Source organism: Nucisporomicrobium flavum, assembly GCF_016464385.1.
In the GTDB taxonomy this organism is placed as follows: Bacteria; Actinomycetota; Actinomycetes; order Mycobacteriales; family Micromonosporaceae; genus Actinoplanes; species Actinoplanes flavus_A.
In genome coordinates, this window is record NZ_JADMLH010000003.1 from 571,458 (window position 1) to 684,775 (window position 113,318).

A 113,318-nucleotide genomic window follows, 5' to 3' on the forward strand; every position below is an offset into this window, starting at 1 on the left:
TTGGCCCGCTTGCTCTGCGCCCCTACACCCTTAAGCGGGGCGGTGGCGGGGGTGCGCCAACACCGCGGCCACGGCGGGAACACACCGGAGTCGCCGGCCGGTCGGCCGGGTCCTGCCGTGCGTACCGCAAGCGAACGGTAACCCACGATCGACCGTCGACTCCTTCCACGACCGGGCGGCGCGTCCGCCCGGCGACCGAGAAGGAGCACCCATGTCCGGCACAGACCGCGCCATCGAGGCGGTCGACCTCGTGAAGACGTACGGGAAAGGCAAGCGGGAGGTGCACGCCCTCGCCGGCGTCACGTTCGCGGTCCGCCCCGGGATCATCTTCGCGCTGCTGGGGCCCAACGGCGCCGGCAAGTCCACCACCGTCAAGATCCTCACCACGCTCTCGGTGCCCGACTCGGGCAGCGCCACCGTCGCCGGTATCGACGTCCGCCGCGACCCCGGACAGATCCGGCGCGTGATCGGGTACGTGTCGCAGCGCCCGACGTTCGACCCGACTGCGACCGGGCTCGAGAACCTGGTGCTGCAGGGCCGCATCCACGGCGCCTCCGCGGCCCAGGCCCGGGTCCGCGCTCGGGAGCTCCTCGGCAGCTTCGACCTCACGGCGGCCGCGGACCGGACGACCGGCACCTGGTCCGGCGGGATGCAGCGCAAGCTCGACGTGGCGATGGGGCTGATGCACCGGCCCAAGGTGCTCTTCCTCGACGAACCGACCACGGGCCTCGACCCGGAGGCGCGGATGGGCATGTGGGCGGAGATCGGCCGGCTGGCCCGCGAGGACGGCCTCACCGTGCTGCTCACCACGCACTACCTCGACGAGGCCGACAATCTCGCCGCCCGGCTCGCCATCATCGACGCCGGCCGGGTCGTCGCGTCGGGCACCCCGGACGAGCTGAAGGGCGCGCTCGGCGGGGAGACCGTACGCGTCAGCCTGCCCGCGCCACCGGAGGCGGAACGGGCCCGGCACGTGCTCGAACGGCTCCCCGGCATCGCCGCGGTGGAGTCCGACGGCACGGTGGTCAACGCCCGCGTCGCGAACGGGGCCGCGGCGCTTCCCGGCCTCCTCGCCGCCCTCGACGCGGCCACGGTGGAGCTCACCACGGTGACGGTGGCTCGCCCGTCGCTCGACGACGTGTACCTGCACCACGCCGGCCGCAGCTTCTCCTCCGCCTCGCTGGAAGGGGCCGGCCGATGACCACCCTCGTCACGCACACCGGGCTGCTGTCGCTGCGCTCCCTGCGTACGTTGTCCCGCCAACCGGCGTACCTGATGTTCACGCTGGTGCAGCCGATGGTCTGGCTGCTGCTCTTCGGCCAGCTGTTCCGCCGCATCGCGGAGATGCCGGGCTTCGGCGGCGGGTCGTACCTGAGCTACCTGACCCCCGGCGTGGTCGTCATGACCGCGATGATGACCGCCGGCTGGAGCGGCACGTCGATCGTCCAGGACATGGAACGCGGCGTCATGGACCGCACGCTCACCTCACCGGTACGCCGCGCCGCCCTCGTCAACGCCTCCCTCGTCCACCAGGCGATCGTGACGCTCGTCCAATCGGTGATCATGGTGAGCGTCGGCCTGCTCGCCGGCGCCCGCTACGACGGGGGAGTCCGCGGCATGCTCGTGCTCGCCCTCGCCGCGATCCTCATCGGCGTGGTGTTCGCCGCCTTCTCCGACGCGGTCGCGCTCCTCGTCCACCAGCAGGAGGCGCTGATCGCGGTGGCGCAATTCCTGGTGCTGCCGCTGACCTTCCTGTCCTCGGTGATGATCGCGCCGTCGCTGATGCCGGGCTGGGTCGCCGACGTGGCCCGCTACAACCCGGTGGACTGGGCGGCGGTGGCGGCCCGGGAGGCCCTGACCGACGCCCCGGACTGGGGACTGGTGGGCGGCCGGATCGGACTGCTGCTGGCGCTCGCGGCGGTGATGGCGTGGCTGTCCGCCCGCGCCTACCGTGTGTACCAACGCTCCATCTGAGCCGCCTCCTCGCGGGGAACGGGCGGGGGAGACCGGGGCAGCTCCCGGAACCTCCCGCTCTCCCGGGAGGGCCGGCTACCGGTGGGCCGGCCGGGGCGTCAGATCGGGCCCGCCGAGGCCGCTCCGGGGGTCGGGCTCCGCGGCCACGGCGCTCAGCAGCTCGCGGGCCCGGGCGATCGCGGCCGGGGTGTCCCGGCACAGCAGGTCGTCGCGCTCGAGGTCCGCCGTGATGCCGAGGGCGGTCAGCGCCTGCCGGTGGGCGGGGTCGATGCCGGAGAGCAGGACGAGGATCCCGCGGTGCCGCAGCCGGGTGATGGCGTCGCCGAGGATGTGGGCCCCCGTGGCGTCGATGGTGGACACCCGGGACATGCGCAGGATGACGGCGCGTACGTCGGCGACCTCGGTGAGCTCCAGCAGGAAGTCGTGCGCGGCGGCGAAGAACAGCGGGCCGTCCAGCCGGTAGGCGACGATGTGCTCCCGCAGCAGCGCGTGCTCCTCGGCGCTGTGGTCGGTGTCGTCGATCGGCACCTGCGTGATGCCCGCGGTCCGGGCGATGGCCCGCAGGGCGAGGACCACGGCGACGCCGAGCCCGACGGCCACGGCGGTGACCAGGTCGAAGACCACGGTCACGGTGAAGGTGAGGACGAGGACGGCCGCGTCGCGATGGGTGGCCCGGACCAGCGCCAGCAGCGATGCGGTCTCGACCATCCGTACGGTCGTGGCCAGCAGGACGCCGGCCAGCGCGGCCAGCGGGATCCGGGACACCAGCGGCGCGGCGGCCAGCACGATGACGGCCAGGGCCACCGCGTGGGTCAGCGCGGCCAGCTTCGACTGGGCCCCGGCGCGGACGTTGACCGCCGTACGCGCGATCGCCGCGGTGGCCGGGACGCCACCCATGATGGGTGCCGCGAGGTTCGCCAGGCCCTGCCCGAACAGCTCGCGGTCGGGATGATGCCGCTGGCTGACGCTCATGGCGTCAGCGACCGTGGCGGACAGCAGGCTCTCCAGGGCGGCGAGGGCGGCCACCGCGAGCGCGGCGGGCATCAGATCGGCGGCCGCCGACCAGTCCAGGAAGTGCAGCGAAGGCGCGGGCACGCCGCTGGGCAGCGCGCCGATCCGCGCCAACGGCAGGGACGTGACCTCGGCCAGCACGGTGGCGCCGGCCACGGCGAGCAGCGAGAACGGTACGGCGGGACGCCAGCGCGCGCCCAGCAGTATGAGCGTGGCAACCCCCGCCGTCACCAGGACGGGAGCCGGGTGGGGGTGGGACACGAAGCGCGCCACGGCGTCGGCGGCCACCGCCCAGACCTTCTCGCCCTCCGCGTCGCCGACGCCGAGCATCGCGGGCACCTGCTGCAGGGCGATCACCACCGCGATGCCCGCCGTGAAGCCCTCGATCACGGGCGTGGGCAGATACCGGACGTACCGGCCCAGCCCGGCCACGGCGAGCCCGATCAGCACGAGACCGGCCATGACGCCGACCATGAGCACCCCGTCGGCCCCGAACTCGTGCACGATCGGCAGCAGCACCACGGTCATGGCCCCGGTCGGCCCGGACACCTGCAGGTTCGACCCGCCGAACACCGCGGCCACCGCCCCGGCCACGACGGCGGTGACCAGCCCGGCCTGGGCCCCCAGCCCGGACGCCACCCCGAACGCCAGCGCCAGCGGCAGGGCGACCACCGCGACTGTCAACCCCGCCACGAGGTCCCGCCGCGGATGCCGCCGGGCCGCGGCCCAGTCGCCGCGCTGCGGAAGAAGATCCGTCAGCCGCCCGGTCATGACAGCTGCCTCTCGGCGTCGATCTGGACGAGCAGCTCGTCACGGTCGGTGAGGACCGCGGAGAGAATCCGCCGCCCGGCCGCCAACAGCTCCGCCACAGCGGGCGTGCTGAGCGTGTAGACGACTGACGAGCCGCTGCGTGCCGAGGTGACGAGGCCGGCCCGGCGCAGCACGCCGAGCTGCTGGGACAGGTTCGACGGCTCGACGTCGATGTCGGCGAGCAGGTCGCGTACGGGCTTCGGGCCGTTCTGGAGGAGCTCCAGGACACGGATGCGGACCGGGTGGCCCAGCGTGCGGAAGAGCTCGGCCTTCGCCTGGTACAGCGGGACACCCATGGTTCACACCTGTCGATATGGCGACTTCTTCACTTGAAGAACTCTTCAAGTCGCTGCCAGCGTACCGGGTGGGATTCGCTGAGTACAGGGCGTCAGTTCTCTGTGCCGGCGGGCGCTCCGGTGAGCCAGCGCTCCGCATCGAGGGCGGCCGCGGCGCCGGTGCCGGCCGAGGTGATCGCCTGACGATAGCCTCCAGCGTCTCGACTCCGCGTGGACGCCGAAACCAGGTACGGCATGTGAGACGGCCCTGAACCCGGACAACCTCGGCGGGGCGGCGCCGTACGGGCTTGAATGGAAGATCGACCCCCTCGGTAACCGCACCGAGGAAATCTCTTACAGCGCGGCGGGGCAGACCAAGCGGACCTACGCCGTGCCCAAGCCGGGGAAGGGCGTCGTCCGTCCCCACGCGGTCAGCCTGATGACCACGACACTCCCGGGTCAGACGACCGGCACCGACTCCTCGTATCAATACGACGACGCCGGCAACATGAAGGCACGTCCCGGGGCGACGGCCGCTCAGGCTCTGACGTGGGACGCCGAAGGCAAGCCCGTACAGATCCTGGAAGGCGCCAAACGCTTCACCAACCTGTACAGCGCCGACGGTGACCGGCTCATCCGCCGCGACCCCAACGGTACGACTCTCTACCTGCCGGGCATGGAGATCCGCCGCAACGTCTCGGGCAGCACCGCGACCGTGACCGGTACGCGTTACTACACCTTCAACGGCCAGACCGTCGCCTCCCGTACCAACCAGACCGACAGCCTGGCGTGGCTCTTCTCGGACCACCAGGGCACCCAGCAGGTCGCGGTCACCGCGGCCGCCCAGAAGGCCACCATCCGTCGCCAACTTCCCTACGGGGACCCGCGCGGCGGCGACCCGGCATGGCCGAACCTCAAGGGTTTCGTCGGCGGTGACAAGGACCCCACCGGGCTGACGCACATCGGAGCCCGCGAGTACGACCCCGTGCTGGGCCGGTTCATCTCCGTCGACCCGGTGCAGGACCTGACGCAGCCGCAGCAGTGGAACGCGTACTCCTACGCGGGTAACAACCCGATCGGCCGCAGCGACCCGTCGGGCATGTTCTTCATCGACCCGATCAGCATCATCGGCATCATCGGCGCCATCGGGCAGATCATCGAGAGCGGCGGCGACACCGGGGGCGGGGACTCCGGTGGCAGCGGCAATGGAGGCAACGGCGGTAATGGCGGTAATGGCAGCGGCACCGGAAACGGCGGCAACAGCCTCCGCTCCATCATCGGCAACGGCCTGAAAGGGCAACTCGACGCCGGCTACGAGGCGACGGTCGGTATGGTCACCGGCGTCTACTCCATGTTCGAGAGCACATACACCCAAGCCAAAGCCGACGGGGCAGCCATCGGTAAGGGCGACATGACGGTGTGGGAAGCGCTCTGGGGCCAGACCAAACGGACCTGGAACTCCGCCGGCATGGGCGGTGGCAATTACAACTTCCTGAAAAGCCTGCTGTCCGAGGGAAAGAGAATCTTCACCGCGGACACCTGGGGCGAACGGGCCTACGCGGGTTCGCACTTGGTGTCGACCGTCGCCCTCATGTTCGTCGGGCCCAAGGGCATGAAGGGCAAGCCGAAGGCTCCGGCGGCGGCTGCCCTGGAAGGTGTCGAAGGGGGCGCGCCGGCCCGCAACGCGGCGAAGCCCAAGGGGTGCCTGAACAGCTTCGCCCCGACCACGCTGGTGCTGATGGGGGACGGCTCCACCAAGCCGATCGGCGACATCGAGGTCGGTGACGAGGTAGTCGCCACGGATCCGGAAGCGGAACGCACTGAGAGCCGCCCGGTGACGGCTACCGTTGTCAACGACGACCGCAATTTGACCGACGTGACGGTCCGGATCGACGAGGACGCCGAGTTCACCCTCCAGACCACGCCGGAACACCCCTTCTGGGACGACAGCCGCAAGGTCTGGAGCGATGCTCGCGACCTGAAGCCGGAGACTCGCCTCCGTACGGTGGACGGAAGCAGCACTCGAGTGGTTGTGGCGCGCTCATATCCCGGCCAGCGCTGGATGTACAACCTCAGCGTCGCCGACCTCAACACGTACTATGTGCTCGCTGGCAACATGCCGGTACTCGTACACAACTGCGGGGATGCTGCCAAACATGGCGTGGATAACTTGGCGGACTCGCTTGATGAGAACACCTACTTCCATTACACGGATGAGGCGGGGCACGCATCGATCATGGAAGGTGGAGTTGTTAAGGCGAACAGGAAAAACGTCTCGTACTTTACCCAAGACATGGTCACGCCGGGTGATGCAAACGGTGTCCTATTCGCCGGGAATCCGGGCTATGTGGGACGAGGCTCGCATGTGATCGCCTTCCGAATGCCGCCCGGTGTGTTGCAGAGAGGCACCCAGGCCAATGAGATGGCGCACGTCGGCTCCTTCCGATTCACGCCGGACCAGGTGATCTATCATGGCCCGAATCCCTTCAAGTAGGAGTGAGATGCTTGGTGTTGACGCGTACTTCGAGCTGCTGGCGCTGAACCGGGCGTTGATGGAAGTTCGCTTTCTCGGCGGCGACATTGATGATGCGGTTCGTGGAAGCTCCCACCTGGCAGACATCCACGCTCGCCTGCTGGAAGAAATAATTGCCTACCATCGCCAACGGGAGGAACTTGCGAAGGTCGCATCTTGGCAGGATTGGCTTGTTTTTGGTAATCGGACGTTAGAACGACGGGGAATCGTCGAATATCTTTCGGAATTTTGGTCGTCCTGGGATTCGAAGGAAGCGAGGCGTGCGGCGCTGGAGACTCAAATGAAGCCATTCGTGTACAGCCAGGAGGACTTCGACAGCCTCTATCGAGAGCTGGAGGAACGGTCCTTGCCGCGGTGACCAGTTGCCCGGCGATGCTCGATTCGGTCCTCCAAGTGATCGTCACTTTCCGTGTTTGATCGGACGCTGCTGGCCGTAAAGTCTTGGGCGCGTTGCCGTCAAGTGGCAAGAGGGAGCCGACTGATTTCGATGGGGTGTTTCGTCGACTGCATGGCTTCGGCATATGGCGCTCGACTACTCCGAGGCTCGCCTGCTTTCATGGCGGATCTCGCTGCACGCGTCGATGGATGCGGGTCGTGAGCCTGACGCTGAGCCGAACGCAAGCGGAATATCAGCAGCTAGGAGCCCGTACGCGCATTCTGTGACGACTGTTACCAACATGCCCCGGGCGGAAGGATCCGGGCCGTGGGGGACTTGTCCCAAGGGTGACTGTGGCTCGCACCGAAACCCTGCCCGACAACGACGCGTCCCCCGGGGAGCTCCTTACTCCCGGCCGCCGCTTCCGGATTGTCCTGGTGCTCGGCTTCCTGACCGCGCTGGGTCCGCTCACCATCGACATGTATCTGCCGGCGCTGCCGACGATCACCGATGACCTTGGCGCTACTCCCGCGGCGGTTCAGCTCACGCTGACGGGCACGCTGGTCGGTCTGGCCTTCGGGCAGTTGCTGGTCGGTCCGCTGTCCGACGCCGTGGGGCGCCGGGTTCCTCTGCTCGCCGGCGTCGGCGTTCACCTGGTCGCTTCGGTGCTCTGCGTGATCGCGCCCAACCTGGCCGTGCTGGGCACGCTCCGGGTGCTGCAGGGCCTCGGCGCGGCGGCCGCCTCCGTGGTCGCGATGGCGATCGTGCGGGATCTGTTCAGCGGCTTCGCTGCGGCGCGGCTGTTCTCCCGGTTGATTCTCGTGGTCGGCGTCGCGCCGATCCTTGCCCCGACCATCGGCGGCCAGACGCTGCAGTTCACCTCGTGGCGTGGCGTCTTCGTCGTGCTCACTGTCGCCGCGGCCGCCATCATGGCTGCCAGCGCGATCGTCCTGCCGGAGACGCTGGCGATCGGCAGGCGTCGCAGCGGCGGGATCGCCGGCACCCTGCGGGACTACGGCCGGCTCTTCACCGACCGGGTCTACGTCGGGCTCATTCTCGTCGCCGGGCTCGCGATGGCCGCGCTGTTCGCGTACGTGAGCGGCTCGTCGTACGTGTTGCAGGACGGTTTTGGTCTGAGTGAGCAGCAGTTCGCGTACGTCTTCGCGGGCGGCGCTGTCGGTCTGATCGGCGCCACCCAGCTCAACGTGCGGCTGCTGCGGCGCTGGACGCCTCAGCAGATCCTGAGCAGTTCGCTGCTGGCCGGGCTGGGGTTCGGTTCGGTGCTGCTGGTGCTGGCCGTCACGGAGACCGGTGGGCTGGTCGGCATCCTGATCCCGCTCTGGCTGGTGCTCGCCATGGTGGGGCTGGCCATGCCGAACGCGCCCGCCTTGGCGCTGAACCGGCACGGCGAGGCCGCGGGTACGGCGGCCGCGCTGCTCGGTGCGGTCCAGTTCGGCGTCGGCGCGCTGGCCGCACCGCTGGTCGGAGTGCTCGGTGTGGGTACGGTCGCGATGGCCGTCGTCGTCTTCGGCGGCATGCTCGCCGCCACGCTGGTCTGCTTCCTCGTCGTCCAGCCGCACCGGCTCCCGGTGGAGCAGACGGACGTCGCCTACGCCGCGGCTCATTAGCAACGGCGAAGGGCCGCCACGAAGTGGCGGCCCTTCGGGGAAATGCAGGTCAGAACGGCGTCATGACGATGCCGGCCTGGCGGGGGTCGCCGCTGTGCACCAGCGACTCCTGGTTCTGCACGTCGTCGAAGGCGAACGCGTACGCCTTGCCGTCCGCCATCTGGTCGTGGATGACCTTGGCGTAGTGGTTGCTGGGCTCGCCCTTGTAGAAGTCGCCGGCCGAGCCGCTCGGCTGGGTGTCGAGCGTGCCGAGCGTGGTGCGCTGCATGGCCGCGCAGAGCGTCCGGGCGATCGGGCCCACGACCAGGTCGTTCGGTGCGCCGAGCGCGCCGTCGCAGCCCCACACGTTGGCCGTGGACGGCTTGGTGAACGAGGCCACCACCTTGCCGGCGCCGTCGGTGAAGTTCATGACGTTGCCGCTGGTGCGGCCGGAGAACTTCGTGTTCGGCTGGTCGCCGAAGGGCACGACGGTCAAGGTCTTGCTCGTGTACGCGTTCCACGCCCGGTTGATGTACGGGTCCAGGTACGTGGCGCTCATGAGTCCGGCGTCGGCCGCCTTGCCGGGGGCGAGGACGCGCAGCACCGTACCGTCGGAGCGGGTGACGACGCTCTTGGCGAAGTCGGGCTGGGCCTTGATGGCGTCGATGACCTTCTGCCGGCCACCCGCCTTGAGCTCGCCGGTCTTGCTCGTCGCGCCGTTGCCGCCCTGGACGCTGACCACGTGCGGGATCGCGAACATGTCGACCTGCGAGCTGTTCAGCCACAGGCCGGAGTCGTTGAGGGTGAACTCGCTCCAGTCGAACAGGATGTCGCGGTTCGGGTCGCCGCCGGCCCACGGCGCGGGCTGCACCAGGCCGTCGGTGCTGAGCCGGAAGTCCAGCTTCTTGCCGAACGACATGTACAGGCGGCCGGACAGGTTCTTCGGCATCTTGATGGTGGTGCTGGAGCCGTTGGCCGGGCCGGGGATCGACACGTCCGGCGCCGGCACCGGTACGGCCGCGCCGCCCGTCCACGGGGTGAAGGTGCCGCCGGCGTTGACGTAGCCCAGCTTGCCGGTGCTCAGGTTGACGCCGAGGACGTACAGGAAGACGGCGTCGGAGCGGCCGGTGTCGTTGGTGACCTTGACCGGGAGCAGGTTCGAGGCCGGCGGCGGGCTCGGGTTGTCCGCGGGCTTCGTGGTGGGCGTCGCCGCCGGGGGCTTCGTCGTGGGCGCCGTGGTCGCCGGCGGGGGAACCGGCCGGTAGGACGTCGGCGCGACCGTGGGGGCGGTCGTGGGAGCCTGCGCGCCGCCGCCGCTGCACGGCTGGCCGTTGAGCTTGCAGTCGAGCGGGTTGCCGCCGGAGCCGATGAAGCCGAAGGTCACCTTGCCGTCGACCGGGACGGCGCCGTTCCAGCCGCGGTTGGTGAACGTGCGGTGCTGGCCGCTGGCGGTCATGTCGGCTTCCCAGAAGCTGCCGATCGTGGCGCCCGCGGGCAGGTCGAACTCGACCTTCCAGGACGTCATCGCCTTCGGGCCGCCGTTGGTGATCGTCACGCCGCCCTGCCAGCCGGAGCCCCAGTCGGACGACTTCGTGAAGACCGCCGTGGTGGCCGCGGCGGACGCCGGCATGGCGATCCAGGCGGTGGCCCCGGCGGCCACCACGGCGGCTGTCGTGAGGATGAGTGTTCGCTTGCGGCGCATGGGGGGTAGTGCCTCCGTCAAGGGGATGTGAAGTCCCCGTAATTATCAGGAGTCTTTACCGTGCCGCCGGTTTTTTAAGACGATCATTAAAGGTTCCGTAAGGGATCATGGACACGAAGGGTCGCCCGCCGGTCGCGCATCGCGAAACCGGCGGGCGATAACACTTTTCCTCCTGTGAACTACACGCGGCGCCACTTCTGATTCGCGCCGCCCACGCAGTCCCAGAGATGCAGGAGTGCGCCGTCGTTGCCGTTCCACTCCTTGATGTCGACGCACTTGTTCGCCTGCGGGTTGACGAGGTCACCCGCGGCGGAGAGGACGAATTGCTGCGCCGGGTTGCCGCTGCAGCCGACGATCTGGATCGCCGCGCCGTTCGCCGTCGAGCCCCAGGCCACGTCCATGCACTTGTTGTTGGAGGTCTGCAGCGTGCCGTTCACGAACGTCCACTTCTGCGCGGCGGTGCCGTTGCAGGTGTACATCTGCAGCTGTACGCCGTCGGAGAAGTTCGCGTTCGGTACGTCGATGCACTTGTTGTTCCAGTTGCTGACCACAGAGCTGGTGCTGGAGCCACCGCCGCTCGTGGTGAGCGAGAGGCCGTACACGCCGAGGATCTCGTTGACCGGCTGGAACCACATCGTGCCGCCGGAGGAGCAGTTGCCCGTACCGCCGGAGGTCACGCCCTGTGCCTGGTTGCCGGAGATCCAGGAGCCGCCCGAGTCGCCCGGCTCGGCGCACGCGTTGCTGCGCGCGAGGCCGGAGACGGAGCCCTGGGCGTACACGATGGTCTCGTCGCGGCCGAGGATCGTCCCGCAGCGCCACCCGGTCGTGCGGCCGGAGCGGCACACCGAGCTGCCGACCGCGGCCTCCTGCGAGCCGGCGACGACAACGTTGCCACCGGAGTAGTTGTTGACCCACGGCTGCGGCGTCCAGTTGCCGTTCGTACGGATCCACGAGTAGTCGTTGCCCGGGAACGACGAGCCGGCGAAGGTGCCCTGCGAGACGTTGTTGTAGCCGAGCGTCGGGCTGTTCACGCCGCCGCAGTGACCGGCGCTGACGAAGCCGCCCGCGACCGCGAAGCCCACCGAGCACAGCGTGTTGCCGTTGATGACGTACTGGTCGCCGCCGCGGATGTCGTACATCGGCTTGGGTTGCTCGGCGGCGTCGACCACCGTCACCGAGCCGGCGCCGCTGGCCGCCACGAAGGAGCGCGCCTGTGCCGACGCGCCCGGCCTGGCCATCACCACGAGGCTGTTCGAGGCGACGTCGACGTACCAGCCGCGGATCGCCGTACCCTGCGCTTTCGCGGCGTGGCGATCGAGCTTGGCGCGGGACGACTCCAGGTCGGCCGCGCTGCGGCCGACGATCTTCGGCACCGCGCCCTCGGCGCGGACCGCGGCGGCCTGGCGGGCGTCGGTGACCGCGACGGTGAGCCGGTCGGCGCCGCGGGGGATCCAGGCGCCGGCGAAGGTCCCGCCCAGCCTCGTGCGCAGGCGTTTCTCCACGACCGGCGCGGCGGCCTCGGTGGCGAGACGGGCGGCGATCTGGTCGTCGCTGAGCCCCAGGTCGCGGCGCATGGCCGCCACCATGCCCGGGGCCATGTCGAACCGGGGCGCCGCGGTGGGTGCGGCGGGCGCCGGTGTGGGGGCGGCGAGGCTGGGCGCCGGTAGGAGGCCGATGGCGGTGAGCGCCGCGGCACCGAGGCCGAGCGCTTTCAGAGCACGGGACATGGCGGGTGAGTCCTTCGCTGATCTGGGGAAATCGAGGAAGGAGAGCGCTCTCTAGCATCGGAGTTTGTCGATAGTTAACAGATCTGTCAAGAAAGTTGAGAGATTTCGACGGCGGTCACGCATGGTAGTGTTGCCGACGCCTGGTGGGAATCGGATCCCGCCGGGCGTTTGTCGTTACGGTCACAAGAATCGAGGCATGTGAAGACCTACACAGGTGCTCCCTACCCGGCGGACACGCACAGCCCGCTCCAGCGGCGGCTGCTGCGCAACGCCTCGTCCCCCGCGCGTGCTCCGCAGAGCGACGCGCTGCGCCTCCAGGTGCCCGCGCTGGTGCCCGAGGTTCACCTGTTCCTCGCCGAGGACGCCGTCCTGCTCTGGGCGCGCCTCGAGGCCGAGGCCGGTCACCCGCTGCCCGCACCGTTCTGGGCCACCGCCTGGGCCGGCGGTCAGGGCCTGGCCCGCTACGTCCTCGACCACCCGCAGCTCGTGGCCGGGCGCCGGGTCCTCGATCTCGCCTCGGGATCCGGCCTGGTCGCCATCGCCGCCGCGCAGGCGGGCGCCGCCGAGGTGGTGGCCAACGACATCGATCCGTACGCCGTGGCCGCGATGCACGCCAATGCCAACGCCAACGACGTGTCCGTCCAGATCTCGGCCGAGGACCTCACCGACGGTGACGGCGGCGACGCCGACCTCATCCTGGCCGGCGACTGCCTGTACAGCGGGGACATGGCCGCCCGCATGCTGCCGTTCCTCGGCCGCGCGATGCGCCGCGGCGCGACGGTGCTGCTCGGCGATCCGCAGCGCGGGTACGCGCCCGCGGGCCTGCTGCGCACGCTCGCGACGTACCCCCTGATCCAGCCCGGCGCTGTCGGAGATCAACAGGAATGGGTCAGTGTCATGACCCCGGTCGCCGCCGAGCTGCCCGCTTAGCGCCCGACCCGCCCTTATGCGCCCTCGCAGTTGCCCGTCGAACGTGTCAGGCTGAACGCTGACCCGTCGGGGGACGGGTCCGCGAGAGCCGTGGGGTGTGGGTATGGGCATGGTCAAAGTCGTCGGTCTGGTCCTGCATCCCCGGCGGGACTGCGGATCGGCCATCGAGGCGATCGTGCGGTGGGCCGCCTCCCGGGACGTGACCGTGCTCGGCCTGCACGACGAGATCACCCGGATCGACTGCGACGCCGTCGAGGTCTCCGCGGACGAGATGGTCGAGCGCGCCGGACTGCTGGTCAGCCTGGGCGGCGACGGCACCATGCTGCGCACCATGCGCCTGGTCGAGGGGCGCAAGACCCCGGTGCTGGGTGTCAACGTCGGCCGGCTCGGCTTCCTCGCCGAGGTCGACCTGCCCGACCTGGCCGGCGCGCTGTCGGCGATCGACGAGCACAAGTTCACGATCGAATCGCGTACGGCGGTGCGCACGGTGCTGCCCGACGGCCGGGAAGTCTCCGCGTTCAACGACATCGCGCTGGTCCGCGTCCCCGGCGACGGGCTCGCGCACGTCGGCATCAACGTCGAGGGCAGCAACTTCGTCCGGTACGCGGCCGACGCCGTCATCGTCGCCACGCCCACCGGCTCGACGGCGTACAGCTTCTCCGCGGGCGGGCCCATCGTCTCGCCGAACGTCGAGGGCATCCTGGTCAGCGCGTCCGCCGCGCACTCGTCGTTCAACCGCTCGCTGATGCTCTCGCCCGACGAGCACCTCGAGCTGGAGGTGGCGGCGACCAGCGGCCGGCTCGCCATCGAGGTGGACGGCATCATCCAGGGCCACGCCGGGGCCGGCGACCACCTCCGGATCATCCCCGTGCCGGGCGCCGCGCAGGTCATCCGCTTCGGCGGGACCTCGTTCTACGAGCGCGCCCGGCGCAAGCTGCGCGTCGAGGGCAGCGCCCAGGTCGGCAGCGGCGACGCGTCGGACGCCGTGGTCGTGGACAGCTTCGAGCAGTCCCGCTACGAGGTGCTGCTCGGCGGCGAGCTGGCCGGCGTACTGCACTACCGGCGGCACGGCGAGCGGGTCGAACTGGCGCACACCGAGATCGACCAGGCCTTCGAGGGGCGCGGGCTGGCCGGCCGGCTCGCCGCGGGCGCCCTCGACGACGCCCGCCGGCGCGCCACCCCGGTGCTGGTCACCTGCCCGTTCGTGGCCGGCTGGCTGGACCGGCACCCCGAGTACGCCGACGTGCTCGCCGCCCCACCCGAACCCCGCACCGAGAACTCCATCGACACCGGAGGCAACCCCTCATGACACAACCCGCCTGCACCCACCTCGACCAGGCGAACGACATCACGCCGTCCGGCCAGGGCTGCGTGGAGTGCCTGGCCGCCGGGGGCCGCTGGGTCCACCTGCGCGTCTGCATGACGTGCGGCCACGTCGGCTGCTGCGACTCGTCACCCGGCAAGCACGCGACCGCGCACTTCCACGGCGAGTCGCACCCGCTCGTGCAGTCGTACGAGCCGGGTGAGGACTGGTGGTGGTGCTTCCAGGACGAGGTGGCCTTCAAGGTCGCCGACGCCCCCACGTTCACCTACGGCTGAGCACGCAGAGGAACTCCATGGGTCACCCCGCCATCCTGACCGTCGACGACGACCCCTCCGTCTCCCGGGCGATCGCCAGGGACCTGCGCCGCCGCTACGGCGAGAACTACCGGATCATCCGGGCCTCCTCGGCTACCGACGCGCTGGATGCGCTCAAGGACATCAAGCTGCGCGGCGGCCGGGTCGCCGTCATCCTCGCCGACTACCGAATGCCACAGATGAACGGCATCGAGTTCCTGGAGCAGGCGATGGACCTGTTCCCGAACGCGCGGCGGGCGCTGCTGACCGCGTACGCCGACACCGACGCCGCCATCCAGGCCATCAACGTGGTGGACGTCGACCATTACCTGCTCAAGCCCTGGGACCCGCCGGAGGAGAAGCTCTACCCCGTCATCGACGCGCTCCTCGACGCCTGGCAGGCCACCGGCGACCGGGAGCTCGAGGACATCCGCGTCGTCGGGCACCGCTGGAGCGAGCCGTCGTACCAGATCCGTGACTTCCTGGCGCGCAACCTCGTGCCGTACAAATGGCTCGGAGCGGACGACCCGGAGGGGCGCCGCCTGCTGGAGGCCGCCGGGGTGGGCCCCGAGGCGATCCCGCTGGTGGTGACGGCCGACGGCCGGGCGCTGGCACAGCCGTCCACCTCCGAGGTGGCCGAGGCGGCCGGCCTGTCCACCGCGCCCAACCGCGACTTCTACGACCTGATCATCGTGGGCGGCGGCCCGGCCGGGCTGGGCGCCGCGGTGTACGGCGCCTCGGAGGGCCTCAAGACGCTGCTCGTGGAGCGGCAGGCGGTCGGCGGGCAGGCCGGGCAGAGCTCCCGCATCGAGAACTACCTCGGCTTCCCGGACGGCATCTCCGGCGCCCAGCTCACCGACCGGGCGCGGCGGCAGGCGGGCAAGTTCGAGGCGGAGGTGCTCAACACCCGCGAGGTCACCGGGCTGCGGCTGGACGGCTCCGCCCGCACGCTGACGTTCGGCGACGGCGGCGAGGTGTCGGCGCACTCGATCGTGCTGGCCACCGGGGTCGCGTACCGGCCGCTGGTCGCCGACGGCGTCGCCGAGCTGACCGGCTCGGGCGTCTACTACGGGTCCGCCTCGACCGAGGGCCCGTCGTGCGCCGGCAGCGACGTCTACATCGTGGGCGGGGCGAACTCGGCCGGGCAGGCCGCGCTCTTCTTCTCCCGGTACGCCCGCAGCGTCACCCTGCTGGTGCGCGGCGACTCGCTCGAGGCGTCGATGTCGTACTACCTGATCCAGCAGCTCAACAAGATCGACAACATCCACGTCCGGACCCGCTGCGAGGTGGTCGGCGCGCAGGGCGACGGGCACCTGCAGGCGATCACGATCTGCGACAGCAAGAACGGCCGCAGCACGACGGTCGAGTGCGGCTACCTGTTCGTCTTCATCGGCGCCGAGCCGCGGACGGACTGGCTGAGCAACGCGGTGGCGCGCGACGAGAAGGGCTTCGTCTACACCGGGCCGGACCTGTTGACGAACGGCACACGCCCGGCGGGATGGGATCGGGACCGCGATCCGTTCTACCTGGAGTGCAGTGTTCCCGGCATCTTCGCCGCCGGCGACGTCCGGGCCAACTCGGTGAAACGGGTGGCCTCGGCGGTCGGCGAGGGCGCGATGGCGGTCACGCTGGTCCATCGGTACTTGGAGGCACAGTGATGAGCGACGTCGAGGAAGTTCAGCTCCAGCCCTGCGAACCCGGCAAGCTGACGCCCGCCGAGCTCAAGACCCTGTTCCTGTTCGAGAAGCTGACCGACGAGCAGCTGGCGTGGATGGCCGACCACGGCTGCACCATGCACGCCCCGGCCGGCTCCCTGGTGCTCCGCGAGGGCGACCCCGCCGAGCTCTTCGTGGTCCTGCTGAGCGGCACGATCTCGCTCAGCCGCCGGGTCGGCCAGGACGACGTGCAGACCTCGCGTACGGAGCAGCGCGGCGTCTACATGGGCGCGACGCAGGCGTACATCCGTGACGAGGGCGTCGAACGCAAGTACATGGCGTCCATGCGGGCGCTCGACGATGCCGACTTCTTCGTACTCTCCGCCGCCGACTTCGGCTCGATGATGCGCGAGTGGTTCCCGATGGCGATCCACCTGCTGGAGGGGCTCGCGCTCGGCATGCGCAGCACCCAGGCGGCGATCAGCGAGCGGCAGCGCCTCGTCGCGCTCGGCGCCCTGTCCGCCGGCCTCATGCACGAGCTCAACAACCCGGCCGCCGCGGCGTCGCGGGCCACCGGCGCGCTGCGTCAGCGGGTCGCCGGCATGCGGCACAAGCTGGGCATGCTCGCCGCGGGCAAGGTCGACCCGGACCGCCTCGACGCGCTCGTCGAGCTGCAGGAGGAGGTCATCGAACGGGCCGCGAAGGCGCCGGCGCTGACCGCGATGCAGGCGGCCGACCGCGAGGACGAGCTCGGCGACTGGATGGACGAGCGCAACGTCACCGGCGGCTGGGACCTGGCGCCGGTCTTCGCCCAGGGCGGCCTCGACGTGCAGTGCCTCGACGACATGGAGGCCAAGGTCGGCTCGCCCGAGCTGCTCGACCAGGCCATCCACTGGATCGGGTACGCGCTCGAGACCGAGCAGCTGATGAGCGACATCGAGGACGCCACCGGCCGGGTCTCGTCGCTGGTGTCGGCGGCCAAGCAGTACTCCCAGCTCGACCGCGCCGCGCACCAGTGGATCGACGTGCACACGGGCCTGGACAGCACGCTCGTCATGCTCGGCCACAAGATCGGCAACGGCATCAAGGTCGTCAAGGAGTACGACCGCAGCCTGCCACAGGTCCCGGCCCACCCCGCCGAGCTCAACCAGGTCTGGACCAACATCATCGACAACGCGGTCCAGGCGATGGACGGCGCGGGCACGCTGACGCTGCGCACGTACGCCGAGGACGGCCACATCGTGGTGTCCATCGGGGACACCGGCCCCGGCGTCCCCGAGGAGCTGCGCAAGCGGGTCTTCGAGCCGTTCTTCACCACGAAGGCGGTGGGCGAGGGGACGGGGCTGGGGCTGGACATCTCGTACCGCATCGTGGTGAACGGCCACGGCGGCGACATCGTGCTGCAGTCCCAGCCCGGGGACACGCGGTTCCTGGTGAAGCTGCCGCTCGCGGAGCCGTCCTCCCGCTGACCGGCGCCGCCCGGGCGGCCTTGAGGTCTCTTCCGGCCGAGCGCCGTCCGGCCGGCCTTGAGGTCTCTTCTTGCCGGCCTGGGACGCGGATCGTGATGGAAAGGACCCTTGACATGCGGGCGGCGGCCGGGCATGGTCGAGTCATGACAAGCAACCTTGACACGGCTGTGCCGAGCCGCGGGGATCGCGCCCGCGCCTTCGCCTACTTCCGCGACCTGGCCCCCGCCATGGCCGCGTACGTCGTGGCCATCGTCGCCGTCGTCATGTGGGGTCACCTCGACGGCGACAGCCCCTGGCGCTTCGCCTGGGCGCTGCTGCCCGTGCTGCCCGTGCTGGGCGTGGTGCGGGCCGTGGTGCGCGGTCTCCGTCGCTCCGACGAGTACGCCCAACTGGTCCAGCTGCGCGGCCTCGCCGTCGGCTTCGCTGTCGCCATGATCGCGTACGTGGTGCTGGGCATGCTGATGGTCGCGGGCCTGAGCACGCCGGCCGCCCCCTGGATGGCCTTCGGTGCCGGCATGGTCGCCTGGGCGGCGGCCACCGCCGTCGCCGCACGCTGAACGCGGACCGGACGTGAAGAACCGCATCCGGCAGCTGCGCACCGACCGCGGCTGGACCCAGGCCGCCCTGGCAGACCTGCTGGACGTCTCCCGCCAGACCGTCAACGCGTTGGAAACGGGCCGCTACGACCCGAGCCTGCCGCTGGCGTTCCGGCTGGCCCGGATCTTCGGTCAACCGATTGAAGCGATCTTCGACCCCGAGGACGACCACCACGCCGTCCCGCCGGCGCGCTGACCAGGACGCCAGGGCGACCGGAGCTGCCGGGTGCTGTGGGCCGAGCGCCGGGCGCTGTGGGCCGGGCGCCGGGCGCTGGGCGCTGAGGGCCGTGGGCCGGGGCCGGGCGCCGGGCGCTGGGGGCCTGAGGCCGAGGGCAGGGGGTCGGGCCCGGAGCCGGGTCGGGGACTGGGGCCGGAGGCCGGGTCCGGGGCCGAGGGCTGGGTGCCGGTCCGGGGGTCGAGGTCGGAGGCTGGGGCCGAGGGTTGAGGCCGAGCCTGGGGCCGGGTCCGGCCGGGCCGGGTCGGGTCGGGCCGGGCCGGGTCGAGTCGGGCTGGGGGCCCGGTCCGGGGCGGGGGATCGTGGGCCGGGCCGGGGTCGAGGCCGGGTCGAGAGCTGGGGCTGGGCGCGGGGTCGCCGGGCCGCCGCGTAGACGCCGCTGCGCTCAGCGGAGGACGTGCTCCGCGCCGGGCGGCGTGCCAGTGCGGCCGCACCCGGCGTATCGCGTCGCCGTGGGCCTGGCGTGCCGCGCCGTCGTGGGCTTGGCGCGCCGCCGTGGTGGGCCTGGCGCGCCGCGCCGCCGTCGGCCTGGCGTGCTGCGTCGCCGTGGGCCTGGCGTGCCGCCGCGGTGGGCCTGGCGTGCCGCCGCCGTGCGCCTGGCGTGCCGCGCTGCTGGCGGCGGGGTGTGGGCTGTGGGTGCGCTGTCGGTTTGGCCGGGGGTGTGCGCGAGCGCGGCGGGTGTGACGACTGCGGCGCCCCGGTACCCCCGGTCGGGAGTGCGGGAGCGCCGCAGGCGTGGACCTTTGCTGTGGGCGTACTTAAAGGAGGCCTCGCACATATGCGGCCTGGCCGGCGTGCTGGATGTCGTCGTCCAGGATGCTGATCAGGCGGACGCCCAGGGTGACCGGCGGGTCCCAGGCCTCGTCCACGACGCGGTCCAGGTCGTCGGGCTTGAGGCCCTCGAGGTACGCCAGCGTTCGCGCGTGCACCGCGTCGTAGTAGTCGAGCAGCGCCCGGGTGTTCTCCGGGTGGACCGCCGCGACGTCCTTCGCCGAGTGGCCGTAGCCGGTGTCGGCCGGGTCGGTCTCGCGGCCGAAGCGGGGTGCCCAGTCGCCGGCGGCGTAGAGCTGGGCCTCGCCGAGCAGGTCGGCGATGTGGCTGTCCTGCACCCGGGTGAGGTGCCAGACGAGCCAGCCGACGGTGTTGGCGCCCTCGGCCGGCGCGGTGCGCAGCTGCTCCGGGGTGAGGCCGTCGACCGCGCCGCGGACGAGGTCCGGCAGGCGGCCGTACGCCTCGGTGAGCAGATCGTTCACGTTCACGGTGGCGCCTCCTATTCGGTGGGCGGGTCCTGCTGCTGTCCCTGCTGGTCGAACTGCTGGTCGCCGCCGCCGGCCGGGTCCGTCTGCTGCGGGGCCTCGGTGGCCGGCTCGGTGGTCGTCGGCTCCTCCGGGGCCGTGGTGGTCCCGGTGGGCTCCGGCGTGTCCGTCGTGGCGCCCGGCTCGGGGGACTCCGTGGTGGAGCTGTCCGGTGTGGGCGACTCGTCGGGTGCGGGGCTCTCGGAGGGCGTCGTGGCGGGCTTGTCCTGCTTGGAGTCGCTCTTGCTGGATACGAGGCTGGTGAGCGTCGTACCGGCGCTCGAGCCGTGCCCCGTCATCGACGCCAGCGACCGGCCGGCGCTCGCCTCGAGGGCGAAGATCGCGCCCATGGCCACGATGAAGACGGTGGCCGCCCCGACGAGGACCGGCTTCCACCGGATCGCGAAGCGTCCCGGCTCCTGCGGCACGGTGTGCGACGGCTTCTCCTCCTCCGTGGCGGCGGCGACGGGTGGCGTGCCCACCGCGGCCGGCACCTTGATGAAGGCGGGCGCGACCGTCTGGAGGGTCTTGGTGCCGCGTTTGAGGGAGTTGTCGAAGAGCTGCGTCCCCACGGAGCCCACCACGCTCGCCAGCGCGGCGCCGGCGAGAGTGCCGGCCACTCCGAGGAACGAGCCCAGCACTGCGGCGGCCACCGCCGCGAGAGTGCCGGCGACGACCTTGCTGATCTGGATGCCGGACCACAACCGGTCCGGTGCCTGCTCGCTCATGTCCTCCTCACATCAAGGCTCTGCCCGAGCCTGCTCACGACGCGTCCGGGTGCGGACGCGAAACCTCAGCCTTTACCGAGGCGCTGCGCGCTAAACCAGCCTCTTTCGGCCAGAACCTCCCGCAGCGGCCGGACGTGGACGCCCTCGGCCGCCAGCCGCTGCCGGGCCAGCCTGCGGGTCCGCAGGATGCCGAGCACGCCGAGCACGCCGATCGCGTACTGAACCGACATGGCGACCTTGAAGTCGGCGATGTCGTAGGCGGCGCGGCCGCCCGTGCGGGCGTCCAGGATCAGCCCGACGAGCAGGATCGTGGTCAGCGACGCCACGAACCCGCCCACGTTGACGATGCCGGTGGCCGTGCCGAGCCGGTTCGGCGGGTTGAACGTCCGCGCGAACTCGAACCCGATCATCGAGCCCGGGCCGCCGAGGCCGAGCGCCACCACGAGCAGCAGCAGCACGGCCAGCGGCGCGCGCCCCGGCCACGCGATGACCAGCGCCCAGCCGAGCGCGTTCATGGCGATCACGCCCAGCACGAGCCACGAGCGGCGCAACGGGTGGCGCTGCACCAGCACGCCGAGCAGCGGGCCGCCGACCATGCCGACGATCACGAACAGCGTCAGCATCGAGCTGGCCGTGGCGCGCGACAGGCCCTCGCCCGCGACCAGGAACGGATAGCCCCACATCAGCGCGAACACCGTGCCGGGGAACTGGGTGGTGAAGTGCGTCCACAGCCCCAGCCGGGTGCCGGGATGCCGCCACGCGGTGGCGAGGTCCGAGCCGAGCCGGCGCGCGGTGACCGCCTCGCCGGTGCTGATCCGCCGCTCCGGGCTGTCGTGCAGCGCCACCATCGCGACGACGGCGACGAACACCCCGGCCGCGGACGCGGAGATGAAGGCGGTGGTCCAGCCGGCGCCGGCCAGCAGGGCAGCCAACGGTACGGCGCTGAGCACCTGACCGACCTGCCCCACGATGCCGGTGAGCTGGGTGACCACCGGCACCCGCCGCGACGGGAACCACTGGGGCACCAGCCGCAGCACGCTGATGAACGTCATCGCGTCACCCGCGCCGACGAGCACCCGGGCGGCCACGGCCCCGCCGACACCGTCGGAGAACGCCATCAGCGCCTGCCCGGCTGCCATCACCAGGGCGCCACCGACCACCAGCCGCAGCGAGCCGAAGCGGTCCAGCAGCACGCCGACGGGGACCTGGAGGCCCGCGTACACGAGGAGCTGCAGCACGGCGAAGGACGCCAGCGCGCTCGCGCCGATGCCGAACCGTGCCTGCGCGTCGAGACCCGCGACCCCGAGGGACGTGCGGTGCAGCACAGCCACCACGTATGCGGAGAGGCCGACGGCCCAGACCGCCCAGGAGCGGGCACCGCCTCGCATGAAAAACCCCACCTCGTCCGCTCGCGTGCCTCCCACCCTTTCGCGGACGGACAGCCATCGCCAACGGCGAACGTCACAATTCAGGCGTGTGCCCGGTCACGGCATCCGGGCGGGTGACCTCGGCGGATTCCGCTTGCGGAGGAGCGCGCGGCGCGGGCCGGGGCCGGGGGCGGAAGGGCGCATCGGGGCGAGCCGGCTGCGCGGCGCCGCGCACCCGGTCGGGCCGCGCACCCGGTCGGGCCGCGCACCCGGTCGGGCCGCGCACCCGGTCGGGCCGCCCTCCGGTCGGGCCGCGCTCCGGTCGGGCCGCCTCCGGCCGGAGGCGGCGGTCGGCCGGGTCGCGGTGAGCCCGGGCTCGCGGTGGGTCCGGGGCCGCGGTGGGGCGCGGGGTGGAGTCAGGCGAGCAGGGACGGGACCCGAAGGTGGTGGGTGAGCCAGCCGACGGTCTCGCGCAGGTACTCGGCGCGCGACGACCGGTGCAGCAGCTCGTGTCCCTCGCCCGGGAAGAGCAGGTACTTGTGCTCCGCCCCGCGCGCCGCCAGCGCGGCCACGACCTGCTCCGCCTCGATCACCGGCACGTTGCTGTCGTTCTCGCCGTGCACCACCATCAGCGGCGCGCGCAGGCGGTCGATGCGGGTGATCGGGGACAGCTCGCGCAGCAGTTCCGCGTCCGCGACCGGGTCGCCGTACTTGGACACGGCCGCCGCCGCGATCCACGGCTCGGTGTGCTCGTAGAACGTGGCGAAGTTCGACATGCCGCAGACGTCGATGCCCACCGCGAACAGCTCCGGGTACGTGGTCAGCGCGGCCAGCGTCAGGTAGCCGCCGTACGAGCGCCCCATGCACCCCACCCGGGCCGGGTCGGCCACGCCGGTGCTCACGAGGTGGCCGACGCACGCGGCGACGTCGGCGACGGCCGCCCAGCGCAGCGGCCCGTTGTCGGCGTTGACGAAGCTGCGGCCGAAGCCCGAGGAGCCGCGCACGTTGGCGGCGAACACGGCGATGCCGCGGTCCACCAGGGACTGGAAGAGCGGGCCGTGGCCGGGGCGTTCCTGCGCCTCCGGGCCGCCGTGCAGCCACAGCACCGTGGGGTGCGGGCCGGGCGTCGCCGGCTGGAAGAGCCAGCCGCTGATCTCGAGGCCGTCGTGGGAGGCGAAGCGGCGCAGGGTGGGGCGTACGGCTCCGGGGGCGGGCGGCTCGACGGAGACCGGGTGGAGCTCGCCGTCCCAGACCCAGACGCCGTGTGGCTGACCCGGCGCCTCCGCGGTGAACGCCAGCGTGCTGCCGTCGGCGCTCCAGGCGAGGCCGGAGACCACCGTGCCGGGCAGCTCCACGTCCTGGGAGTCGACGGTCAGCCGGGACAGGCCGCCGTCGGCGTTCCACAGCACGGCGACGCGCGAGCCGTCCGGGGTCAGCGCGAACGACTCGACCTCGGCGTCGGGCGCCTCGGCGAGGATCTGCGCGGCGCCGGCGGCCGTCCGCAGCAGGACCGGGCGCTCACCGGCGTCGCTGCGTGCCCACACCGAGCCGTCCGGGCCGAAGCAGGCCTGTTCGCCGCTGGTGACGTACTCCTCGACGCCGGTCCGCAGGTCGCGGACGACCACGTACCGGCTGCTGCGCGCGCCGTGCCGCAGCAGCGCGCGGCTGCCGTCGGGCGAGACGTCGAAGAGCGTGACCAGGTCGCCCTCGGCGACCACCTCGCGGGTGCCGTGCTCGGCGTCCACGAGCACCGTGGTGGTCAGGTTCTCGGTGATCGCGAGCAGCGGGCGGCCGGGCAGCCAGCGGACGTTCTCCGCGGTGTCCGCGCCGAAGCCGGCGACCTGGTGCAGCGCGGAGCCGTCCGGCCGGACCAGCCACACCTCGGTGCGCGGCGCCCCACCGGGCGCGAGCACGCAGGCCAGCCAGCCGCCCCCGGTGGACCAGTGCACGGACTGCACCGGCTCCTCGCCGGTGTCGACCAGGAACGTCAGGTCGCTGCCGACCGGCTGCACCCACACCTTCGGGGTGCCGCTGCGGTCCGACACGTACGCGGCGTGCCGGCCGTCCGGCGAGAGCGCCGGGGACCAGCTGCCGCTGACCTCCGACGGGTAGGACCCCAGCGTCTGCCACCCGGCGGGCAGCACGGTGACATCGACCCGGTTGAGCTGACCGGTCATGGGGTCCTCCTTCGGCTTGGCTAGATTCCCTTGTCCTGCAACCACATCTCGAGCAGCGCGAGCTGCCACAGCTGGTTCGCCCCGAGGGTCGTACGGGCAGTGTTCGGGTCGGCCAGCAGCGCGTCAACGTACTCCTTGCGGAACAGCCCCCGCGCGCGGGCCGCCGGTGCGTGCAGAGCGTCGCGGACGAGCTCCAGCATCGGGCCTTCGAGGTGCCGGATCCCGGGAACCGGGAAGTAGCCCTTGGTCCGGTCGATCACCTCGTCGGGCACGACCCCGCGAGCCGCGTCCTTGAGCACCCCCTTGCCGTCCTGGGCCAGCTTCAGCTCCGGCGGGCAGGCCGCCGCGAGCTCGACCAGCTCGTGGTCCAGGAACGGTACGCGCGCCTCCAGCCCCCACGCCATCGTCATGTTGTCCACTCGTTTGACGGGATCGTCGACGAGCATCACCTGCGAGTCCAGCCGCAACGCCGCGTCGACCGCCGTGGTCGCCCCGGGCCGGCCGAAGCTCGCCGCGACGTAGCCGCGGCTGACGTCCTCGTCCAGGAACCATTCCGGGTTCAGCTGGCGGGCCAGGTCGCTGTGCGGGCGGTCGAAGAACTCCTTCGCGTACGCGTCGACGGCCGCCTCCCGTGGCACGTCCGCGAGCGGCGGGTACCAGCTGTAGCCGGCCAGGATCTCGTCGGCGCCCTGACCCGACTGCACGACCGTGACCTGCTTCGAGACGTCCTCGCTGAGCAGGTTGAACGCGATGCAGTCGTGGCTGACCATCGGCTCGCTCATGGCCGCCACCGTGCGCGCCACCGCGGGCAGGAACCGGTCCTTGCCGATGCGGATCTGGTGGTGCCGGGTGTCGAACTGCTTGGCGATGATGTCGGAGTACGCGAACTCGTCGCCGCTCTCCCCGGCCGCGGACTCGAAGCCGATGGAGAAGGTGGTCAGCCCGCGCTGCCCCTGCTCGGCCAGGAGCGCCACGATGTACGACGAGTCCAGGCCGCCGGAGAGCAGCACCCCGACCGGCACGTCGGCGACCATCCGGCGTTCCACGGCCGTACGCAGCCCGGCGTGGATCGCCTCGGCCCACTCCTCGCGGCTCGAGGGGGTGTCGATGCGGGTGTGCGAGGCCTCCCAGTAGACCGTCGAGGTGCTGGTGCCGTCGGGGCGGATGACGCGTACGGTCGCCGGCGGCAGCTTGCGGACACCGGAGACGATCGTGCGCGGCGCCGGCACCACCGAGTGGAACGTCATGTAGTGCTGCAGCGCGACCTTGTCGATCGAGGTGTCGACGTCGCCCGCGGCGAGCAGCGCCGGCAGGGTCGACGCGAAGCGCAGCCGCCCGGGCGTCTCGGCGAGGTACATCGGCTTGATGCCGAGCCGGTCGCGCGCCAGCATGACGGTGCCGGTGGCGTGCTCGGTGATCGCGAAGGCGAACATGCCGAGGAAGTGCTGCACGCAGTCGGTGCCCCACCGGTGGTACGCCTTCAGGATCACCTCGGTGTCGGACGTCGAGAAGAACGTGTAGCCGTAACCCTGCAGCTCCTCGCGCAGCTGCCGGTAGTTGTAGATGCAGCCGTTGAAGACGAGCGTGAGGCCCAGCTGCTCGTCGGTCATCGGCTGCGCGCCGGCCTCGGAGAGGTCGATGATCTTGAGTCGGCGATGCCCGAACGCCACCCCGCCGCGGTGCCACAGGCCCTCACCGTCGGGGCCGCGCGACTCGAGGCTCGGCAGCATCCGCCGGACCGCCTCGGGATCGGCGGCCCGGTCGTCGAACCGGAGCTCGCCGGCGATTCCGCACATGATTAATCAACCTCCACGGTTTCCGTTTCGGGTGCATTTCCGAGTCGTAAAGCGCTTAGCTCAAGAGCCACGTGTCCTTGGAGCCGCCGCCGCGGGAGGAGTTCACGATCATGCTCCCGGCGGGGGCGACGCGGGTCAGGGCGGCGGGGGCGACCACCGACTCGCGGCCGGTGAAGACGAAGGCGCGCAGGTCCACGTGGCGTGGCGCCAGCTGATGGCCGTCGAAGACCGGGGCGGTCGACAGGTTCACCACCTCCTGGGCCACCCAGCGGTGCGGGGCCGTACGGATCTGGCGGCGTACCGCGGCGAGGTCCTCGGGGCCGGCGTGCGGGCCGATGACGATGCGGTCGCCGCCGTAGCCGTCCACGGGCTTGCACACCAGCTCCTCGAGCCGGTCCAGCACCTCCGCGCGCTGCTCCGGGATCCCGCACAGGTACGTCGGCACGTCCGCGAGCAGCGGCTTCTCCCCGAGGTAGTACTCGATGAGCTTCGGGACGTACGCGTACACGGCCTTGTCGTCGCCGATGCCGTTGCCCAGCGCGTTCGCCAGCACGACGGTGTCGGCGTGCAGCGCCGCGACGAGGCTCGGGCCCAGCGGCATCCCGTCGGCGCCGGGGGAGTGCACCAGGCTGTCCTCGCCCATGCGCAGGTACACCACGTCGACGCGGTGCTTGCGGCCGTTGGCGATGCGGTGCAGCACACCCTCGTCGACGAGCAGGTCGGTGCTGCGGACCAGCGGTACGCCCATCTCCTCGGCCAGCATGCGGTGCTCGAACCACGCCGAGTCGTCGGGGCCCTGGCTCAGCACCACCAGGCGCGGGTCGTCTCCGGCCGCCGGGCCCGCCGCGTCGAGCAGGGCCTGCTTGAGCAGCTGCGGCGTCCGCTCCGGGCTCAGCAGCCCTGGCGGGTACGGCAGTTCGGGCAGGACCGCCTCGGTGAGGCGGCGGTTCTGCATCGCGTACGCGATCCCGGACGGCACCCGCAGGTTGTCCTCCAGCACGCACCAGTTGCCCTCGCCGTCGCGCACGAGGTCGACGCCGGCCACCTGCGCGCGGACGCCGGGGCGGCTGACCAGGGCCCCGCTGGGCCGCAGCTCGGGCGAGCCGTCGATCACCCACTCCGGCACGACGCCGTCGCGGACCACCGTACGGTCGCCGTACACGTCGTTGACGAACGCGTCGAGCGCGCGGACCCGCTGGATCAGCCCGCCGCGCAGCCGGCTCCAGGCGCTCGCCGGTACGGTCCGCGGCACGAGGTCGAACGGGAAGAGCCGGGTGGCGGCCTCGCCGGCCACGCTGAACGTGATCCCGCGGGCGCGCTGCTCGTCGTCCTTGGCGTCCTCGCGGCGGCGCAGCCCGGCCGGGCCGAGGGCGCTCAGCACGTCGAGGATTCCCTGGTACGCCGGCACGACGTCGCCGCCCGGGAACGCCTCGTCGCCGTCCGCCGCGTACGGCGTGAGCCCAGCCGGTACGGTCTGCCCGCCGGGACCGATGCCGGTGGCGCCGCCGCGGGTGTCGGCGACGACCAGGTCGACCACGTCCGAGATCCGTCCGCGGCGTGCCATGGCCCGGCGCTGGCGGGCGGCGGAGCTGCCCCGGCTGAGCGCCTGCACCGACAGGTCGTACACCTGCTCCCAGTCGCCCAGCTCCTCCAGCTGCGGGCGCAGGTCGCCGACGAGCCGCTCCACGGCCACCGCGGCGGGCACCGGCACCGGCGAGCGGGGCAGGTCGAGCAGGTCGCCCTCGAGGCCGGAGCGGGCGGCCCGCCACATCGCGGCGCGGTGCAGCGGCGGGCGGGTCGGCACCAGCGGCTCCCCGGCGCGGTACTCCTGCCGGGCGCGCAGCACCAGGCCGCGGAACAGCCCGGCGAGGAGCACGACCGTGTCCGCGTCCGGGCTGGAGTCGGTGACCCGCAGCTCCACCGTGGGCAGGTGCGCCGACGGGCGTACGTCGAAGTAGACCATCTTGGGGTCGCTGATCGTGCCGGAGGCGATGAGGTCGGCGACCAGGGCGTCGTGGTCGGCCGCGCCGGTGACGACGCCGCTGTCGCCGGCGGTCGGCCAGCGCATCCAGACCAGCGAGCGCACGCTGGCATAACCGCTGTCCTCGCCCATCCAGTACGGCGAGCTTGCCGACAGCGCGAGCAGGACGGGCAGCGCCGGAGTCACCCGCTGGGCGATCGACACCGCCTCGTCGCGGTCGGCGATGCCCACGTGCACCTGGGCGCCGCAGATGAGCTGCTCGCGCGCGAGCATCTGGTATTCGTCGACCATCCGGCGGTAGCGCGAGGTGGGCGTGACCGGCAGCGAGTCGAGGTCCACGATCGGCACGGTGCCGGCCGCCACGAGGCCCAGACCGAGGGACTCGGCGATGCCGATGGCGCGGCGGCGCAGCCCGATGATGCCGTCCCGCAGCTCGTCCAGCGAGCCGGCGACGGGCGTGTTCGTCTCCACCACCGACCGGTGCAGCTCCGCGGAGAAGCTCCCGGGGTCGAGCTGCTCCAGGATCTGCGGTGCCCGCGGCACGAGCTCGCGGGTGCGCAGATCGACGACGTGCAGCTCCTCCTCCACGCCGAGCGTGAGCTCCGTGCCGAGGGTGGGGTCGCCGCCGCCCGTGCTGATACTCAATGACTCCGTCATGCAAGACCACCTATGTCGTCAGCTCTTCCCCGGAGCCTCGCCAGCTCATGTACCGAACCTGTGACGTGCCCATTTCCGGCGGCGATCAAGCATGACGGGGATGACACCGGGCCCCCGCGGGTCACGGTGGCGTGCGCACGGCTGCTCGATGTCACGCTCTTCCGCGCCGAGCTGCGCGTGGGCTTGTGCAATTTTTCACGAACGCTAGGGCGTCCGGTGGCGCCGCCCCTAGCCTCCGGGACACCATTAACGAGCGTTCATGCGTGGCAATGGGAGGCGAGAATGGCCGGGGAGAAGTACGTCTACGATTTTTCGGAAGGTCACAAGGACCTCAAGGAGCTCCTCGGTGGCAAAGGCGCGAACCTGGCCGAGATGACCCGCCTCGGGCTGCCCGTGCCGGCCGGATTCACCGTCACCACGAAGGCCTGCCAGGCGTACCTGGCGACGGGGCGCCACCCGGACGGGCTGGCCGGGGAGATCGACGGGCATCTCGCCGTGCTGGAGCGCACGATGGGCCGCCGGCTCGGTGATCCGGCCGACCCGCTGCTGGTCTCCGTACGTTCGGGGGCGGCGTTCTCGATGCCCGGCATGATGGAGACCGTGCTCAACGTCGGGCTCACCGACGCCTGCGTCGAGGGGCTCGCCACGCAGGCCGGCGGCGACCACCGGTTCGCGTGGGATTCGTACCGGCGGCTGATCCAGATGTTCGGCAAAACGGTGTGCGACGTGCCGGGCGAAGAATTCTCCGACGCCCTGGAAGACGCGAAAAAGGCCAAGGGCGGCACCGACGATCTGCACCTCGACGCCGACGACCTGCGCGCGCTGGTGCAGGCGTACAAGCGCATTTTCGCCAAGCACACCGGATACGACTTCCCGCAGGACCCGCGCGAACAGATGCGGCTGGCGATGGAGGCCGTGTTCCGCTCCTGGAATGCCGAACGCGCGGTGCTCTACCGGCGGCAGGAGCGCATCCCGGCCGACCTCGGCACGGCCGTCAACGTGGTCGCGATGGTCTTCGGCAACCTCGGCCCCGACTCCGGCACGGGCGTCGCCTTCACCCGCGACCCGGCCAGCGGCGCCCAGGGCATCTACGGCGATTACCTGGCAAATGCCCAGGGCGAGGACGTCGTCGCCGGCATCCGCAACACGGTCCCGCTCGAGGAGCTCAAGAACCTCGACCGGCGCTCGTACGACGAGCTCCTCGAGATCATGGCCAAGCTCGAGGGCCACTACCGTGACCTGTGCGACATCGAGTTCACCATCGAACGCGGCAAGCTGTGGATGCTGCAGACCCGGGTCGGCAAGCGTACGGCCGCGGCCGCGTTCCGGATCGCGGGCCAGCTGGTGAACGAGGGCATGATCGATCTCGACGAGGCGCTGTGCCGCGTCTCCGGCGCCCAGCTGGCGCAGCTGATGTTCCCCCGCTTCGACCTGTCCGGCGAGCCGGCCGCGCTCACCCGGGGGATCGGCGCGTCGCCCGGCGCGGCCTCCGGCAAGGCGGTCTTCAGCGCGCAGCGGGCGACCGAGCTGGCCGCCGCCGGCGAGGACGTGATCCTGGTCCGGCGCGAGACGAACCCCGAGGACCTGGCCGGCATGATCGCCGCCCGGGGCATCCTCACCGCCCGGGGCGGCAAGACGAGCCACGCCGCGGTGGTGGCCCGGGGAATGGGCCGCACCTGCGTATGCGGCGCGGACCAGCTGGAGATCGCCGGGGACCGGTTCACCGTGCGGGGCCGTACGGTCAACGAGGGCGACGTCATCTCCGTCGACGGCACGAGCGGCTGCGTCTACCTCGGCGCGGTGCCCGTACGCCCCTCCGAGGTCGTGCAGTACTTCGAGGGCGAGACCGTCGAATCGTCGCTCGTGGACGCCGTACACCTGATCATGGATCACGCCGACGCCAGCCGGCGGCTCGCCGTCCGCACGAACGCCGACACCGGCGCGGACGCGGCCCGGGCCCGGCGCTTCGGCGCGGAGGGCATCGGGCTGTGCCGTACCGAGCACATGTTCCTCGGCGACCGGAAAGAGCTGGTCGAGCGGCTGATCCTCGCCGTCAGCGAGAGCGCCCGCAACGACGCGCTGGCCGCCCTGCTGCCGCTGCAGCGCGCCGACTTCGTCGACCTGTTCCGGGCCATGGACGGGCTGCCGGTGACCGTACGGCTCATCGACCCGCCGCTGCACGAGTTCCTGCCGTCGCTGGAGGAACTCGCCGTGACCGTGGCGCTGGCCCGCGAGCGGGGTGAGGCGCACGCCGACGAGGAACGCCTGCTCGACGCCGTACGCCGGATGCACGAGCAGAACCCGATGCTGGGGCTGCGCGGCGTACGCCTGGGCCTGGTCATCCCGGGTCTGTTCGCGATGCAGGTGCGGGCGATCGCGGAGGCCGCGGCGCAGCTCGCCGCGGAGGGCCTCGACCCGCGGCCGGAGATCATGGTGCCGCTGGTCGGCGCCGTCCAGGAGCTCGAGACGGTCCGCCGCGAGTGCGAGCAGATCGTCGCCGAGGTGATCGGCGACGCCGGCGTCCGGGTCCAGATCGGCACGATGATCGAGGTGCCGCGCGCGGCGCTGACCGCCGGCCAGATCGCCGAGGCGGCCGACTTCTTCTCCTTCGGCACCAACGACCTCACCCAGATGGGCTGGGGTTTCTCCCGCGACGACGTCGAGGGCGCCTTCTTCTGGCGCTACCTCGAGCTGGGCATCTTCGGCATCTCACCGTTCGAGTCCATCGACCGCGAGGGGGTCGGCCGGCTGATCCGCATCGCCGCGGAGGAGGGGCGCGAGGTGAAGCCCGACCTCAAGCTCGGCGTCTGCGGCGAGCACGGCGGCGACCCGGAATCGGTGCACTTCTTCCACGAGGTGGGGCTGGACTACGTGTCCTGCTCGCCGTTCCGGGTGCCGGTCGCGAGGCTGGAGGCGGGCCGGGCCGCGGTCTCCGGAGGGGAGTCCGACAGCCGCTGACCGGTCCACCTGGCGATCACCCCGTGGGGCGCGTCACTGGCGAACATCAGCTGGTAGTCGGTGCCCTCCGCGGCTGCCGCCGCCGCGCGCGGGAACAGGCCGTGCTCGTATTCCGCGAGCGCGGCCTCCGCGTCGCCGGGGTGTGCGGCGATGGCACGGCCGAGTTCGGCACCGTCGAGCATCGCCACGTTCGCGCCTTCGCCGTTGGGCGGTGCCAGGTGGGCGGCGTCGCCGAGCAGGGTCACCCCGGGCGCCCGCTGCCAGTGGTGGTCCGCGGGCAGGGCGTAGATCGGGCGGGGCACCAGGGGAGTGTCGCCGTGGGTGATGAGGGCGGTGAGCTCGGGGGCCCAGCCGGCGAACTCGCCGGCGATCCGCCGTGCCGCGGCCTCGCGATCGGCGAAGTCGATGCCGGCGAGCCAGCCCTCCGGCTCGAGCAGCTGGCCGTACACGTGCAGGGTGCCGGCGTTCTCCCGGTGGGCCAGGATCCCCCGTCCGGGCGCGAGCGCCATCAGCGACCCGTCGCCCACCAGCGCGGCCGCCGCCGGGTGGCGGGTGTCGCTGTCGAGCAGGAACGTCTCGACCGTGGCGACGCCGGCGTATGCGGGGGTGGCGCCGGACAGCAGCGGCCGGACCCGTGACCAGGCGCCGTCCGCGCCGACCAGAAGGCCGGTGGCGACCGTGGAGCCGTCGGCGAAGACCACCTCGTGCCGGCCGGCGCCGAGCGGCCGTACGGCGACGACCTTGTGGCCCCAGCGCACGGTGCCCTCGGGGAGCGAGTCGAGCAGGAGCCGGCGCAGGTCGCCGCGGGGCACCTCGGGCCGCTCGCCGGTGCCGTCGTCGGGCAGGTCCAGCCAGACGGTGGCGTCGCGGTCGAGGATCCGGTACGACTCGCGGCCCGGAAGCACGAGGGCGCGGAACCCCTCGAGCAGGCCGGCCGCCTCGAGCGCCGGCTGCCCGTTCCAGGGGTGGATGTCGAGCAGGCCGCCCTGGGTACGCGCGGCCGGCGAGGGCTCCGCCTCGTAGACCGTGGCCGGGATGCCGTGGACGTGCAGGACCCGGGCCAGGACGAGGCCGCCGAGGCCGGCTCCGACGATCGTCACCATATCGGTGCTCCTCACTATGTTGGATTGACGCTCCAAAGCTAGCACGATAGTGGAGCGGCGATCCATGCAAGACTGGTCACTATGGCGACCAAGGCCCGGCGTACGGACGCCCTGTCCAGGGAAGTGATCGTCGAGGCCGCCACGCAGATCCTCGACACCGACGGCGAGGACGCGCTGACCCTGCGCGCGCTGACCGTCCGGCTGAACACCGGGTACGGGGCGCTCTACCACCACGTCGAGAACAAGAGCGACCTGCTCGCGGCAGCCGCCGAGGACGTCATCGCCCGCGCCGTGGCCGGTGCCGCCACGGATTCCGAGCCGCGCGAGTTGCTGCGTACGGTCGCCCTGAGCCTGTTCGACGCGATCACCGCGCACCCGTGGGCGGGCGCCCAGCTCGCCCGGGAGCCGTGGCGGTCCGCGCTGCTGGACATCTACGAGAGCATCGGCGCGCACCTCGAGGCGCTCGGCGTTCCGGAGCCGGCGCTGTTCGACTCGGCGGGCGCCCTGGTGAACTACATCCTCGGCGTGGCCGGCCAGAACGCCGCGACTGCTCGGGCCGGCGCGCACCGGACGGCGTCCCTCGCGGCCGTGGCGGCGCAGTGGGAGCGGCTCGACCCCGCCAGGTACCCGCGCCTGCACAAGGCCGCGGCGCAGCTGCCCGAGCACGACGACCGCGAGCAGTTCCTGGCCGGCGTGGACCTGTTCCTCGCCGGTGTCGAGGCCGTCCACCGGCGCGGCGCGAGCGACCGATCGAGCTGAGGCGGGCCGGCTGAGCCCGGTCCGTCCCGGCCCGGCATCGGTATCGTGGTAGGGGTGATCGAGCTGTTGTTCGAGCCGGGTGACCTGGCTCGGATCCGCTTCGCACGGTCACCCGTGCAGGAGCTCATGAGCAGCATGCGGATCGCCGGTCACGCGGATCGGAGCCGGATGCACCAGCCGTGGGTGCAGTCGGTGCGCGGGGCCGTGTCCGCCCTGCGGCTCGACCTGCTGCGGCCGCTGCTCGCCGGCCGGCGATACCTGCCCGACTTCCTGACGCCGCCGCCGGACCGGATGGACACCAGGTTCGCCGACGAGCTGGCCCGGGTGCGCAGCACGCCGGAGGCAACCGTCCATGCGCAGCTGGAGCTGCTGGCCGGGGACGGCGCGCTGCCGGATGCGTTGCTGCCGCTGTACGAGAATCCGGAACGGCACCTGGGCCGGCTGGCCGCCGAGATGCAGGCCTACTGGCGGGTGGCGATCGATCCGGTCTGGTCCCGGCTGGCCGGCCTGCTCGACGCCGAGATCGGCCACCGCGCCGACCAGCTGACCTCCGGCGGCATCGTGCGGCTGCTGGGCAACCTGCACCCGGAGCTGGAATACGCCGACGACGCGTTGCGGATCCTGTGGCCGGCCTGGCAGTCCCAGAGCCGGCTCGACGGGACCGGGGTGCTGCTCGTGCCGTGCGTGTTCGCCTGGCCCTCGCTGCTGGTCGACACCGATCCACAGTGCCCGACGCTCGTCTACAGCCCGCGCGGTGTCGGCCAGGTCTGGGACGGCTCGGCCCGGTCGGTGCCCCCGCCGGTCGCCGACCTGCTCGGCCGCAGCCGGGCGGCGCTGCTGGCGCGGCTCGACCTGCCGCTGTCCACCACGCAGGTCGCGCGGGACCTCGGGCTGAGCGTGGCGACCGTCAGCGAGCACCTGTCGGTGCTGCGCCGGTCGGGGCTGGTCCGGTCGCGCCGGGCCGGTCGCCAGGTGCTCTACCAGCGCACGGCACTCGGCACCGACCTCCTGGGGGCCGGTGCGGGCGCGACCATTCGGTGAGCGCCGAATCGTGGAGCCGCCGCGGCGCATCGGCCCACCATGTCCAGGACAGCGCAACGGACATGAGGGAGGCCACCCATGCGAGTGGCGAGGGTATTTGTTCTGGCGTCGGCGATGGTGGCGGTGTCCGCGGTGCCGGCTGCCGCGTCCGGATCCGGCGCCGGATCCGGCGGATGGGAGCCGACGAGCACGCCACCGTTCGTCATCCCGGCCGGGGACGTGTGCTCCTTCGAGGTCAAGGGCGACATCGTCCGGGACCGCGAGCGGATGCGGACGCCCGCGACCTACCCGGACGGTTCGCCGAAGGTGCAGGACTTCGAGGGCGTGCTGGTGATCCGGTACACCAACACCGGGAACCACAGGTCGGTCGTCCGCGACGCAAGCGGCTCCATCCGGGTGTACTACCTGGAGGACGGCACCCGGATCTCGCAGCTGCACGGCCACAACGCCCTGCCGATCAAGGCGTCCAACGTGGGCTTCCCCGGCGGTGACTACATCACCCACGGCGACTTCGTCGTGATCCGGCACCCGGACGGCAGCCGCGAGGTGCCGGTGCGGCTCGGCACGATGGAGAACCTCTGCGAGACGCTCGCCTGAGACGAGACGCCTCAGCTCGCGGCTGCCGGGTGGGCCGGGACGACGTCGAGCCGGGGGTCCGCGACGAGCGCGTCGATGGCCGCCCGCTCGGCGCCGATGCCCGCCCAGTACGGGTCGACGTCGCTGGCCAGGCACCAGCGGTGGTCGGCCGGCCAGACGAACGCCGGCGGTGCGATGGTCTGTCCGCCGCCGACGTCGGCCTCCCACGCGTCGACGTCGGTCAGGGTGCCGCGCAACAGGGCGTATCTGCGGTGGGGGAGCTCGACGAGGGGGCCCTGCTGCACCTCGGGCGGCAGCGGGGCGTCGGAATATCCCTCCCACAGGCAGAAGTAGCACTCCTGCGGGGTGGACGTGAACGCCGCGAGCACCCGCAGGGCGCGCCGCATCTGCGCGATGTCCGAGGGGTGATCGACGGGAGGGCTCGTATCCCCCGGATCGGGGATGAAGCGGAGCCGGGCGTACGCCTCGAAGCCGGCGGGCCCGAACGTGATGAGCTGGTCGGCGGGGGTGGCCGAGCGGACGAGCCAGTCGGCCGCGGTGGTGTCCGCGCAGTAGCTGAGCCTCATCGTCGCCACCCCCACCGGCAATCCGTCAGTTGACCACGCAGTTCACATTGGCCTGATTGTACGGCCACTCGGAGCTGTCGATCTGGCCGTCGACGTCGACGTCGACGTGGTTGCGCCAGGAGATCGTCTGGCCGGTCGAGTTGCACGTCGCGCGGGCGACGGTCCGGTCGCCGCTACCGGTGTACGGCCGCAGCTGCTTCGTCGGCGAGCACGCCTTCTGCCGCCAGGACGCGTCGGTGTACCACTCGTAGAGACAGTTGTAGACGTGCGCGGTGTCGGCGGTGCAGGAGCCCTTCTTCCACCAGCCGTGGCCCGACACGTCACCGGACGAGTAGTGCGGGTTGTCCCGGCCACTCTCCGGCGTACAGCCCAGCAGGGCCTGCGGCTGCGCCGACGACGCGGGTCCCGAGGCCGGCTGGGCGATGCGGCGGCCCTGCCGGTCCAGGTACACCCCGGTCGCCCCGGCCGGCGCCAGGCCCGGGACGGCGTCCTCGTACGAGACGACGGCGGCGGAGCCCGGCGTGGCCCCACCCGGCACCGCGGCGTGCCCGGGTGCGGCGAGAGCGATGGTTCCGGCGAGCCCGGCGGCGAGCACCGCGGCGGCGCGGACGGCTTGCTTGATCATGATCGTGTTCCCCTCACGATTCTGACGCCGGGGCGCCGCGGGATGCCGCGACCCGCCGTCGATCAATTGAATGTCCTCAATGTAGGCGCGTTCGCCGGCCGTGCTTGTCCGCAAGGAGACATCGTCGGGTGCCCAGCCCGGGGGTTGCACCTCCCTTCGGGGGAGGCGGCAGGGTGGGGCGCATGGACTTCGCAATCGGCGAGCTGGCCCGGCGTACGGGTCTCACGGTGAAGACGATCCGGTTCTACTCCGACCGGGGTCTCGTGCCGCCCTCCCGCCGCGACTCCGCGGGCCGCCGACGCTACGACCACGACGCCGTCGCGCGCCTCACGCTGGTCCGTACGCTGCGTGAGCTCGGCCTCGACCTGGCCGCGATCTCCCGCGTCGTGCGGGGCGACGCGGAGCTCGCCGAGGTCGCCGCGGCCCACGCCGCCGCGATCGACGTACAGATGCGGGTGCTGCGGCTGCGCCGGGTGGTGCTGTCCCGGGTCGCCACGGGCGCTTCGCCGGATCGCGTACGGCTGCTGCTCGACCTGGTGGCGGGGGAGCGGGAACGGCTGGTCGACGACTTCCTCGACGCCGCGTTCGCCGGGTGCCCGCCGGCGTACGCGGGAATCCGCCGTTCGCTGACACCGGAGCTGCCGGAGGACCCCACCGCCGAGCAGTGGGACGCCTGGATCGAGCTGATGTCGCTCGTGGAGGACGCGGACTTCCGGGACAGCCTGAGCGCCCTGATCTCCGCGCACGTGAACGGCCGCGACCCGGATGCGCTGCCGAGGCGGGACCCCGTGGCGGCCGCCCGTGAGCTCGCGCGGCCGGCGCTCGCCGTCGGTGTGCGGCCGGAGTCGCCCGGTGCCGCCGCGGCCGTCGCCGCGCTGGCCGCCGAGTTCGACGGTCCGGTGCTCGACACGTTGCGGACGGCCGGCGACGAACGGTGGGACCGGTACAACGCTCTGCTGTCGGTCGTGAACGGCTGGGAGCTGCCCGAACCCACGAAGCCCGCGGTGGACTGGTTCGTCAGCGCCCTCACCGCCCGGCAGCGGTGAACAGCGCCGGGAAAATTCTTCGGTACGGGCGGCAACCCCGCCGGCGATGGTGGCGTGTACCCGGGTGTGAGCGGCTGCCGGGCCCGGCGGCGTTCACGGCGCAGGCGGATACCGGTGAAGCAGGCGCGGACGTGCTCGACTTCCACACCTACCGATGAAGAGGTTCCCTCCCATGCGTTTGCGCACCCTCGTCCCGGGCGTCGTCGCCGGTGCCGCCCTGCTCGTCCTGACCGGTTGCGGCGACCAGAATCCCGTCGCGCCCGTGGCGGCCCCGGCGCCGTCGTCCACGGCGGCCGCCGGCCCGGTGGGATCCGCGACGGCCGAGCCGACCGCCACCCAGTCGCCCCGGCCCACGGCCACCCGGGCGCCCGAACCGACGGCGACCCGGGCGCCGGCGGGGACCGACGGCTGCCCGGTGCAGGCCGCCACCCTGCAGCGGGCGGCCCACCTGAGCGCCGGATACCGGATCAAGGCCGCCGACGTGCGCTGTTCACAGGGCTGGGCCACGGCCGGGCTCACCGCGCCGAGCCCCGAGCAGCAGGGCGACGGCGTGATCCTGTTCAAGTACGCGGCCGCCTCGAAGACGTGGAAGAAGGTGGGCGAGGGCAGCTCGCTGGACTGCGAGGACTTCGGGATGCCGAAGAGCACCGGCTTCTGCTCGACCCGGGACTGACGCGGTACAGTGCCGCCTCGAAGTGATCCGGCGGGGGCACGGGGGTGGAGCCGGCGTGGACGGTCCGATGGCGGCCGACTTCAGCGAGTTCGTGCGGGCGCGGACGCCGGCCCTCCTGCGTACCGCGTTCCTGCTGACCGGCGATCGGCATCTGGCCGAGGACCTCGTGCAGGACGCGCTCGCCCGTACCCACCGGGCGTTGCGCAAGCTCGCCGACGAGGGTCACTTCGAGGCGTACACCCGTACCGCGATGTACCACCTGCACGTGAGCCGCTGGCGGCGCCGGCGGTTCGCCGAGTCCCTGAACAGCGACCTGCTCGACCGCGCCGACCCGGTACGCGACCACAGCGCGCGCGTCGACCTGCAGGTGAGCCTGCACCAGGCTCTCGCCCAGCTCACGCCACGGCAACGGGCCGTGCTGGTGCTGCGCTACTTCGAGGACCGGACCGAGGCCGAGGCGGCTGCCCAGCTGTCCTGCTCGATCGGCACCGTCAAGAGCCAGACCAGCAAGGCCCTGGCTCGCCTGCGCGCCATCGCCCCGGACCTGATCGCGTCCTCGGCGGCCGAAGGAGCAGCCCGATGAGCGACGACGACCTGCCCGTGCTGCGTCAGGCCATGGCCGGGCTCGCGGAACACGGCGGCAGCACCGACCTGTACGACCGGACCCTGCGTACCTCCCGCCGGCTGGCCCGCCGCCGGGCGATCGCCTCCGGTGGTGCGGTTGCCGCGGCCGTCCTCGCCATCGGTGTCCCCGTCGCGCTGGCGCAGCGGCAGCAGTCGCCCGCGCTGCCACCCGCGACCGTCCCCAGCGTCGGCGCCACCACCGCGCCCACCACCCCGGCCCCGACCGCCACGCTCAGCAGGACCGTCACGCCCACCGGGACGACGCCGACACGCCGGGAGACCGCCCACCGCCCGTCGTCGCCGCGGACCTCTACGTCGAGCCGGCCGGCCGGCACCGGCTGCCCGGTGAGCGCGGCGACCCTGGAGAAGGCCGCCGACTACCCCGAGGGATACCGGATCAAGCCCGCAGACGTCCGGTGCTCGCAGGGCTGGGCCACCGCCGCGCTCACCGCGCCGAGCCCGGACCAGCAGGGCGACGGCCTCGTCATCTTCAAGTACTCGCCGGGCGCCGGGACCTGGAAGAAGGTCGGTGAAGGCAGCGACATCCGGTGCGCGGACTTCGGCATGCCGAAGAGCACCGGCTTCTGCTACTGAGAGGGCGGGGACGTCACTCGCACGGCAGCGCGGCGGGCGCCACGGCCGGGTCGCCCAGGATGACCGTGCACTGCCGGTCGATCCCCGCCAGCGTGCACAGGAGCGCGGTCGACGGGGCGCCGGCCTCGCCGGTCAGCTGACGGGCGGTCGACCACCGGGACCGCAGAGCCGCGGACTGCAGGTAGTACTGGCGGAACGCGTACCCGACCGGTGTGGGCCGGGCCTGGAAGAACTCGTCGTACAGCGCGGTGATCAGCGAGCTCGTCGTGACGAGCCCGGTGTCCGCGCGGCGCAGGGTCCAGTCGAACGCCGGCTCGACGTGACCGATGAAGGCGCGGGCCGGCCGGGCCGCGCCGAGCAGGGCCCGGGGCAGCTCCGCGGTGACCGGCCCGAGGGCGACGACCCGTTCCACCGCACGGGCGGCCCGGGTGCCCTCCTGCAGCAGGCCGTCGAACTGGTGCCGCCCGGAACCGCCGGCGGAGCAGCAGGCCAGCGCGTACCAGACCACGCCTTCCGGCGACCACTGCGACAGCAACCGGTCCGGTTCGAGCAGATCGTGGCCGACGTCGACCAGCCGGCCGAGCGTCCGGCGCAGCCGCTCCGGGTCGGCGTCCGGCCCGGTCATCCCGTGGCTGGTCGTGACGACCACGCCCGGCCGGCGCTCGGCCAGGGTCGTCGCGAGCCGGGCGCAGGTGGCGTGCTCCTCCCGGAGGCCGACGGCCCGGTCGCCGATCTGGGTGTCCGTACGCCACGCCGCGAGCGCCCGTTCCCCCACGCCCTGCCGCATCAGCCAGGTGATGTCGCCGGGCCGATGCTGCACCGACCACATCAGCGGGCTGGAGCTGTCCACCGCGGCCGATGCCCACCCGGACAGCGCGGCCTCGACGTAGTTGCCGAGGCCGGAGTCGTCCAGGTCGAGGCGGCCGGTGTAGCAGACGTGATTGAGCTGGAACTGCAGGTCCCACGGCAGCTCCACCGGGGATCCGGCCAGCAGGAGGTAGTACGGCAGCTCGCCCCGCCCCGCCCCGCGCGGACCGTCGCCGGTCGTCGGGATCGGGTGGCGGGCGCCGTCGGGGTAGTAGCGGTACAGCTGGTCCCAATCGTCCCGCTCGTACCGCAGCACGATCGGCTGGCCGGTGGCACTGCGGGCCGCCGCGAGGCGCTGGAGGGGCTCGGGCGCGTCGTCGGCACGGGCCCGCTCGGGGCGGCTCAGTCCCGGTACGTCCGGCAGCACGATCCCCCAGCCGACCCGCCGGTCCAGCCAGTCCCGGTGGTCGGGGCGTTGCTGCGCCGCCCGGTGCGACGCCGGGCGCCCGGCGAAGTGGTCACCCAGCGCCCACTGCGCGGCGCGATCGGAGAGCCCGCCCGTCGCCGGCTCCGTACCGGTCCAGGCGTTGGCGGTGAGCTCCTCGGGCCACTGCACCGCTACTCCTCGACGTCGAGAAGCTGGCGCAACATCCACCAGGTGGACGGGTTGCTCACCTCGCCGTGGCCGCCGATCGTCCGGGTGGCGCGGATGCCGTACACGCGGGGCGCCGGGCTGCCCGTACCCAGGCCGTACGACCGGCCGGGGTCGAGCACGTCCACCACGGTCGCCTCGTGCGGGTCCATGCCGCCGGGGCCGAAGCCGCCGAGGGCCGCGTACCGGCTGGGTGCCTCCCCGTCGCCGGCGTAGTCGGGTTCGCCGAGGTCGCGGCCGCGCAGCAGGGCCCGGTGGTAGAAGCGGGTCAGCGCCACGTCCTTGCCGCTGAAGGTGCTGAGGATGGGCAGCTCCACCCGGCTCAGGGCGCTGCGATATCCACCGGGCCGGTCGGTGCCGGGGACCCTGGCGGAGAAGGACAGAGCGGACACCGCGGCCTGCAGCAGCAGTGCGGAGCGTACGTGCCGATCCGCCGCGACCGCCGCGTCGGCGGCGCAGATGGCGGACAGGACGACCTTCGCGCCGAAGGAGTGCCCGACGCAGTGCACCCGGATCCCGGTTCGGAGCAGCTCGGTCAGCAGTGGGGCGACGCCGTGCTCGCCGACCGCCCCGGCGCGATCCTTCATCTGCCAGACGGACAGCGCCCGGACGATCTCGCGCGGGTCGAAGGAGAAGTCACCGGCCGTCTCCGGTGCGCTGCCGGGGTCCGCCGGCTGTTCGTAGTAGCCCAGCTGGCCGAGGTCGGTCACGGCATCGTCCGGCGGGTCGGCGGTGGCCCAGGCCCGCACGATCTCGCCCGGATCCGGTGGCCCGCTCTCGCCGGTCTCGGCGCCGTCGCGGGCGATCAGCGGCAGGAACAGCTCGGCGAGCTCGCGGGCCTCCGGCAACCCCAGGCTGTCGCGCTGGGTCAGGGCGTACAGCCGCTCGGCCTGCTCGGCGGTGATCAGCAGCCCGAGCTCGTCGACGTCGCCGCGCGCCTGTGCCATCTCCGGGTCGGTCAGGCCGCCGTCGTCGCCGGCGATCACGGGTCCCCGCCCCTCGGCGCCGGTGAGCAGCTTGCTCGGCCAGAAGATCCCGGCCAGAAGGGTACGGCGCTGCCGGCCGGCCGGTGGGCGTTCGGCCAGCTGGCCGACGTAGCCGTCCACGAACGACTCGTACTTCCCGGTCGCCTGCATCCAGTCGTTGTTCCAGCCGTGCGAGAACAGGATCACGTCGGTGAAGTCGCCGCTCGCCGCACGCTCGGCGATCTCCGCGGCCGTCCGCGGTGACGTGCACCGTCCCCGGCGGTCGAAGGACACCATGTACCAAGGCGTCTCGCCCATCGAAGCGGAGACCATGCGGTACGGGCCCTGGAGGTAGTGCGTCGCGGTCATCGTGGGCCTCCCGTCTGCCTGGTGGCGCACAGCCCAGCCTCGTGCGCGGCGGTGACGCGGTCAACGGAACGTCCCTCGTTGGTTACTGTCGGGATTCGGCAGATCCCTGGGCATGATCTCGGCACCGGCGGTGCGATGGAGAACCCTGATACGCCCTGCCCGCCCGGGAGGAAGTCGTGGGCGTCGCCGCGCGAGTCGCTGCCCGAATCGTCGTCTCGGTGTCCACCGACGGCACCGTCACCGCGCGCCGCGACGACGAGACCTCGAAGCGGGGCACGCGGCGCGTCGACGGGGTCGACTCCGAGCTGGCGCGGGTCTTCGCGCGGTGGCTGGCGCGGCGTACCGACGGCTGGACACGCGACGAGATCAGGCCGTTCGGCGCGCTGCTGCACCGGATGCTGTTCCCCCGCGAGGTGTGGTCGTTCATCGACTCCACGGTGGCCGGAGTCCCGGACGGCGGCCTCGTACGCCTCCAGCTGTCCTTCCCCGGCGCCGCGCTGAGCCACCTGGCCGCCCTGCCGTGGGAGTACCTGTACGTCCCGCCCGGGCCGGGCCTGGTGCAGAACACCTTCCTCGCCACCCACGAACGGGTCCTGCTGTCGCGCCACATCCCGGCCGTCGGCGGGCCGATGGTGCCGCCGGAGCCGACGTTCCGGGTGCTCGTCGTCGTCGCGCAGCCGAACGACCAGGTCGACGTGATACCCGAGCCGGTCCTCGCGGCGCTGGGCAAGCTCGGCGACCACAGCTGGCTGCGCGTCACCGTGATGACGGACGAGGCCACGCCGGCCGCCCTGCTCCGCGAGGTGGAGCAGGTCCGACCGCACCTGATCCATTTCATCGGCCACGGCTTCTACGACGAGAGGGACGAGGTGGGCACCGTCGCGCTGGTCGACGTGGACGGCAGCAGCAAGATGGTCACCGGTGACGAGCTGGCGGGCCTCTGGCAGCGCGCCGGGGTGCCGCCGCGGATGGTTCTGCTCGAGTCCTGTCAGGGCGCGACGGCGGAGGCCCGCGGCACCTTCTCGGGCACCGCGCCGCAGCTGGTCCTCTCCGGTACCCGGCTCGTGGTGGCGATGCAGTACGCGGTGACGCCCGAGATGGCGGCCGCCTTCTCGACGGAGTTCTACGCCGCGCTCGCCGCCGGGCTGCCGGTGGACGCGGCGGTGCAGCGAGGGCGCCGGCTCGTCGCGAGCGCGCTCACCACCGAGCAGGATCCGCGGATGCTCGGCGTCCCGCTGGTCTACCTGCAGAACGACTTCGGTGCCGTACTGACCACGAGCGGCGGTGACGCCTGATGGGCGAGCGGATCTTCGAGTACATCCTCACCGTGCGCGAGAAGACGATCTCCGCACGCTGGCAGTTCCACGATGCCGACGGCGTCAAGATCGAGAACGAGACCGCCGAGCAGGACATCGAGAGCGACCCGCTGCGCACCCAGACGATCAAGATCCTGCGGGACTGGCTGAGCCGCTGGGGTGTGCTGTCCCGGCTGCGCGAGACGTACGAGGGCCTGCCGGTGCCCGGGACGTTCAAGGTCTTGGGCGAGCACCTGTACCGCCTCGTGTTCACCGGCGACGTCGCGACGGCGTTCGACCGGGTGTACGACGCCGCGAGCGACCAGGGCGAGACGCTGCGGGTGGTGCTCAACTTCGAGCTCTCGGAGGAGCAGGGCCCGGACGAGCTCGCGGGCTACCCGTGGGAGTTCCTGTACCGGCCCGGCCCGGACGGCTTCTTCATCGCCGCGCAGACCAGGTTCGTGCTGAGCCGGTGGGTGGCGCTGGGACCGGGCCGGGCGAAGATGCCGGAGGACCCGCCCCCGCTGCGGGTGTGGTTCTTCATGCTCACGCCCGCGCTCGCCGGGTTCGAGGCCGAGCACCAGGAGCTCCTCATGACGTTCTCCGAGATCGGGGACTACCGGGGGGCGCTGCGGCCGCGGCTGCATCCGCGGCTGACCGAGGAGAAGATCCGCGCGGAGCTGCGCGAGGCGGACGACCCGCCGCACATCATCCACGTCGTCGCGGTGTGCCGGACCGCCCGGCCCAACGGCGAGGGCAAGTTCGAGATCGCGTTCCAGGACGATCGGGGCCGGGTCGTCTGGCGGGATCAGGACACGCTGGTGGGCCTGCTGGCGGAGGCGATCCGTCCGGGGTGGACCCCGCGCATGGTGGTCCTGCACCTGTGCGAGACGACCGCCGTCGACTACTCGGCGACGTTCGGCAACCTCGCCCCGAAGCTCGCCCGGGAGAAGTTCCCGGCGGTGCTCGCGATGCAGTACCCGCTGCCGGCGGCGCAGGCGAAACGGTTCACGTCGTCGTTCTACCAGCTCCTCGCCGAGGGCTGGCAGATCGGCGACGCCGTGCAGCACGCGCGGGAGGCGTTCCACCATGCCGCCGACGCCGACCGGCTGTTCGGCGCGCCCGTGCTCTACCTGCAGACGGTCGACGGGCGGCTGGTGCGTACGGCCAACGCGGGCCCGGCCGTGACCCCCGCCGACGTGCTGCCGGCCGTGCCCCGGGACAGTGCCGCGCTGATCGACGCGTTGTGGCGTACAGCGATCGTCGAGGCCCCGGAGCCCGAGGTCGGCGCCCGCGTGGCCCAGGAGGTCCGGGACACCGCCTGGCCCGCGGAGACCGCCCACTGGGAACGCATCATCCGCCAGTGGTGGTACGCCGAGGACGACGTCCAGGCGGTGCAGCACCTCTACCGGGCGATGATCCGGCTGGTGGCACCGGAGCCGGGGGGTGCGGCATGAGCCCGGAGGGTCGGGGCGCCGGCGACGGTGCCCCGAGGCGCGGGGCCGCCGGCCGCGACGACGTCCGCAGCGACGTCCACGACATCGTCGAGCGGATGCGCAGGACGGCGGAGGCGCGGGCGCGCGGGCTGCGGCACACCGTCGCGACCCGGGCCCTCCTGCTGCCGTTGACGGGTGCGACCGACTACGGCTCGCTGCGCCGCCAGCTCGACGACCTCTCCCAGGAGCTCGAGGCGCTGACGTCGATCACCTCCGCCGCCCGGGCTGAGCTGGAGGGCGTCGAGTCGCGGCGTGCCGAGGAGATGCGCTTCAGCGACGTCTGGTGGGACCAGCGCCAGGAGATGATCCGGTCGGCCGGGTCGCCGCAGCCGCAGGGCCGGATCTGGGTACGCACGTTCGTCGAGGCCATGCTGGCCCGCCAGTACCCGATCTGCCGGCGCCTGACCACGCCCGGGGAGTCGGCGGTGCCGGCCGACGCCGCGCTCGTCGGTGACGCGGCGGCCGCGATCGCCGGGCTGAGCCGGGGCCGCCTCGAGCGCGCCGTACCGCTGCTGCAGTCCCTCGTCGCCGGCCCGTGGGCGGCCGGGGTGTCCCGTCCCCATCGCTTGTCCCTGGTGTGCCTGCTCGTCCGGTCGCTGCTGTCCGGCAAGACCGACCGGGTGCAGGCACGCCGGTTCCTCGACGCTGCGCTGGCGACCGTGGCCGGCGCGTCCGGCACCGACCGGGACGCGCGCCAGGCCACGCTCCGCGCGCTCGAGGGCGAGCTCCTGCTGGCGGAGGGAGATCCCGCGGCCGCCCGCGCGGCGTTCGAGGCGGCCACGCGGCTGGTGCCGGACGATCCCCTGGCCTGGGTGGGGCTCGGTCTCGTGGCGGAGCGGACGGCCGACTGGTTCCGCGCCCAGGAGTGCTACGACACCGCGGCGTCGTGCACCCCGCCGGGGTACCGCTTCGGCCGGCTGTTCGAACCCGCGCCGGGCAACCTGTACTGGCGTCTGAGCCGGCGGCTGGTCCGGCTGGGCCGGCACGAGGAGGCGCTCGAGGCCCTGGACGAGGCCCTGAGGCGCGGGGTGTCGGGCGGGGACCAGTTCCGGGAGAGCCGGGCGCTCACGCTGAGGGCGGAGACGCTGCTGGAGCTGGGGCGACCCGTACCGGCGGCCGAGGCGTTCCACCGGGCCGGCCTGCGCTTCCAGAGCGAGGGCGACTACGAGTCCGCCCGGGACTGCCTCGTGCGGGCGTGCGACGGAGACCCGGGGAAGCCGGTCTACCGGTGGTCGCTGGCCGAGGTGCTCCGCATTGTCGCCCTCGGCCTGCCGGCGAACGACCGGTCCGGGCTGCTGGACCGTGCCGCGGAACGCTGGGAGGAGGGTGCGGGCCTCGGTGAGCCGGGCCCCGGCGAGGCGTGGGCGTACGTCACCCTGGGCCTCATCCGGCACGCCCGCCGCGAGCTGGAGGGCGACGAACGCCGGGGCAGCTGGGAGGCGGCGATCGCGACCCAGCACGCGCTCGTGCTCGACGCCCGGTACGGCCCCGGCTGGGCCTTCCTGGCCATGATCCACAACTGGCTCGACAACAGCCGGACCGCCCTCGTCGCCTGCGACAACGCCCTGGAGCTGGATCCCGGCGACGAGGTGGCGCTGCAGGAGCACGTCACCGCCCTGCTCCAGCTGGGCCGGTTCCGTGCGGCGGGCGAGGCCCTCGACCGGCAGCACGCCAGGCCCGGCGCCGCCGCGCGGTCGTTCCAGGACGCCTACTACCTGCTGCTGTCGGGGGACCCGGACGGCGCCCTGCGCGTGCTCGCCGCGCAGTCGACCGACGAGGAACCGGCGTACCGGATGGCCCGCGCGCTCTGCCTGCAGCGTGCCGGGCGGGACGACGAAGCCCGCGAAGAGGCCACGTGGTACTGGGAACAGGTCGACCGGGCGAGCATCGCGACCGACGCGGACGCGCAGTCCATGCTGGCGCTCGCCGCCTATCTCCTGGGTCACCACGACGAAGCGGAGGAGATCTACGAGGAGCAGTTGCGGTCCGACCGGGAGGGGTCCACCCTGGCCGCTCTCGGGCTGGTGCGGCTGGCACGCGGCGACCCGCGCCGCTCGGATGCCGAGGTGGGGCGCGAGAACGTTCTCGCCGGCATGGCCGGCATGCGGGACGCCGGGGACGTCGTCATCGTGGCCGACATCCTGCTGCCGGAGCTGGTACGGCGCCTCGAGCGGGATCCGGCTGCCGACGCCGGTCCTGCCCGGGCCCTGCTGGACGAGGTGGCGCGGCTGGCCGACCGGCGCCGCGAGACGCTGGCGGACGACGACCGGGAACCCGAGCAGGAGTTGCAGGAGGCGCTGGACGACGCGCGCGACGACGGCCGCGACGGTGTTCGCCGGCGGGCGTGTCACGGCGCGCTCGGTCTGCTGGCACTGTCGCGCAAGAAGGAGCAGGAGGCGCTCACCCACTTCGGCGAGGTGGCCCACGCCGATGCGCCCGAGGGGCGGGCCGGGCTGCTCGCGGCCGTACGGGCACTGCAGGACGCCGCCGACGGCCTGGTAGCCGAGGGCGTGGTGGCCCAGGCCCGCGACTGGTACGACGTGCTCATGCGCCAGGCCGACGCCCTCGCCGAGGGGCGCCGTGAGTCAGCGGATGCAGCGGTGGCGGAGCTGCGCGCCGGGCTGCGGTGGCGGGCGGTGCTCGCGGCCGTCGAGCTCGGGCAGACGGCACAGGCGACCGCTCTCGCCGCGAGTTTTCCCCGGGCCGAGCGCGACGCCGTCGACGTCGCCGGTCTGAAGAGGATCGGGCAGACGTTCGTCCGCGACGTGGACGGCTACTGGCGGCAGGTCGACGGGCTGGCGGAGATCCGCGCGCACGACACCGTGCCGAGGGAGACGGCGGAGCAGGTGGACGTGCTGCGGGCGGCGTTGCGTCTGGACGGCGTGTACCAGCTCCGCCGCTCGGACGCCGACCCCGCCGCCACCTTCCCGCTCACCAACCCGGTCATGGTGCGGCTCGGCGAGCGGGCGGCCGGTCCGGGCGCCCCGGATGTCCAGCCTCTGCTGCACGCGATGCGCAAGCGGGTCGAGCGTGCCATGGGCATCACGGTGTCCGGCATCAAGGTGGTTCCCGGACCGGACCTCGCGCCGGAGACGTACGAGGTGTGCTTCGAGGGCGTGCCGGTCCGCTCGGGACGGCTGGCGGGCGGGGACGCGGCCGGGCTCGACGGTGTCGTGGCCGACGTGGAGGCGTTCGTCGTGGCGAACCTGGCCCGGCTGTTCGGACCGGACGACCTGTTGAACTGGGCCGCCGCGGCCGACGGCGGGCTCGGTGACGCCTCGCGGGACCTGCTGGAGGACCGGGAGTTCCGGCTGGCCGTGCACCGGGTCCTGCGGCATCTGCTGTGGGAGGGTGTGCCGCTGACGGCACGCGCCAAGGTGCTCGAGACGGTGAGCACGGCCGTCGCCGAGACCCGGTGCAAGGCGATGCCGGCCCTCGAGGCCGCCCGCGCGCGGCTCGTCCACTTCCTGCCGGACCATGCGGCGGAGCGCAAGGGACGCGAGCTGCCGGCCGATCTCGCCGCCGATCTCGCCGCCGGCCTGGTCGCGGGCGCGGCCGACACCGGCACGGGTACGCCGCAACCCTCGGCGTGGCAGCGCGACCGGCCGGACGCGCTGGCGGTCACCGAGCGGCTCCGGGAGTGGTGGCACGGCGGGGGAGACCCGAGCGAGCCCGTGGTCGTCGATCAGCCGGAGCTGCGGCCGATCGTCTGGCGGCTTCTGGCGGCGTGCGGCGAGCGGCCCACCGTGCTGGCGAGAGGGGAGCTGCGCCGATGACCGCGTCCGAATCGATGTGGACCCGCGTGGTCCGGGCGGCGGACCGCGGCGGGCGGCTCTCCGAGCTGCTGACCAGGCCCGAGGGTGCGGACCGGGTCGTCGCCGTGTCGCTGCGGGTGCCGTACCGCGGGCAGGCCGACGCCGCGGTGCTGCAGCGGGCCACGGACGAGGTGACCCGGGTGGTGCAGGATCACCTGACCGCGCTGGGGCTCCCGGGCCGGCCGGTGGTCTCGGTGACACCTTCGGCGACCGGCGCGGCGGAGCCGTACCTGTTGCGGATCAACGGCCGGCGGGTCCGGTGCGCGGGCGCCGACCTGCCGGACCCCACCGATATGCCCCGGTACGCCGCGACGGTGTGCGCCGCCGCGATCCTCCGGCGCCCTTCGATCCTGCTCGGTGCCGTACCCATCGAGGTGTTCGCCGGGGAGCTGGACGGCGGCCGGGTCGGGGCGGCGCGCCTGGCCGCCGCCCTCCCGCGCGTGCTGGACCAGGGCGTGTCCCTCGCGGACCGGGAGGCGGTCCGGGCCGTGCTGGACGACGCGGGCGACGCCCTGCACCCGGCGGAACTGGCCGAGGCGCTGACGGCGGCGTTGCAGTCGCCCACCGTGGACGTCCGGTTCACCCGGGAGACCCTGCGTCACGTGACCACCGCGCAACCGGCGGACCGGGAGCTGTTCTCGTCGCTGCGCACCCAGTTCTACTCCGAGCAGGGTGTTCTCGGTCCCGGCTTCCGCTTCGTGGTGGACCCGGACGTCCCGGAGCGGCATTTCGCGATCCGGATCAACGCCCTGGTGCTGCCCGCGATCCCGCTGTGCACCGCGAACCCGCTCCACGAGGTGCACGACGCGTTGCTCGCGATGCTCCGGCGGCACGCGTCCTGGCTCGTGTCGCTCACCGGGCTCATGGAGGTGCTCGAGCCGCTGCGCTGGGCATTGCCCGACACCGTCCGCGCGGTGGAGAAGCGGTTCAGCGGGCGCTGGCTCGCCGCGGTGGCCCGGGCGCTGGTCGACGAGGGGATCTCCGTACGCCACCCCGCGACCCTGCTGGACTGGCTGCTCGACCTGGATCCCACCGCCCCGCCACCGGGCTGGGTACGGCTGTCGGAGGGCCCGGTCGCCGTGGCGGCCGTACGCTCACCGGCCCTGCTGCCCGATCCCCGGGATGCCGTGGCGTCGCTGCGGAGCCGATGGCTGGAAGAGGACGCCCGCATGGTGCCCCGCGACGGCCCGCTGCCGGTGCACCGGCTCGACGCCGCGCTCGAGGCGGAGGTGGCGAAGGCGGCGGCGACCGGCCCGCAGACGGCGGAGGACGTGGCGGAGCGTGTCGCCGCCGCGGTCCGGCGCACGCTCCCGGACGCGCGCGGGGCGCCGCTGGTGGCGCCCTCACTGCGGGCCCGCACGTGGCTGCTGGACGAGTTGCGGGCCGAGTTCCCCGGCCTGCGCGTGCTGGCGGTGGGGGAATTCCCGCCGTCGCTGGAGCTGCTGCGGCTGCCGGCCGGAGCAGCATCCGGAGCGCTCACCACACCCCCGCGTGGCGTCGCGGGAGTGTGGTGAGCGTCGTACGACGGCCCGTCAGTTACGGACGATGGTGAAGGTGGTCGTCGGGTTCTCGATGTCGCGCCAGTTGTTGCTCAGGCGCAGGTTGGTGAAGGTGGCCGAGCCGACCGCCGGGCCCTGGTTGGCCTCGGGCATCGGGTTGGCCCAGATGCCGAAGCCGGACTTGGCGTCGAACTCGTCGCCGCTCTTCTGCGCCCCGCTGATCGACACGTTGGTGAAGACCGTGTCCTTGATCGGGTACTGCGGGCTGCCGGGCGCGGTGTAGTTGGTCTGGAACATGATGCCCGAGTACGTCGGGTCGACGATGTCGACGTTGCTGACCCGGATGCCCTGGAACACCTTCGACGCGGAGAACACCCAGATCGCCGGGAACGTCTGCGCGCCCCAGAAGTGGCCGCCGGCGCGGACGATCGAGATGTTGTCGAACACCGTCGGCGGGTCGGCACCGAAGCCGTTCATCGGGTAGCCGAAGTCCAGCGAGCTGATCGTGATGCCCGAGTAGACCAGGGTGTCGGCGATGTAGATGTTCTTGAAGGTGTTGGCGTACCCGCCGTAGACCGCGACGCCCGCGGCGCGCCAGGTGAGCGTGGACGACAGGTTGGAGTAGACGTTGTTGATCTCGTCGGAGCCACCCGCGTCGATCGCCGAGAACAGCGCGAAGCTGTCGTCGCCGGTGGCCCGGGCGTCGTTGTTGTCGACGAGGTTGTCGGTGCTGCCGTTGGTCATGTTCACGCCGTCGGCGAACGTGTTGCGGATGCGCGAGTTCTTGATGACCATGTGGTCGGTGTTCGCGCCCCAGTAGAGGCAGACCGTGTGCTCCGCCCAGATGTTGTCGATCGTGACGTTGGCGACGTTGGCGAAGTCGAAGACCTTGCCGGGGCCGTCCTGGCGGATCGTGTAGTTGCCGAAGAACGCGAAGTTCTTGAACGTGGAGCCGTTCGCCGTGCCGTCGGCCCGGAAGCCCGCGTCGGTCTCCGACTGGTTCTGCGGCGTGAAGAACCTCGTGTACCAGGGCCCGGCGCCGACGACCTGGGTCGCCTTGCCGTACACCTGGAACTTGTTGGAGGTCTGGTAGTCGCCCGGCGGGAGGTAGACGCCGACTTTGCTGCTGTCCATCCGGGCCGCGTCCAGCGCCGCCTGCACGGACTGCTGGTCGAAGCCGGTGGGCACCACGTACGTGGCCGGGTTGGGGTTGGCGACCGGCGCGACCTGCTCGGTGTTGATGAAGTCGATCGCGATGTTTCCGCCGTTGCCGGAGTCCTTCTGCAGCTTGATGACGCTGCCGGCCGGGTACGAGCCGGACAGCATGATGTTGGCCTCGTCGTAGATGTGCCGCGGGCCGGTGCCCGAGTTCTGCGGCGCGGTCTCGTTGCCGTACAGCCACGCGTAGCGCGAGGTGAGCGGCAGCGTCTTGTTCAACGACCCGTTGACGTAGACGTTGATCGAGCTGGTCGTGGTGTCCGGGATGGAGAACCGCGCCACGACCGTGTTGGTCGCCGCCCGCGTCGTCCACTGCACGTACGCGCCGGTGGTGTTCAGCGTGACCGCCTTGCGCCCGGACGCCTCGCCCGCCAGGTCGCCGACCTTGCGGTTGGGGCCGACCACCTGGGCGCCGCCGCCGACGGTGCCGTCCTCGGCCTCGTACATGTCATAGGGCATGTTGGCGCCGCGGCCGACGAAGAACGGCTTCTCGCTGGTGTTGTTGCCCTGCTTGACCGGCAGCTCGTTGGTGTCGTTCGCCAGCACCGTGCGGACCGTGTACTTGCCGTTGACCGCGGTCCACGTGCCGAGGCTGATCGCCGGCGACGACGCGCCGGGTGCCAGCGTGCCGGACCACGAGCCGGTCAGGGTCTTCACGACCGAGCCGTTGTCGCCGAGGACCGTCACGGTGACGCCGTGCGACCCGCCGGCCGAGGCGGCGGTGCCCTGGTTGCGGAGGGTGACGCTGAAGGTGACCGTCTGGCCCGCCGACGGGTTCGACGGCGACCAGCTCACCACGGACGCGACGAGGTCGGAGCTCGAGACCGGCGCGACCACGAGGTCGCCCGGATTCGTGTACGCGTTGTTCGCGTCGTTCTGCTCGATGACGGTGTTCGCCTCGTCCACCTTGGCGCTGAGGCTGTACGTACCCGCGTCGCGCGCGCCGATGTTCGCGGTGACCGTGGTGGACGCCCCGGCCGCCAGCGCACCGACGTTCGCGGTGCCCACCTTGGTGCTGCCGAGGTAGAAGTTGACGGTCGTGGCCGGGCTGCCGGCGTTGCCCGCGTTGCGGACGGTGGCCGACAGCGTGACGGCGTCCGTCTCGACCGGCGAGGCCGGCGAGAACGACATGCCGCTGATCGTGAGGTCGGGGTTCGGCGCGGGCACGCCGATGACCTGGAACTCCGCGACCTGGCCGCTGGGCGCGCCGCTGTTCGCGGTGAAGCTCAGCCGGACGTCCGCGGCTGTCGCGCTGACCGGGATGGTCACCGTGTTGCCGCTCGCCGGGTTGAACGTGTACGTCGCCGAGTTCACCAGCGTGCTGAACGCGCTCGCGCTCTGCTCCCGGCCGAGCACGGAGAACGTCTGGGTCCGCGTACCCCACTCGGTCGACGGGTTGAGCTTGACCACGACGGAGCTGGTGGTGGCGTTGGCGCCGAGCGAGACGGTCAGGTTCGCCGGGTACGCGCTGCCCTCCCAGTACGTGGCCGTGTCGTTGTCGTTCGCGTTGGTGGCCACGAACGTGAAGACGGTCGACGAGGCGGTGATGGGCTTGCCCACGGCGAGGTTGGTCCCGCCCGTGACGGTGCCGGTCCGGGTGACCGTGTTGCTCGCCGCGGAGACGTTACCGGCGGCGTCGCGAGCCTTGACGTAGTACGCCACGGTCGCGCTGGCCGGCTGGTTGTCGGTGTAGGTCAGCACGGTGCCGGCCACGGTCGTCTTGAGCGAGCCGTTGGCGTAGACCTCGTAGCCGGTGACGCCGACGTTGTCCGACGACGCGCCCCAGTCGAGGCGGATCTGCCCGGTCGCCGGCTGGGTGTACGACAGCGTTCCCGGCGTGGTGGGCGCGACGGTGTCGCCGGAGGTGCCCGTACGCGTCACCGTGTTGCTGTTCGCCGAGGCGTTGCCGGCCGCGTCCCGTGCCCGCACGTAGTACTGAACGGTCGCGCTGTCGGGCTGGCTGTCCAGGTACGTCAGCACGTTGCCCGCGACCGTGGTCCGCAGCGAGCCGTTGGCGTAGACCTCGTAGCCGGTGACGCCGACGTTGTCGTTTGCAGCGGCCCACGTCAGCCGGATCTGACCGCTCGCCGGCTGGCTGTACGCGAGCCCGCCCGGCGCGCTGGGTGCCTGGGTGTCGCCGGTGGCCGGGCCGTACACCTCGAGCTCGGAGATCTGCCCGGCCGGCCAGCCGGTGTTGCCGGTGACCGAGATGCGCACGTAGCGGGTGGTGGCCGCGCCGAAGTCGATGGTGACCGTGTTGCCGGTGGCCGGGTTGAACGTGTAGCCCGCGCTCGCCTTGAGGTCGGAGAAGCCGGAACCGGTGGTGCTGCCCTGCACGGCGAGGGTCTGCGTCCGCGTCTGCCAGGCGGTGGCCGGCGGCAGCTTGAGGACGGTCTGGTTGACGCTGACGGCCTGGCCGAGGTCGACCTGGAGCCACTGCGGGAAGGCGTTGTTGGCGCTCTCCCAGTACGTGTCCGGGTTGCCGTCGCCGGCGTTGCCGGCGCCGTACACGTCGGTGAAGCTGCTGGCGCTGAAGGTCTTGCCGGCGGCGAGGTTGGGTCCGGCCGCAGCGGCGGGGGCGGTGGGGGAGACGACCTGGAGGACGGCGGTGGTGAGGGAGGCGGCGGCAAGAGCCACCACAATTCGTCGCAATCTAGACATGGTTGGGCGCGCCTTCTTCCGTGCGGGTGGACTTCGCCGGTGTGGGGGAGAGGAGCGGTTCTTGCTACGAGGCGTAGACCTCGAACTCGGAGAGTTGACCCGCGGGCCAGCCGGTGTTGCCGGTGAACGTCAGCCGCAGGTAGCGCTGCGTCGTCGCCGCGAAGGTGACGCTCGCGGTGTTACCCGAGGAAGGGTTGAACGTGTAGCCGGCGCTCGCCTTGACCGTGCCGTACGACGAGCCGTCGGTGGAGCCCAGTACGGACAGCGTCTGGGTCCGGGTCGCCCACGCGGCCGCCGGCGGCAGCTTGAGCACGACCCGGGAGACCGTACGGTTCTGACCCAGGTCCACGGTCAGCGACTGCGGGAAGGCGTTGTTCGCGCTCTCCCAGTACGTGTTCGCGTTGCCGTCCACGGTGTTGGCCGGGGTGTAGACGTCCGCCTGGCTGGTCGCGGTGACGGTGTGTCCGGCGGCCAGATTCCCCGTGGGCGGTGGGGTGGTGGGCGGTGTGGTGGGCGGCGGGGTGGTGCTACCGCCGTCGGCGTACGCCTCGAGCTCGGAGAGCTGACCCGCCGGCCACCCCGTGTTGGCCGAGAAGGTCAGCCGGACGAAGCGGCGGCTGCCGGTGGGCAGGGTGACGGTCGCGGTGTTCCCGCTCGCCGGATTGAACGTGTACGCCTGCGCGCCCACGAGCGACGAGTACGACGAGCCGTCGGCCGACCCGGAGACCGCGATGGTCTGCGAGCGGGTCTCCCAGCCGGACGGCAGCTTCAGCACCAGCCGCCCGACGTTCTGCGCCGAGCCCAGGTCCACGGTGAACGTCTGCGGGAACGACCCGTTGGCGCTCTCCCAGTACGTGGCCGCGTTGCCGTCCACCGCGTTCGCGCCGGTGTACGGCCCGGAGGTGCTGGAGGTGGTGACGGCCTTGCCCTGAGCGAGGTTCCCGGTGGCCGGCGGGGTCGTGGGCGGGTCGGACGGCGGCGTGGTCGGGTTCGACGGCGGCGTGGTCGAGCCGTTGGTCCACTGCGGCGCGGGCCACGGTCCGCAGTCCGGGGTGTCGGTGTACCAGCCGGTGTTCGTGCCGGTCCGGGTGATCTGGAAGCCGGAGCCGACGCAGTTGTGGATCGGCTTGGACTGGGCGATGCCGCTGGCCCGCACGTTGTCGAAGGTGACCTGGCTGGGGGCCTGGACCTGCAGGGCGTACGTGCCGGCGCCGACGATGTTGACGTTGCTCAGCCGGATGCCGCTGGACTGCCCCTCGATCCAGTGCAGGGCCGCGTACGAGCTGTCCAGGATGTCGGTGTCCGTGATGTTGATGGTCGCGCCGGTGAGCGGGGCGTTGAGCCCGTCGAACCAGATCGCGCCGACGCCGAAGTTCCAGTTGTAGTCGGAGTTCCCGGCCCGGATCAGCGTGTTGCGGGCCAGCGTCCAGGTGCCCGCCACGGCGGTGGGCCCGGTGACGCCCGGGTACCGGTTGGCGACGTGGATGCCGCCGCCGTTGGTCACCGTGTCCGACACGACGTTGTCGGTCATCACGATGTCCCGGCCGCCGTAGCTGACGAGGTTGTTCGCGAGGATGGGCGCCACGACGGTGTTGTGGGTGAACGAGTTGTTCGCGTTGGGGACGTCCTGCGCCCACATGGCCAGGCCGTCGTCGCCGGTGTTGCGGACGAACGTGTTGGTGACCGTCGAGTTGGTGACGCCGATGTGGAAGTTCACGCCGTCGGCCGTCTGGTCGAGGATGCGGCTGTTCTTGATGGTGAACCGGTCCATCGGGCCGTCCATCCACGCGCCGACCTTGGTGTGCTGCATCCACACGTTGTCGATCGTCGAGTTGCTCATCGCGCCGCCGAACGCGTTGACCTGGTCGTCGTCGACCCGCTCGCGGATGTCGCCGATGACCGCGAGGTCGCGGACCGTGACGTTCTGGCTCGGGCCGCCGTCGGAGACGTACTTGCCGTAGATGCCGGCGGCCTGGTTGCGCTGCGTCGGGTGCCGGCCGCCGAGCACGGTGTACCAGGGACCGGCGCCGGCCAGCGTCACCCGGTCGACGATGACGTGGCTGTAGAGCGTGTAGTTCCCGCGCGGCACGTAGACCGTACGGCCGGAGGACGACCCGGCGTTGACCGCGGCCTGGAACTTGGCCGTCGAGTCCGTCGCGCCGGTCGGGTCGGCGCCGTAGTCGGCGACCACGTCGATCGCACCGGACGGCTTGCCGAGCTCGGCGGGCACGTTCTCGAAGTCGGCCAGGTCGATGGTGAACGTGGGGGACTGCGCGGTGGACGAGACCTGGAGGCGGAGCTTCGTGCCGGCCGCGTACGTCGTGCCGAACATCGTCCGGGCCTCGTCGTAGAAGTGGTGCGGGTTCGAGTCGCCCGGGTTGTTGTTGAACGGGTAGCCGCCGTAGAACCAGCTGTACTTCGAGGTGACCGGTACGGACTTCACGACCGAGCCGTTGGCCCGTACGTCCAGCGAGGCGTCGCGGCCCGCGCCGTTGTTGCCGTCCGGAATGCTGTAGCGGAACGTCATGGCGTTGGCGGGCTTGGTGAGGGTGAACTCGACGTACTCGCCGGCCGCGTCGAGGGTGACCGCCTCGCGGCCGGACGCCTCCGACGACAGCTGGCCGTAGTAGCGGCTGGTGCCGGTCTTCGTGCCGTTGGTCGCCGCGCTCTCCGCCTCCTGCTCGGCGAACGGGACGGTGGCGCCGCGTCCGGGGACGTCGAAGGGGGAGAGCCCGGCGGCCTGCGCCGGGGCTGCGGTCCAGGTAGCCACCGCGGTGGCTGACACCACCACCGCGGTGGCGGCCACGACGGCCAGTTTTCGGGGGACGGCCATGGGGATGCCTTTCGTCAGGTGGCCAGGCGCAGCCACACGGCGGTGTCCGGGGGAAGGAAACCGTTTTCCAGGGGGCTGCTGGTCAGAAGGACGGTGTGGTGCACCGGAAGCTCGACGGCTTCCGGAGACAGATTGAGGACGCAGGCAAAACCCGCGCCCCGGGTGTACGCCAGCACGCCGGGGGCGCTCGGCAGCCACGTCATCGCCGGTTCGTGCAGGCCGGGCTCGACCCTGCGGGCGGCGATGGCCGAGCGGTAGAGCTCCAGCATCGAGCTGGGGTCGCCGGTCTGGGCCTGGACCGTACGGTCCTTCCACTCGGGCGGCTGGGGCAGCCACGGTTCCGCGGTGGAGAAGCCGAACGGCGGTTCGTCGCCGCTCCACGGCAGCGGGACGCGGCAGCCGTCGCGGCTGTGCCCGCGGCGGGCGTACATCGGGTCCTGCATGCGCTCGACGGGGATGTTCTCGTTCTCCCAGAGGCCGAGCTCCTCGCCCTGGTAGACGTACGTGGCGCCGGGCAGCGACAGCGAGAGCAGCGCGGCGGCGCGGGCGCGGCGGGTGCCCAGCTCCAGGTCCACCGGGGTGCCGTCGAGGTTGTTCTCGAAGCTGAACGTGGTCGTGGTGCGGCCGTACCGGGTGACGTGCCGGGTGACGTCGTGGTTGGACAGCACCCAGGTGGCGGGCGCGCCGACCGCGCGGTGGGCGTCGAGCGTACGGTCGATGCACGCGCGCATCAGCACGGCGTCCCACGCGCAGCCGAGGAAGTCGAAGTTGAACGCGGCGTGCAGCTCGTCGGGGCGCAGGTAGTTGGCGAAGCGGTCGACCTCGGGCATCCACACCTCGCCGATGAGCGCCCGGTCGGGGTAGCCGTCCGACACCCGGCGCCACGCGCGGTAGACCTCGTGCACCTCGTCGAGGTCGTGGAACGGGTGCGGCTGCCCGTCGACCACCGGCGGCAGCCCCCGGTCCTTGAACAGCAGCGCGGCCGAGTCGATGCGGATGCCGTCGACGCCGCGGTCGAACCAGAACCGCAGGATGTCCTCGAACTCGGCGCGGACCCGGGGATGGTCCCAGTTCAGGTCGGGCTGCTCGGGCGTGAACAGGTGCAGGTACCAGTCGCCGGGCGTGCCGTCCGGGTTCGTCGTACGGGTCCACGTCGTGCCGCCGAACTCGCCGGCCCAGTCGGTGGGCATCTCGTCGCCGTTCTCACCCCGGCCCGGGTGGAACCAGAACAGCTCCCGCTCGGGCGCCCGCGGATCGGCGAGCGCCTTGCGGAACCACACGTGCTCGCTCGAGACGTGGTTGGGCACGATGTCGACGATCGTGCGGATGCCGACGGCGTGCGCCTCGGCGATCAGCGCCTCGGCCTTGGCGAGCGTGCCGAAGACCGGGTCGATGTCGCGGAAGTCGGCGACGTCGTACCCCGCGTCGGCCATCGGGGACGGGTACCAGGGGCTCATCCAGATCGCATCGACGCCGAGGGCTGCCAGGTGGCCGAGGCGCGCGCGGATCCCGTCGAGGTCGCCGACGCCGTCGCCGTCGGAGTCGGCGAAGCTGCGCGGGTACACCTGGTAGATGACGGCGTCGCGCCACCAGGAATTGGGCACAGTGACCTGCTTTCTTGACGTTCAGCCCTTGAGAGAGCCCGCGGAGAGCCCGCCGATGATGCTGCGCTGGAAGATCAGGAAGACGACGATCATGGGTACGCTCGCGATGGCCAGCCCCGCCATGAGCTCGGTCGGCGGCACCTGACTGGTGTTGGCGAGCCGGGCCAGCGCGACGCTCAGCGTCTGCGACTCCGGGTCCTGCAACACCAGCAGCGGCCAGAGGAAGTCCTTCCACATCGCGACGATGATGAAGATCGAGGTGACCCCGAGCACCGGGCGCGACAGCGGCAGCACGATCGACCAGAGCTGGCGCAGCCGGCCCGCGCCGTCGATCGCCGCCGCGTCGAGCAGGTCGTCAGGGATCTGGTCGAAGAAGCGCTTGAGCACGTACACGTTGAACGCGTTGGCGGCGGCCGGCAGCCACAGCGCCCACGGCGTGTTGAGCAGGTTGACGTGGAACAGCGGCACGTCCACGACCGTCTTGTACGCCGGCACCAGCAGCGCGGCGGCCGGCAGCATCAGGCTCGCCAGCATCGCGCCGAGCACCACGCGGCCGAACACCGGCTTGAGCTTGCTGAGCGCGTACGCCACCCCGACGTCGACGACCAGCGACAGCAGCCAGCCGCCGACCGCGTAGAACACCGTGTTGGTGAAGTACTTGGCGATCCGCATGTTCGTCCACGCGGTCGCGTACGTCTCCGGGTGCCAGGACTCGGGGATGAAAGTGGGGGTGCTCTGGGCGTACTCGGCGGGCGACTTCACCGCGCTGGTGACCATCCAGTACAGCGGGAAGAGGAACACCAGCGTGAACACCACGAGCGTGGCGCCCAGCGCGAGGAAGTAGAGCGTGCGGTGCCGTTGCAGGTCGACGGCGGAGATGAGGGTCCGGCTCGCCGTACCGGTGGCGCCGACGGTCCGCTTCCGGCGGGGCGGCGCGGGCGCCGGCGGCACCGGGCCGGCCGGGCTCTGCGTCGGGGCGGTGAGGGTCATCGTGGTCTCCTAGTCCCCGCTGCTGCGGGTCAGCCGCAGGTACAGCGCGGAGAACGCGCCGAGCACGACGAACAGCAGCACGCTCATCGCGGCGGCGAGGCCGAAGTCGTTGTTGACGGTGAAGGCGTAGCGGTAGACCAGGACCATCACCGTGATCGTGTCCGGGTTGGACGTACCGGTCAGCGCGTACGGCTCGATGAAGACCTGCATGGTCGCGATGATCTGCAGCAGCAGCAGGACCAGCATGATGAACCGCATCTGCGGGAACGTGACGTGCCGCAGCCGCTGCCAGACGCTCGCGCCGTCCAGCTCGGCGGCCTCGTACAGCTCGCCCGGGATGCCCTGCAGCGCGGCCAGGTACATCAGCGTCGCGCCGCCTAGGTTGGCCCACGTCGACACGAGGACCAGCGAGATCATCGCGGTGGTCGACGACTGGGTCCACTGCGACTCGGGCAGGCCGACGCCGCGCAGCAGCGTGTTGAACAGCCCGGCGCCGGGGTCGTAGAAGTAGCGCCAGAGCAGCACCGCGACGATCGGCGGCAGCATGACGGGCAGGTACACCAGCACCCGGAAGTAGCCGCTGAAGTGGCGGAACTCGTTGAGCAGCACGGCGATGAAGAACGGCAGCGCGAACCCGAAGATCAGGGCCAGCCCGGTGAAGAACAGCGTGTTCTTCCAGGCCGTCCAGAACAGCGGGTCGTCGAAGAGCGCCCGGTAGTTGTCGAGCCCCACCCAGTACGGCGGGACCACGAAGTTGTCCTGCTGGAAGCTGAGGATCACGCCCTTGACGAGCGGGTACCACGAGAAGAAGGCGAAGCACGCCAGGCCCGCGGCCATGAAGGCGTATGCCAGCAGGTTGTCGGAGGCTTTGCGGCGCAGGTGGCCCGCGCGCGCGCCGCGCGCGCGAGCCACCGAGGGAAGTGCACTCACTTGACGGTGGCCAGGATCTGGTTGACCTGGGTCTCGGCGTCGGCCAGCAGCTGGTCGACGTTCGCGTTCTTGTCGGTGAGCACCTTCTGCATCGCCACGTCGAGCGTCGCGTAGATCTGCTGCGCGTTCGGCGGCTCGAGCTTGACCGGGATCGAGCCCATGCTCGCCACGAACGGCGCGTAGTTCTGCTGCGGGACGTTGGCGTACTTCTTGTCGGCCGCGGCCTGGGTCTGCGCCGCCGCGCCGGTGAAGATGGCCGGCTCGGGCAGGCCGACGGGCTGCTTGGTCTCGCTCGACCACTTGTTCTCGGCCTCGTACCGGTCCGCCGAGGTGAACCAGAACGTCAGCCACTTGAGGCCGGCCTGGATCTTCTCGGGGCTCAGGCCCGCCTTGAACATGTAGCCCTCACCGCCGCCCAGCGTGCCCTTGCCGTCCGGGATCGGGCCCAGGCCGTACGTCTCGTACTTGCCCTTGTACTGGTTGACGATCGTGGGGATGTTGTCGGCGGTGGCGAGGTACATGCCGAGCTTGCCGGAGCCCATCTGCTGCAGCAGGTCGGCCCACTCGAGCAGCTGCTTCTGGCCCATCGAGTTGTCGGTCCAGCGCATGTCCTTGAGCTGCTGGAGGACCTGCTTGCCCTGGGGCCCGTTGAACGCGGCCTTCCAGGTGCCGCCCTGGTTCACCGCGACCTCGCCGCCGAGCGAGTACAGCTCCGTGGTGAAGTGCCAGCCGCCGGTGTTGCTCTTGCTGTAGTCGCCGTACCCGATGGTGCCGTTGCCCAGCCCGGCGATCTTCTTCGCCGCGGTCCGCACGTCGGCCCAGGTCTTCGGCGGGTTGTTCGGGTCCAGCCCGGCCTTGGTGAACAGGTCGCGGTTGTAGAGCAGGCCCATCGAGTAGTTCTTGTACGGCAGCCCGTACGTGTTCCCCTTGTCGTCCTGGAAGACCCGCAGCACCTCGGGCTTGATCTGCGAGGTGACCGGATAGTCCTTGAGGTACTTGCCGATGTCGGAGACCTGCCGCTTGGCGATCAGGTTGGCCGGGTCGGTGAAGTAGACGTAGAAGACGTCCTCGAGCTGGCCGCCGGCGAGCTTCGCCGGGAAGGTCTGCGGGTCCATCTTGCCCTCGCGGGCGTCGATCTTGATGGTCGGGTTGGCCTTCTCGAATTCGGCGACGTTGGCGAGGAAGCGGTCGTGGGTGGCCTTCTCGGTGGCCGGCGGGAGGCCGTTGATCACGAGCGTGACCTTGCCGTCCTTCGCCGCTTCTGTGTCGTCGTCCCCGCCGCACGCCGCGGCCGACATGGCGACGCCGGCGACGAGCAGCAGCCCGAGGGCACTGCGCAACCTGCTGGTGAACATGGGGGATTACGCCCCTTCCTGGATGGGGTGCGCGTCTATGGGTGGATCGAAATGTGACGTGGCTCTCGCTGTCATGTTTCGTGGCGATGACGATACAAAGTCAAACGAGGTCCCGCAAGAACTCGACGGCAAGTAGAAAATTTGCGACTCTTGCGGTTCTGGGCACGAAGAAGGGCGGGCCCGCCGGGCCCGCCCTGGTGATGGTGATGAATGTGCTGGTCAGCCGCCCGTCACGAGCGCGCCGGCACCGGCGCGGTGGAGCCGCGCACCACGAGCTCCGGCTCGAACAGCAGCTCGTCGGTGGACGCCGCGGCGCCCTCGATCTGCTTCACGAGCACGTCGACGGCGGCCTGGCCCATCAGCTCGATCGGCTGGCGCACGGTGGTCAGCGGCGGGTCCGTGCACGTCATCAGCGCGCTGTCGTCGAAGCCGACCACGGAGACGTCCGCCGGCACGTCGAGCCCCAGCCGCCGGGCGGCCCGGATCGAGCCCAGGGCCAGCACGTCGCTCGCGCAGATGAGGGCCGTGATCCCGCGCTGGATCAGCCGCGTCGCGGCCAGGCGGGCGCTCTCCATCGAGAACGTCGTCCGCTCCACCGGCCACTGCTCCACGGGGTCCGTCCAGCCCCCCGCCTCGGCGATCGCGGCGAGCTTGCGGCGCGACGGCACGTGGTCCTCCGGGCCCAGCACCATGCCGATCCGTTCGTGGCCGAGCGAGCGCAGGTGCCCGTACGCCTGCTCGACGGCGACCGCGTCGTCGGTGGAGATGTGCGGGAAGCCGAGGTCGTCGACGCCGCCGTTGACCATCACCACGGGCATCCGCCGGTCGAGCAGCTGCTTGTAGTGGCCGTGCTCGGCGTCGGCCAGCGCGTACGACCCGCCGGCGAAGACGACGCCCGACACCTGATGGTCGAGCAGCATCTCGATGTAGTCGCGCTCCGGCACGCCGCCGATCGTGCGGGCGCACAGCGCCGGGGTGAACCCGCGCTGGGCCAGCGAGGCGGTCACCACCTCGGCGAGCGCCGGGAAGATCGGGTTCTGCAGCTCGGGCAGGACGAGGCCGACCAGCCGCCCTCGCTCCCCGCGCAGCTTCGTCGGGCGCTCGTAGCCGAGCACGTCGAGCGCGGTCAGTACGGACGCGCGGGTCGCCTCGGAGACCCCGCTGCGCCCGTTGAGCACCCGGCTGACGGTCGCCTCGCTGACGCCCGCCTTCTTGGCCACCTCGGCCAGACGTTTGGTCACGACGGAATCCTACGTCAGCGCTCTGCAAATCTTGAACCGAGTCTTGCAGCACCGGACGGATCCATGACCGAAATTGCGAACTCCATCAGTCCCCGGAAACCGCCCCGCACCACCGCGGCGAGATGGGATGTTGGTGCGGAGACGAGTGATGGGTGGTGCGCGATGAGTGAATGGGATGCCGCCGGCGACTGGACCGGCGAGAACCCGCAGGACACCGGTCACCACGGGACCGCGGCGGGCGACTCGGTGCACCGGCTCGCCGACGTCAGCAGCGACATGGCCACGGCCACCCGGTCCGCCGTACGCGCCGCCGAGACCGCGGTCGCCGTCATCCAGCGGCTCGACGCCAGCAGCACGGAGATCGGCAAGGTCGTCCAGCTCATCGCCACGATCGCCAAGCAGACCAACCTGCTCGCCCTCAACGCCACCATCGAGGCCGCCCGCGCCGGGGAGGCGGGCCGCGGCTTCGCCGTCGTGGCCAGCGAGGTCAAGGACCTGGCCAACGAGACGGCCACCGCGACCAACGAGATCGGCGGCCAGGTCGGCGGCATCCGCGCCGACACGCAGAACGCGGTCTCGGCGATCGAGGAGATGCAGGCCCTCATCGAGGAACTCGACCGCTGCCAGAAGGTGATCAGCGGGATCGTGGCCGAGCAGCAGGCCGGCTGACCGCGCCCCCACGGCGGCGCCCGCCCGGGGCAGAATCCGGGTATGCCGACCTACACGCCGGGCGAGATCGCCGAGAGGACCGGGTTCAGCCTCGACACGCTGCGCTACTACGAACGCATCGGGCTGCTCGACGGGATCGCGCGCACCCCGGGTGGCCAGCGCGTCTTCGACGACGACGACATCGCCTGGCTGAACATCCTGCGCTGCCTGCGCAACACGGGGATGCCGATCGCCTCGATGCGCCGCTACGCCGACCTCTGCCGCGACGAATCGACGGTCACCGACCGCCGCGAACTCCTCGAACACCACGACGCCGAACTGGGCCGCCGCATCGACGAACTCATCCTCCAGCGCGCCCAGATCCGGGAGAAGATCGGCTACTACCGCTCGGTCGAGGTGCCGGCCGGGGAACAATAGGCGTATGGGCAAACGTGCGACGCGGCGCCGGCCGGCGGGTGTGGGTGGGTTCGAGGAGGGGCGGGCCTGTCCCTGCGGGCTGGGGCAGGCGTACGGGGAGTGTTGCGGTCCCGCTCATCAGGGGCGGGCGCCCGCGACGGCCGAGGCCCTGATGCGCTCCCGGTACGCCGCTTTCGTGCTCGACGACGCCGCGTACGTGCTGGCCTCGTGGCATCCGCAGACCCGGCCGGCGTCCGTCGAGCCGGATGCGCAGCTGCGCTGGACCGGGCTGGACGTGCTGGAGTCCAGCGGCGGCGGGATGTTCGACGCCGAGGGTGTGGTGGAGTTCCGGGCGCACTACCGCGACGGCGGCCGGCCCGGGGAGATGCGTGAGCGGAGCCGGTTCGTCCGCCACGACGGTCAGTGGGTGTACTGGGGTCCGATCCTTACCGACGGGACCCTCGCCAACATCTGACCTCGTGTGATCTGCTGCAAGGGATCATTCGAGGAGGAGCATCGTGGCGCCGAATCAGCGGCCGCTGGAGTCCGGGATCGTCCGCGACTTCAGGGTCAACCTGTCGTACGGGAAATATCTGCATCTCGACGAGATCCTGTCCGCGCAGCACCCGGTCAGCGTGCCGGAGCACCACGACGAGCTGCTGTTCATCCTGCAGCACCAGACGTCGGAGCTCTGGCTGAAGCTGGTGCTGCACGAGCTGCGGGAGGTGCGGCGCCGGCTCGCCGCCGACGAGCTGCGTCCCGCGCTCAAGGGGATGGCCCGGGTCAAGCACATCCAGCGCTGCCTCACCGAGCAGTGGTCCGTGCTGGCCACGCTCACCCCGAGCGAGTACGCCGAGTTCCGCAGCTTCCTGGGTACGTCGTCGGGCTTCCAGTCGTACCAGTACCGGGCGGTCGAGTTCACGCTCGGTAACAAGGACCGGCGGATGCTGAAGATCTTCGACGACGACCCGGCCGCGCAGGCGATGCTCACCGAGGCGCTGGAGACGCCGAGCATCTACGACGAGTTCCTGCGCTTCCTCGCCCGTGCGGGCCACGCGGTGCCGCACGCGCTGCTGGACCGCGACGTGACCCAGCCGTGGACGATGCACGCCGACCTCGTGCCGGTCTTCCAGGCGATCTACGAGCACAAGGACAAGTACTGGGAGGCGTACGAGGCCTGCGAGGAGCTCGTGGACCTCGAGGAGAACTTCCAGCTGTGGCGGTTCCGGCACCTCAAGACGGTGGAGCGCACAATCGGCTTCAAGCGCGGCACCGGCGGCTCCAGCGGCGTGAACTTCCTGCGCCAGGCGCTGGACATCGAGTTCTTCCCCGAGCTGTACGCCGTCCGCACCGAGATCGGGGAGCCGGCCCGGTGACCGACGACCTGCTGGAACGCGCCGCGGCCCTGGACGCCGCCGACCCGCTCGCGCCGATGCGGGAGCGGTTCCTCGCGCCGGACGACTTCGACGTCGTCTCGTACCTGGACGGCAACTCGCTCGGCCGCCCGCTGCGGGCGACCGCGCAGCTGATGGAGGAGTTCATCCGCGAGCAGTGGGCGGGCCGGCTCATCCGGGGCTGGACCGACGGCTGGCTGGAGTGGCCGGAGCGGCTCGGCGACCGGCTGGGCGCTGTGGCGCTGGGCGCGGCGGCCGGGCAGACCGTCATCGCCGACTCCACCACCGTGCTGCTCTACAAGCTGGTCCGCGCGGCGGTGGACGCCCGGCCGGGGCGCCGGACGATCGTGCTGGACACCGACAACTTCCCCACCGACCGGTACGTGTGCGAGGCGGTCGCCGCCGAGCGCGGTGTGGAGCTGGTGTGGATCGAGACCGACCCGGCCGCCGGCATCACCGCCGAGCAGGTCGCCGAGGTGGTCGGCGAGGACACCGCGCTGGCGCTGTTCAGCCATGTCGCGTACCGCTCGGGCTGGGTCGCCGACATGGCGGAGATCAACCGGGTGGCGCACGCCGCCGGCGCGCTGACCCTGTGGGACCTGAGCCACTCGGCAGGCTCGGTGCCGGTCGAGCTGGACGCGTGGGGTGCGGACCTGGCCGTCGGGTGCACCTACAAGTACCTCAACGGGGGCCCGGGCGCGCCGGCGTTCGCCTACCTGCGCGCGGAGCTGCGGGACGAGGTGCGGCAGCCGATCTGGGGCTGGATGGGCCATCGCGCGTCGTTCGAGATGGGCCCGGGGCACGAGCCCGCGCCGGGCGCCCGGGCGCTGCTCAGCGGCACCCCGCCGATCCTGGCCATGGTGCCGTTGCACGCCAACCTGGACCTGCTCGCCGAGGCCGGCATCGAGGCGGTACGGGAGAAGTCGCTGCTGCTGACCGGCTACGTGCTCGACGTGGCGGACCGGTGGTTGGCGCCGCTGGGCGTGACGGTGGCGGGCCCGCGGGACCCCGGGCGTCGCGGCGGCCACGTGACGTTGCGGCGTCCCGGTTTCCAGCAGCTGCTCGAGCCGCTGTGGGACAGCGGGGTCATCCCCGACTACCGGCGCCCCGACGGGCTGCGGATCGGCCCGGCACCGCTGAGCACCAGCTTCGCCGAGCTCCACCGCGGGCTGGAGGTTCTGCGCGAGCTGGTCGAGAAGCAGCCGTGACCTGGCTGGTCCCGGATTCCCTCTGGTGGGACGGGCGGCTGCGGACGGGCGTGGCGCTGCGGGACGGCCGGGTCGTCCCGCTCGCCGACGTGCCGCCCGGCGAGGAGCGGCTGCGGCTGCCCGGCACGGTGCTGCCCGGGCTCGGCGACGCGCACGTGCACTCGGCGCTCGTCGACGTGCCGACCCTGCGCGCCGGCGGGCTCGCGTACGTGTGGGACCTCGGCGGGGTACCGGGGAAGGTCGCGGCGCTGGCGGCCCGCCATCCCTGGGTCCGCTATGCGGGCCCGTTCCTGACCGCTCCCGGCGGCTACCCGACAGACCGGGCGTGGGCGCCCGCCGGAAGCTGCCGCGAGCTCCGCTCGGCCACCGACGCGGGCGACGCCGTCGGCGAGGCGCACGCCGCGGGTGCGACGCTGATCAAGGTCACCGCACACGCCGGCGGTCCGCTGCTGCCGGCGGCCACGCTGCGGGCGGTGGTCGCGGCGGCGCACGCGTTCGGGCTGCCGGTCGTCGTGCACGCCGAGGGGCCCGGGACGGTGGAGGCGGCGTACGAATCGGGGGCGGACCTGCTCGCGCACACGCCGTGGACCGAGGAGCTCGACGACGGGCTCACGCGCGACTGCGCCGGCCGGATGACGTGGATCAGCACGCTCGACATCCACGGGTGGGGCACCCCCACCCCGGCGCGGGGCACGGCGATCGCCAACCTCCGGCGTTTCCTCGGGTACGGCGGAAAGCTCCGGTACGGCACCGACCTGGGCAACGGGCCACTGCCACCTGCCATCAACCCCCGGGAGTTGCGCGCCCTGCAGGAGGCCGGACTGACCCCGCAGGATGTCCTGGCGGCGATGACCGAGCCGGGCCGCCCGGAGCTCAGCTGGCTCCCCGCCGGGCTGGACCTCGACCCGGCCACGTTCGCCGAATCCCTCGCGACCGCCCGGGTCCTCGGTCCGGAGGTCCGCCCCCGGCATATCGTCGGACAGTGAACCTTTTTCAACCTGGCATCGAGCCTGACACTGCCGGGCCGTCGACATCTGGCGGTCACTGCCGACCTCGCCACGTTGAAAAAAGTTCAATGACGGCAATGATCGCGGTCAGCGGGGCCACCGGCCGGCTGGGCCGCCGGGTCGCGGCCCGCCTGGACCGGCCCCAGCGCCTCCTCGTCCGCGACCCCGCGCGGGCACCGCAGGTCCCCGGCGCGGAGGTGGCCCGCGCCGAGTACGCGGACTTCGCCGCCGTCCGCGCCGCGCTCGAGGGCAGCACGACGGCGCTCATGGTGTCGGCGTCCGAGACGCCCGACCGGGTGGACCGGCACCGCACCTTCGTCGACGCCGCCGCGGCCGCCGGCGTGCGCCACCTCGTCTACACCTCGTTCGTCGGCGCGGCCCCCGACGCCACGTTCACGCTCGCCCGCGACCACTGGGCGACCGAGGAGCACATTCGCGCCTCGGGGCTGGGCTTCACGTTTCTGCGGGACAACCTCTACGCCGACTTCGTGCCGCTGATGGTGGGCGAGGACGGCGTGATCCGCGGTCCCGGCGGTGAGGGCCGGGCGGCGGTGGCGGCCCAGGACGACATCGCCGACGCGATCGTCGCGGTGCTGCGTGACCCGGCCGCGCACGCCGGGCGGACGTACGACCTCACCGGGCCGCAGGCGCTCACCTTCGCCGAGATGGCCGCGACCGTCGGCGCCCGCTTCCACGACGAGACGCTCGAGGAGGCGTACGCGTCCCGCGCCCGTTACGGCGCGCCGGGCTGGCAGGTGGACGCGTGGGTGAGCACGTACACGGCGGTGGCGGCCGGCGAGATGTCCACCGTGGACCCCGCGATCGAGCAGCTCACCGGTCGGCCGGCCCGGACGCTGGCGGAAGTGGTCGGTTAGGGTCGGCCCATGATGCACGGGGGGATGGTGCTGCTCAAGCGGGGCAGCGAGGTCGTGATCGGGCAGGAGTCGCCGCTTCGCTACCAGCTCGCCTCGGTGAGCAAGCAGTTCACCGCCACCGCCGTGCTGCTGCTCGCCCAGGACGGCCTGCTGCACCTCGACGACCCGCTCGACCGGTGGATCCCCGGCTGGCCCGGCGTCACGCTGCACCACCTGCTCAACCACACCTCCGGCATCGGCCACTGGCGTGACTACCCGATGATCGACCTGGGGGCGCGGGTGGAGCCCGGCGAGCTGCTCGAGACGTTCCGCTCGGTTCCGCCGCTGTCCGCCCCCGGGGCGCGGTGGGCGTACAGCAGCCCCGCGTACGTGCTCGCCGCGCACGTCGTCGAGCGGGTCGCCGGGACGCCGTACCGGGAATTCCTGGACCGCCGCATCTTCGTGCCGGCCGGGCTGGCCGGCACCTTCGCCGGGTCGCCGGGCGACCGGCCCGACATCGCCCCCGGGCACGACGCGCAGGGCGCCCCGATGCCGTCCTGGGACCTGGACGTCGTCGGCATGGGCGCCGGCGACGTCTGGTCCACGACCACCGACATGATCCACTGGATGGACCTGCTGCGCGCCGGTGCCCTGCTGGGCGAGCCGTGGCGCACGCTGATGACCACTGAGCGGGCCGTCGCCGACCCGGCCGACGAGCGTTCGCACGGCTACGGGTACGGCTGGTTCGTCGGCTCCTACAACGGCGAGCCCTGGTTCCACCACGACGGGCAGAACGCGGGCTACAAGACGTTCGCCGCGTGCCTTCCGGACTCCGGCCGGCGCCTCGTGGTGCTCGTCAACACCGACGCTATGGACGCTTCCTCGCTGCGCCATCTGTGGCAGACGCTGCTGTAGGCCGGGCCGTCTCGGCGCTCCACTGCGCCAGCAGCCGCAGCGCGGTGTGCGCGGGCGTGCCGCTCGCCGCCGTGTAGACGAACAGCGTCTGGTCGGCGTCGTCCGGCAGGGTCAGCGCCTGGTAGGTGAGCGTCAGGTCGCCGACGACGGGATGGTGGTAGCGCTTGGTGCCGTTGCTGCGCGCGAGCACCCGGTGGTCGGCCCACCAGCGCCGGAAGTCCTCGTCCCGCACCGACAGCTCGCCGACCAGGGCGCCCAGGGCCGGATCGTCCGGGTGCCGGCCGGCGTCGAGGCGCAGCGTGGCGACCGTGTCCGCCGCGACGGCGGCCCAGTCGGGGTGCAGGTCGCGCGCGGCCGCGTCGAGGAAGACGAAGCGGGCGTAGTTGCGCTCCCGCGCCACGCCAGGAAGTCGCCCACGAGCGTGCGGGCGGTCCGGTTGATCGCCAGCACGTCCAGGCGCCGGCCCAGCACCAGCGCCGGGCTGACCGCCTCGTCCAGGGTCTCCAGCAGCTGGTAGGTGGCCGGGGCGACGCGCTGCGGGCGTACGGGCCGGCGGCGCCGGGCGGGCGTGGCGCGGGCCAGCGCGAACAGGTGGGCCCGTTCGGTGTCGTCGAGGCGCAGCGCGCGGGCGATCGCATCGAGGACGGCGTCGGAAGGGTTCAGGTTGCGGCCCTGCTCGAGCCGGACGTAGTAGTCGACGCTGATGCCGGCGAGCCGGGCGAGTTCCTCGCGCCGCAGCCCCGGCACGCGCCGGCCGCCGGCGGTGCCCGCGATCCCGTTCTCCTCCGGCCGCAGCCGGGCGCGCCGGGAACGCAGGAATTCCTTGAGTTCGGCATGCACCACGGGACCAGTATCCGGCCGTCGGCCACCGCCGCGGGAGCCGAAGGTGGGTCCGGCGTTCCTAGGCACAGCGGGGCTCGCCCGGAGGCCCCGGCGGCCCGTGCGGCGCGGTGTGATCGACGGGCGGCACCGACCGGTCGCCGCGAACCAGCGAGAACCACGAGGTGTGCCATGCCCACGATCCGATCCGCCGAGGTGGCCGAGCCCGGCGGCCCGTTCCGCATCGTCGAGCGCGAGCTGCCCGAGCCGGGGCCCGGCCAGGTACGGATCGCCGTCGAGGCGTGCGGGGTGTGCCGTACGGACGCGGCGTTCGTCGGCGCCGCCTTCCCCGAGGTGCCGTTCCCGCTCGTCCCCGGCCACGAGATCGCCGGCCGCATCGACGCCGTCGGCGCGGGCGTGCAGCAGTGGACCGTCGGCACCCGCGTCGCGGTCGGCTGGTTCGGCGGCAACTGCGGGATCTGCCGGAGCTGCCGGGAGGGCGACTTCATCCACTGCGAGCGCATCCAGGTGCCGGGGTGGGCGTACCCGGGTGGCTACTCGGAGGCGGTCGTCGTGCCCGCCACCGCCCCGGCCCGCATCCCCGACGCGATCAGCGCGGTCGAGGCCGCGCCGATGGGCTGCGCCGGCGTGGCGACGTTCACCGCGCTGCGCGGCAGCCGGGCCCGCGCCGGTGACCTCGTCGCCGTGCTGGGCCTCGGCGGGCTGGGACACCTGGCCGTGCAGTTCGCCGTCAAGCTCGGCTTCGAGACGGTGGTCGTGGCCCGCGGAGCGGACCGGGCCGAGGCGGCCACCCGGCTGGGCGCCCACCACTACGTGGACAGCACCGCCGGCGACGTCGCCGCGCGGCTGCAGGAGCTGGGCGGGGCCCGGGTGGTGCTCGCCACCGCCGGCGACTCCGCCGCGATGAGCGCCACCGTCGACGGGCTGCGTCCCGGCGGCGAGCTCGTCGTCGTGGGCGCCGACCCGGAACCGATCCGGGTGAGCCCGTTCCAGCTGATCGCGACGAGCCGGTCGGTGCACGGCCACCCGTCGGGCACCGCCCGCGAGGTCGAGGAGACGCTCGAGTTCGCCGCGCTGACCGGCATCCGGCCGATCACGCAGACCCGGCCGCTCGCCGAGGCCGGTGCCGCGTACGACCGGATGCTCGCCGGCGAGGCGCGTTACCGGGTCGTGCTCACGCCCTGAGGACGCTGGCCGAGGTCCACGGTCTCGCCGGTCGTGGCGCTCATCCGGGCCGCGTCCAGCACGTCCATGGCGCGTACCGAGTCCCACGGGTCGACCGGCAGCGGGCCCTCGCCGCGGACCGCCGCCGCGAACGCCGGGTGGAAGCTGTCCCAGCGGCCGCGCTCGCTGCGGACGGGCGCGCCCGTCTTGCCGCGGTAGAGGCGGCCCCAGGCGTGCTCGGGCTCCACGCCCCAGCGCTCGCCGAGGGCGGCCGGCGAGCGTCCCGCCTTCAGCATCGCCTCCTGGCCGTCGAGGCCGTCGACGATGTACGTGCCGGTCGTGCCGCTGACCCGGAACCGCGGGCCGGGTGCCGCCTGCCGGATGCTGCCCCACAGGTGCGACTCGACGCCGCTGTCGTGGTGCAGCGCCACGAACACGTCGCTGTCCAGCTCGCCGTCGTCGGTGCGCAGCTCCGCGTAAACCCGGGAGACCGGGCCGAACAGCACGTGCGCCTGGTCGACGAGGTGGGCGCCGAAGTCCAGCAGCGTGCCGCCGCCCGCGGCCTTGGGCCGGCGGTCCGGGTCCCAGCGCTCGAACCGGGACTCGAAGCGGCGCACCTCGCCGAGCGCCCCCTCGTCCATCAGCCGCCGCACGGTCAGGAAGTCGGAGTCGAAGCGGCGGTTCTGGTACACGGTCAGCGGCACGCCCGCCTCCTCGGCCAGCGTGACCACCTCCCGGGCGGCCTCCGCGTCGAGGGCGAACGGCTTGTCCACCACCACGGCGAGCCCCAGCCCGATCGCCTCCCGGGCGAGATCGGTGTGCGTGGCGGCCGGCGTGGAGATCACGACGGCCTCGGCGCCGGCGGCCGCCAGGTCGGCGATCGAGTCGTACGCGGGCACGTCCGGATACCCCTTCGCGAGCTCCGCCCGGCGCTCGGGGGAGCGGGTGACCACCCCCGTGAACTCGACGTCCGCGGCTGCCGCGAGCAGGGGAGCGTGGAAGATGCGCCCGCCCGAGCCGTACCCTGCCAGACCGATCCGTGTTGCCGTCATGTTGCGGATCTTACAAACCACGGTCCGCCACCGGCAGGGGGCGGCGGCCGCGACCACGCAAGGTGAACGGCTCGTGTCGGAAGGTTGACGAGCGCCCGCAGTCGCGGGATCAGCGAGCCACCATTGCGCCATGGAACCCGCACAGCTCGACCGCACCCCGTTCGCGGATCTCGACCGGATACCGCCCCACATGCTCGCGCTGATCGTCGGCGCGCTCGAGGCGATGTCCCGCCACCCCGAGATCCAGCGGGTCCGCCACACCGCCTGGCAGGCACTGCGCCCCGCGCCCGGCCAGCGGTTGCTGGACGCCGGCTGCGGCGCGGGCGACGTGGCCCGCGAGCTGGCCGCCGCGGTCGCCCCCGGCGGCGAGATCGTGGCGCTCGACTACTCCACCGCGACGCTGGCCGCCGCCCGGGAACGCCACACCGGCGGCGCCATCCGGTACGTGACCGGCGACGTGGCGGCGCTCGACTTCGACGACGAGACCTTCGACGGCGTCTGGTGCGAACGCGTCCTGCAGCACGTCGACGACGCGGACGCCGCGATCGGCGAGCTCGTCCGGGTGACCCGCACCGGCGGCCGGATCTGCCTGCTCGACACCGACTGGTCGTCGCTGGCCTTCGACGGCGTCGACGGCGCTTTGGCCGGCACGGTGGTCGGCCACATGCACGGCCGGCTCACCCCGAAACAGCTCGACATGGGCCGCACCCTGCGCCGCCGCCTGCTCGACCGCGGCCTGCACGACGTCACGGCGACCCCGGTCACCTGCTTCTTCGGCGACCCGGCCTCGGCGGCCGTGGTGCTGCCGATGGTCAACCCCGAGGTCCCGGAGGAAGCCTGGCCGACCCCGCCGGGGCTGCGCGACCAATGGCTGGGCCAGGTCGGCACGGCAGGCGACCGCGGCGACTTCCTCGCCGTCCTCACCATCTGGGTGGCCACCGCCACCGTCCAGCGGCCTGCTATGCATTGACCATGGCGAGCCGATGGACTGCTGAGGAGCTGCGGCTCGTGGATGCGGCGGGGGAGTTGGAGATCGCTGTGCGGCGGGCCGACGGGTCACTGCGGGGCTGGGTGCCGGTCTGGGTCGTGTGTGCCGGTGGTCAGGCGTACGTGCGGAGCTGGCACCGGCGGGACACCGGATGGTTCGGCGCGGCGCTGCGCTCCCGGCGGGCGCGGGTCCGGGTGCCCGGGTTCGAGGCCGACGTCACCGTCGAGGACCTCGGCGACTCGTCGGCGGACGTCACCGCCCGCGTGGACGCCGCGTACCGCACCAAGTACGGGTCCGGTGCCGGTTCCATGGTCACCGCTGAGGCCGCCGCCACCACGCTGCGGCTCGGTCCGGCGTAGGAGGTCAGCCGGCCTGGACGCTGCGGCGGAAACGGCCCGGAGGCAGGCCGTACTCGCGGCGGAAGGCGCTCGCGAAGGTGAACTCCGTCGAGTAGCCGACCCGCTGGGCGATCGCGGCGAGCGGGTCACGGGTCTCGCGCAGGAGGCGGGCCGCCGCGGTGAGCCGCCAGCCCGTCACGTACGCCATCGGGGGCTTGCCGACCAGCGCGGTGAAGCGGCGGACGAAGCCCGTACGCGACATGCCCGCGATGTCGCACAGCCGCTGGACCGTCCACTGTGTCTCAGGCTCGTCGTGGACGGCCCGCAGCGCCGCGGCGATCCCCGCGTCGGTGACCGCCGGCCAGTCGCCGCCGCCGGACCGGTCCTGCCAGCGGCGCAGCGCGTGCACGAGGATCAGGTCGAGCAGCGCCGCCCGGGTCGCCTCCGTGCCCGGCCGGTCCTCGGCCACGTCGTCGCGGAGCAGGGCCGTCATCGCGGGCAGGTGCGGATGGCTTTCGTCGTCCGGCGGGATCGCGACGACGTCGGGCAGGTCCCGGAGGAAGCGGTGGATCTGGCCACGGTCGAGCCGGTAGCAGCCACAGAGGAACTCGAAGTCGTACGGTGCCGGCCGCGGCGGTTCGGGACCCATGCTCGCCACCGGCAGGGAGGCGAGGGGGCGGGGCGCGTGGCTGAGACCGTGCTCGGCGCCGAACGGGGCGAGCACCACGGAGCCGGGCTCCAGCGCGACGCTGCTGCCGCCACGCGTGACTAGGAATCCGGTGCCGGCGAGGACGATGTGGAACCCGACGCCGACGAAGGGCGGGTAGCGGGCACCCCAGGCGCCGGACTCGGTGATGCGGCGCGCGGAGGCGCGGCCGGACCGGATGCTGCCGATCACCTCGCTGAGAATGTCCACGGCCGCAGGGTAGGCCGGGCGCGCCCGGCCCCGGAACGGCCGCGCATGAAGGTGGGCCGATGGCGCATGGTCCGCTTCCCCCGCGGCTGGTTGGGTCGATGGACGTGATGAGCGAAACCATCGGGGCCGGCCAGGCCCGCATCCTCCTGGCCAACGCGGCGAAGACCGAGCAGCAGGAGCGGCCGGCGGCCGAGAGCCTCGACGTCGCCCGGCGGGCCGGGGCGTTCGCGCTGCGGGTGCCCGAGCGGTTCGGCGGGACCTGGGCGGACGCGGCCACGACCGTACGGCGCCTCGCGGAGCTGGGCCGGTACTGCCCGGCCACGGCGTGGGTCGCCGGCACCTGCGTGACCGCCAAGACCTTCGTCGGGGACGTTTTCGGCGCCGAAGCTCCGGACGAGTTCTTCGCCGATCCGGAATCGCTGGCGTGCGGCTCCGGCCATCCGACCGCGACCGGGGTACGCGGCCCTGACGGCGTCCGCGTCGACGGGCGGTGGGCGTACGTGTCCGGCTGCGAGGACGCCGCGTGGGCCGGGCTCGCGGTGATGGTCGACGGGACGTACATGTTCGCGGCGATCCCCGCGTCGGACCTGAGCGTGGAGCGGACCTGGGACGCGGCCGGGCTGCGCGGCACGGGCAGCCACACCCTCGTCGCCCGCGACGTGCTGGTGCCGGAGGCCCGGATCCGTCCGGCGCGACCCCCGGGCCCCGCCCTGCACGTCTTCTACGGGACCACGGTCCTCGCCCCGCTGGTGGGCGCGGCGCGCGGCGCGCTCGACGTGACCGACGCGATGTTCGCCTCGGACCGCAAGCCGTCGATGACCGCGTACGCCCGGATGGGAGAGTCGCCGGCCGCACGGCAGTGGCTGGCCGAGGCGACCCTGCTGGTGGACCGCGCCGAGCGGACCCTGCTGGCGATCGCCGACGCGGCCGACGGGGGTGACGTCTCGCCGGCCGACCATGCGCGCCTGCACCTGGACATGGTGGACGCCGCCCGGGACTGCCGGGCCGCGGTGGAGCTGATGCTGGACCTGCACGGGGCGAGCGGCTTCGCGTCGGCGAACCCGCTGCAGCGGTACTGGCGCGACATCGCGGTCGGCAGCCGGCATGCGCACCTGCGGTCGTACATCGGGGTGGAGAGGTACGGCGAGGCCCTGGCCGGCACCGCTTAGGGAGCCTGGCGGAAGAACTGCCGCCGCTTCTCGTCGCGCAGGACGAAACCCAGCCGCGCCAGCTCCTGCCGGAGCTGCCGGGCGTCGTCGGTGTCGTGGTCGGCGAGGGCCTTCTGCCGGGCGGTGAGCAGCGCCTCGGCCTCGGCGGGCACGTCCGGCAGGCCGGGCACCCAGCGCCGATAGGAGGCCGCGTACGGGTCCTGAGCGGTCCAGGCCGCGCCGAACAGCTCCGCGAGCCGCTGTCCCCCGACGAGCAGCGGTTCGCGGGCCAGTTCGCGTCCGCTGCTTCCCAGCAGCACGAGCTCGTCGCGTTCGCGGTAGGCCACGGCGACCTCGGCGCGCGGCACGGTCCGGTGGACGCCGGGGTGGATCAGCACCACGTCCGTGCCGGTGATCCGTACGGTCAGCGACTCCTTGTCCACCAGCCAGGCCAGGGCCAGGCCGAGGAGCGTGCCCACCGCGACGGTGACGACGGTCGCCGCCGGCTCGGGCAGCCCGGCGGCGAACCGGAGTGGGCCGCGCAGGGGCACGAACGGGATGCGCAGGAGCCATCCGGGCAGCTCGTGCACCACCCAGCCGAGCCCGCCGCCGATCGCCGCCAGCCCCAGCCACACCGCCACCCGCAGCCCCGCCGGGGTCGCCACCGTCCGCTCGTCGATCACCCTCCGAGCATCGCGGGGGCGACCCCGGCGGCGATACGGCCGAGGGTCGCGGGCGGCCCGACCAAAGTCGATGCCGGGTGTCAGAGGAGGATCTGCGCGGCGCCCGGGACGGTGATCGAGCCGGCGACGGCGCCGGGAACGCCGCCGGAGACCGGGAGCCACGTGACGGTGCCCGAGCGCTGGTTGGCGACGTACAGCCACCGGCCGGCGGCGTCGAGGGCCAGGTGCCGGGGCCAGACGCCGCCGCAGGACGGTGCGGCCACCCGCTTCAGCTTGGCGCCGTTGCGGCCGACCGTGAAGACCCCCACGGTGTCGGTGCCGCGGTTGCTGACGTAGACGTGGGTGCCGTCGGGGGAGACAGCGATCTCGCCCGGGTAGTTGCGCACGCCGGTGGCGGGGGCGGCCGCGACGACCTGGCCCGGGGTCAGCTTGCCGTCGGCCCACGCGCACACGGTGATCGTCGAGTCGAGCTCGCCGGCCACGTACGCGACATCGCCGCCGGGGTGGAAGGCGAGGTGCCGCGGGCCGCTGCCGGGGGCCAGCGCGGCCCGGCTCACCTCGCTCAGCACGCCCGCCTGCGCGTCCAGCGTGTACGTGAACACCGTGTCGCGTCCCAGGTCGACCGCCAGCACGTACGTGCCGAGCGGGTCCACGACGACCTGGTGGGCGTGCGACTGCTGGTCCTGGGTGCCCTGGCGGCGGATGTCCGTGGCCGCCCCGACCGTGCCGTCCGCCCCGATCGGGTGGGTGACGACCGCGCCGCCGCCGTACAGCGACACGAACAGGAAGCTGCCGTTGGGGTGGACCGCGACGTGCGCGGGCCCGGCGCCGGTGGGCACGGTGTTGAGCACGCCCAGGTCCGGCGTGAGCGCGCTGACCGTGCCGTCGTCCCGCTCGCTGACCGCGTAGAGGATGCTGCCCGCGGGGCTCGCGGCCAGCCACGAGGGATCCGGCAGCACCGTCGTGGTGGCGTCCACGGTGGGCGCGCCGGTCGCCGGATCGAGGTGGCCGCGGGCGAGCCCGGGGCCACCCGCCGAGGTGTACGACCCGAGGTGGAAGCCGGCCGGCGGCGCCTCGTCGTCGGCGACGGCAGGCAGTGCGGTGACCGCGCCGGCCCCGGCGGCGGCGGTGACCGCGGCGACGCCGCCCAGCTTGAGCAGCCCGCGGCGAGAGGTCTTGATCCCATCCATGGCGCTCAATGTAGACGACCGAAATGTACGGTGCCGCGCGGGTCAGGGTACGACGATCATCGCGTCCAGGAGGCGGTCCATCGAGATGCTGGCGAAGCCCACACGGACGTCGCTGGCGCCGTACGGGAGCCAGAACCGCCCGTCGTGCACGAGCCCGCCGCAGGAGTAGACGACGTTGGGGACGTACCCCTCGCGCTCCTCCTCGTCGGGGTCCAGCAGGCCGAACGGCAGGTCGGCGAGCACCCGCTCGGGGTGCTCGAGGTCGAGCAGCATCGCGCCGATGGCGTACCGGCGCATCGGGCCGACCCCGTGGGTGAGCACCAGCCAGCCGGCCTCGGTCTCCACCGGGGACCCGCAGTTGCCCACCTGGATCAGGTCCCAGCCGCGGTGCGGCACGAGCAGCGGTACGGCCTCCTGCCACCGGTTGTTCTCGTCGCGCTCGCTGAGCCCCAGCGTCTCGCCGTCGGAGCGGCACAGCGCCAGGCACCGGCCGTTCACGGGCCGCGGGAACAGGGCCATGCCCTTGTTGCGGGCCGCCGGGCCGCGCAGCGCCGTCACCTCGAAGTGCCGCAGGTCGCGGGTGTGCAGCATGCGGCCGCCGATGTGCCGTCCGTCGTACGCGGTGTAGGTCGCCTGGTACGCGGTCCGCCCGTCCGGCTCGACGACCTGGACGAACCGGGCGTCCTCCATGCCGTTGCTCTCGGCCGGCGAGGCGGGCCACAGCACCCGCTGGTGCAGCGGCACGGCCGCGGGGAAGGTCACGGCGTAGTCCGCGGCCACGATCTCCCGCATCACCGCCAGCGTCTCGCCGGTGGTGGGCCGGGCCAGCAGCTCGCCCGGCATGTGGCCGAGGACGTCCTCGAACTCGTCGTCGGAGTAGCGCTCGGGCAGCGAGGCCAGCGTGGCGGCGGACAGCTCGTTGTCGAACTCCAGCTCCGCGAGGCCGGCGGCGAGCGCGTCGCGGTAGTGCCGGGCGCCGGTGCGTTCACCGATCATCAGCGGCCCGTCGCGGTCCTCGAGCCGGATGGTGTCGCCCGGGCCGAGCACCGCCGAGCAGAAGCCGATCGACGAGATGTGCCCCTCGCCGATCTGCCGCAGGCTGATCGCCACCCGCAGCTCGCCGGCCTCCAGGCCGCTCTGGTCGGGGTGCGCCACCATCGACGGGTTGCACAGCGCGGCGGCCTCGACCGAGAACTCGTGGCTGAAGTACGCGCCGATCAGCGACCGCGCGTTCGCCGACAGCTCGAGGTCGGGCGGCACCCGGTGCTGCACCAGCTCGTAGTGGTGGTGGAAGACGCCGAGCAGGTCGTGGTGCCGGCCGGCGAACCGGCTCAGCACCTCGTCGAGCAGGCGGGCGATCTCGTCCTCGTCGAGCTGCAGGATGCGCTCGATGAGGCTGGACGCGCGGTTCTGCACCAGCTGCGCGTCCTCGCCCGGCACGAACAGTTTGATCACCACGCGCCGCCCGTCCGGCTGCATCGTCAGCGGGTGGCGTACGGCGAGGGAGGAGGTGGACCGGGCTTGGGGGTCGAGAGTTGCGGTCACGCTAGGCCGCCTGACGGTCGGGTCGCGCTCCGGGCTGCCAACGCGCGGGCGTGCTGCAACGTGGAGACGAGCGCGAGAGTGGATTCGGCACCTTGGTTCAGATTAGGGCCATCCGGCGTCAATCCGTCATAGCCTCCACCCGTCAGGGGGTCGTACATGACGGATCCGGTGTCGTTGTCGCCCAGGAACCAGGCGATCGACCGCAGCAGCGGCGCCTCCCAGGCGTCGTCGCCGGTGACCGCCGCGGCGGTGGCGCAGGCGTCGGCGGTCGCGGCCACCTCGATGGGCTGCTGGTCGAAGCGGTGCCGCTCGGCGCCGGGCCGCCGGCCGCCCACCGGCACCACCGACAGGTGCCCGTCGTGCTGCTGCATCCGGCACAGCCAGCCGAGCATCCGCAGCCCGTCGGCGAGCAGCGGCTCGTCGCCGAGCAGGTCACCGGCCTGGATGAGCACCTCGGGCAGGGCCGGGTTGGCGTACGTCAGCTCGCGCTCGGGCCACACCCACCGCGGGTCGCCGCCGGGCAGCCCGATCACCGTCGCCGCGTCGGCGAGCAGTTGCGCCGCCTCGCCGGCCCGCGGGTCGGCGCGCAGCACCTCGGCGGCGCCCAGCCCGGCGAACGCCATCGCCCGTGGCCACGGCGAGCGCTGCCGCGCCACGATCGAGAACGCCGCCCGGGCCTCCTTGCGGATCCACCCGACGGTGCTGCGGCCCGCGGCCGTGCCGAGCCCCCACACGGCGCGGCCCCACCAGTCGCCGGTGCTCGGCTCGTCCAGCCAGCGACGGTCGTACGCCAGCCGGTTGCGTACCCGGCCGTCGGGCGCCGTCGCGTGGGTGAGGAACGCCAGGTACCGCTCGGCCAGCCCGACGACCAGGGCGGTCGGCTGGGGTTCCCGGCAGGCGACCAGCAGCCCCCGGGCCACGTCGTCGACGCAGTATCCGTGCTCCCGCCGCACGATGGCGTTGCGGGCGTGCTCGAGCAGGCCGGTGTCGTCGGAGAGCCGGGCGATGTGCGACCAGTTCGGCTCCGGCGCGTCGAGCATGGACAGCGGGGGCGGCACCAGCCGCAGGGTCACGCTCACGCCGGGACGGAGGTGGCTACGGGCGTACGGCCGGCGACGAGCCGCTGCGCGAGGTTGTGGTAGCGGGAGGCCACCGCCGGCCAGCGCAGGGTGGGTCCGCCGGTGAGCCCGGCGAGCCGGGTGGCCGTCCGGGGCCGCTGCAGCAGGTGCCGGATCGCCGTGGCCATGGCCTGCGGGTCCTGGTGCGGCACGAGCAGGCCCGGCCCGTCCGCGAGCAGCTCGACGGCGTGCGGGAACTCGGTGGCGACCACGGGCACGCCGGCGCCGACCGCCTCGATGAGCACGCCCGAGGTGACCTGCTCGGTGGAGTCGTACGGCAGCACCACCACGTCGGCCGAGCGGATCAGCCGGCTCAGCGCGGCCTGGTCGAGGTACACGTCCTCCCACCGCACCTGGTTCTCGACGCCGAGCTCGGCGGCCAGTTTCCGCAGGGACTCCCGGTAGACGTCGCCGTGCTGCTCGAGCACCTTGGGATGGGTCCGGCCGGCCACCGTGTACGCGGGCAGCGGGTCCAGGTCGTCGAGCTCGGCGAGTGCCCGCAGCGCCCACTCGATGCCCTTGCCGGGCCCCAGCAGTCCCCAGGTCAGCAGGTGCGGCACGGCTCCGGTCTCGCGCGGCGCGCTGGAGTGGCTGCCCGCCCCGTGCGGGATGACGGTCACCTTGCGAGGGTCGACCCGGTAGCCGGCGGTCAGCCGCGTGCGGGCGGTGTCGGTCATGGTGACCACCGCGTCGGCCGTGGCGGCGATGCGTTCCAGCACCGAGCGCTGGGTGGGCGACGGCGTGCTGAGCACCGTGTGCAGCACCACGATGGTCGGCACCTTCAGTGCGTCCAGCAGGGGGAGCACCTCGTCGCCGTCGACGCCGGGATAGATGCCGTACTCGTGCTGGACGATCGCGACGTCGAAGCGGTTGAGCGCGGTGGCGGCGGCGGGCCAGCCGCCGGGCGCGTCGGTGTGCCACGTGTGAACTACCCGGGGGGCCGTGTGGTCGACCTCGAGGCCGCCGCCGGCCGCGTCCGCGGACAGCAGCCGGACCACGCCGCTGCCGGGAGCGCCGCCGGTGAGGTGCGTGGCGAGCGCCGCATTGAAGGTGGCCAAACCGCATTGGGTCGGGGGATAGGTGCTGAGAAAGCCGTACGTGGCAGGCATGACAGGCCTTTCTGCTCAGGCGGCTGCCTCCCCGCAGCGCGGACCGGCGCACGCGGACGCGGAGCGTGTGCGCACGCTTCAGCTATTCTGCGGCGAATCCGAAAGAATGCCGCAATTCGGTAATGGGACATTAACAAGGAAGCTGATTTCAACCGACCAGTTCGCGGTAAATCCTCAGGTAGTCCTCGACCATCCGGTCCGCGCCGAAGCGGCTGCGGGCCCGTGCCCGGCACGCCGCCCGGTCCAGCCGGCCGATCCCGTCGACCGCGGCCACGGCCTGCTCGACGCCGTCGACGAGGCGGCCGGTGACGCCCTCGTCGACCACCTCCGGCATCGAGCCCTTCCGGTACGCGACCACGGGCGTCCCACAGATCATCGACTCCACGACCGACAGCCCGAACGGCTCCGCGAACCGGATCGGGTGCAGCAGCGCCGCGCAGCCGCCCAGGATGCGCGCGCGGTCCCCGGGCCCGACGGAGCCGAGATAGGACACGCGGTCCCCGTCGATGTGCGGCTCCACCCGCTCGCGGAAGTACGCCTCGTCCTGCACGATCCCGCACAGGGTCAGCCGCCGGCCGGCCAGCCGGGCGATCTCGATGGCCGCGTGCGTGCCCTTGTCCGGATGGATCCGCCCGAAGCAGACCAGGTCCTCGCCGCCGCCGGCGGAGAAGGGCAGGCCGTCGACGTCCACGCCGTGGTAGACGGTCGCGACGTAGTCCAGGTCCGGGCAGCGGTCGGCGTCCGAGATCGAGACGAAGGCCGACCGGGCCCGCCGGTACGCCGGCAGGATGGTCGCCCCGGAGAAGCCGTGCACCGTGGTGAGCATGGGCGCCCGGCAGTGGCCGGAGAACGCGAGCGGCAGCCAGTCGAGGTGGTTGTGGACGAGGTCGAACTCGCCGGAGCGCTCGAGGGCGTACGCGACGTGCAGCGCCTCCCACACCCGGCCGTCGATCTCCGGATCCTCCTCGTAGCCGCGCGCGACGACGCCGTCCAGCGTGGCCTTGGTGACGGAGTCGAGCGTGGCGAACAGCGTCACGTCCACGCCCCGCGCGGTCAGCCCCTCGGCGAGCAGGCTGGTGATCAGTTCCCACGGGCCGTAGTGGACGGGGGGCGTACGCCATGCGACCGGTCCGAGCAGCGCCACCTTCATGATCCTCAGTATGGGTCGTTACCCGTGTTTCGTCCGGGGTTCGCGTGTTAAAGAGGGACCATGGAGAACCCCTGGTGGCATCGGGCCGTCGTCTATCAGATCTATCCGCGCAGCTTCGCCGACGCCGACGGGGACGGCATGGGCGACCTGCGGGGCATCATCGACCACCTCGACCACATCGCGGGCCTCGGCGTGGACGTGATCTGGCTGTCGCCCATCTACCGGTCCCCGCAGGACGACAACGGGTACGACATCAGCGACTACCAGGACATCGACCCGGTCTTCGGCACCCTGGCCGACTTCGACGAGCTGCTCGCCGGCGTGCACGAGCGGGGCATGCGGCTCGTGATGGACCTGGTCGTGAACCACTCCTCGGACGAGCACCCCTGGTTCACCGAGAGCAGCTCCGGCACGGACAACCCGAAGCGCGACTGGTACTGGTGGCGGCCCGCCCGCGACGGCATGGAGCCGGGCACCCCGGGCGCGGAGCCGAACAACTGGGGGTCGGTCTTCGGCGGGTCCGCCTGGGAGTACGACCCCGCCACGCGCGAGTACTACCTGCACCTGTTCAGCCGCAAGCAGCCCGACCTCAACTGGGAGAACCCCGAGGTCCGCGAGGCCGTGTACGCGATGATGACCTGGTGGCTCGACCGGGGCGTGGACGGCTTCCGGATGGACGTCATCAACTTCATCTCCAAGGACCCCGCGCTGCCCGACGGCGCGGTACGGGCGGGTTCGGCGTACGGTGACGGCGGGCCGTCCTTCATCGACGGGCCGCGGATGCACGAGTTCCTGCGCGAGATGCACGAGCGCGTCTTCGCCGGGCGGGACAAGATGCTGACCGTCGGGGAGATGCCGGGCGTCACCGTGGCGGAGGCCGTGCGCTACACCGATCCGGCGCGGCGTGAGGTCGACATGGTCTTCGCCTTCGAGCACGTGGACGTCGACCGCGGCCCCGACCCGTGGACGCTCTACCCGCTGCAGCTCACCAAGCTCAAGGGCATCTTCGCGCGCTGGCAGGCGGGCCTGGCGGAGGTCGGCTGGAACAGCCTCTACTGGAACAACCACGACCAGCCGCGGGTGGTCTCCCGCTTCGGCGACGACTCACCGCAGTGGCGGGAGCGTTCGGCCAAGATGCTCGGCGCGGTGCTGCACCTGCACCGCGGGACGCCGTACGTCTACCAGGGCGAGGAGCTGGGCATGACCAACGCCCCGTTCGCGTCCATCGCCGACTTCCGCGACATCGAGGCGCTCGGGCACTACGCCCAGGCCGTGGATCACGAGGGGCGCTCGCCCGAGGACGTGCTGACCGTGCTGCGGGCCCGGGGACGGGACAACGCGCGGACGCCGATGCAGTGGGACGCCTCGCCGCACGCGGGCTTCACCACCGGCACACCGTGGCTGGCGGTGAACCCCAACCACACGGAGATCAACGCGGCCGCCGCGGCGAAGGACCCGGACAGCGTCTACCACTTCTACCGCCGGCTGATCGAGCTGCGCCACGAGGACCCGGTCGTGGTGTACGGCGACTTCACCATGCTGCTGCCCGACGACGAGCGCCTGTACGCCTTCACCCGCCGCCACGGCGACACCGAGCTGCTGGTGATCGGGAACTTCTCCGGTGAGCCGGCGCGGGCCGGGATCGACGACGCCGGGGCGTGGTCGTCGGCGGAACTGGTGCTGACGAACGCCCCGGCGCCGGCCGGTCTCGAGCTGGAGCCCTGGCAGGTGGTGGTCTACCGCCGCACGCTCACGCGGTGATGGTGTCCCACGAGAACGCGAGCAGGGCGAACGCGGCGCCGAGCAGCGCGAGGGAGACGCCCCGCGTCCCGATCGGCAGCGCGGCCAGCACGAGCAGGATGACCGCGACGATGTAGAAGAACGCCTGGATCGACATGAGAGCCTCGAATCTGTGGGGGAGGTGGCGGCGCCGCATGTACCCCTGAATCGAGATCTTTCAAACCACCGGCAGCGTGAGCACGGACGGGTGGTCCGGGCCGTGGTGCACGGTCGTCGTCGTGGCGACCAGGCGGGTGGCGGTCGCGAGCGGCTCCCCGGTGCCGTAGTTGCGGGCATATCGGGGATGCGCACCGCCGCTGACCTGCAGCCGGATCCGGTGCCCGGCGGCGAAGCGGTGCCCGGCCGCGCCGAGGGGGATGTGCACGACGTCCTCGTCGGCGTGGTCGGGCGTGAGCCGCACGAAGCCGTCGCACACGTTCGCCGAGCGGCCCTGCGGGTCCACGTCGCACAGGCGCACGAACAGGTCGAAGTGGCCGGTGCTGCCCGCCGCGTACAGGTCGGCTGAGGGCGTACCCATGATCTCCAGGGCCTCGGGCAACGGCCCGGTGGTGAAGGTCCGCACGTCCGGGCGCGCCTCCAGGCGCCGGTTGTCGCGCGCGCCGGCCGTGCGCGACTGCAGCTGCCCGGCGAACGAGGGCGTGGGGTCGCGCGGGTCGTAACGGAAGCTCGTCGTGCCGGCGGCGAGGTCCCCCAGGCGGCCGTCCGGCCGCAGATGGAACCGGGCCGGGGTGCTGAGTGGCGGCCATTCCGGCAGCTCACGCCACTCGTCGCCGATGTGCACCCGCACCTTTGCGGACCGCTCGCCCCGGCCGAGAAGGTGCACGCGCAGGTGGTCCAGCGCGTCGGCCGTCACCTCGACCCGGCCGCGGTCGAACATGGACGTGTGGGTCCAGGGGCCGATCATCAGCGTGGGTTCCCGGCCGGCGAGGCGCAGCCGGGCGTACTGCCGCAGGGTCTGGTCGAGCGCGAGGTCGTGCCAGCCGGTGACCAGGCTGACGGGCGCGGTCATCCGGTCCGCCGCCGGCCCGGCGTCGGCGCCGGCCCAGACCAGATCGTCCGGGTACGGGTGGCTCACCCAGTCCTCGAACTCCTGCCGCCGCCCCCCGAGCGCGCGCCGGTAGGAGTCGAGCAGCGGCACCCCGCGGACGGCGTGCCGCAGGTGCCGGGTCAGCCGCAGGAGCGCGCGCAGGTATGCCCCCGGCCCGGCCGCCTGGTGGAAGAACGCCGTCCCGCTGATCAGGGCCAGTTCGAGCCGGAACGTGCAGTGCCCGCCGGGGTGCATGCCGTCGTAGAAGTCGTGTACCGCCCCCTGCATGACCGCGGCGCGCCACTCCGGCGGAGGATCCAGCCCGAGCGCCCACTGCACATAGCTCAGGTAACTGGGACCGATCGTCGCGAATGCGCCCGGGAACCACTCCTGCTTGCGCATCCACTCGACCGTCGCCTGCCCGTCGGCGGCCTCGTTGCGCCACAGGTGGAACACGCCGCCGGATCCGCCGGTGCCGCGGGTGCTCTGGATCAGAACCCGGAACCCCTGCTCCGCGAACGCCGTGCCGAACAGCGAGTTCCACGGGAAGCCGCGGCCGTACGCGCTGCGCACCAGCAGGACGGGGCATTCCTCGTCGGTGACCGGTGCGTAGTGGTCGGTGACGAGGACGCTGCCGTCCGCGGCCGGCACCTCCAGGCCGGGCTCCCACTCGACGTCGCAGGGGGCGGACGCCCGGGTGCGCCGGCGCATCGCCCGCAGGAAAAATGGCAGTCGCTCCATCACCGCGTCCCTTTCCCGTACGTTGTACTGAAAATAGCATCCCGGAGGTGCCCGTGCCCAGAGGCCGCCCGCCCGCGCGTACCCGATCGCAGGTCGTCGCGGCCGCGATCGCCGTGGCCGACGCGGAGGGCCTGGACGCGCTGACCATGCGCCGGCTGGCCGCCGAACTGGGGGCCGGGCCGATGTCGCTGTACACGTACGTGCGCGACAAGGAGGAGCTGGTGGACCTGATGGTCGACCAGGTCAGCGAGTTCGACCCGGCGCTGGGCGAGCCGGACCTGCTCGGCCTGCTCGGCTGGCAGCGCGAGCTGATGCTGCGGCACCCCTGGATGCCCACCGCCCTGGGCAACCGGCGCCTCGGCGGCCCCAACACGCTCGGCTACCTGGAACGCGGGCTGACCGCCCTGGAGCCGACCGGCCTGCCGGGCGGAGCGAAGATGGAGATCCTCGCGCTGCTCACCGGCTTCGTCGCCAGCTACGTGACCAACGAGCTCGCCCAGGCGCGCGCCGGGGTCACCGACTCCGAACGGGTGCAGGAACATGTCGCCGCGCTGCGCGAGGCGGTCGCGAGCGGCGCGTACCCCCGGCTCGCCGCGGTGCTCGCCGAGGGGGGAGCGGTGGCGCCACCGGCTTTCGAGGACGTCGCCCGGCGCATGATCGCGGGTCTCGTCGGGTAGCTGTGGGGGATGAGCAGCCACGTCGCGTACCGGCCCGGACCCTCGCACCGCTCCTGGTGGGGCCTCGTCCCGTTCGGGCTCGCCGTCGCCGCCGCGGCGCTCATCGGCGGCCTGGGCGTGGCCGGCACGGCCGGCGAGTACCAGAGCCTCGACCGCCCGTCGTGGGCGCCGCCGTCGTGGCTGTTCGGCCCGGTATGGACCATCCTGTACGCGATGATCGCGGTGGCCGGCTGGCTGGTCTGGCGCCGCACCGGCTGGACCACGGCGCTCACCGTCTACGCGGTCCAGCTCGTGCTCAACGCGCTCTGGACACCCATCTTCTTCGGCTTCGGCCGGTACGGCCTCGCGCTGCTGGACATCGCGCTGCTGTGGCTGCTGATCGGAGCCACCGTGCTGCTGTTCCGCCCGGTGTCGCGGCCCGCCGCCTGGCTGCTCGTGCCGTACTGGGCGTGGGTCACCTATGCGACGGCGCTCAACGCGGCGATCTGGCACGCCAACTGACCCCCGCCTCATGCGCGCCATCCTCGGCGCCCGATGCTGAGAGTCCGCTGAGGACTCAGCGAGCCGCGGTGGCGGAACCTCCCCACGGCTACGAACCCATGCCTGGCCGGGCGCGGTCGTGCCACCAGTCAACAAGTAGCCGAGTTGAGTGCGACACTGAACGGCAGGAAGGAACTGCTCCACGCGGAAGGTGCCGACGGAAGGAGTGGAACGACATGTCGTTCACCAACGAAGAGATCGCATATCTTCGATCGCAGCCAGTTCTGCGACTCGCGACTCTTGGCGCCGACGAGCAGCCCGACGTGGTTCCCCTCGCCTTCGAATTCGACGGAGATTTCTTCTGGGTGGGAGGCTCCGCGCGCTCCGTGCTCGATACCCGCAAGTTCCGCAACGTCCAGGCCGGCAACCAGCGGGTCGCATTCGTGGTCGACGACATGGTGTCGTTCGATCCGTTCATCGCCCGTTCGATCCGGGTCTACGGGCGCGCCGAAGGGCCATACGAACGAGTCGGGATCGTGGGGCCAGGCATCTACATGCGCATCACCCCGAGCATTTCGTGGAGCTGGAACATGACGGGTGAACCCGTCGGCAGCACGTGGTACGAACCGAGGCGGACGATTCACCAGGCGCCAGGAGACAAATAGACTTCGGAGCGCGACCGCCTCGCATACCGCACGCGCGAACGCCCTGAACTGCCGCATACAACGCGCGGTTCTAGCTCAGTGCCACCCCGATCGGGCCCGTTCGCCAACGCTCGCCGCAGCCAAGTCGCGGCAGTTGACGACAAGCTCAGCGGCCCTCGGCGGCGGTCTTGGCGAGGAAGCGGCCGAGGTGCGGGTCGAACCGCGCGGGGTCGGCGGCCGCGATCTCCGCCCGCGTCCACCAGCGGACCGCGGCGAACTCGCCCTCGTCCGCGCTCAGCGGCTCGTCGCGCCCGACGGTGGCCAGGTACCAGAGGCTGACGTCAGTGTGACCCGCGTCCACGCCGACCGTCTCGGTTACGGTGAGGAAGACCGGCTCGGCGGCCGCGCCGGCCACGCCCAGCTCCTCGGCGAGCTCGCGGTGAGCCGTCGCGGCCGGGTCCTCGCCCGGCTCGACGTGCCCGCCCGGCGGCAGCCACAGCCGCGCGTTGCGATGGTCGACCAGCAGCACGTCACCGGTTCCCGGATCGACGGGAACCACGTATGACACCAGGTGACGCGGGGGCGTGTCCGGCCTGACCCGGCGGTAGACGTCGTCCGTGGACGCAAGCCAGGCCAGCGTGTCCGCCCGGTGCGCGGCCTCGAGGTCGTCGTACGGACGCAGGACGGACACCAGGTCGTGCAGCGCGGACGTCATCCGGAGATGATCCCTCAACCGGCATCCCGGACGGTGCCGGCGCCCTCGGTGACCGGGAAGAAGGCGGCCGGGGCCAGACGCCGCACCGGCTTGTCCGCGGGACCGGAGAGGCCTGCCGGGTCGTGCCGCGCGGACGCGGTGCGGTGTCTCGGGTCGTGGGCCGCCGCGCTGGTCGCCACGGTGGCGGTGAGCAGGGCGGTGGCCGCCAGCGTGGCGAGGACGATACGCATGCCGACAGCCTGCTGACGGTCGGCTGTGGACCGGCTGAGAAATCCTGTGGATCTCCTCAGGATTCCTCAGCCGGCCGGTGCCGTCAGGAGCGCAGGCAGATGTCGAACGGGTGGCCCTCCGGGTCGAGCAGCACCCGCCACCGATCGGGCTGCGGCTGCTCCTCGGGCTTGGTGGCGCCGAGCGCGAGCGCCTCCTGCTCGGCCTTGTCGAGGTCGTCGACGTAGAAGTCGAGGTGGTAGCGCTTCGGCGTGGTCTCCCGGGGCCAGCCGGGCCCCGAGTAGCCGGGGACCTGGCCGAAGCCCAGGCTGGTCGAGCCGTCGCCGATCATGGCGTACTCGGCCTGGCTGTGCTGGACGTCCCAGCCGAGGACGCCGGAGTAGAAGGCCGCCTGCGCCGCCGGGTCGGTGGCGTCCAGGTTGATCATGGCCAGAGAGGCGAATCCGGGCATTGTGCTGCCTTTCCGTGTGGGTACGCGACCCATCCTCGCCCCAGAAGCTGACATCTTCTGTCAGGTACCGGAACGGCTTTGTGAGGCCAGCCAGGCCGCCACCTGGGCGCGCGAGGTGAAGCCGAGCTTGCTGAGGATGTTCTCGACGTGGCCTTCCGCCGTTCGCTGCGCCACCACCAGCCGGGCCGCGATCTCCCGGTTGGTCAGGCCCTCCGCGACCAGCGCCGCCACCTCGCGTTCGCGCGGGGTCAGGCCGAGCTCGCCCAGCCGGGCCGGGTCCGCCGGCGGTGGCGCGGGGCGCGGCCCGGGAACCCGTTCGAGTGCCAGCGCGACGGCCTCCGCCCGGCTGAGCTCGGCGCCGCGGGCGAAGGCAGCGTCGTAGGCTCGGTCGCCGAGGCGGTCCCGGAGCTGGGCGGCGCACTCGTCGTGGAAGTCGTGCAGCGTGCGGAACGATGACAGCGATGCGTGCATCGCCCGCCACATCCGGTCCGAGGCGCCGAGGAGCTGCGCCGCGCGCTGGTCGCGGTGCTCCGCGGCGGCCACCCAGCCCAGCGACTCCAGCGCCAGGCCCACCCCGAACTGCTCGTCCTCGACGAGCTTGCCGACCTCGAGGCTCTCCTTGGCGGCCTGCGCCGCGCCCGCGTTGTCGCCGGCCCGCCAGCGCAGCACGCTCAGCGCCCACATCGCGAACGAGCGCCACCACACCTCACCGTTCGCCGCCGCCAGGTCGCGGCAGGCGATGAGGTCGGCGTACCCGGCGGTGGGTGACGGCGAGGAGAGGCCGCGGACCAGCCCGAGCACGGCCAGGCACCACATCTCGCCGCTGCGGATCTCCAGCGAGCGGAAGCGGGCGTACGCCTCCTCGAACAGCGGCAGCGCGCCGGTGAGGTCGCCGCCGAACATGGCGATGTTGCCCTCGACCACCGCCAGGAACGCCAGCTCCACCGACGGCGGCAGCTCGGCGGCCAGCCGCTTGGCGTCGTCGAGCAGCGCCGCCGCCCGTGCCCGGTCGCCCTGCACGCAGGCGATCCACGCGGCGACGCGCAGCGCCCGTACCCGGGTCCAGTGCCGCGGCGGCGGCATCGCCAGCGCCCGTTCCAGCCAGTGCCGCCCCTCGGAGAGGAAGCCCCGGACGAACCAGTGGTTCTGCAGGTCCGCGGCGAAGCGCAGGGCCGTCTCGGGCGGGCCGGTGGTGACCGCGTGCTCCAGGGCGACGCGCAGGTTCGCCTGCTCGTGGCGCAGCCGCATCATCAGCGCCGCCTGCTCCGGGCCGACCCAGTGCCCGTCGCCGTAGCGGGCCAGCTCGGCGAACCACTCGCCGTGCCGGCGGGCCACCTCGGCCTGCTCGCCGGCCTCGGCCAGGCGGGCGACGCCGTACTCGCGGACCACCTCGAGCATCTTGTAGCGGGCCCGCGGACCGTCGCCGACGCGGGAGATCACGGACTGGTCCACCAGCGAGGCGATGAGGTCGAGGATGGACTCCGGCGCCAGCGGCGGGAACGCGCACACCTGCTCGGCGGCGTCCAGCTCGAACCCGCCGGAGAAGACCGACAGCCGCGACCACAGCCGGCGCTCCTGATCGCCGCACAGGTCCCAGCTCCAGTCGATCAGCGCGCGCAGGGTCTGCTGCCGGGCCGGGGCGTTGCGCGGGCCGGTGGTCAGCAGCCGGTAGCGGTCGGTCAGCCGCTCCAGGATCTGGTCCAGCGTCAGCACCCGCAGCCGGGCCACCGCGAGCTCGATGGCCAGCGGTACGCCCTCCAGCGCCTGGCACAGAGCCGTGACCGTCGTGCAGTTGGCGTCGGTCACCTCGAAGCCTGGCAGAACCGCGGTGGCGCGCTCGACCAGCAGGCTCGCCGCCTCGTACCGGGCCAGGTCGCCGGGGGTGCACTCGAGGTCGGCCTCGGGCACCGACAGCGGCTGCACGGTCAGAGTCGCTTCGCCGGCGATCCGCAACGCCTGCCGGCTCGTGACCAGGATGCGCAGCTCGGGGCAGGTGCGCAGCAGGGTCTCGGCGAGGTCCGCGCAGGCCGCGACGAGATGCTCGCAGTTGTCGAGGATGAGCAGCACCTGCCGGTCGGCCAGGAACGTCGCCAGCCCCGGTGCGTCCGGGCTCACCGCTTCCTCGCGTACGCCCAGAGCCTCCGCCACGGTGACCGCGACCAGATCCGGGTCCCGCAGCTCGGCCAGCTCGACGAGCCACACGCCGTCGGCGAACGCCCGCCGCATCTCCAGCCCGACCCGCTGGGCGAGGCGGGTCTTGCCCACCCCGCCGGCGCCGGTCAGCGTGACCAGCCGGTTGGTGGAGAGCATCCGCCGTACGCCGGTCATCTCGTGGCGCCTGCCCACGAAGCTGGTGACCTCGGCGGGCAGGTTCCCGACGGAACCGCGCGCGCCTGTGGCGGTGCTCATACGAGCACGTTAGTGCGTACGTCCCCCGATCGCGGCGTGCCGGATGCCCAGGGACGCCTCCGCGCGGGCCGCGAGGGCGAGCCCGGCGCGCACCGGCGCCGCCACGGCCCGGCCGTCAGGCAGCAGCTCGCCGCAGTCGTCGAAGCTCACCACGCCGTTGCAGAGCAGGCTCCAGCCCTGCTCAGGGTGGGTGGCCACCACGCGGGCGGCTTCCCGGTCGGTGTCGGCCGCGCCCGGACAGGGCGGCACGTGTCTGCACTGCATCTGACTTCCTCCCGGCGCCAAGAGTTCGTCGCGACACGCCGGGCGGACACGGGAGAACTACCCGGGTGATACCCGAATCCCGGATCGTGGGTACTTTCCCCGGTGCCGCGGCCGGGCCGGTGGATCACGATGGGACCCCTCGATCACCGACGAGGAAGGGGCACCCATGGGCCGCCACGCGGCCGACCGGCCGGGCAGGCCGCCACTGCACGCCGACCTCTTCGCGCCCGCGCCGGGCACCGCCGCGGCGTACGCGGCGCGGGAGCGGGCCGCGGAGGCGTTCGACCGGCTCGTCGAGCCGCACCGGGACGCGCTGGAGGCGTACGTGCTGCGCCTGACCGACGGTGACCGGGCGGCGGCCGACAGCGTGCTCAAGGAGACCTTCTACCGCGCAGCGCAGGATCCTGCCCGCTACCCCCCGCGGGCTTCCGCCGTCCGGCCGTGGCTCGTCCTCACGGCGCGTACGGTGCTGCGCGACGGCGAGCGCTCCGCCCCTGCAGGGCACGACGACCGCCCCGTCGTCGCGCCGGCGGAGCGCTCGCCGTCCCCCCTCGCCGAGACCACGGTCGTCGGGGCGATGAACGACCTCGCGGACGCGCATCGCGAGATCCTCGTGGAGCTCTTCTACCAGGGCGTCTCCCTGGAGTCGGCGGCCGCCGCGCGCGGGGTGCCGGTCGCGACGCTCAAGTCCCGCCTGTACTTCGCCATGCGGGCCCTGCGGGCCGTGCTCGATCAGCGGACCGAGCCCGGCCCGGACCCCCGTCACCGCAGGTAGACGAGCCCGTCCGAGATCACCCCGGGGCGCCCGGCGGTGCCCTCCACCTCGATCTTCACGGTGTGCTCCGCGCTCGCACCCCACGAGCGCGTCCACACCGCGCGGCGGTGGAGCGCGTCGGGCGAGCGCAGATCCACCACGCCGGCCGGCTCGCCGTCCACGGACACCCGTACCCGGCCGGAGACCGAGGTGCGGCTGACCGCCAGCGCCGCGGACCGGCCGGTGAACGTCCAGCTCAGCGCGGCGCCCGCGGTGGTGGCCCGGAGCGCCGAACCGCCCAGGTACGCCGGGCTGCCGACCGCACGCCAGGTGCCCGTACGGTCCGCGGACGTTTCCGGCAGCACGACCGCCGTACGCGTCGCCGCCACCGACCGCGCGTTGCCCGCCCGGTCCGTGGCGCGCAGACCGTACGTGGCCGCGACGCCGGGCTTCACGGAACCGGCCCACGTGGTGGCTGTGGTGCCCACGTCCACGGTCGCCGGGCTGGTCAGCGTCACCGTCCGCAGGCCACCGGCGTCGCTCGCCGCCCAGCGCAGCCGTACGGGCACGATGCCGTTGAGCGAGCCCGGTCGCAGCGAGACGCTGGGCCCGGCGGTGAACTCGGGCAGCGTCCGGTCGGCGTACACCGCGGTGTCGGTGACGGCGATGCGGCCGTTGAGCGCGACCGCGCGGACCCGGACGATGTGCCGCCCCGGGGTGAGCTGCAGCAGCTGCTGGCGCTGTCCGGCCGGCACGGACGCGGCAGGCTCGCCGTCGACGTACAGGTCGTAGCGGTTCATCAGCGCGCTCACGGTGCCCACCTGCCAGAACGGCCGGATCGTGCCCCGGGTGAAGTACGTGCTCCCCACCCTGGTGGCCCCGTTGATCTTCGTCACCGTGAGGTCGGCGGGGCCGGCGGCGGCGAGACTGCGGATCGAGCCGAGCTGCGAATACAGCGTGTTGCCGGGGCACTCGGTCCGGCCGGTGTCGCGGTGCCCGGAGACGCGGTTGAGCATGGCTGTACTGCCGCGGGCGTACCGGTCGCTGCCGCTGGAGGTCATCGCCACGCGGCCGGCGGGCGGGTTGCCGGACGCCCCGATCTTGTACGCCGCCACCTGCGCGATGACCGTGCGGACCCGGGTGGACACGCCGCGCGAGCCGTACGACCCCAGCACCGCGATCGCGGAGCTGCGCGAGTTGAAGCCGAGCGTGTGCGCGCCGAGCACGGGCCGGGTGATCCCGCCCCGGCGCCCCTCGAACAACGTGCCGCACTTGTCGACCAGGAAGTTGTAGCCGATGTCGTTCCAGTGCTTGCTCTTGACGTGGTACGCCTGGATGCTCCGCAGGATCGCCGGCGACTGCGAGCAGCTGTAGTTGTTGGTGCCGGCCGTGTGGTGCACGAAGAGCACCTGCACGTCGCTGGTGTATTCCGGCGCGTTCTCGACCAGGTTCTCGTTGGCGCCCCACTGCGCGCGCGTCACCACGTCCGGGACCGGTCGCGGGGGCACGGTGACCTCCAGCGCCCGCGGGACCGGGGCGGGCGCGGGCGTACCGGGATCGATCAGGTCGACCCGCAGCCCGGCCGGGAGGGGCGTGGTGCGGGCCGGGCCGGCCTCGACGCGCGCCTCGACGGCGTCGGACGGGCCCACCCACAGCGGGTCGGTGCTGCCACGGACGCCGTGCCGGTCCACCGAGCCCGGCTCGGCGGGATCGGCACCGTCGGCCTCGAGCGTCTGCCAGGGCGTCCACGTGCCGCCGGCGGTCGAGCGGGTGCGTACCTGCACCGCGCCGGTGAGCTTTGCCGCCGGGTCGGTCCAGGTGACGCCGACCAGGCTGAACGGGCCGGTGGAGCGTGGCGCGACCGTACGCGCCGCCGCCGACCCGTCCCGCAGCGTGCCCGGCGCCGCGAAGCCCCGGGGCGACGACCCGGTGGCCGGCCCGAGGTCGATGGTCTGGAGGCTGGGCTCGGTGCCGGTGCGCGCGGCCTCGAGCAGGTCCGGCCGGTGCCCGCCGCTTCCCAGGACCACCGTCGCGCCACTCAGGGCGACTGCCGTGGTCAATGCCGTACTGATGACTCGCCTGTGCACGTGCTTCACGCGTTTCCCCCCGCGAAAGACTTGGATCGGCGCAGATCAGGATGAAACGTACGCGTCCGGCGGGGGTGCCGTAGCCGTTTCCGCAGACACCGGATCCGCATCACAGGGGATCGTTAATGCCCCCGCGCGCGGTGCCGATGGGAGGATGTGACCTCCGTGCTCGCCCCCCAGCGCGCGGAAGCCGTGCCCACGCCGCCGGCCTCCGCCCGGCCCGCGCCGCCGCCGCGCAGCAAGGCCGTGGCCTGGTCGTACATCGGCGCGGCCGGGGTCCTGCTGGCCTGGTTCGCGGCCGGCCCGGAGTGGCTGCGGCTGCCGCTCATGGCCGTCGCCGTCGCCGGCGGGCTCGCTGCCATGGCGTACGGGGCGCAGCGCGTCGCGCTCCCCGCCGGGCGGGCACCCTGGCAGGCCCTGCACCTGAGCGCGTGGATGTTCTTCATCGCCATCGTGATCCGCGGCGTGGTACCCGGCGCGGGCGCCGCCCCGCCCACCGCGATGGCCCTGTTCCCGGATGCCTTCGTGCTGGTCGGGTATCTGATGATGGCGTACGCCTTCGGCAGCATGCTGCGCCGCCGGCGGGCCGCCGAGGACGACCCGGCACGGGTGGACGCCGTCCTGGTCGGGCTCGCTGCGGCGTTCATGTGCTGGACGTACCTGATGGTGCCGTCGATGGCGCACCCCGAGCTCTCCGTCACCAGGATCTCGAACTCCGTCTTCCCCGTGATCGACGTCGTGATCCTGGTGCTCGTCGCTCAGCTCGCGCTCTCCGGCGGCGCGCGCCAGCCCTCGCTGTGGCTGCTGATCGGCGCCGCCACGGTGATGTTCACCGGCGACTTCCTGTTCATCCTCCGCGACGGCGCGCTGGGCGAGGTGTCGCAGCACACCCTCGACGTGCTGTTCACCGCGACGTTCCTGCTGGTCGGCGCCGCCGCGCTGCATCCGTCGATGCGGACGCTGACCGAGCCGCAGCGGATCGTGGTCAAGGAGGTCAGCAAGGTCCGGACCGCCCTGATCGGGGTGGCGGTGACCGGCCCCGTCGTCATCACGACCGTCGAGCCGCCGGGCGGGCTGCTGCACGGCACGGTCCGCGCGGTCCTGTGCGTGCTGCTGGTCCTCACCGTGCTGTACCGGGTGGTGCGCTCCAACGACTCGCGGGCGCGGGCCGAGCGTGTCACGCGGCGACGCGCCACCCACGATCCCCTCACCGACCTGCCCAACCGCGAGCTGCTCGCGGAGACCGTCGAACGCTGGGGTGACGAGGCGGCCGCCGACCAGCTCGAGATCAGCCTGCTCTTCATCGACCTCGACCGGTTCAAGATGGTCAACGACCACTGGGGGCACCAGGTCGGCGACGAGCTGCTCTGCGCGGTCGCCGGCCGGCTCGGCGCGCAGGTGCGCTCGCAGGACCTGGTCTGCCGCATCGGCGGCGACGAGTTCGTCATCGCGCTGGCCAGCCCGTCGCACTCCGCGCTGGCCGAGTCGCTGGCCGGCCGGGTGCTCGAGGAGTTCGCCCGCCCGTTCGAGCTGTCCGTCGGCAACGTGGTGATCTCCGCGTCGATCGGCGTCGCCAAGTCGTACGGCGGGGCGCACGCGCTCGAGCTGATCCGCGACGCCGACACCGCGATGTACAAGGCGAAGGGGTCCGGGCGCAACGCGTACGCGCTGTTCGACACCTCCCTGCGCGAGCAGGTCCGCGACAGGATGAACCTGGAGCAGGCGCTGCGCAGCGCCCTGCCGCGCGGCGAACTGGCCGTGCACTACCAGCCCATCGTCGACCTGGCGACCGGCGAGCTCGACGGCTTCGAGGCGCTCATGCGCTGGCAGCACCCCGAGCTGGGCAACGTGTCGCCGCTGGACTTCATCCCGGTGGCCGAGGAGACCGGCTTGATCGTCGAGAGCGGCGCGTGGCTGCTGCGCGAAACGGCCGCCCAGCTGGCCGCCTGGCGGGCTGAGCGCGGCCCGCACGCCCGGCCGCTGCACGTGTCGGTCAACGTGTCCGTCCGGCAGCTGCGCGACGGCGCGCTCGTCGACATCGTCCGCGACGTGCTCGCGAGCACCGGCCTGCCGCCCGAGGCGCTGTGGCTGGAGATCACCGAGTCCGGCGTCATGGAGGACCTGGAGACCGCGCTGGCCACCCTGCAGGCGCTGCGCGGGCTGGGCGTCACCCTCTGCATCGACGACTTCGGTACGGGCTACTCGTCGCTGAGCTACCTCAACCGGCTGCCGGTCGGCATCGTGAAGCTCGACCGCTCGTTCGTCTCCGAGGTGGGCAGGCACGGCGCGAACGAGTCCATCGTGCGCGCGGTCCTCGCCATGACCGGGGCGATGAACCTGCGGGTCGTCGCCGAGGGCGTCGAGACCGAGGGGCAGCGGGACTGGCTCCGCGAGCAGGGCTGCGACCTCGCCCAGGGCTGGCTGTACGGCAAACCCGCCCCGCCCGCGGCACACGCCGGCCGGGTCTGAGCGCTCACCCGTCCACGACCAGCACCACCTTGCCGCGGCCGTGGCGGGACTCGACCGCGGCATGTGCCTCGGCGACGGCGGTCAGCGGGTAGGCGCGTACCGGCATCGTCACGAGTCCCCGGGCGGCCAGCGCGACGACCTCGGCCAGCCGGGCGGGGGAGCGGCCGGCCCGGACCACGCGCGTGCCGTGCTCGGCTGCCGCGGCGTCGTCCACGATCGTGCCGATCCGCTCGCGGGGCACGCCGAGCGCCACGGACTGGGCGATCGCCTCGCCGCCCGCCGCGTCCAGGGCCACGCTCACCGCGCCGATGGCCCGTACCGCCTGCACCAGGCCGTCGCCGTACGTGACCGGGATCGCGCCGAGCTGCCGCAGGTACGCGTGGTTCGCCGGGCTCGCCGTACCGATCACCGTGGCCCCGGCGAGGCGCGCGAGCTGGGTGGCGACCGTGCCGACCGACCCGGCCGCGGCGTGCATCAGCAGCACGTCTCCGGCGCCCACCCCGAGCTCCCGCAGGGCCCCCGACGCCGTCTGGGCGGCGGCGACCAGCGCGGCGGCGACCGGGAAGTCCAGCTCCGGCGGCTTGGCGACCACCGTGTCCGCGGCGACGACGACGTGCGTGGCCTGACCGTTGAGCATCGTCGAGCCGAGCACGGCGTCGCCCGGGGAGAGCCCGGTCACCCCCTCGCCCAGCCGGTCGACCACCCCCGCGTACTCCTGGCCGACCTGCTGCGGGAAACGCACCGGGACCGGCGCGATCCGGCCGTGCCGGACGGCCACGTCGAAGGGCTGCACCCCGGCGGCGCGGACGCGGACCCTGACCTGACCCGGGCCGGGTTCGGGATCCGGCAGGTCGGCGAGGCGCAGGACATCGGGCGGACCGAAGCGGTCGAACACGGCGGCTCTCATGGGCGCCACTGTGCAAGCTGAAGCGGAGTTGAGGTCAAGGGTGCACCGCGGGAGTCTTGACACCCGGCCGAGCGGGGCCGCCGGGCGACCTCCCGGTCACGATCGGGGGCACGCCCGCGACCGCCGGGCCCGGCGTCGCTACCGTTGTCGGGTGTCTGAGATCCCGTGGTGGGGGTTGCCCCTCATCGCCGCAGTGTCCGCCCTGGCCGGGGCGGGTGCGACGCTTCTGGTGTCCGCCCGCGACAACTACCTGCGCAGCCGCGCCAAGCGCACCCGGCGCTGGTACGCCGAGCGCCGAGACGCGTATGTGGCGTTGCTGACGCAGTTCGAGCGGGCGTCGTACCGGATGCGCGCCGCGCTGGACGGCGGCCAGCCGATGCCCGGCCCGTACACGTATCTCGACGAGGTCGGCCCGGCGCTGATGCAGGTACGCCTGCTCGCCTCGGGGCAGGTCCGCAGCGCCGCGCTCGCCGTGCACCTGCTGCTGGAGAAGCTGTACGCGGCCCGTCCCACGCCACCGCCGGGGGTGGACCCGGCCAAGTCGCCGCGGGAGATGCTCGGGCACGTACCGCTGGTGATGCAGCAGCTGGAGGCGGCCATCCGCGAGGAGCTCGGCATCGAGGTCACGCCGCCGCCCCCGCTTCCGGACGGGACGGCGCCGCGGTCACTGCGGGGCTACCTGCGGCGGGGGTCGTCGGCGTCCCGCGAGTCGAGCGTCACTGGGTGATCTTGCCCGGACCGCGGGATCATCGAGTCCGGTGCAGGACTCGCTGGGGAGGCGTCCATGTCGGGCTTGTCGGTCACGGAGGCGGTCGTTCGGAGCGGGGTGGTGGCGGTTCTGCGCGCACCGACCGCGGATGCCTTCTCAGCCATGAGTGATGTGCTCGTCGAGGCCGGCATCACCGCGCTCGAGGTGACGCTCACCTCCCGCGGGGCGATCGAGGCCATCGGCGGGCTTCGCCGCCGGCTGCCCGCGCACGTGGTGGTCGGCGCCGGCACCGTGCTCACCCCCGACGACGCCAAGGCCAGCATCGACGCGGGCGCGGCCTTCCTGGTGTCCCCGGTCTCCGTGCCCGGGATCGAGGGCTTCGACGTGCCGGCGTACCCGGGTGCGTTCACGCCGAGCGAGATCTTCGCGGCCGCCCGCACCGGCGCGCCGCTGATCAAGCTCTTCCCGGCCTCGGTGGTGGGCCCGCGCTATCTCAAGGACCTGCACGGTCCGCTGCCCGGGGTACGGATCATGCCCACCGGCGGCATCGAGATCGCCGACGTGGCGGCCTGGCTGGCCGCGGGCGCCGCGGCGGTCGGGCTGGGCGGGCCGCTGATCGGCGACGCCGCCGCCGGTGGCAGCCTCGCCAAGCTGGCCGAGCGGGCGCGCCGGGCGGTCGACGCCGTCGCGTACGCGCGCGCATGACCGGCCTGCTCACCTTCGGCGAGACCATGGGCCTGGTCGCCGCCGACGGCATCGGACCGCTCGAGCACGCCCGCGGCTTCCGCTTCGGCATCGGCGGGGCGGAGAGCAACGTGGCCATCGGCGTGGCCCACCTCGGCTCGGCCGCCACCTGGATCGGCCGGGTCGGCCGGGACGCGACCGGCGACCTCGTCGAGCGGCGGCTGCGCGCCGAGGGCGTGGCCGCGGTGGTGATCCGCGACCCCTCCTTCACCGGCCTCATGGTCCGGCACCGCCGCACGGGCGCGCTCCAGCACGTCGACTACCACCGGGCCGGCAGCGCGGGCTCGCGGCTGAGCCCCTCGGACATCCCGGTCGACGCGCTGCAGGCGGCGGACCTGCTGCACGTCACCGGCATCACGCCGGCGCTCAGTGACTCCGCCCGCGCGGCCGTCTTCCAGGCGGTCGAGACGGCCCGGGCCGCCGGCGTGCCGGTCAGCGTGGACGTCAACTACCGCGCCAAGCTGTGGTCCCGCTTCGACGCCGGCCCGGTCCTGCTCGACCTCGTCTCGCGGGCCGACATCGTCTTCGCCGGCCCGGACGAGGCGGCGATCGTGGTCGACGGGCCACCGGTCGCCGGCCTGGCGAAGCTCGGCCCGGCCGAGGTGATCGTCAAGGACGGCCCGCGCGGCTGCACGGCGCTGATCGCCGGCGACACGTTCACCGTGCCCGCCCTCGACGTGACAGTGGTCGACCCGGTCGGGGCAGGCGACGCGTTCGTCGCCGGCTACCTCGCCGACCGGCTCGCCGGCGCGGCGCCCGCGGCCCGGCTGGAGACGGCGGTGGCGGCGGGGGCGTGGGCGGTGACGCTGCCCGGCGACTGCGAGGGCCTGCCGTCGCGCGACGACCTCGCCGCCCTGCGATCGGCCACGGACGACGTGGTCCGCTGACGGCCTGCGCCCGCCGCGGACCGCAAGACGCCCGCCGAGCTCGGCCCCGCCACGCCGCGCGGACGTGCCGGCGGCCGGGGCCGGCTGTCAGGTGATGCCGCCGTCGGCGTGCAGGTTCTGGCCGGTCACCCAGCCGCCGTCCGGGCCGGCCAGGAACGCGACCACGGCCGCGATGTCGGCGGGCTGCCCGAGCCGGCCCAGCGGGGTCCTGTTCGCCGCCGCCTCCAGCGCCTCCGGCGGGTTGGTGGACCGCAGCAGCTCGGTGTCGGTGGCGCCCGGTGACACGACGTTGGCGGTGATGCCGCGGGCGCCCAGTTCCCGGGCCGCCACCGCGGTGAACTGCTCGACCGCGCCCTTACTGCCCACGTAGAGACTGCCGCCCGGGGGCTGCCGGGCGGTGTTGAGCGTGGAAACTGTGATGATCCGGCCGTTGTCGCGCATGTGGCGGGCCGCGTACCGGATCGCGAGGAACGTCGCCCTGGCGTTGACGGCGAAGATCCGTTCGTAGTCCGCCTCGGTGATCTCGGCGATGGGCGTGGCCCGGAAGGAGGCCGCCGCGTTGGCCACCAGGATGTCCAGCTCGTCCCCGGCGTGCCCGAGCAGAGCTTCCACCGCGGCCGGCTCGGCGAGATCGGCCCGGACGCCGCGTGCGCCCGGCACCGCCGCCTCCACCGCCCGGGCCTCGTCGCCCCGGCTGAGGTAGCCGAAGATCACCCGGGCGCCGTCGCTCGCCAGCCGCTCCACGATCGCCCGGCCGATGCCGCGCGATCCTCCTGTCACCACTGCCGTCTTGCCGGTCAAGGTCCCCGTCATGCCGTCGCACCTTACCGGCCGATGTGGATCCCGGCGTTGCGTCGGTGACCGGATCGTTCCGGTGCCGGGCGGGTCCGTGCCTTATGCCGCGGCCCGCCCGGGCCTGAGGATGGACCCATGACCAACGCGCTCATCGTCATCGACGTCCAGGAATCGTTCCGCGCCCGGCCGCTCTGGCGGGCGGTCGGCACCCCCGACATCGCCGCCCGGGTCCAGCGCCTCGTCGACGCCGCCCGCGCCGCCGGCGACCTCGTCGTCTGGGTGCTGCACGCCGAGCCCGGCAGCGGCGGCGTGTTCGACCCGGCCTCCGGGCACGTCCGCGTGTTCGCGGAGCTCGAGCCCCACCCCGGCGAGCCGGTGCTCACCAAGACCTCGCACAACGCCTTCACCACCACGAATCTGCAGCAGGTGCTGACCGCGCGGGGCGTACGGCACCTGACGGTGTGCGGCATCCGGACGGAACAGTGCGTCGAGACCACCGCGCGGCTCGGGTCGGATCTCGGGTACGCCGTCACGTTCGTCACCGACGCCACCGCCACGTTCCCGATCCCGCACTGGGAAGCCCCGGCCGACCAGACCGTGGAGGAGCTGCTGGCGGATCCGCGTACGCTGAGCGCCGCAGACGTCGTGGCCCGCACCGAGTACGCGCTCGCCGGCCGGTTCGCCACCGTCACCACCGTCGCCGAGCTGACCGGGGAGCTGACCGGATCGTGATCCGAGCCGTGTTCGTCCTCGTGCCGCAGCTGCACCTGCTGGACCTGGCCGGTGCCGCTCAGGTGTTCTCCACCGCGGCCGACTTCGGGCACGACTACCGGCTGACGTACGTCGCGGAGCAGCCCGACGTCCCGACCCACCAGGGCGTCGGGCTGCGCGCCGACACCACCTGGCCACGGCTCGGGCCGGACGACCTGATCGTCGTCCCGGGCTGGCGGTCACCGCACCTGATCGGCAGCGGCCACCTGGAGGACGACTCGCTGCGTCGCATCGCCGCCCACCACGCGTCCGGCGGGACGGTGGCGAGCGTCTGCGCGGGAGCCGACGCCCTCGGCCGCGCCGGCCTGCTCGACGGGCGCCGTTGCACCACCCACCACGACGTCCAGGACGAGCTGGCCCGGCGCTACCCGCGGGCCACCGTCGTGCGTGACGTGCTGTACGTCTCCGACGACCGCGTCATCACCTCGGCGGGGATCGCCAGCGGCATCGACCTCGCCCTGCACCTGGTCGCGATGCGGCACGGCCCGGCCGCCGCGGCCCGGGTGGCCCGCCAGATGGTGGTGTACGCCCGCCGCAACGGCGACGACCACCAGGTCAGCGCGATGCTGCGGCACCGCGGGCACCTCAGCGACGTCGTGCACCGCGTGCAGGACCGCATCGACGCCTGTTTCGCCGAGCCACTGCCGCTGGCGGACCTGGCAGCGCAGGCGGGGGTCAGCGAGCGCACCCTGACTCGCCGCTTCGAGGACGCGACGGGCCGTACGCCCCTGCGCTACCAGCAACTCCTGCGGCTGGAACGCGCGGAGCACCTGATCAGCCACGGGTCGACGGTCGAGGCGGCGGCCCGCGCGGTCGGCTTCGGCGACGCCCGCATGCTGCGCCGGCTGCGGGCGCGCGGCGAGGACGCGCCGGTCACACCGTGACGGCGGCTGTGCTGCGGACGAGCTCGGCGAGGTCGTCGCGGCCCGGGCTGTCCGGCACGGGCGGGCGCCAGCCGGACGCGTACATCGCGCGGGCCGCCGGTTCCACCTGCGCCAGCGTCGCGGGCAGCGCCGTCATCGACAGGTACGGCCCGACGACGGGCATCAGCGACGGGTCGTGCTCCGCGGCCGCGACGATGTGGCCCGACGTCAGCGGGCGGCCGAGGTCGACGTCCCCGCCGGCGAGCTGGCGTACCTGGTCGCGGTCCCAGGCGCGGTGGTCGTCGAACCAGGGGCGGATCCGCTCGGCCCGCCCGGAGGCGTTGACGACGAGGTCCGCGGGGAGCTCCCGGCCGTCCACCCGCAACCCGGCCGCCCGCCCGCGCGACCGCAGCACGTCGTCGATGTGGCCGCGGACCAGCGTCACGCCGCTCCGGGCCAGGGCGGCCTCCCGCAGGACCCGCTCGAAGAGGCTGCGGCGGCAGCGCAGGCCGATGACCATGGCCGGGCGTCCGTTCGCGGCCGGGGCGATCGACAGCTCGGCGCCGGCGGCGAACACCGAGTCGGGATGCTGTCACGCCCGATAGGCTCGGCCGATGGAGATCGCGGGGCTGGTCCTCGCCGCGGGCGCCGGGCGCCGGTACGGGATGCCCAAGGCGCTCGTGCCGTGGCATGGCCGCCTGCTCGTGCAGCGCACCGCCGACGTGGCCGCGGAGGCCGGGCTCGCCCGCACTGTCGTGGTGGTCGGCGCGCAGGCCGAGCGCGTCCGTGCCGCGGCGCCGGAGCTGACCCTCGTCGAGAACCCCGCCTGGGATACCGGCATGGCGTCGTCGCTGCGGGCCGGGCTGGCAGCGCTGGGCGCGACGGCGGCCGGGGCAGCGGTGGTCCTGCTGGTCGACATGCCCGGCGTCACCCCCGCAGCGGTACGCCGCATCGCCGCGTACGCGACCCCGTCGGCCCTGGCGATGGGCGGGTACGCCGGCCGCCGCTCGCATCCGGTGCTGCTGGGCCGCGACCACTGGGACGGCATCGCCCGCAGCGCGTCGGGTGACCGAGGCGCCCGGGACTACCTGCGCGCCCACGCCGGCGAGGTGCGCGTCGTGCCGGTCGGTGACGTGGCCGACGACACCGACCTCGACGTTCCCGCAGCGCATGCGTGACCTGCTGGGACCCCTGGCCGACGCCTGGCGGGCCGGCGAGCGGGCCGGGCTGGCGACCGTCACCGCTACCTGGTCCAGCGCGCCCCGGCAGCCCGGCGCGGCGATGCTGGTCCGCGCGGACGGTACGGCGCTGGGCAGCGTCTCGGGCGGCTGCGTGGAGGGCGCGGTGTACGAGCTGTGCCGAGAAGTAGCGGAGTCGGGCGAGCCGCGTACGGTCCAGTTCGGCGTCACGGACGACGACGCCTTCGGCGTGGGGCTGCCGTGCGGCGGAACGATCGAGCTGTTCGTGGAGCCGGCCGGCTTCCCGGAGGCGGAGGTGCTCGCCGCCGAGGTGGCCGCCGACCGGCCGGTGGCCCTCCTGACCGGGGTGGCGGGCCGGGTTCGTGCCCGGCACCTCGTACTGACGCCGGAGCGGCGGTGGGGATCGCTCGGCGGGGACGCGATCGACGAGGCCGCCACCGAGCGCGGCCGGGCGCTGCTCGCCGCCGCCGAGAGCGGCCCGGTCCGGCTCGGGGACGGGGCGACAGTGCTGGTCACCTCGTTCCCGCCGGCCGCCCGGATGCTCGTCTTCGGCGCCGGCGACCACGCGGCGGCGGTCGCGCGGATCGGTGGCTTCCTCGGCTACCGGGTCACGGTGTGCGACGCCCGGCCGGTGTTCGCCACGGCCGGTCGGTTCCCGGGCGCCGAAGTGGTGACGGAGTGGCCGCACCGCTACCTGGCCGGCGAGGCCGCGGCGGGCCGGGTGGACGGGCGTACGGCCGTGTGCGTCCTGACCCACGACCCGAAGTTCGACGTGCCCGTGCTCGAGGTGGCGTTGCGGCTGCCGCTGGCGTACGTGGGCGCGATGGGCTCACGGCGTACGCACGACGACCGGCTCGCACGGCTCCGCGAGGCGGGGCTGGGCGCGGAGGAGCTGGACCGGCTCAGCTCGCCGATCGGGCTGGACCTCGGCGCCCGTACGCCGGAGGAGACCGCGGTGAGCGTGGCCGCGGAGATCGTGGCGCTGGGCCGGCACGGCTCGGGGCGGCGGCTCTCCGGCACCTCGGGCCCGATCCACGGCGGCGGGATGATCTGATGGCCCGGTGCTGCACCTACGGATCATCTGCCCGCCGGACCGGACCGCCGCGGTCGAGGAGCTGCTGACCGGCGACGATGCGGTCACCCATGTCGTGGTGCTGCCGGGCACGGCCCGCGACCCGCACGGCGACCTGGTGCTGTGCGACGTCGTCCGGGAGGGCACCAGCGACCTGATCGCCGCGCTGCGCGAGCTCGGCGTGGAACGCGACGGCTCGATCATGCTGGAGAAGGTGGACACCACGCTGTCCGCGGCCGCGACGCGCGCCGAGAAGCGGGTGCCCGGGCTCGGCGTCGACGCCGTCGTCTGGGAGGAGGTCGAGCAGACCACCGCCGCCGAGAGCGAGCTGTCCTGGGCGTTCCTCACCTTCATGATGGTGGCGACCGTGATCGCCGGCATCGGCGTGCTCCTGGATCAGCCGATCCTCATCGTCGGCGCGATGGTCGTCGGCCCCGAGTTCGGCCCGCTCGCCGCGTTCTGCGTGGGCGTCGTCAGGGGCCGCTGGGACATGGTGCGCCGGGCGCTCGGCTCGCTGGCCGCCGGGTTCGCCGCCGGTATGACGGTCACCGTCGCGACCACCTGGCTGCTGGACGCGCTCGACCTGGTGGACAGGTCGATGCTGCTCGGCGACCGGCCGCTGACCAGCTTCATCTGGCAGCCGGACGCGCTCAGCTGGGTGGTCGGGTTCCTGGCCGGCATCGCCGGGATGCTCTCGCTGACCTCGGCGAAGGCGGGCACGCTGGTCGGCGTGCTGATCTCGGTGACCACGGTCCCGGCCGCCGCCAACGCGGCCGTGGCGCTCGCGTACGGGGTGACGAACGAGGCCACCGGCTCCGCGCTGCAACTGCTGATCAACATCGCCGCGATCGTGACCGCCGGGGTGCTCACCCTGCTCGTGCAGCGGACCGCCGGCCGCCTCAGGGCCAGACCGGGCAGGAGCTGAGCTCGCGGAGGCTGCTCAGCCGGCACGGCTCGTCGAGGGGCCCCCGGCCCGGCCGGTCGAGATGCGCCGCGTGCAATCCGGCGGCGCGGGCCGCCACCACATCCAGCGCGTGGTTGTCGCCGACGCTGAGCACCTCGCCCGGGGCCAGGCCCCAGCTCCGGCACGCCCGACGGAACGCCTCGGGATCGGGTTTCGCCACGCCCAGGCCGTCCACCGTGAACACCGGGCCGGCCAGCCCGCTCAGACCCGTACGGGCCAGCTTCCTGTTCTGTTGCACCGTGGAGCCGTTGGTCAGCACGGCGGCCCGCAGCCCGGCCGCCGCGATCATCCGCAGCGCGTCCGCCGCGTCGTCGAACGCGCGCCACGCCGCCTCGTAGTGCCGCAGGTAGCCGGCGAAGACGTCATCCAGTTCCGCGTCGCTGCCGTCCGTACCCAGGAAATCGCGCAACCGGCGACGGCGCTGCTCCGCGTAGCTGATCGTGCCCGCCCGCCAGGCCGCGAGGTGCGGCTCCTCCAGGGCGGTCCACCGCGCGACCGCCTCGTCGGTGGCCGGCAGGCCGATCGACGGCAGCCAGGCCCGCACGCCCGCGTCCGCGGCGGACCGGTGGTCGAAGAGCGTCCCGTCGAGGTCCAGCAGCACACCGCGCAGTGACACGCCGGGCATCCTATGCTCGGCAGTCGTGGACATCCCGCCGATACCCCTGGGGACGTGGCCCACGCCGCTCGAGCCGGCGCTGCGCCTCGCGGTCGCGCTGAACCTCGGCGAGCTGTGGATCAAACGCGACGACCTGACCGGCCTGGGCGGCGGCGGCAACAAGGTCCGGAAACTGCAGTATTCCTGCGCGCAGGCGGTCAAAGCGGGAGCGACGGCGCTGGTCACCACGGGTGCGCCGCAGTCCAACCACGCCCGGCTCACCGCGGCCGCGGCCGCCCGGCTCGGGCTGCGCTGCACGCTCGTGCTGCGCGGGCACCCACCGGCGGAACGCCGCGGCAACCTGATCCTCGACGACCTCGCGGGCGCGACGGTCGTCTGGGCCGGCGACGCGCCTCTCGACGAGGTGGCCGCCGCCCAGGACGGCTACCTGATCCCGTTCGGCGGCACCTCCGCGTTCGCCGCCCGCGGGTACGTCGACTGCGCCCGGGAGCTGCTCACCCAGCTGCCGGAGCTGGACACGGTGGTGGTCGCGCTCGGCTCGGGAGGCACGATGGCCGGCCTGGTCGCGCACCTCGGCCCGGAACGGGTGTGCGGCGTCGACACCGGCGCGCTGCCCGACCCGCGCGGGACCGTCGCGGCGCTGCTGGCCGAGATGGGACGGCCCGTGGACCCGGCCGCGCTGCGCATCGACGGCTCCCAGGTCGGCGCGGGCTACGCGACGCTGACCGAGCCGGTACGGGCCGCGCTGTCCCTGGCCGCCCGGACCGAGGGGCTGTTCCTGGATCCGACGTACACCGGCCGCGCGTTCGCGGGGCTGTGCGCGGACCCGCCCGCCGGCAAGGTCGTGTTCCTGCACACCGGCGGCCTGCCCGGCCTCTTCGGCCACCCCGGTTTCTAGAGCCGCGTCGCCGTCCGGACGAGGCCGGCGACGCCGCGGGAGCGGCTGTGCGGCGGCCAGGCGATGACCGTGGTGACCATGGGCGCGTCCGGCACCGGCACGACGACCAGTTCGCCGGGCAGGTGGGGCCGGGCCGACTCGGGCAGCACCGCGGCCGCCCGGCCCAGCCCGATCAGCTGGAGCAGCTGGGCGTGGTCGCGTACCTCCGGCCCGGGGCCGGCGGGATAGGTCCCGTCCCGGCCGCGCCATCGGGGCAGCGGCAGTCCGGACAGCTCGCTCACCTCGGCGGCACGTACCGAGGCCCGGCCGCTGAGGGGATGGCCGCCCGGCAGGACCAGCACCTGACCCTCGGTCCGCAGCTCCTCGACGTCGAACCCGGACACCGAGTCGAACGGCCGGTGCAGCAGCGCCACGTCGGCCCGGCCGTCGCGCAGCAGCCGTTCCTGCTCGCCGATCCCGCACAGCAGCACGTCCACGGGCACGGCGTCGGGTTCGGCCGCGTACGCGTCGAGCAGCTTCGCCAGCAGTTCGCCGGCCGCGCCCGCCTTCGTGGCCAGCACCACGCCGGCCGTGCCATCCCCGGCCTGCGCGGCCCGCCGGGTGCGTCGCTCGGCCGCCTCCACCGCGTCCAGCGCCGCCCGTGCCTCGCGCAGGAGCACCGCCCCGGCCTCCGTCAGGCCGACCGACCGGCTGGTGCGTCGGAGCAGCGTCGCGCCGAGGCGCCGTTCTAGCCGGCTGATCGCCCGGGACAGCGGCGGCTGGGCGATGCCGAGCCGCTCCGCCGCCCGGCCGAAGTGCAGCTCCTCGGCGACGGCGACGAAGTACCGCAGCTCCCGCGTCTCCACGCCGCCATCGTATCCCCGGATCGATACCCGGGAGGTATCGCCGGCCACCCGTTCGGTGTTGGTCGCCGCGATGAGACGCGGACAGGATCGAGGACATGAGCGATCGAACAATGGCGCTGGTCACCGGCGCGAACAAGGGCATCGGGTACGAGATCGCGGCGGGCCTCGGGGCGCTCGGCTGGCAGGTCGGGGTCGGCGCCCGTGACGAGGAGCGCCGGGAGGCCGCGGTGGCGAAGCTGCGCGCGGGTGGGGCCGATGCTTTCGGCGTACCGCTGGACGTGACCGACGGCGCGAGCGTGACCGCCGCCGCCCGGCTGATCGAGGACCGGGCCGGCCGCCTCGACGTGCTGGTCAACAACGCGGGCATCACCGGCGGCCGGCCGCAGGAGCCGACCCTCGTCGACCCCGCGACGATCCTGGCCGCCGTGGACGTCAACGTGCTCGGCGTCGTCCGCGTCACCAACGCGATGCTGCCGCTGCTGCGCCGCTCCGCCTCGCCGCGGATCGTCAACATGTCCAGCACCGTCGGCTCCCTGACCCGGCAGTCGACACCCGGTGCGCAGGTCGGCCCCATCGCGGCCGCGTACTCGACGTCGAAAACGTTCCTCAACGCCGTCACCGTGCAGTACGTCAGGGAGCTGCGGGACACGAACATCCTGATCAACCTGGCGTGCCCGGGCTACACCGCGACCGACCTGAACGCCTTCAGCGGCGTGCGTACCCCGGAACAGGGCGCGGCGATCGCGATCCGGCTCGCCACCCTGCCCGACGACGGCCCGACCGGCGGCTTCTTCGACGACGAGGGCGAGATCCCCTGGTGACCGTCCGTCCTCAGCGGACCGCCGCGGGCAGACCTCGCAGAGCTGCCAGCCCCAGGGCGGAACGCGGCTGGTAGGCGGTCCGCCACAGGCCGCCGTGCGCCGCGCCGAACGCCTCGTCCCGCCAGGCCTGCGGCGCCGCGGCCCGCGGGTTGCGCAGCTGGTGCACGAGCAGTGCCGCCATGAGCCGGTTGCTGGTGGCCGGTTCGAAGACCTCCACCCCGAACAGGTGCGCGCCCGCGTACGCCGCCGCCAGCAGCCGGTTGCTCGTCACCGATCGGGTCCGGGTGGGCGGCGCGACGGAAAGACTGACCGTCGTGCCGGCCTGCCGGGCCACCGCCGCGCGCCAGCGCTGGATCCGCTTGGCCAGCGCGTAGTTCGGCCCCTGCTGCGGCACGAGGCTGTCGGCGATGCCCGGGTCCGCGCCCTCCGGATAGTTCGGGGTCAGCAGCCGCTCCGCGGAGAACAGGTGGGCGAGGCGGGCGGTCCGCGAACGCTCGCGATACCGGGCTGTGGACTGCGCCACGGCTTCGCCGGGCACCGCGAAGACGTCGGTCGGGGTCGCGAGGAACGCCAGCGCCGTGTCGCGCCGCTGCGCCATGACATGGACGGAGACAGCGTCCACAGCCGCGGACAGCCGGGCGTACGCCGCACCGGGCGCGTACACGTAATTGCCCAGCACCAGCCGCCCGGGCATGCCGAGCAGCCAGCGCGCGACCCCGGGCAGCCCGCTGAGCAGGTCCACGCCGGCGGTCTCCACCGAGGTTCCGGGCGCGATCAGCGTCCCGGCGCTGCGGCGTGCCGTCGCAGCCACCCGCGCCCACAGCTCGGGCCGCGGCAGGTCGACGCCCACCACCGTGGCACCCCAGCCGAGCGCGGCAGGCAGCGGTCCCATCTCCGCGCCGGCGCCCAGCACGACGAGCCGGTGATCGGAGAGGTCCAGCCAGCCCGGGTTCGCCACCACCTCGCGGACCATCCCGGCGCACGACGCCTCGATGCTGCCGGCGGCGACCCACGCGTCGAGGCGCCGGAGCAGCGAGTCGCCCCGCAGCAGCTCCCCGCGCCACGGCACGATCAGCTCACGCTCCGGCTCGCCCTCGCCCGTGACGGTCACCGTGCCGGGCGGCTCCTCATCGCCCTCGAACACCGAGCCGAGCGGCGCGTCCCCGCCCGCCCGTTCGACGGCCATCCGGCGGTGCACCGACTCGAGGCCGGCCGCGGCGAGGTCGTACCCGTCGTCCAGGCCTGCCTCCACCAGCGCCCGGAAGTGCCGCAGATAGCCCTTGCGCCAGTCGCGTTCGTCCGCCGCGGCGTCGGCGGCCGCGGGGTCGGCGGCCCGCAGGGCGTCGGCGACCACCGCACGCCCGAGCTCCGAGCTGCTGCGCCGACCGTCCGCACCGCGGGGAAACACGACCTCGTTCACGCCGCACAGTATGGCCGTACGGTCCTCCTACCGCGGGAGGAGGAGCCCCGGCCGCGGGGACGACCGGACGGACCGGCGGTCGGGCGAAACGGCGCGTCGTGCCGGACAGCATCAGCGGTATGACTTCCGTGCCGCGCCTGCACCGCCCGTTGATGGTCCTCACCGCCGCCATGGCGGCGCTCGTCGTGGTCGCCGCGGTGGGCATCGTCGCCGATCCCCGCGTCCTGACCGGCATGCCGATCTGGGCGAAGCCGTTCAAGTTCGCCGTCTCGTTCACCCTGTACGCCGCCACACTCGCGTGGATGCTGTCGTTGCTGCCCCGCCGCAGCCGGGCCGCCGAGCGGGCCGCCACGGTCGTCGTCGCGGCGAGCCTGGCCGAGATGATCGTCATCGTCGGGCAGGTGCTGCGGGGCACCACCAGCCACTACAACATGACCACCCCGCTGAACTCGGCGCTGTGGAGCGTCATGGGCATCGCGATCATGGTGCTGTTCGCCGGGCATCTGGTCATCGGCCTCGTCGTCCTGCGCGCCCGCATCGCCGATCGTCCCGCCGCGCACGCCGTCCGGTGGGGGCTCGGGCTGACGCTGCTGGGGATGCTGGTGGCCGTACCCATGACGCAGTCCCGGATGGCGCACAGCGTCGGCGTGGCCGACGGCGGGCCCGGCCTGCCGCTGACCGGTTGGAGCACGACCGGGGGAGACCTGCGCATCGGCCACTTCGTCGGGCTGCACGCCCTGCAGGCGCTGCCGCTGCTGGCGCTTCTCCTGGGCCGCCGGTTCGACGAGGCGACCCGGCTGCGGCTGCTGGCCGTCGGCGGCTCCGCGTACGGCGTGCTCACGCTGCTGCTCACCTGGCAGGCGCTGCGGGCCCAGCCGCTGTTGCGCCCGGACGCTCTCACTGTCGCGGCCTTCGCGGCGCTCGCCGCCGGAACCGCCGTCGCCGCCACCGCGGTCATCCGGGCCCGGCGACCCGAGCTGACCCTCGCCGCGTGACCGGCGGCCCGGCCTAAGGTGGTCCCCGTGGGATGGGTGACGCGGCTGTTCGACGCACGGGACTCGTTCGTGCGGATGCTGCTGCTCGACCTCAGCGGCCTGTCGTACCTGATCTTCAGCACGCCGGGCCGCTCGCCCACCACCGCGCAGTGGATCCTCGCCGGGACCGCCTTCGCGGCGGCGCTCGCCCTGCACCGCTGGCGCGTGGCCAACCTGCTGGTGCAGTCCGCGCTGCTGATCGCCGCGCTCGTGCTGCTGGACGACCCGCTGATCAACCAGGTGGGCACCGGCTGGGCGCTGCTGGAGCTGACGATGTGGGCGCCGCGGCGCCCGCTGCTGTGGGGCGGCGCCGGCATGGTCGCCACGATCTACCTCGTGGACGGGTACGCCCGCGGCCCGCAGCAGTGGCAGGCGCCGGTCGTCGGGCTGACCGTGGTCGTGGGCCTGCCGGTGCTGCTCGGCCTGGTCATCCGGACCACCCGCGAACTGGGGTTGCAGGCCGAGGCGAAGGCGGCAGCCGAGCGCGGCCGGCAGGAGTCGGAGACCCGGGCGGCCCGGGCCGCGGAGCGCACCGCGATCGCCCGGGAACTGCACGACGTCGTGGCGCACCACGTGGCGTCGATGGTGCTCCGGGTCGGCGTGGCCCGGCACGTGCTGCCCGGACTCGACCCGCGGGTGGCCGAGGTGTTCGACGACGTGCACGGCACCGGCACGGCGGCGCTCGCGGACCTGCGCCGGCTGGTCGCGGTGCTGCGTGACCCCTCGGTACGCACCGACGCGGCGCTCACCGCGATCGGCCCGGAAGACCTCCCCGCCGCCCTCGCTGCGGCCGTCTCCACGGCGGAGCAGGCCGGGCTGACGGTCGACAGCGACATCGACGAGGAGGTGGGCACCATCGACGCCGTACGCGGCATGGCGGTCCTGCGGCTCACGCAGGAGGCGCTGACCAACGTCGCCCGGCACGCCGGTCCCGCCGCCCGGGCCCGGGTCCGCGTCGCCGTGGCCGGCGGGGACGTGAGCTGGTCGGTGACGGACGACGGCGGCGGGGAGGCGCCCGGCCTGCCCTCCGGCGGCGGCCACGGCCTGACCGGGATGCGGGAACGGGTCGAGGTGCTCGGCGGCCGGCTGACCGCGGGCCCGTCCGGCAACGGATGGCGGGTGGAGACCGTGCTTCCGGCGGCACCGGCCGCCGCGACCGCCGAGGGGGTCGCGTGATCCGCGTGCTGCTGGTGGACGACCAGCCGTTGATCCGGGCCGGGCTGCGCATGCTCTGCGAGGCGGAGGCGGGCCTGACGGTGGTGGGTGAGGCGGCCAACGGCCGCGACGCGATCGAACTGGCCGCCCGGCTCACGCCCGACGTCATCGTCATGGACCTGCGCATGCCGGGCGTCGACGGCATCACCGCCACCGGGCGCATCCTGGCCGCCCGGTCCGCCACCCGGGTGCTCGTGCTGACCACGTTCGGCGACGACGACCACCTGTACCCGGCGCTCACCGCGGGAGCCTGCGGCTTCCTGCTCAAGGACGCACCCCCGGAGGAACTCCTCG

At 72.8% G+C, this 113,318-nt stretch carries 99 protein-coding genes and 1 pseudogene (1 of these 100 only partly in view); 55 read left to right on the forward strand and 45 right to left on the reverse strand.

The window, feature by feature from the left end; genetic code table 11:
- Positions 1-211: 211 nt before the first annotated feature.
- Entirely contained in the window at positions 212-1,201 is a 990-nt protein-coding gene (locus IT780_RS10695; RefSeq protein WP_199511283.1) for an ABC transporter ATP-binding protein, read from the forward strand.
- Positions 1,198-1,974: an ABC transporter permease gene (locus IT780_RS10700; protein WP_199511284.1), complete on the forward strand. Its 777-nt coding sequence runs from the start codon at positions 1,198-1,200 to the stop codon at positions 1,972-1,974. Before IT780_RS10695 ends, IT780_RS10700 begins: the two co-directional genes overlap by 4 nt.
- A gap of 75 nt (positions 1,975-2,049) precedes the next feature.
- Here IT780_RS10700 and IT780_RS10705 read toward each other — a convergent pair whose 3' ends face one another.
- On the reverse strand, positions 2,050-3,756 hold the full coding sequence (locus IT780_RS10705) for a SulP family inorganic anion transporter (RefSeq protein ID WP_199511285.1): 1,707 nt from the start codon (positions 3,754-3,756) through the stop codon (positions 2,050-2,052).
- The gene (locus IT780_RS10710; protein WP_199511286.1) at positions 3,753-4,091 is read right to left on the reverse strand and encodes an ArsR/SmtB family transcription factor; all 339 of its coding nucleotides are present in this window, start codon (positions 4,089-4,091) and stop codon (positions 3,753-3,755) included. The genes IT780_RS10705 and IT780_RS10710 overlap by 4 nt, the downstream gene beginning before the upstream one ends.
- A gap of 418 nt (positions 4,092-4,509) precedes the next feature.
- Here IT780_RS10710 and IT780_RS10715 point away from each other — a divergent pair, with 418 nt between their 5' ends.
- From IT780_RS10715 to IT780_RS10725, 3 genes are all read left to right on the forward strand, one after another.
- Positions 4,510-6,564 carry an RHS repeat-associated core domain-containing protein gene (locus IT780_RS10715; RefSeq protein WP_199511287.1) on the forward strand — a complete coding sequence of 685 codons (2,055 nt, stop codon included), beginning with the start codon at positions 4,510-4,512 and terminating at the stop codon, positions 6,562-6,564.
- A 7-nt stretch (positions 6,565-6,571) separates the two neighbouring features.
- Positions 6,572-6,961: a hypothetical protein gene (locus IT780_RS10720; protein ID WP_199511288.1), complete on the forward strand. Its 390-nt coding sequence runs from the start codon at positions 6,572-6,574 to the stop codon at positions 6,959-6,961.
- Between the two features lie 365 nt (positions 6,962-7,326).
- Entirely contained in the window at positions 7,327-8,607 is a 1,281-nt protein-coding gene (locus IT780_RS10725; protein WP_199511289.1) for a multidrug effflux MFS transporter, read from the forward strand.
- Between the two features lie 49 nt (positions 8,608-8,656).
- Here IT780_RS10725 and IT780_RS10730 read toward each other — a convergent pair whose 3' ends face one another.
- Positions 8,657-10,288, reverse strand: coding sequence for a beta-1,3-glucanase family protein (locus IT780_RS10730; protein WP_233412524.1), 1,632 nt, complete (start codon positions 10,286-10,288; stop codon positions 8,657-8,659).
- Between the two features lie 179 nt (positions 10,289-10,467).
- Positions 10,468-12,015 (reverse strand): ricin-type beta-trefoil lectin domain protein, encoded by a 1,548-nt coding sequence (locus IT780_RS10735; protein WP_199511290.1) that lies wholly within the window; start codon positions 12,013-12,015, stop codon positions 10,468-10,470.
- 198 nt (positions 12,016-12,213) lie between these two features.
- On the opposite strand from IT780_RS10735, the gene IT780_RS10740 reads away from it, so the two are divergent.
- The 7 genes from IT780_RS10740 (at position 12,214) to IT780_RS10770 (ending at position 18,478) form a co-directional block, all read left to right on the forward strand.
- A complete protein-coding gene (locus IT780_RS10740; protein WP_372443663.1) occupies positions 12,214-12,945 on the forward strand; it encodes a class I SAM-dependent methyltransferase in 732 nt (243 codons plus the stop codon).
- Positions 12,946-13,048: 103 nt separating this feature from the next.
- On the forward strand, positions 13,049-14,254 hold the full coding sequence (locus IT780_RS10745; protein WP_199511291.1) for an NAD(+)/NADH kinase: 1,206 nt from the start codon (positions 13,049-13,051) through the stop codon (positions 14,252-14,254).
- Entirely contained in the window at positions 14,251-14,544 is a 294-nt protein-coding gene (locus IT780_RS10750; protein ID WP_199511292.1) for a UBP-type zinc finger domain-containing protein, read from the forward strand. Before IT780_RS10745 ends, IT780_RS10750 begins: the two co-directional genes overlap by 4 nt.
- A 17-nt stretch (positions 14,545-14,561) precedes the next feature.
- Positions 14,562-16,220: an NAD(P)/FAD-dependent oxidoreductase gene (locus tag IT780_RS10755; protein WP_199511293.1), complete on the forward strand. Its 1,659-nt coding sequence runs from the start codon at positions 14,562-14,564 to the stop codon at positions 16,218-16,220.
- Positions 16,220-17,686 (forward strand): ATP-binding protein, encoded by a 1,467-nt coding sequence (locus tag IT780_RS10760; protein ID WP_199511294.1) that lies wholly within the window; start codon positions 16,220-16,222, stop codon positions 17,684-17,686. The genes IT780_RS10755 and IT780_RS10760 overlap by 1 nt, the downstream gene beginning before the upstream one ends.
- A gap of 143 nt (positions 17,687-17,829) precedes the next feature.
- Entirely contained in the window at positions 17,830-18,243 is a 414-nt protein-coding gene (locus IT780_RS10765) for a hypothetical protein (protein WP_199511295.1), read from the forward strand.
- A 13-nt stretch (positions 18,244-18,256) separates the two neighbouring features.
- Positions 18,257-18,478, forward strand: a complete 222-nt coding sequence (locus IT780_RS10770) for a helix-turn-helix transcriptional regulator (RefSeq protein ID WP_199511296.1) — start codon at positions 18,257-18,259, stop codon at positions 18,476-18,478.
- Positions 18,479-19,275: 797 nt separating this feature from the next.
- Here IT780_RS10770 and IT780_RS10775 read toward each other — a convergent pair.
- The 6 genes from IT780_RS10775 to IT780_RS10800 form a co-directional block, all read right to left on the reverse strand.
- A complete protein-coding gene (locus IT780_RS10775; protein WP_199511297.1) occupies positions 19,276-19,776 on the reverse strand; it encodes a mycothiol transferase in 501 nt (166 codons plus the stop codon).
- An 11-nt stretch (positions 19,777-19,787) separates the two neighbouring features.
- Positions 19,788-20,540, reverse strand: a complete 753-nt coding sequence (locus IT780_RS10780) for a hypothetical protein (protein ID WP_199511298.1) — start codon at positions 20,538-20,540, stop codon at positions 19,788-19,790.
- Between the two features lie 65 nt (positions 20,541-20,605).
- The gene (locus IT780_RS10785; protein WP_199511299.1) at positions 20,606-21,928 is read right to left on the reverse strand and encodes an MFS transporter; all 1,323 of its coding nucleotides are present in this window, start codon (positions 21,926-21,928) and stop codon (positions 20,606-20,608) included.
- 395 nt (positions 21,929-22,323) lie between these two features.
- A complete protein-coding gene (locus IT780_RS10790) occupies positions 22,324-24,084 on the reverse strand; it encodes a S9 family peptidase (protein ID WP_199511300.1) in 1,761 nt (586 codons plus the stop codon).
- A gap of 20 nt (positions 24,085-24,104) precedes the next feature.
- Positions 24,105-25,880 (reverse strand): N-acetylglutaminylglutamine amidotransferase, encoded by a 1,776-nt coding sequence (locus IT780_RS10795; RefSeq protein WP_199511301.1) that lies wholly within the window; start codon positions 25,878-25,880, stop codon positions 24,105-24,107.
- Positions 25,881-25,935: 55 nt separating this feature from the next.
- Positions 25,936-28,518 carry a carboxylate--amine ligase/circularly permuted type 2 ATP-grasp protein gene (locus IT780_RS10800; RefSeq protein ID WP_199511302.1) on the reverse strand — a complete coding sequence of 861 codons (2,583 nt, stop codon included), beginning with the start codon at positions 28,516-28,518 and terminating at the stop codon, positions 25,936-25,938.
- A 282-nt stretch (positions 28,519-28,800) separates the two neighbouring features.
- Between IT780_RS10800 and ppdK the strand changes: the two genes are divergently transcribed.
- The gene (ppdK, locus tag IT780_RS10805) at positions 28,801-31,476 is read left to right on the forward strand and encodes a pyruvate, phosphate dikinase (RefSeq protein ID WP_199511303.1); all 2,676 of its coding nucleotides are present in this window, start codon (positions 28,801-28,803) and stop codon (positions 31,474-31,476) included.
- Here the strand turns inward: ppdK and IT780_RS10810 are convergent.
- The gene (locus IT780_RS10810; protein WP_199511304.1) at positions 31,386-32,579 is read right to left on the reverse strand and encodes an FAD-dependent oxidoreductase; all 1,194 of its coding nucleotides are present in this window, start codon (positions 32,577-32,579) and stop codon (positions 31,386-31,388) included. The genes ppdK and IT780_RS10810 overlap by 91 nt on opposite strands.
- A gap of 81 nt (positions 32,580-32,660) precedes the next feature.
- Here IT780_RS10810 and IT780_RS10815 point away from each other — a divergent pair, with 81 nt between their 5' ends.
- The 3 genes from IT780_RS10815 (at position 32,661) to IT780_RS10825 (ending at position 34,976) form a co-directional block, all read left to right on the forward strand.
- On the forward strand, positions 32,661-33,338 hold the full coding sequence (locus IT780_RS10815; protein ID WP_199511305.1) for a TetR/AcrR family transcriptional regulator: 678 nt from the start codon (positions 32,661-32,663) through the stop codon (positions 33,336-33,338).
- Between the two features lie 54 nt (positions 33,339-33,392).
- Positions 33,393-34,379, forward strand: a complete 987-nt coding sequence (locus IT780_RS10820; protein ID WP_199511306.1) for a DUF5937 family protein — start codon at positions 33,393-33,395, stop codon at positions 34,377-34,379.
- 78 nt (positions 34,380-34,457) lie between these two features.
- On the forward strand, positions 34,458-34,976 hold the full coding sequence (locus IT780_RS10825) for a hypothetical protein (RefSeq protein WP_199511307.1): 519 nt from the start codon (positions 34,458-34,460) through the stop codon (positions 34,974-34,976).
- Between the two features lie 11 nt (positions 34,977-34,987).
- Here the strand turns inward: IT780_RS10825 and IT780_RS10830 are convergent, their stop codons facing one another.
- Positions 34,988-35,542: a hypothetical protein gene (locus tag IT780_RS10830; protein WP_199511308.1), complete on the reverse strand. Its 555-nt coding sequence runs from the start codon at positions 35,540-35,542 to the stop codon at positions 34,988-34,990.
- 25 nt (positions 35,543-35,567) lie between these two features.
- Entirely contained in the window at positions 35,568-36,167 is a 600-nt protein-coding gene (locus tag IT780_RS41740) for a hypothetical protein (RefSeq protein WP_233412525.1), read from the reverse strand.
- A 182-nt stretch (positions 36,168-36,349) separates the two neighbouring features.
- Between IT780_RS41740 and IT780_RS10840 the strand changes: the two genes are divergently transcribed.
- The 4 genes from IT780_RS10840 (at position 36,350) to IT780_RS10855 (ending at position 39,104) form a co-directional block, all read left to right on the forward strand.
- On the forward strand, positions 36,350-37,213 hold the full coding sequence (locus IT780_RS10840; protein ID WP_199511309.1) for a helix-turn-helix domain-containing protein: 864 nt from the start codon (positions 36,350-36,352) through the stop codon (positions 37,211-37,213).
- A gap of 172 nt (positions 37,214-37,385) precedes the next feature.
- Positions 37,386-37,886, forward strand: a complete 501-nt coding sequence (locus tag IT780_RS10845) for a hypothetical protein (protein WP_199511310.1) — start codon at positions 37,386-37,388, stop codon at positions 37,884-37,886.
- 67 nt (positions 37,887-37,953) lie between these two features.
- Positions 37,954-38,469 carry a SigE family RNA polymerase sigma factor gene (locus IT780_RS10850; RefSeq protein ID WP_199511497.1) on the forward strand — a complete coding sequence of 172 codons (516 nt, stop codon included), beginning with the start codon at positions 37,954-37,956 and terminating at the stop codon, positions 38,467-38,469.
- Positions 38,466-39,104 (forward strand): hypothetical protein, encoded by a 639-nt coding sequence (locus IT780_RS10855; RefSeq protein WP_199511311.1) that lies wholly within the window; start codon positions 38,466-38,468, stop codon positions 39,102-39,104. The genes IT780_RS10850 and IT780_RS10855 overlap by 4 nt, the downstream gene beginning before the upstream one ends.
- Before the next feature lie 13 nt (positions 39,105-39,117).
- Here IT780_RS10855 and IT780_RS10860 read toward each other — a convergent pair whose 3' ends face one another.
- Positions 39,118-40,527 carry a hypothetical protein gene (locus tag IT780_RS10860; protein ID WP_199511312.1) on the reverse strand — a complete coding sequence of 470 codons (1,410 nt, stop codon included), beginning with the start codon at positions 40,525-40,527 and terminating at the stop codon, positions 39,118-39,120.
- Between the two features lie 2 nt (positions 40,528-40,529).
- A complete protein-coding gene (locus tag IT780_RS10865; RefSeq protein ID WP_199511313.1) occupies positions 40,530-41,897 on the reverse strand; it encodes a hypothetical protein in 1,368 nt (455 codons plus the stop codon).
- A 218-nt stretch (positions 41,898-42,115) separates the two neighbouring features.
- Between IT780_RS10865 and IT780_RS10870 the strand changes: the two genes are divergently transcribed.
- The 4 genes from IT780_RS10870 to IT780_RS10885 are packed head-to-tail and all read left to right on the forward strand — an operon-like array spanning position 42,116 to position 50,017.
- Complete coding sequence (locus IT780_RS10870) at positions 42,116-43,192, forward strand: CHAT domain-containing protein (protein WP_199511314.1); 1,077 nt, start codon at positions 42,116-42,118, stop codon at positions 43,190-43,192.
- On the forward strand, positions 43,192-44,649 hold the full coding sequence (locus tag IT780_RS10875; protein WP_199511315.1) for a CHAT domain-containing protein: 1,458 nt from the start codon (positions 43,192-43,194) through the stop codon (positions 44,647-44,649). Before IT780_RS10870 ends, IT780_RS10875 begins: the two co-directional genes overlap by 1 nt.
- Positions 44,646-48,464, forward strand: coding sequence for a tetratricopeptide repeat protein (locus tag IT780_RS10880; RefSeq protein ID WP_199511316.1), 3,819 nt, complete (start codon positions 44,646-44,648; stop codon positions 48,462-48,464). Before IT780_RS10875 ends, IT780_RS10880 begins: the two co-directional genes overlap by 4 nt.
- Positions 48,461-50,017 carry a hypothetical protein gene (locus IT780_RS10885; protein ID WP_199511317.1) on the forward strand — a complete coding sequence of 519 codons (1,557 nt, stop codon included), beginning with the start codon at positions 48,461-48,463 and terminating at the stop codon, positions 50,015-50,017. Before IT780_RS10880 ends, IT780_RS10885 begins: the two co-directional genes overlap by 4 nt.
- A gap of 18 nt (positions 50,018-50,035) precedes the next feature.
- Here IT780_RS10885 and IT780_RS10890 read toward each other — a convergent pair whose 3' ends face one another.
- The 7 genes from IT780_RS10890 to IT780_RS10920 all read right to left on the reverse strand — a co-directional run bounded on the left by IT780_RS10890 (position 50,036) and on the right by IT780_RS10920 (position 62,834).
- On the reverse strand, positions 50,036-53,881 hold the full coding sequence (locus IT780_RS10890; protein ID WP_199511318.1) for a discoidin domain-containing protein: 3,846 nt from the start codon (positions 53,879-53,881) through the stop codon (positions 50,036-50,038).
- Positions 53,882-53,945: 64 nt separating this feature from the next.
- On the reverse strand, positions 53,946-56,714 hold the full coding sequence (locus IT780_RS10895) for a galactose-binding domain-containing protein (RefSeq protein ID WP_199511319.1): 2,769 nt from the start codon (positions 56,712-56,714) through the stop codon (positions 53,946-53,948).
- A 14-nt stretch (positions 56,715-56,728) separates the two neighbouring features.
- On the reverse strand, positions 56,729-58,318 hold the full coding sequence (locus tag IT780_RS10900; RefSeq protein WP_307831128.1) for a glycoside hydrolase family 13 protein: 1,590 nt from the start codon (positions 58,316-58,318) through the stop codon (positions 56,729-56,731).
- A gap of 21 nt (positions 58,319-58,339) precedes the next feature.
- On the reverse strand, positions 58,340-59,308 hold the full coding sequence (locus tag IT780_RS10905) for a carbohydrate ABC transporter permease (protein WP_199511320.1): 969 nt from the start codon (positions 59,306-59,308) through the stop codon (positions 58,340-58,342).
- Between the two features lie 9 nt (positions 59,309-59,317).
- The gene (locus tag IT780_RS10910) at positions 59,318-60,220 is read right to left on the reverse strand and encodes a carbohydrate ABC transporter permease (protein ID WP_199511321.1); all 903 of its coding nucleotides are present in this window, start codon (positions 60,218-60,220) and stop codon (positions 59,318-59,320) included.
- Positions 60,221-60,234: 14 nt separating this feature from the next.
- Positions 60,235-61,593, reverse strand: a complete 1,359-nt coding sequence (locus IT780_RS10915) for an ABC transporter substrate-binding protein (protein WP_199511322.1) — start codon at positions 61,591-61,593, stop codon at positions 60,235-60,237.
- A 230-nt stretch (positions 61,594-61,823) separates the two neighbouring features.
- Positions 61,824-62,834 carry a LacI family DNA-binding transcriptional regulator gene (locus IT780_RS10920; protein WP_199511323.1) on the reverse strand — a complete coding sequence of 337 codons (1,011 nt, stop codon included), beginning with the start codon at positions 62,832-62,834 and terminating at the stop codon, positions 61,824-61,826.
- A 162-nt stretch (positions 62,835-62,996) separates the two neighbouring features.
- Between IT780_RS10920 and IT780_RS42605 the strand changes: the two genes are divergently transcribed.
- The 8 genes from IT780_RS42605 to IT780_RS10960 all read left to right on the forward strand — a co-directional run bounded on the left by IT780_RS42605 (position 62,997) and on the right by IT780_RS10960 (position 69,277).
- Positions 62,997-63,503 (forward strand): methyl-accepting chemotaxis protein, encoded by a 507-nt coding sequence (locus IT780_RS42605; RefSeq protein WP_307831129.1) that lies wholly within the window; start codon positions 62,997-62,999, stop codon positions 63,501-63,503.
- Between the two features lie 42 nt (positions 63,504-63,545).
- On the forward strand, positions 63,546-63,920 hold the full coding sequence (locus tag IT780_RS10930; protein ID WP_199511324.1) for a MerR family transcriptional regulator: 375 nt from the start codon (positions 63,546-63,548) through the stop codon (positions 63,918-63,920).
- A gap of 79 nt (positions 63,921-63,999) precedes the next feature.
- A complete protein-coding gene (locus tag IT780_RS10935; protein WP_307831149.1) occupies positions 64,000-64,374 on the forward strand; it encodes a YchJ family protein in 375 nt (124 codons plus the stop codon).
- 43 nt (positions 64,375-64,417) lie between these two features.
- A complete protein-coding gene (kynA, locus tag IT780_RS10940) occupies positions 64,418-65,275 on the forward strand; it encodes a tryptophan 2,3-dioxygenase (protein WP_199511326.1) in 858 nt (285 codons plus the stop codon).
- The gene (kynU, locus tag IT780_RS10945; protein WP_199511327.1) at positions 65,272-66,501 is read left to right on the forward strand and encodes a kynureninase; all 1,230 of its coding nucleotides are present in this window, start codon (positions 65,272-65,274) and stop codon (positions 66,499-66,501) included. Before kynA ends, kynU begins: the two co-directional genes overlap by 4 nt.
- Complete coding sequence (locus tag IT780_RS10950; RefSeq protein ID WP_307831130.1) at positions 66,498-67,487, forward strand: amidohydrolase family protein; 990 nt, start codon at positions 66,498-66,500, stop codon at positions 67,485-67,487. Before kynU ends, IT780_RS10950 begins: the two co-directional genes overlap by 4 nt.
- Before the next feature lie 98 nt (positions 67,488-67,585).
- On the forward strand, positions 67,586-68,383 hold the full coding sequence (locus IT780_RS10955; RefSeq protein WP_233412526.1) for an SDR family oxidoreductase: 798 nt from the start codon (positions 67,586-67,588) through the stop codon (positions 68,381-68,383).
- A 57-nt stretch (positions 68,384-68,440) separates the two neighbouring features.
- Positions 68,441-69,277 (forward strand): serine hydrolase domain-containing protein, encoded by an 837-nt coding sequence (locus IT780_RS10960; protein WP_372443675.1) that lies wholly within the window; start codon positions 68,441-68,443, stop codon positions 69,275-69,277.
- Here IT780_RS10960 and IT780_RS43435 read toward each other — a convergent pair.
- Positions 69,231-70,186, reverse strand: a pseudogene (locus IT780_RS43435) (helix-turn-helix domain-containing protein). The gene IT780_RS10960 and the pseudogene IT780_RS43435 overlap by 47 nt on opposite strands.
- Before the next feature lie 102 nt (positions 70,187-70,288).
- Here IT780_RS43435 and IT780_RS10970 point away from each other — a divergent pair.
- Positions 70,289-71,302: an alcohol dehydrogenase catalytic domain-containing protein gene (locus IT780_RS10970; RefSeq protein WP_199511329.1), complete on the forward strand. Its 1,014-nt coding sequence runs from the start codon at positions 70,289-70,291 to the stop codon at positions 71,300-71,302.
- Here IT780_RS10970 and IT780_RS10975 read toward each other — a convergent pair.
- On the reverse strand, positions 71,278-72,333 hold the full coding sequence (locus tag IT780_RS10975; RefSeq protein ID WP_199511330.1) for a Gfo/Idh/MocA family protein: 1,056 nt from the start codon (positions 72,331-72,333) through the stop codon (positions 71,278-71,280). The genes IT780_RS10970 and IT780_RS10975 overlap by 25 nt on opposite strands.
- Before the next feature lie 130 nt (positions 72,334-72,463).
- Here IT780_RS10975 and IT780_RS10980 point away from each other — a divergent pair, with 130 nt between their 5' ends.
- Together IT780_RS10980 and IT780_RS10985 are read left to right on the forward strand one after the other, a co-directional pair.
- Positions 72,464-73,303 (forward strand): methyltransferase domain-containing protein, encoded by an 840-nt coding sequence (locus tag IT780_RS10980; RefSeq protein WP_199511331.1) that lies wholly within the window; start codon positions 72,464-72,466, stop codon positions 73,301-73,303.
- A gap of 2 nt (positions 73,304-73,305) precedes the next feature.
- On the forward strand, positions 73,306-73,680 hold the full coding sequence (locus tag IT780_RS10985; RefSeq protein WP_199511332.1) for a DUF2255 family protein: 375 nt from the start codon (positions 73,306-73,308) through the stop codon (positions 73,678-73,680).
- A 4-nt stretch (positions 73,681-73,684) separates the two neighbouring features.
- On the opposite strand, the gene IT780_RS43045 is transcribed toward IT780_RS10985, so the two are convergent.
- Entirely contained in the window at positions 73,685-74,575 is an 891-nt protein-coding gene (locus IT780_RS43045; protein ID WP_199511333.1) for an AraC family transcriptional regulator, read from the reverse strand.
- Between the two features lie 107 nt (positions 74,576-74,682).
- Here IT780_RS43045 and IT780_RS10995 point away from each other — a divergent pair, with 107 nt between their 5' ends.
- Positions 74,683-75,744 (forward strand): acyl-CoA dehydrogenase family protein, encoded by a 1,062-nt coding sequence (locus tag IT780_RS10995; RefSeq protein WP_199511334.1) that lies wholly within the window; start codon positions 74,683-74,685, stop codon positions 75,742-75,744.
- Here the strand turns inward: IT780_RS10995 and IT780_RS11000 are convergent.
- The 6 genes from IT780_RS11000 to IT780_RS11025 all read right to left on the reverse strand — a co-directional run bounded on the left by IT780_RS11000 (position 75,741) and on the right by IT780_RS11025 (position 82,518).
- Positions 75,741-76,406 carry a YqeB family protein gene (locus IT780_RS11000; RefSeq protein ID WP_199511335.1) on the reverse strand — a complete coding sequence of 222 codons (666 nt, stop codon included), beginning with the start codon at positions 76,404-76,406 and terminating at the stop codon, positions 75,741-75,743. The two genes, IT780_RS10995 and IT780_RS11000, sit on opposite strands and share 4 nt — an antisense overlap.
- 80 nt (positions 76,407-76,486) lie before the next feature.
- Positions 76,487-77,596 carry a lactonase family protein gene (locus IT780_RS11005; protein WP_199511336.1) on the reverse strand — a complete coding sequence of 370 codons (1,110 nt, stop codon included), beginning with the start codon at positions 77,594-77,596 and terminating at the stop codon, positions 76,487-76,489.
- 42 nt (positions 77,597-77,638) lie between these two features.
- On the reverse strand, positions 77,639-79,141 hold the full coding sequence (locus IT780_RS11010) for a glycoside hydrolase family 130 protein (protein ID WP_307831132.1): 1,503 nt from the start codon (positions 79,139-79,141) through the stop codon (positions 77,639-77,641).
- Entirely contained in the window at positions 79,138-80,220 is a 1,083-nt protein-coding gene (locus IT780_RS11015; protein ID WP_199511337.1) for a glycosyltransferase, read from the reverse strand. The genes IT780_RS11010 and IT780_RS11015 overlap by 4 nt, the downstream gene beginning before the upstream one ends.
- Complete coding sequence (locus IT780_RS11020) at positions 80,217-81,368, reverse strand: glycosyltransferase (RefSeq protein WP_199511338.1); 1,152 nt, start codon at positions 81,366-81,368, stop codon at positions 80,217-80,219. Before IT780_RS11020 ends, IT780_RS11015 begins: the two co-directional genes overlap by 4 nt.
- A gap of 148 nt (positions 81,369-81,516) precedes the next feature.
- Positions 81,517-82,518 carry a glycosyltransferase family 4 protein gene (locus IT780_RS11025; protein ID WP_199511339.1) on the reverse strand — a complete coding sequence of 334 codons (1,002 nt, stop codon included), beginning with the start codon at positions 82,516-82,518 and terminating at the stop codon, positions 81,517-81,519.
- Positions 82,519-82,578: 60 nt separating this feature from the next.
- Between IT780_RS11025 and IT780_RS11030 the strand changes: the two genes are divergently transcribed.
- Positions 82,579-84,279 carry an alpha-glucosidase gene (locus tag IT780_RS11030; protein WP_199511340.1) on the forward strand — a complete coding sequence of 567 codons (1,701 nt, stop codon included), beginning with the start codon at positions 82,579-82,581 and terminating at the stop codon, positions 84,277-84,279.
- Here IT780_RS11030 and IT780_RS11035 read toward each other — a convergent pair.
- Positions 84,269-84,415, reverse strand: a complete 147-nt coding sequence (locus tag IT780_RS11035; protein ID WP_199511341.1) for a hypothetical protein — start codon at positions 84,413-84,415, stop codon at positions 84,269-84,271. The genes IT780_RS11030 and IT780_RS11035 overlap by 11 nt on opposite strands.
- A gap of 60 nt (positions 84,416-84,475) precedes the next feature.
- Entirely contained in the window at positions 84,476-86,086 is a 1,611-nt protein-coding gene (locus IT780_RS11040; RefSeq protein WP_199511342.1) for a CocE/NonD family hydrolase, read from the reverse strand.
- Positions 86,087-86,133: 47 nt separating this feature from the next.
- Here IT780_RS11040 and IT780_RS11045 point away from each other — a divergent pair, with 47 nt between their 5' ends.
- The 3 genes from IT780_RS11045 (at position 86,134) to IT780_RS11055 (ending at position 87,908) form a co-directional block, all read left to right on the forward strand.
- Positions 86,134-86,763, forward strand: a complete 630-nt coding sequence (locus IT780_RS11045) for a TetR/AcrR family transcriptional regulator (RefSeq protein ID WP_199511343.1) — start codon at positions 86,134-86,136, stop codon at positions 86,761-86,763.
- A 9-nt stretch (positions 86,764-86,772) separates the two neighbouring features.
- On the forward strand, positions 86,773-87,264 hold the full coding sequence (locus tag IT780_RS11050) for a TspO/MBR family protein (protein ID WP_199511344.1): 492 nt from the start codon (positions 86,773-86,775) through the stop codon (positions 87,262-87,264).
- A gap of 215 nt (positions 87,265-87,479) precedes the next feature.
- Positions 87,480-87,908, forward strand: a complete 429-nt coding sequence (locus IT780_RS11055) for a PPOX class F420-dependent oxidoreductase (RefSeq protein WP_199511345.1) — start codon at positions 87,480-87,482, stop codon at positions 87,906-87,908.
- A 145-nt stretch (positions 87,909-88,053) separates the two neighbouring features.
- Here IT780_RS11055 and IT780_RS11060 read toward each other — a convergent pair whose 3' ends face one another.
- From IT780_RS11060 to IT780_RS11080, 5 genes are all read right to left on the reverse strand, one after another.
- Entirely contained in the window at positions 88,054-88,602 is a 549-nt protein-coding gene (locus IT780_RS11060) for an NUDIX domain-containing protein (protein ID WP_199511346.1), read from the reverse strand.
- Between the two features lie 14 nt (positions 88,603-88,616).
- Positions 88,617-88,832: a hypothetical protein gene (locus IT780_RS11065; RefSeq protein WP_199511347.1), complete on the reverse strand. Its 216-nt coding sequence runs from the start codon at positions 88,830-88,832 to the stop codon at positions 88,617-88,619.
- An 83-nt stretch (positions 88,833-88,915) separates the two neighbouring features.
- Complete coding sequence (locus IT780_RS11070; protein ID WP_199511348.1) at positions 88,916-89,281, reverse strand: VOC family protein; 366 nt, start codon at positions 89,279-89,281, stop codon at positions 88,916-88,918.
- A gap of 60 nt (positions 89,282-89,341) precedes the next feature.
- Positions 89,342-91,690, reverse strand: a complete 2,349-nt coding sequence (locus IT780_RS11075; protein ID WP_199511349.1) for an ATP-binding protein — start codon at positions 91,688-91,690, stop codon at positions 89,342-89,344.
- Positions 91,691-91,699: 9 nt separating this feature from the next.
- On the reverse strand, positions 91,700-91,954 hold the full coding sequence (locus tag IT780_RS11080) for a DUF5999 family protein (protein WP_199511515.1): 255 nt from the start codon (positions 91,952-91,954) through the stop codon (positions 91,700-91,702).
- A gap of 166 nt (positions 91,955-92,120) precedes the next feature.
- On the opposite strand from IT780_RS11080, the gene IT780_RS11085 reads away from it, so the two are divergent.
- Positions 92,121-92,729, forward strand: coding sequence for a sigma factor-like helix-turn-helix DNA-binding protein (locus IT780_RS11085; protein ID WP_199511350.1), 609 nt, complete (start codon positions 92,121-92,123; stop codon positions 92,727-92,729).
- Here IT780_RS11085 and IT780_RS11090 read toward each other — a convergent pair.
- Positions 92,717-94,768, reverse strand: a complete 2,052-nt coding sequence (locus IT780_RS11090) for an N-acetylmuramoyl-L-alanine amidase (protein WP_199511351.1) — start codon at positions 94,766-94,768, stop codon at positions 92,717-92,719. The genes IT780_RS11085 and IT780_RS11090 overlap by 13 nt on opposite strands.
- A 192-nt stretch (positions 94,769-94,960) precedes the next feature.
- Between IT780_RS11090 and IT780_RS11095 the strand changes: the two genes are divergently transcribed.
- Positions 94,961-97,264, forward strand: coding sequence for a putative bifunctional diguanylate cyclase/phosphodiesterase (locus IT780_RS11095; RefSeq protein ID WP_307831133.1), 2,304 nt, complete (start codon positions 94,961-94,963; stop codon positions 97,262-97,264).
- A gap of 4 nt (positions 97,265-97,268) precedes the next feature.
- On the opposite strand, the gene IT780_RS11100 is transcribed toward IT780_RS11095, so the two are convergent.
- Positions 97,269-98,171 carry an NADP-dependent oxidoreductase gene (locus tag IT780_RS11100; RefSeq protein WP_199511352.1) on the reverse strand — a complete coding sequence of 301 codons (903 nt, stop codon included), beginning with the start codon at positions 98,169-98,171 and terminating at the stop codon, positions 97,269-97,271.
- A gap of 151 nt (positions 98,172-98,322) precedes the next feature.
- Here IT780_RS11100 and IT780_RS11105 point away from each other — a divergent pair, with 151 nt between their 5' ends.
- Genes IT780_RS11105 through IT780_RS11115 form a run of 3 tightly spaced genes read left to right on the forward strand, consistent with a single transcriptional unit; the run spans position 98,323 to position 100,511 of the window.
- On the forward strand, positions 98,323-98,898 hold the full coding sequence (locus tag IT780_RS11105) for a hypothetical protein (protein ID WP_199511353.1): 576 nt from the start codon (positions 98,323-98,325) through the stop codon (positions 98,896-98,898).
- A gap of 57 nt (positions 98,899-98,955) precedes the next feature.
- Complete coding sequence (locus IT780_RS11110) at positions 98,956-99,585, forward strand: bifunctional 4-hydroxy-2-oxoglutarate aldolase/2-dehydro-3-deoxy-phosphogluconate aldolase (RefSeq protein ID WP_199511354.1); 630 nt, start codon at positions 98,956-98,958, stop codon at positions 99,583-99,585.
- The gene (locus IT780_RS11115) at positions 99,582-100,511 is read left to right on the forward strand and encodes a sugar kinase (protein WP_199511355.1); all 930 of its coding nucleotides are present in this window, start codon (positions 99,582-99,584) and stop codon (positions 100,509-100,511) included. The genes IT780_RS11110 and IT780_RS11115 overlap by 4 nt, the downstream gene beginning before the upstream one ends.
- 87 nt (positions 100,512-100,598) lie before the next feature.
- Here IT780_RS11115 and IT780_RS11120 read toward each other — a convergent pair whose 3' ends face one another.
- Complete coding sequence (locus IT780_RS11120) at positions 100,599-101,324, reverse strand: SDR family oxidoreductase (protein ID WP_199511356.1); 726 nt, start codon at positions 101,322-101,324, stop codon at positions 100,599-100,601.
- A gap of 117 nt (positions 101,325-101,441) precedes the next feature.
- On the opposite strand from IT780_RS11120, the gene IT780_RS11125 reads away from it, so the two are divergent.
- The gene (locus IT780_RS11125) at positions 101,442-102,038 is read left to right on the forward strand and encodes a cysteine hydrolase family protein (protein WP_199511357.1); all 597 of its coding nucleotides are present in this window, start codon (positions 101,442-101,444) and stop codon (positions 102,036-102,038) included.
- The gene (locus tag IT780_RS11130) at positions 102,035-102,961 is read left to right on the forward strand and encodes a GlxA family transcriptional regulator (RefSeq protein ID WP_199511358.1); all 927 of its coding nucleotides are present in this window, start codon (positions 102,035-102,037) and stop codon (positions 102,959-102,961) included. Before IT780_RS11125 ends, IT780_RS11130 begins: the two co-directional genes overlap by 4 nt.
- Here IT780_RS11130 and IT780_RS11135 read toward each other — a convergent pair.
- Positions 102,951-103,517 (reverse strand): tryptophan 7-halogenase, encoded by a 567-nt coding sequence (locus IT780_RS11135; protein ID WP_199511359.1) that lies wholly within the window; start codon positions 103,515-103,517, stop codon positions 102,951-102,953. The genes IT780_RS11130 and IT780_RS11135 overlap by 11 nt on opposite strands.
- Before the next feature lie 37 nt (positions 103,518-103,554).
- On the opposite strand from IT780_RS11135, the gene IT780_RS11140 reads away from it, so the two are divergent.
- The 3 genes from IT780_RS11140 to IT780_RS11150 are packed head-to-tail and all read left to right on the forward strand — an operon-like array spanning position 103,555 to position 106,136.
- On the forward strand, positions 103,555-104,118 hold the full coding sequence (locus IT780_RS11140; RefSeq protein WP_199511360.1) for a nucleotidyltransferase family protein: 564 nt from the start codon (positions 103,555-103,557) through the stop codon (positions 104,116-104,118).
- Positions 104,069-105,193 (forward strand): XdhC family protein, encoded by a 1,125-nt coding sequence (locus IT780_RS11145; RefSeq protein ID WP_307831134.1) that lies wholly within the window; start codon positions 104,069-104,071, stop codon positions 105,191-105,193. Before IT780_RS11140 ends, IT780_RS11145 begins: the two co-directional genes overlap by 50 nt.
- 7 nt (positions 105,194-105,200) lie before the next feature.
- Positions 105,201-106,136 (forward strand): DUF389 domain-containing protein, encoded by a 936-nt coding sequence (locus IT780_RS11150; RefSeq protein ID WP_199511362.1) that lies wholly within the window; start codon positions 105,201-105,203, stop codon positions 106,134-106,136.
- Here the strand turns inward: IT780_RS11150 and IT780_RS11155 are convergent.
- Complete coding sequence (locus IT780_RS11155) at positions 106,111-106,791, reverse strand: HAD family hydrolase (protein ID WP_307831135.1); 681 nt, start codon at positions 106,789-106,791, stop codon at positions 106,111-106,113. The two genes, IT780_RS11150 and IT780_RS11155, sit on opposite strands and share 26 nt — an antisense overlap.
- 25 nt (positions 106,792-106,816) lie before the next feature.
- On the opposite strand from IT780_RS11155, the gene IT780_RS11160 reads away from it, so the two are divergent.
- The gene (locus tag IT780_RS11160) at positions 106,817-107,689 is read left to right on the forward strand and encodes a pyridoxal-phosphate dependent enzyme (protein ID WP_199511363.1); all 873 of its coding nucleotides are present in this window, start codon (positions 106,817-106,819) and stop codon (positions 107,687-107,689) included.
- On the opposite strand, the gene IT780_RS11165 is transcribed toward IT780_RS11160, so the two are convergent.
- Positions 107,686-108,534, reverse strand: coding sequence for a LysR family transcriptional regulator (locus IT780_RS11165; RefSeq protein ID WP_199511364.1), 849 nt, complete (start codon positions 108,532-108,534; stop codon positions 107,686-107,688). The two genes, IT780_RS11160 and IT780_RS11165, sit on opposite strands and share 4 nt — an antisense overlap.
- Before the next feature lie 95 nt (positions 108,535-108,629).
- Between IT780_RS11165 and IT780_RS11170 the strand changes: the two genes are divergently transcribed.
- Positions 108,630-109,355 carry an SDR family oxidoreductase gene (locus IT780_RS11170; RefSeq protein ID WP_199511365.1) on the forward strand — a complete coding sequence of 242 codons (726 nt, stop codon included), beginning with the start codon at positions 108,630-108,632 and terminating at the stop codon, positions 109,353-109,355.
- Between the two features lie 10 nt (positions 109,356-109,365).
- Here IT780_RS11170 and IT780_RS11175 read toward each other — a convergent pair whose 3' ends face one another.
- Positions 109,366-110,775, reverse strand: a complete 1,410-nt coding sequence (locus IT780_RS11175) for a hypothetical protein (RefSeq protein ID WP_307831136.1) — start codon at positions 110,773-110,775, stop codon at positions 109,366-109,368.
- 119 nt (positions 110,776-110,894) lie between these two features.
- Here IT780_RS11175 and IT780_RS11180 point away from each other — a divergent pair, with 119 nt between their 5' ends.
- The 3 genes in view from IT780_RS11180 to IT780_RS11190 are tightly spaced (at most 27 nt apart) and all read left to right on the forward strand, a layout consistent with a single transcriptional unit that may run on beyond the window.
- Positions 110,895-111,770: a hypothetical protein gene (locus tag IT780_RS11180; protein WP_199511366.1), complete on the forward strand. Its 876-nt coding sequence runs from the start codon at positions 110,895-110,897 to the stop codon at positions 111,768-111,770.
- A gap of 27 nt (positions 111,771-111,797) precedes the next feature.
- Entirely contained in the window at positions 111,798-112,985 is a 1,188-nt protein-coding gene (locus IT780_RS11185; protein ID WP_199511367.1) for a sensor histidine kinase, read from the forward strand.
- Positions 112,982-113,318: the 5' portion of a response regulator gene (locus tag IT780_RS11190; RefSeq protein ID WP_199511368.1), read on the forward strand. Its footprint extends 287 nt past the window's final position; only the first 337 of its 624 coding nucleotides appear in the window; it begins with the start codon at positions 112,982-112,984; the stop codon falls past the right edge of the window. Before IT780_RS11185 ends, IT780_RS11190 begins: the two co-directional genes overlap by 4 nt.

What these genes read in the sequence shown, in the direction of transcription:
- IT780_RS10815 (WP_199511305.1), top strand. Translation starts at nt 32,661, where the DNA reads ATGGCGACCAAGGCCCGGCGTACGGACGCCCTGTCCAGGGAAGTGATC.
- IT780_RS10890 (WP_199511318.1), bottom strand. Translation starts at nt 53,881, where the DNA reads ATGTCTAGATTGCGACGAATTGTGGTGGCTCTTGCCGCCGCCTCCCTC.
- IT780_RS10695 (WP_199511283.1), top strand. Translation starts at nt 212, where the DNA reads ATGTCCGGCACAGACCGCGCCATCGAGGCGGTCGACCTCGTGAAGACG.
- IT780_RS11050 (WP_199511344.1), top strand. Translation starts at nt 86,773, where the DNA reads ATGAGCAGCCACGTCGCGTACCGGCCCGGACCCTCGCACCGCTCCTGG.
- IT780_RS10750 (WP_199511292.1), top strand. Translation starts at nt 14,251, where the DNA reads ATGACACAACCCGCCTGCACCCACCTCGACCAGGCGAACGACATCACG.
- IT780_RS11020 (WP_199511338.1), bottom strand. Translation starts at nt 81,368, where the DNA reads ATGCCTGCCACGTACGGCTTTCTCAGCACCTATCCCCCGACCCAATGC.
- IT780_RS10730 (WP_233412524.1), bottom strand. Translation starts at nt 10,288, where the DNA reads ATGCGCCGCAAGCGAACACTCATCCTCACGACAGCCGCCGTGGTGGCC.
- IT780_RS11030 (WP_199511340.1), top strand. Translation starts at nt 82,579, where the DNA reads ATGGAGAACCCCTGGTGGCATCGGGCCGTCGTCTATCAGATCTATCCG.
- IT780_RS10845 (WP_199511310.1), top strand. Translation starts at nt 37,386, where the DNA reads ATGCGTTTGCGCACCCTCGTCCCGGGCGTCGTCGCCGGTGCCGCCCTG.
- IT780_RS11140 (WP_199511360.1), top strand. Translation starts at nt 103,555, where the DNA reads ATGGAGATCGCGGGGCTGGTCCTCGCCGCGGGCGCCGGGCGCCGGTAC.
- IT780_RS11025 (WP_199511339.1), bottom strand. Translation starts at nt 82,518, where the DNA reads ATGAAGGTGGCGCTGCTCGGACCGGTCGCATGGCGTACGCCCCCCGTC.
- IT780_RS10885 (WP_199511317.1), top strand. Translation starts at nt 48,461, where the DNA reads ATGACCGCGTCCGAATCGATGTGGACCCGCGTGGTCCGGGCGGCGGAC.
- IT780_RS10865 (WP_199511313.1), bottom strand. Translation starts at nt 41,897, where the DNA reads ATGACCGCGACGCACTACCTCCAGGGCCCGTACCGCATGGTCTCCGCT.
- IT780_RS10825 (WP_199511307.1), top strand. Translation starts at nt 34,458, where the DNA reads ATGCGAGTGGCGAGGGTATTTGTTCTGGCGTCGGCGATGGTGGCGGTG.
- IT780_RS10755 (WP_199511293.1), top strand. Translation starts at nt 14,562, where the DNA reads ATGGGTCACCCCGCCATCCTGACCGTCGACGACGACCCCTCCGTCTCC.
- ppdK (WP_199511303.1), top strand. Translation starts at nt 28,801, where the DNA reads ATGGCCGGGGAGAAGTACGTCTACGATTTTTCGGAAGGTCACAAGGAC.
- IT780_RS10700 (WP_199511284.1), top strand. Translation starts at nt 1,198, where the DNA reads ATGACCACCCTCGTCACGCACACCGGGCTGCTGTCGCTGCGCTCCCTG.
- IT780_RS10735 (WP_199511290.1), bottom strand. Translation starts at nt 12,015, where the DNA reads ATGTCCCGTGCTCTGAAAGCGCTCGGCCTCGGTGCCGCGGCGCTCACC.
- IT780_RS10765 (WP_199511295.1), top strand. Translation starts at nt 17,830, where the DNA reads ATGACAAGCAACCTTGACACGGCTGTGCCGAGCCGCGGGGATCGCGCC.
- IT780_RS10955 (WP_233412526.1), top strand. Translation starts at nt 67,586, where the DNA reads ATGATCGCGGTCAGCGGGGCCACCGGCCGGCTGGGCCGCCGGGTCGCG.
- IT780_RS10780 (WP_199511298.1), bottom strand. Translation starts at nt 20,540, where the DNA reads ATGAGCGAGCAGGCACCGGACCGGTTGTGGTCCGGCATCCAGATCAGC.
- IT780_RS10985 (WP_199511332.1), top strand. Translation starts at nt 73,306, where the DNA reads ATGGCGAGCCGATGGACTGCTGAGGAGCTGCGGCTCGTGGATGCGGCG.
- IT780_RS10980 (WP_199511331.1), top strand. Translation starts at nt 72,464, where the DNA reads ATGGAACCCGCACAGCTCGACCGCACCCCGTTCGCGGATCTCGACCGG.
- IT780_RS11035 (WP_199511341.1), bottom strand. Translation starts at nt 84,415, where the DNA reads ATGTCGATCCAGGCGTTCTTCTACATCGTCGCGGTCATCCTGCTCGTG.
- IT780_RS11110 (WP_199511354.1), top strand. Translation starts at nt 98,956, where the DNA reads ATGTCGGGCTTGTCGGTCACGGAGGCGGTCGTTCGGAGCGGGGTGGTG.
- IT780_RS10705 (WP_199511285.1), bottom strand. Translation starts at nt 3,756, where the DNA reads ATGACCGGGCGGCTGACGGATCTTCTTCCGCAGCGCGGCGACTGGGCC.
- IT780_RS11100 (WP_199511352.1), bottom strand. Translation starts at nt 98,171, where the DNA reads ATGAGAGCCGCCGTGTTCGACCGCTTCGGTCCGCCCGATGTCCTGCGC.
- IT780_RS10975 (WP_199511330.1), bottom strand. Translation starts at nt 72,333, where the DNA reads ATGACGGCAACACGGATCGGTCTGGCAGGGTACGGCTCGGGCGGGCGC.
- IT780_RS10850 (WP_199511497.1), top strand. Translation starts at nt 37,954, where the DNA reads ATGGCGGCCGACTTCAGCGAGTTCGTGCGGGCGCGGACGCCGGCCCTC.
- IT780_RS11120 (WP_199511356.1), bottom strand. Translation starts at nt 101,324, where the DNA reads ATGACGGGGACCTTGACCGGCAAGACGGCAGTGGTGACAGGAGGATCG.
- IT780_RS10790 (WP_199511300.1), bottom strand. Translation starts at nt 24,084, where the DNA reads ATGACCGGTCAGCTCAACCGGGTCGATGTCACCGTGCTGCCCGCCGGG.
- IT780_RS10715 (WP_199511287.1), top strand. Translation starts at nt 4,510, where the DNA reads ATGACCACGACACTCCCGGGTCAGACGACCGGCACCGACTCCTCGTAT.
- IT780_RS41740 (WP_233412525.1), bottom strand. Translation starts at nt 36,167, where the DNA reads ATGATCAAGCAAGCCGTCCGCGCCGCCGCGGTGCTCGCCGCCGGGCTC.
- IT780_RS10720 (WP_199511288.1), top strand. Translation starts at nt 6,572, where the DNA reads ATGCTTGGTGTTGACGCGTACTTCGAGCTGCTGGCGCTGAACCGGGCG.
- IT780_RS10915 (WP_199511322.1), bottom strand. Translation starts at nt 61,593, where the DNA reads ATGTTCACCAGCAGGTTGCGCAGTGCCCTCGGGCTGCTGCTCGTCGCC.
- IT780_RS11060 (WP_199511346.1), bottom strand. Translation starts at nt 88,602, where the DNA reads ATGACGTCCGCGCTGCACGACCTGGTGTCCGTCCTGCGTCCGTACGAC.
- IT780_RS11070 (WP_199511348.1), bottom strand. Translation starts at nt 89,281, where the DNA reads ATGCCCGGATTCGCCTCTCTGGCCATGATCAACCTGGACGCCACCGAC.
- IT780_RS11005 (WP_199511336.1), bottom strand. Translation starts at nt 77,596, where the DNA reads ATGGATGGGATCAAGACCTCTCGCCGCGGGCTGCTCAAGCTGGGCGGC.
- IT780_RS10760 (WP_199511294.1), top strand. Translation starts at nt 16,220, where the DNA reads ATGAGCGACGTCGAGGAAGTTCAGCTCCAGCCCTGCGAACCCGGCAAG.
- IT780_RS10745 (WP_199511291.1), top strand. Translation starts at nt 13,049, where the DNA reads ATGGGCATGGTCAAAGTCGTCGGTCTGGTCCTGCATCCCCGGCGGGAC.
- IT780_RS11085 (WP_199511350.1), top strand. Translation starts at nt 92,121, where the DNA reads ATGGGCCGCCACGCGGCCGACCGGCCGGGCAGGCCGCCACTGCACGCC.
- IT780_RS10895 (WP_199511319.1), bottom strand. Translation starts at nt 56,714, where the DNA reads ATGGCCGTCCCCCGAAAACTGGCCGTCGTGGCCGCCACCGCGGTGGTG.
- IT780_RS11075 (WP_199511349.1), bottom strand. Translation starts at nt 91,690, where the DNA reads ATGAGCACCGCCACAGGCGCGCGCGGTTCCGTCGGGAACCTGCCCGCC.
- IT780_RS10875 (WP_199511315.1), top strand. Translation starts at nt 43,192, where the DNA reads ATGGGCGAGCGGATCTTCGAGTACATCCTCACCGTGCGCGAGAAGACG.
- IT780_RS11080 (WP_199511515.1), bottom strand. Translation starts at nt 91,954, where the DNA reads ATGCAGTGCAGACACGTGCCGCCCTGTCCGGGCGCGGCCGACACCGAC.
- IT780_RS10880 (WP_199511316.1), top strand. Translation starts at nt 44,646, where the DNA reads ATGAGCCCGGAGGGTCGGGGCGCCGGCGACGGTGCCCCGAGGCGCGGG.
- IT780_RS10710 (WP_199511286.1), bottom strand. Translation starts at nt 4,091, where the DNA reads ATGGGTGTCCCGCTGTACCAGGCGAAGGCCGAGCTCTTCCGCACGCTG.
- IT780_RS11125 (WP_199511357.1), top strand. Translation starts at nt 101,442, where the DNA reads ATGACCAACGCGCTCATCGTCATCGACGTCCAGGAATCGTTCCGCGCC.
- IT780_RS11170 (WP_199511365.1), top strand. Translation starts at nt 108,630, where the DNA reads ATGAGCGATCGAACAATGGCGCTGGTCACCGGCGCGAACAAGGGCATC.
- IT780_RS10970 (WP_199511329.1), top strand. Translation starts at nt 70,289, where the DNA reads ATGCCCACGATCCGATCCGCCGAGGTGGCCGAGCCCGGCGGCCCGTTC.
- IT780_RS10795 (WP_199511301.1), bottom strand. Translation starts at nt 25,880, where the DNA reads ATGTGCGGAATCGCCGGCGAGCTCCGGTTCGACGACCGGGCCGCCGAT.
- IT780_RS10905 (WP_199511320.1), bottom strand. Translation starts at nt 59,308, where the DNA reads ATGACCCTCACCGCCCCGACGCAGAGCCCGGCCGGCCCGGTGCCGCCG.
- IT780_RS10785 (WP_199511299.1), bottom strand. Translation starts at nt 21,928, where the DNA reads ATGCGAGGCGGTGCCCGCTCCTGGGCGGTCTGGGCCGTCGGCCTCTCC.
- IT780_RS10930 (WP_199511324.1), top strand. Translation starts at nt 63,546, where the DNA reads ATGCCGACCTACACGCCGGGCGAGATCGCCGAGAGGACCGGGTTCAGC.
- IT780_RS10840 (WP_199511309.1), top strand. Translation starts at nt 36,350, where the DNA reads ATGGACTTCGCAATCGGCGAGCTGGCCCGGCGTACGGGTCTCACGGTG.
- IT780_RS10855 (WP_199511311.1), top strand. Translation starts at nt 38,466, where the DNA reads ATGAGCGACGACGACCTGCCCGTGCTGCGTCAGGCCATGGCCGGGCTC.
- IT780_RS10995 (WP_199511334.1), top strand. Translation starts at nt 74,683, where the DNA reads ATGAGCGAAACCATCGGGGCCGGCCAGGCCCGCATCCTCCTGGCCAAC.
- IT780_RS10830 (WP_199511308.1), bottom strand. Translation starts at nt 35,542, where the DNA reads ATGAGGCTCAGCTACTGCGCGGACACCACCGCGGCCGACTGGCTCGTC.
- IT780_RS11040 (WP_199511342.1), bottom strand. Translation starts at nt 86,086, where the DNA reads ATGGAGCGACTGCCATTTTTCCTGCGGGCGATGCGCCGGCGCACCCGG.
- IT780_RS11055 (WP_199511345.1), top strand. Translation starts at nt 87,480, where the DNA reads ATGTCGTTCACCAACGAAGAGATCGCATATCTTCGATCGCAGCCAGTT.
- IT780_RS10810 (WP_199511304.1), bottom strand. Translation starts at nt 32,579, where the DNA reads ATGGTGACGATCGTCGGAGCCGGCCTCGGCGGCCTCGTCCTGGCCCGG.
- IT780_RS11065 (WP_199511347.1), bottom strand. Translation starts at nt 88,832, where the DNA reads ATGCGTATCGTCCTCGCCACGCTGGCGGCCACCGCCCTGCTCACCGCC.
- IT780_RS42605 (WP_307831129.1), top strand. Translation starts at nt 62,997, where the DNA reads ATGAGTGAATGGGATGCCGCCGGCGACTGGACCGGCGAGAACCCGCAG.
- IT780_RS11115 (WP_199511355.1), top strand. Translation starts at nt 99,582, where the DNA reads ATGACCGGCCTGCTCACCTTCGGCGAGACCATGGGCCTGGTCGCCGCC.
- IT780_RS11180 (WP_199511366.1), top strand. Translation starts at nt 110,895, where the DNA reads ATGACTTCCGTGCCGCGCCTGCACCGCCCGTTGATGGTCCTCACCGCC.
- IT780_RS10800 (WP_199511302.1), bottom strand. Translation starts at nt 28,518, where the DNA reads ATGACGGAGTCATTGAGTATCAGCACGGGCGGCGGCGACCCCACCCTC.